Here is a 115343-nt window from a genome sequence, read left to right as displayed (position 1 = left end):
CAACTTCAGTCACTTGCAGCCTGCGCGTGGTGCGTTTGATGAGCGTCGCATCCAGCCTCTTTTCAATGGCGTTGATGTGTTTGGTCACCATGCCAGGAGACATTCGAAACACATTCGCTGCGGCTGTAAAACTGCCTAACTCCACCACTGATGTATACACCTGCATGCTGGTGAATCTGTCCATTCATCACTCTCAGTAAATAATATTTTTAATATTATGCTATTTATCAAAGTGATTGTAATCATCAGAATAGCGTTCATGCAGTAAAGCGCGCCTATTAAAAAGCGCTTCTATGCCCTGTTAATAGGCGAACATTGAATGTCATTATTGAATAGGAGATTTCACATGAAAGTATTTTTAGGCATTGGTTCCGGCCCAGGCATGGGCGTCGCAACGGCAGAACGCTTTGCCAAAGAGGGGTTCAAAATCATTCTGGCGAGCCGTAACGCCGAAAACACTGGCAAATTAGTCGCCGAATTGAATAGCAAAGGCTATCAAGCCGAAGCCAAGGTGGTGGACGCATCTGATGCAAGCCAGGTAGCCGCGCTCATTACCGCCGTTGCCAATCAGGAAGGTAACATTGATGTGCTGCACTACAACGCGGCAAATCTTCGCCAGGCCACAATAGCCAGTCAAGCCAACGACACGTTTAACAGTGATCTGGCCGTTAATATTGGCGGTGCCTTATCGGCGATTAAAGCCGTGGTACCGTTAATGACCGAAGCCAAATCAGGTTCTATCCTGCTCACAGGCGGCGGGTTTGCGCTATATCCAAGCCCAGACTATCTCTCGCTGAGTATTGGCAAAGCTGGCATTCGCGCGTTGACTTTGGGACTGTTTGAAAACCTGAAAGAACATAACATTCATATTGCCACTGTCACCGTGGCCACCTTTGTGAGCCCTGACTCAAAAGAGTCTCATGATGTCGCCGAACAATTCTGGACATTGCATGCTCAATCTGCTGGTCAGTGGACGGCAGAAACCATGTATCCCGCCAGCTAATTGTAGGTAAGCTCAATCTTGAGGGGGAGGAGCCCACCTCCCTTCATGATGCACGGCAAGCTAGTGCAGGCCTAATGTCCAGTGAGGCAGCAATATATCAAACAATGTGAGGGGAGATCATTTTATGCTTCCTCTTTCTGATCCATGAGCCCAGATAAACGCTTATTACATAGTGAGTTTGTATCTACTTTGCTGAGCAGGAATTAAGGTCCAGACCTTTTACAAAAGAAACTGGACTGCACAAAAATTATTTTCACACTCGGAATTCAATCGGAACAGTAGCCCATCCATCAATAGGCGTATTGCCACGCCTGGCTGGTGCAAACATCCATGTCTTCACAACCTCTTGAGCCGCTTCATCAAGAATTTTTCGTCCACTTGACTGTTTTACCTCAACTGAACCGGCCTTACCATTGGCAAGCACACGAACGCGTAAAATTACCTTGCCTCCCCAACCTTGACGCTGTGCAAATAAAGGATATTCAGGTGGTGGATTATTTAGATATCCTGCATAACCAGTAGCCTCCGTCACAGGCTCTTCCTTAGGTGCCGGTGGTGGTGGTGCCACGGGCCCTGCTGCCACAGGCTCAGACGGTCTTGTTGGTGCTGCTGCCACAGGTTCTGGCGTATGCTGGGCTGTGGTATTTTCCTGCACGGTAATATCATCAGGGCGAATATCTTGCTGCGCAAGCTGAGTCTTTAGCGCAGGGGTTGGTTTCGCTGGTTGAGGCTTACGCTCCACGTTGCGAGGTGGAGGAGGCGGTAGCGGCTCTATTTTTTGTTCTGGCACCACAGGCCTAACAAACTCGATCAAAACTTCTTTTTTCTTGGGAATCACAACCAGATCATGCTGCGCATATAAGTAAGTAGCAAATGCAACAACATGTGATCCAATCACAAGCACAACGATACTGACATTACGGCGACTGATCCACCTACTTGGCCTATCAAATGGTTGAGGAGCATGCTTGTGAAAAAAATCAAATTGCTCGCCACTGTCGGTAGCTGCCTTTGAATCAGCATCTTTTACTGCATTCAGACCCTCTTCAATATTCTGCAGAGGCTCAGAAACTGGGTAATTAGTAAGATTAGACATGGTCATTTTATCTTTTCAATGAAAACACTTACTTTGATACAAGCTAAATACAAGTTGTTAGCGCATCATCACAAGGTCGCTTGAGGCTGATGCGGAATACATCGTTGAGCAGCAGCGCTCAACATCTATGTCAACAAGCATCTTCAACATGCTTGATACTATAAAAATTGAATTTCCTACTGACAGATTCAGGCAGCAAGGAATCGCTCGGACTAACAAAGCAGAACTCACAATACTTCGTTGCTTTATTTAGAAATCCGATTCCTTGCTGTTTGAATAATGACTAGTAATTCGTTAAGTAATCATCACTCCTGAAAAAAGAATATAGGATGAAAATGTCACGCGGTTTTAGCGCCCAATCTCAGTATTCTCCGAATTGGTATATCCAAAGGTAGCAAGAAGAGCGGAAGCAAATGCGCGATTGTCACAACGACAAAAAACGGAATCAATGTTGGCAGAACGAACAGTGGGAACAAAAGAACTGGTCCCAAGAACATGGAGATATATAAAAACTGCTCTGCGATCCCCCCTGCCCCCATCACATCTCCATGGGTAGACATTTTGGGGATACTGGTAAATATCCATGCAACAACGAAACTTCCGAAGAATCCCTGCGCTATTTTTGCCACGATAGCCACTGATGGACTTGTCCCAGGGAGAAATACAACGAACTCTAACGCAAGGCCGATTAAAGCACTCGACACTACAACCCAAGGACCCAGCCGTTTTATATTCAAGATAAATCCAGCAAAAATCCCAGCCAATACACTAGAGAGAATGCCCACAGTAGAGATGACACCAATCGTTGTGGGAGCCACATGCAGCTTTGTAATGAAATATACCGGCACAATCGCAACCAGCCCTAACGCTAAGGTTAATGGGGCACCTACCGCAGCAGCCAATCTGATCAATGAAGGATCGGAATAAATGTCAAAAACTTTGGACAACGGCTTTCGCTCTGTTTTATGAACTAGGTTACCGCCTGGAAGTAATGGCGTCAGCAATACAAGTCCGAACAAGATGTACGCATGGCCAGAAAAAACGATTCTCCAATCTACTCCCACATAAGGTGAAACAGAAAAGATAGCGATTGCTCCACCTAATGGAGATGCAACTGACCAGAACGCAAGCGCCGAGGTTCTGCGTTTGCCATCAGTCGTATGAAGAATCAACGCCAAAGCAGCCAATACAACGAGGATATAGCCTAAGCCCTCAAGAACCCTTAAGATTAAAAGGCCTTGAAAAGTCGTGGCCAGGCTATCCAGATAACTGAATGTCCCAGCTACGACCAACCCCAGAACAATTGATCTGCGCTCACCGATATGTGCAATTGCCCAATTCACGATAGGAGAAGCTAAAGCAGCAACCAATGCTACTGCCGAAACTACCCAACTTGCATGGGCAGGAGTCACTGAAAAAGCATGTGCAATATCACCAACCAAGACAATGGTTTTGCCGTGACAAGCAGCAATGATGACTGCAAAAGCGAGTGTTAAAGCGATAGATGGCCAACTTCCAGCACGCATTTTTATTTCCTTTTTGAATAATTTTCTGATTAATTAAGCGCAGCATTTACCACTTGCAGCTCGCTGAACTCTTCATAACCTCTGAGCCCACCTTCATAGCCAAGCCCACTCCATTTGAACCCACCTTTTGGTGCACCAGGATGAATATCGCCATGTTGATTCACCCAAGCTAGCCCAACATCTAACTGACGCACAACAGCAAGCCCACGTTGCGCATCCGCAGTCCACACAGAAGCACCAAGGCCAAACGGACTTGCATTAGCCTGCCGGATGGCATCTTTTTCATCAGAGAAGGGAATGATAGGGAGAACAGGACCGAACTGCTCTTCATCAACCAAGGCAACCCCTTCACCGACACCCGTGACGATGGTTGGAGGATAGAAGTAGCCAAGACCGGCAAGAGCGGCTCCACCAGTATGAATTTTTGCACCATGCTTTAACGCATCGGCTACAAAATATTTCACTTTCTCGAATTGGATAGCATTGGTAATAGGTCCAAGTTCGACATCTTGTTCAAACCCATTCCCTACCTTTGCAGCTTTGGCTCGCTCAATCAATGCTTCCAGCAATTGCGGGAAGATCCGCTCATGCACATACACACGCTTGATAGCGAAACAAATTTGCCCACTGTTCCAGAATGCTCCCCAGAAGATCTTTTCGGCGATCGTTTTAGGATCAGCATCATCAAGCACAATTGCTGCATCATTACCACCAAGCTCAAGCGTCAGCCGCTTAACATCTGATGCTGCACCTGCATAGAGCTTTTTACCGGTAGCCACACTACCTGTAAATGTGATCTTCTTTACCAGGTGATGCTGGCTTAACTGTGCCCCCACCTCACCATCTCCGGAGATGATATTCAGCACACCAGCAGGGAATATTCCATTCAGGACTTCGCCCAACAATAATGTTGATAACGGGGTAAACTCTGATGGTTTGATCACCACGGTGTTTCCCGCTTTGAGTGCTGGTGCAACCTTCAGAATGAGCAGGATGATTGGCACATTCCAGGGGGTTATCGCAGCCACTACGCCCAATGCTCTACGCTCAATAGCTACAAATTTCTCGCTATCAGAACGTAGTGGTAAAAGTGGTGGTAAATCGAAATTCGCATAGTGTTCTAAAGTAGCAGCGGCCCCGGCAACTTCACCAATCGCGAAGTGAATTGGCCGTCCTTGCTCAAGCGTGATGAGCTTTGCAATATCCTCACTGCGTTTCCGAATCGCCTCAGCCGCCAGTTTAAGCGCGACGCTTCGTGAGCTCTCGTCTTTGGTCCAGCTAGGGAATGCTTTATGTGCAGCTTGAATAGCGGCATCTACCTGAGCACTGCTGGCATATGGCGCCTGAGCAACAATCTCTTCTGTTGCAGGGTTAATCACATCGAAATAGCGATCAGAAGAAACAAGATCACCATCGATGTACAACGAATATTTAGACATATATGTCTCCTTAATTTCCACTGAGGATGGAATCAGCTATTTTTTCTGCAACCATGAGTGTCGGCAGGTTGGTATTGGCAGTTGGCACGACCGGCATGATTGACGCGTCAGCGATTCGAAGACCCGATAAGCCGTACACTTTCCCATGGGGATCAACCACCGCTAGTGGATCATCTTCAGAACCGATTTTTGCCGTGCCACTTGGATGCCATACCCCGCCAATATTGACGCGAATGTAACGCTCCAATGCAGCGCTGTCATTCAGAAGCTCGGATAACAAAGGCCCTCCAGACTGGGGGGCGGCAAAGCGTGATAACGTCAAAGACAGTTCATACTTGGCCAAGGATGGGTGCTTGAATAATTGATCAATCACTCGCAATCCTGCTTTGACTCTTTCAAGGTCACGCTCATCAGAAAGAAGATTAAAGTCGACTTCAGGATAAGTCCTGGCGTCGTTACCCTTCAGCTTTAAATGCCCGATCGAATCGGGTTTGTTAACCCAAAAGACTGCAGATGCAAGTCCAGAGTTAGCATCAGCGCCGATATGCAGAAAAAGATCAGATGGCGTATTTGGGTCAACCCCCGATGAGAGCCTGACTCCTAATTGATGGCGACCAGTAGAGAACTCGTTTCTTGCGGCAGCTTTGGCTTTATCAGATAACTCAGCAACGACTCCGATAGAAGAGTGTTCCCAAAGGTTCTGGCCAACACCATCTCGATCCGCAATAACTTCGATACCAAGATTATTCAGGTCTTCAGCTGGCCCTATCCCAGCCCTTAAAAGAAATGCCGGAGACTGCAATGCCCCGGCAGCCAGAATCACTTCAGAGGCAAAAACCTTTTCTACCTTGCCGCCATGATCCACCGTTACACCTTTGACTGTCTCTGCATCCAATATCAGGTCTAATGCTTGAGAGTCAGTCCATAATGTGAGATTCCTGCGCGCTCTCACGTCCTGACTAAGATAGCCACGCGCAGCAGAGAATCGTTCATCACCTTTCAAGGTGAATGCAGGAGGGAAGTAACCGTCCTCAAAGTTTGCATTCTGATCATGAATATTTTTGAGACCGATACTTTGTAAAGCCTCTGTCACAGATAGCGTGAAGTCGGTCCAATGATCGGGATCTACACGGTCAATCGGGATAGGACCATCGTCGCCATGTAGCTCATGAGATCCATAGGTTTTATCGGTTTCTGCTTTCTTAAAATAAGGCAATACACCATCCCAGTTCCACCCTTCAGCCCCAAGCGCCTCCCACTCATCATAATCACGCGGTAAGCCACGATTAGAAACGACCATATTGACACTAGAGCCACCACCCAGAATCCGGCCTTGTTCGATAAACTGTAATTCACGATCAATATCAGGATGCAAAGCGGTTCGATATACATTCAGCCCAGGCCAAAAGAATCGCTCTCCAGCAAGCCTTGGTAACCAAGGTTGTAACCCATTATTTATCTCAGGCGGAATGCCATCTTCAGGCGTATCAATACCGGCCTCTATCAATAGCACCTTGGTTAATGGATCTTTTGATAGTCTATTAGCTAACACACTGCCAGCTGTGCCACCACCAACGATCACATAATCATATGTTTGTACTGTCATCATCACTTTCCTTGTCAGGCCTGCCAGTCAGGAACAGACGCTCCCAACTGACAGGTATCAACTACGTCAAATCCCCAAGGTCATCAGAGATTTCACTACCTGTGTTTTCTATTCTTTTAGAATTCCAACGTCAGATTAGCGAACACACTTCGTGGTTGAAGTCTGTTGTAGGTAGGTGCGGCAAAGAATGCGCTTGATGTATTAGCAGAAACAGTGCCTGCATACAGCCCTGAAAGTGCCTCTTTATCAAACAGATTATTCACGTTCAGGCTAATGGTACTTTTCTTGACGATCTTGCTGCCGAGATCAAACTTGTAACCAAGATTAAGATCAACAACTGTGTAACCGCTCAACTTTTCTGTATTCGCCAGATCGCCATAAAAGCTACCGGTGTAGCGCGCTAGCAAATTGCTATATAAGCGACCATCGTCATATCCGACCCCAAGGGATAAAAGATTCTTAGGCGTGTTGAATAGCTGATTGCCTTTGGTATTTTCTTCCAGACCTCCAGCAGCATAGTTGTCTTCCTGTTCTGCTTTTACGTATGTCCAGGAACCACGATAGTTAAAGTTGTGTGGCAACTTACCATTCAAAGCCAACTCAAGGCCTTTTGTCGTCACGGCACCGGCATTGATATAGGACGTAGTTCCCAACGACGTGTATGAAACCTGACGATTCTTAAATTGGTCGTAGAACAGTGCAGCACTCACTAATACATCAGGCGTACTGTAGCGCCAGCCGATTTCCTGATTGAAGGTAGTTTCAGCTTTCTGATCACCACCCGTGTTGTTACCATAGATAGAAGCAACAGCCGGTACACGAATATTGGTGGTCGCGTTGTAGTAAATCTGATTATTTTGATCATACTGATAATCAAGGCTGAAACTCGGGAGGAGCTTATAGTAATCAGCCGATCGCTTGAAAGCTGACCCACTTAACACACCTGCGATGTTCTCACCTTCATATTCGGTATGCTGCCACGCAAGCGCACCTTTCGCATTCCATTGCGAAGCAAAGTTCCAAGAGTCCTGTACCCAGAGTTTTTGGGTTGTCATCCTGCTTCTCTGATCAGTGAAAAAGATCTCTTTACCATTCACATCTCGAATGATTTTGCTTCCATCAATAGCAACAGGCTTACCATCACTTCTTAAGGGAATCGCCGCCATTTGGTTAGTTGCATGGGTGTAATCAAACCAGGCACCAACCTGCAATACATTCGTATCAGTCAGATCAAAGTCGATCTTTTGAGATGAACCTACGCGATATTGCGTTGGGAATACACCGCCAGCAAATGGCCTGATATCAAGAAGATCGCCATCCCCGTTCACATCAGCATTCAGCACAGACTCGGGAATCGCTGATGCGAACACTGTTGCCGTACCGTCTGTTACTCGAACGAAGTATGGGTCGACATGAAGATGCGCATTGTCGGTCAGGTTGAATAAACCATTAAGGCCGTAGGTCTGAATTTTGAAGTCAGCTCGCTGTAGTTTCGCACTATTAGATGTTGCTGCAGAAATATCAGCAACGCCATTCGTTCCACCATAGGTGGAGTTAATGGCACTTGAATAATTCGCGTCGTACGGCTGAAACTTATATTGAGCAAGGGTTGGGTGAGAATAACTGTTACTTCTCATACTAAATATGGAAAAGATAGCATTGATGCTATTGTTATTTCCCCATTCGTATTGCAAGTTGCCCTCGAAGCGGTTCGATTCGACTGCGCCTGTGCCACTAGTCCATAAGTCAGCCGTTGTTCTGGAGGCCGATACCCAGGCAGAGAATCCATTTTTTTCGCCGAGATTCGCTCGGACAAATGAACGACGAGTATTATTACTACCGAAACCTTGCTTGACCAATAAGCCTGCCTCTTTGGTAGGTTTGACAGTTTGAATTTCTATACTGCCGCCACTCGCCGTGAGTGTAGGTGCATTAATCGACTGCCCACCGTATATGACGCTAATGGATTCGTAATTCTCCGGATCTCCGAAGAAATCGCTGTGAGGGGTCAGGTATAGTGGATCATTCAAAGGAATACCATTTCTGGTTACACCAATTTGATCTTGAGAAAACCCTCTAATAGATAAATTACCTTCACTGATCCCTGATGTATCCCCACCACTAAAATGGATGCCGGGCAAATATTTCAACGCGCCTGTGACAGCTGAATCCAGGCCGACAAACTTCTCAAGCTGGGACTTACTTAAAGTTGCTCTAGATTCTGCGATGGTTTCTTTAGGTGTATCACCGACAAGTGGCTGAGTCTTGCCTTGAACAACGACAGCACCCAAATCTGCCGACTCCTCACTGTTACCTTGAGCGTCTTCCGCCAGAGCAACTCCCGCCCCAGAGAGAAACATGGCACCGTAGACTGCCAGCGTGAGCTTTTTGATGGCAGGCTTCTTAATAATGTTGTGAGACATTCCTTCTTCACCCTTAAAATTAATGAAAAAATCGAAACTAATGTTTTATTAATTTCTGTGGGCTTAAAATGGCAACATACATGCCTAACCATCAGTTAGCGTTAATTTCTATTTCATTAATAAAAGAACATCGAAAAAATTAGAGGTTGCTCAAAAACTATTTGGTAACTTTCGAGGATATCTGCATCAGCTTATGGCGTTTTAAAAGGTTATATACTGAAGACAACGCTACTTTCCGGCCTAAATGCTCTTCTAAAGCCGTCTTAACATCAGATACCCTGATAGCCTCTCCATGCTTGGCGGCTTGGAAATATGGATGCAAAAACCTACTTTCCTGCGCCAAGGTCATATTTTCGCGGCGTCGCCCACCCAATGCAGAAGCATTCCTACCAAGCACCAGATTACCTTTCAGGAAATTCTGACGAAGTTTATAGACCCAATTGACTGATATTCCTAATAAGGAGGAGGCTTCACTTGCTGTCATTCCATGAACGCAAGTCAACAAAAAGGCTTGTGCTTGCCTCAGTTGAGACAAGTCTTTTGTTTTACGGATGATTTGTACAGCCCGTAAAAGACTATCCTCCGACTTGTCTGAAATTCTTATCAGTTCTCGTGTTGGTTTCATACTCATGAATTGGAAAAATCACCGAAAATTGCTTCTGCCAGTCCGACAAAAATGTTTGATAGCGAACAGTAAAAGTTGCGTATCAAACATCGTGTACTTTTTTATGCATGCGTACGGCCAGAAGCGATAAATAAATATCAATCATCATTAGTGACTGCAAATTATGTACCACATAACGATACAACATACCAACATACGGTTAAATTTTAGAGGTGGCATAGCGTTGTATATAGGCGGATAATTCACAGTATTGTTTTCTTAAAAATCATAGAAATGAATAGTGAATCCGCTAATGGCATCCAGGTAATCAACCGCGCCTCAACCATTCTTCGAGTACTGGCAAAAAATCCGGCCGGACTTAGTCTTGGGAAAATTTCAGAGTTGGTTGATCTGCCGCGTTCAACAGTCCAACGAATTGTCAAAGCGTTAGAGCATGAAGGTCTGGTTGCCATGATGGATGGCGGCAGAGGATTCAAATTGGGTATGACTTTTGGCCAACTCATTCATGAGACGCAAATTGATATCATCTCTGTGATGCGGCCTCAACTGGAGCAACTATCGAAAAAGGTCAACGAGACCGTTGTCTTATCTTCCTTTTCATCTCAACAGACCAATGTAATTGACCGAATTGTCGCTGAAAGGGAGTTACGCGTAGTTGCCGCACTGGGAGCGGTACATACACTTTATACGGCAGTAGATGGCAAGCTTCTTCTTGCAAGCCTATCTGACAAAGAAGTGGTTCAAAGAATTGGGAAAAAATACCCCAAACACACGGAACATACGAAGGACTTGCAAAGCCTTCTTGAAGACTTGAAACAAACCAGGGAGACAGGGTTTGCGATTGACCGCAATGAATACATTATAGGCATCAGCGCAATAGGTATCGCACTAGAAACCTTTATGGGAAATTACGTCATTGCAATCGTCACTCCAAGTTGTCGTTTTGACACTGATCTGGAAAACTTCAAAACGGAGCTACTTGCAGTGAAAGATAGAGTATTGCTAGGGCTTGGGCGCACTTTATAAATAAAATATGGCCACGCTTTGCGCGTCCAATCATGCACCATGATCTATCTCTATCAATGATAGCTAACGTGGATGTCGACCTAATACATGAAACGCAAAGTCGACAAACTACCAGAGAAAGAAATGTACAACATCTATGAGTCTAAATTAAATGATACATACTCAGGCACTTCGAAATTTTTATCTAATCCAGGAAATAAAAAATTCAGAACTTTCGGATTTTTAGATACACCATTGCCTCCAATTAACTTCCACTCACCACCTGAAATCTTTCTCACTGCCAAAGTAAATCCATTGACCTGAAGTTTCAGACCGGGCTTCTCCAGAATTGAGACCTCTCTGATAGTACAAATTAAATATTGTTTTGATTTTGCCGCAGTGTCTGGGATTTTATTTGTGTAAGAGATGAGTTTTAGCTTTTGTGCATCCATATCTTTAAACGTATTTTCTAACCGCTCGATATATTTTTCTTGCCCACCCATGATGGCTAGAATCGGACCAAAAGTAGTTTCTGTAATTACCTTTGGTTCCCTAGTAGCTAATGCTTGGTTAACTTTATCGAAAAGTGCGGCAATTTCGACTTTGTCCCTTTCTGAAAGGGTGTCTGCTGCTACAGGCATTAGAAATTGAATTGCTACAATTAGAGAAATTAATATTTTCTTCATAGATGGCTTTACAGTTTTTTTGATTTTTACGTAACTCAGCAGAATCTGTGCCAGCTTAAATTTAAAGCCATCCTTAAAAAGGCGGAGCCATGGATGCTTACTGCCCAACATTTCCATGCGAAAAAGAACACATTAACTGCTTGCAATTCAACATCCAGCAATCGAAGCATTTAAGTCTTTCAAATCAGAAACATCTTCACGGAACAAAGCGCTCACATGCCTTTCAGTTTTCGGCGCATCCGAAGATAAAGGTTTTGATTGAACTGGCTTAAATATTGCCTTTACAGGCCAATAAGCTAAGTGATTATTCTTAATTGAGATGAAAAAGTAGTTTATGGCACCGATTGCGATATTTATGGCTAATCCGACACTCATCCTACAAATACCTGTACACAAACAAGTCCAATCGCATTGAACTTTTGAATGGGCTAGCACTCTCAAGCTTTGAGTGCTAAAATCATTTTAAACATCTTCTTTCAATAAGGAGTTTATTATCAACGCGTTAACTTTACCTGTCGTTTCCTCGGCTGACAGCCTGGATAAATATCTGCGCACCATCAAGCAGTTTCCAGTGCTCACGGCTGAAGAAGAATACAGCTATGCGACTGAGTTGAAACAAAGTGGTGACCTGGAGGCTGCGCGCGCACTGATCGTGTCGCATCTGCGCCTGGTCGCGAGCATTGCCCGTGGTTATAGCGGTTATGGTTTGCCACAGTCTGACCTGATTCAGGAAGGCAATATTGGCTTGATGAAAGCGGTGAAACGCTTTGACCCTGACCGTGGCGTGCGCCTGGTCTCATTTGCCATGCACTGGATTAAAGCCGAGATCCATGAATACATCGTGCGTAACTGGCGCCTGGTGAAAACCGCGACCACCAAAGCACAGCGTAAACTGTTTTTTAATTTGCGCAGCATGAAGCAAGGCTTTGAAACGCTGAGCCCGGATGACGTGCACCGTATCGCCACCGAGCTGAATGTGAAGCCGGAAGAAGTGACCGAGATGGAATACCGTCTGAACGGTCAGGAGATTTCACTGGATGCGCAGTTGGATGACGACGGCGAAGAAGTGTATAGCCCGATCGCGTTCCTCGAAGATGAAGGCCCTGAGCCATCGACCTTGCTGGAAAACCTGCAAAACGAGCATCTGCAAACTGAAGGCTTGAGCATGGCTTTGCAACAACTGGATGAGCGTAGCCGCCGTGTGCTGCAAGCACGCTGGTTGACCGAGGGCAATGCCTCTACGCTGCATGAATTGGCTGCAGAGTTTAATGTGTCTGCCGAACGTATCCGCCAGATTGAGCAGAAGGCGATGCAAAAAATCAAAACCTATATGCTGGAAAGCAAATAACAAAACGGGAGCAAATGCTCCCGTTTTTGTTTTCATGGCAGCTATTTTAGGCTGCTTGTACGATGACTTCTTCGTGTGCCAACGCAAACATGGCTTTGCCATTGAGTTGATCCAGCTCAGCCAGTTGCTGGCGAATCGATAATTCCACCTGCTCTAAATCGGCAATACGCTCTTCCAGGGTATCGGTTGCCTGGTAAATGCGCTTGATGCTTTCCACACGGCGCTTGAGTTGCACATGGTGTTCGCGCATCTGGCTTTCCATCGGCGCGATGACGGCTTTTAGCCAGCTCTCGGTATCACGGTTCGCAGCCTCATATTCCAGAATCACATGACTGGCCAGCGTTTCAAAAAACTTGCTGGTTAGCGTCAGTTTTTCGTGGGCAATCATGTTGAAGGTGGTGTTGAACTGGTCACGGTAAATGGCTTCCAGTTTATTGAGCGCTTTTAAATAGCGTGAGGTAGAAAATGGGGGAGGCGCTTTTTGCAGCAAACCGTGCTCTTTGGAAAACTTCTCATACATGGCTTCCATCATTTTCTTGATTTCATGCACATGCACATCGGCATCCATCATGCGACGCTTGAGGTCACTGAAAAAGTCATCCATGGCCTGCCGCATGGTTTTGGTAAACGCTGCTTTCATCATGGTATCGCGGGTTTCACGCACCTTGTTTTTAAGCGCAGGCATGCCTAAATGATGGAATACCTGGTTGGACTGCGCCGAAAACACGCTACGCAAGGCTTGATAACGCTGCAAACCGACTTCAAAATTGACCTTGTCTTGCTTGACCTTGCGCATCATCTGCGCAATCACGTCTTCATTCTTGCCCTGCAAACAACGCAGCTCATCGGCTTGATCCAGGACGCTTTGCAAACGCGTTTCTAACGTGATGCGCGTCTGATGCACCATGTCTTCAATTTCGCCCTGTATGCTTTCGCGTACGATCTCCTGCTTGGCCGGGATCAGCTCATCAGACAGGTTTCTTTCCAGTTGCAGCAAACGGCTTTTGAGCAGCAACTGCTGGTCGCCCTTCACTTTGGCCAACAGGCCTTTTTGCGCGGAGGTCGGTAAAATCTGGTCGCGCGGCAAACCTAATAATTCAGCCGTGTTTTGTAACTGGCGATAAAGTTCTGTTTCCACTTCATCATCTGTTTTCAGTGGATCCCACAACCCATCAATTTTGTTAAGTACGGCTATACGGCCTTTTTGCTTCCAGCGTGCACCGCTGATATAACGGCGCCAGACTTCCATTTCAGATTTAGTCACGCCAGTATCGGCGCCTAAAATAAACAGCACCGCATGCGCATTCGGCAGCATGCTCATGGTGAGCTCGGGCTCGGCACCTATCGCATTCAATCCTGGCGTATCCAGAATCACCAGGCCTTGCTTGAGCAAGGGGTGCGGGAAATTAATCACCGCGTAACGCCAGCAGGGAATTTCCAACAGGCCATCGTTACCAATCAGCATGGCATCATCTGGCTGGTCCGGGTGATATAAGCCCAGGGACTGTGCTTCATCAACAGTGACGCGACGGGTACGGCTCACCTCTTTAAAGGCTTCGACCATGCTTTCGCGTGAGTGTGCATCAAATTCGACCGCAGACCAGGCTTGTGGCATGCGACGGTATTCGCTAATGGATATCTGGTGGGTGCTGGTTTCAATCGGCAACAATGACAAACTGACCGGTTTGCCGGTGTCATAACGCAATTCAGTTGGACACATGGTGGTCCGCCCTGCGCCAGATGGCAGCAAACGGTGACCATAGCCGGAAAAGAAGATCGCATTAATAAGCTCGGATTTGCCACGCGAAAATTCGGCGACAAATGCCACGTTTAACTTGTCCTCACGCAAACGGTTTAGTTGCTGCTGTATCCGCTCTTCTATTTGCACATCGCTGAGCTGTTTATCAGCCAACCAGCGCCGATAATCCCCCAAAACATCAGCAATCGATTGACGCCATCGCGTGTACAAATCAAATTGTTGTGCCAGTCTGTTATTTTCCATAGGACCTGCTTAAGAATTGTTAGGTAACCTATTCATGATGGTTTGTTTTTTTAGTAATCTATCATGAAATAATAAAAGTTCAAATAAATCATGTAGGTATAGCCATTAATTCACAAATAAAATGAATTATCAACCATAAGATACAACAATTACTACCCATGCGCGGCTACCATGCATCTGCTATCATGCGCATAATTAAAGTTAACGACCCAATCCACCACTTTCTTCAATCTTATGAGCGGTCTACATCCAGATTGTCCGACCCCGACCCTGATACAACTGCATCAGGCCTCACACCTGCTTGAAATACACTTCGATAACCATACCGAGTGCATGCTGTCTTGCGAGTTTTTGCGCGTGTATTCACCCTCGGCCGAAGTGCGCGGCCATGGTGCCGGACAGGAAGTACTGCAACTGGACAAAGAAAACGTCAATATTAACGATATTGAACCGGTTGGCAGATACGCCATCAAACTGATATTTGACGATGGTCATGATACTGGCCTGTATTCATGGGATTATCTGTACTATCTGGCGCAACATTATGAAAGCCTGTGGCAAGACTATGTGACTAAACTGTCTATGGCTGGCCATACCCGCAAGGAACCGACACATGCAGCAAAACACTGATCAGGAAAAAACCACTCACTTTGGCTTTGATACCGTTGCCGAAACCGACAAGCAGAAAAAAGTTGGCGAGGTGTTTCATTCTGTCGCGCAAAAATACGACATCATGAACGACGTCATGTCCGCAGGCATGCATCGCTTATGGAAGCGCTTTGCGATTGACGTTAGCGGCGTAGGCCAAGGCGACAAGGTGCTGGATATTGCCGGTGGCAGCGGTGATTTGTCACGCCTGTTTGCCAAAAAAGTTGGCACGCAATCCGCGGTCAATCCTGGCACCGTGATTTTGACAGACATCAATGCCTCCATGCTAGGCGTGGGCCGTGACCGTATGATAGATGCCGGGCTGAGTATCCCGGCGGCACAATGTAATGCAGAGATTTTGCCATTTGCTGACGAAACCTTTAATTGTGTCATTGTCGCCTTTGGCTTACGCAACATGACGCACAAAGACGTTGCCTTGCGTGAAATGCAGCGCGTGCTCAAGCCAGGTGGCCGCTTGCTGGTACTCGAATTCTCTAAAGTCTGGCAACCGCTGGAAAAACTGTACGACACCTACTCATTTAAACTGCTGCCCAAGTTTGGCAAATGGATCGCCAACGACGAGCCCAGCTACCGTTACCTGGCAGAGAGCATACGCATGCACCCTGACCAGGAAACGCTAAAACAAATGATGTATGACGCCGGATTTGGCAAAGTAGATTATTACAACCTGACAGCTGGCGTGGTGGCCTTGCATAAAGGCATCAAGATCTAAGCCCATGTTTAAACCCCTGATTCAATTCGTGTTGCAGCACCTGATGCAGCAAAATAGCTGGATAGCGCCGCTGCTACAGCCTTATGCACACAAAAATCTGCGTTTGGACTTTAAAGTCGCCCAGGCCACACTCACCATTCTAAATAATGGCGAACTGGCGGTGGCCGGAGACACGGCAGAAGCAGATGCCACCATCCATTTACCACCCAGCCTGGCCATGCGACTGTTACGACAGGACCCGCTTGCACATAGCCTGATTAAAATTGAAGGCGACGCCGCGCTCGGCATAGCCGTCGGCAAGATACTCTCCGCCGTGCGGTGGGACATAGAAGATGATCTGAGCAAAGTTGTTGGTGATATTGCCGCTTACCAGGTCGTGCAAATCGGCCAGGAAAAGTTGCAGCGCTGGCAAAGCCAGGCCAAAAATCTGGGCGAGATGCTGGTGGAATACTGGCAAGAAGAGCAACCTATCATCGCCAAGAAAACCCGCATCGCGCAATTTAACCAGTCGGTGGACCAGTTACGCGAAGACACCGACCGATTACAGCAACACGTCGACAAACTCCTCGCAGCAGCTTCAGAAAGCCAGTAACACATGCATTGGTTACGTTTTTTTCATATTATCGGCGTGCTGATCTGGTATCGCCTGGATATTTTTTTCGTCCGCGATGAGCAACCTGGCTGGATGTATCGCCTGTTGAATGTCTTTTTCTTCTGGCGTCATGCCCCTGAACAACGTGCCGTACGCTTACGCCTCGCGCTAGAGAAACTGGGTCCAATTTTCGTCAAATTTGGCCAAATGTTGTCAACGCGCCGCGATCTACTACCAACCGACGTTGCCGACGAACTCACCAAGTTGCAAGACCAGGTACCGCCATTTGCTTATGCGCAAGTTGAAACTATTATTGAAGACGCCTTTGCTGCACCACTGAGCTCGGTGTACGCAGAGTTCAACATCACCCCTGTTGCCAGCGCTTCAGTGGCACAAGTGCACTTTGCCAAACTGCATAGCGGCGAGCAAGTGGCAGTGAAGGTATTGCGCCCAGGCATTGCCGCCACCATCCATCGCGATATCGCCTTGTTACGCACACTGGCCTGGTGGGTTAAAAAATTCTCGCGTGAAGGCCGACGCCTGAAACCAGATGAAATGGTCGACGAGTTTGCGCGCCATACCGAACACGAGCTAGACCTGACCCTGGAAGCGGCGCAATGCGCGCAGCTAGGTCGCAACTTCAGCGATCGCCGCCTGTTGGTGCCCACCGTTTATTGGGATTACTCGCACAAACACGTCATGACCATGCAGCGCATGTTCGGCACGCCGGTCAGGGATACCGAATCTTTGCGCGCCTACGGCATAGACCTGACGCAACTGGCGCACGAAGGTGTGGAGATTTTTTTCACCCAGGTATTTCGTGATGGCTTTTTCCATGCCGACATGCACCCTGGCAATATTCAGGTTGTGACCGAGGGGCCGGACAAAGGCAAATTTATCGCGCTCGATTTTGGCATCATGGGCAGTCTGTCACCTACCGATCAATATTACCTGGCGCGTAATTTCCTGGCATTTTTTAACCGTGATTACCGCGATGTCGCCGTGGCGCATATTGAATCCGGCTGGGTGCCTGCGGATACCAATGTTGAGGCACTGGAAACTGCGGTGCGCGCGATTTGCGAGCCGATCTTTGAAAAACCGCTCAAGAATATTTCATTTGGCCGCACCCTGCTCAGCCTGTTCCAGATGTCACGCCGCTTTGGCGTCAATATCCAGCCACAGCTGATCATGCTGCAAAAGACCTTGTTGAACATTGAGGGCCTGGGCCGCGAGCTCGACCCGAATATTGATTTATGGCATAGCGCCAAACCTTTCCTCAAACGCTGGATGAGCGAACAGATCGGCTGGCGCAGCCTGCTTAAATCGGCCAAGCGTGAACTGCCTTATATCCTGACCCACGCAGCAGAAATGCCGCGTCTGTTTGAGCAATACCTGCGCAACCAGACCGAGCTTGGCAAGCAACAAAGCCGTATCGACGCCCTGCTCACCTCGCAGCACCAACAAGCCACCTGGCAGAAATGGGCGACGACCGCTATCGTCGTGCTGGTGTTACTGCAATTTGCAAGTTTGTTCCTGCTGTTTAACCACTAAAGGAGATCGACCATGCGACTGATCAAGTACCTGCTGGTTAGCACGCTACTCATGTTGCCCTATGCGCTACATGCGGCAGACCTAGGCGGCCTGTGGCAAACCACCGACGACAAAACCGGCAAGCCCAGATCACTGGTGCGCATTATTGAAAACGCAGGTGAATATAGCGCGATTGTCGAAAAAGGCCTGCTTGCCACCGACACCGGCGATGCCGTGTGCGACAAATGCACGGACGAGCGTAAAGGCCAAAAAATTGTCGGCATGACTATTGCCAAACATTTAAAGAAAAGTACCAATAGCAATGTCTATGATAGCGGCGAGATTCTCGACCCGGAAAATGGCAAAACCTACAAATGCAAAATGACACTAGGCGCAAACGGTAATGAGCTTGAGGTACGAGGATTTATCGGCTTCTCGCTGCTTGGGCGCTCGCAAACCTGGAAGCGGGTCGAGTAATTGTGCAGAATTGTAAAAAGGCCTGATTTTCAGGCCTTTTTAGCTTTCGCAATCATCACAAAACCATGTTTAGGCATGGTTTTGTTTTAAAATCAGCCTTTTGCAACAAACTCAAAGGGAAACAAGCTGTGCTGATATGGTTTGTCGTGGCGTATTTACTGGTTTCAATCGGCATCGGCCTGATTGCCGCCAGAAATGTGCACAGCACCAAAGATTATGCCGTGGCAGGCCGTCACCTGCCGCTGCCTGTGGTCATGGCAACCGTATTTGCCACCTGGTTTGGGGCCGAGGCTGTGTTTGGCGTCTCCGCCACCTTTGTGCGTGAAGGCCTGACCGGCGTTGCCGCCGACCCGTTTGGCTCCAGCATGTGCCTGATTATCGCTGGCATTTTCTTCTCCAGCCGCCTGTACAAACTCAACATCCTGACGCTGGGTGACTTCTACCGCATGCGCTATAACCGCTCGGTTGAGGTGCTGACCACCATTGCCATCGTCATCTCTTACATGGGCTGGGTCGCCGCGCAAATCAAGGCACTCGGCCTGATTTTCAACCTGATCAGCCATGGCGCCATTTCAGAACACACCGGCATGATCGTCGGCACCGCCATCGTGCTCACCTATACCACGCTGGGCGGCATGCTCTCGGTGGCGATTCTCGACTTTGTGCAAATGATCGTCGTCATCGGCGGCCTGCTTTATATCGCCAATATCGTCTCTGGTCAAACCGGCGGCGTCGCGCCGGTGATAGAGCACGCGCGCAACGCGGGCAAACTGCATTTCTTTCCGCAATCTACAAACTGGAGCGTATGGCTGACTTTCCTCGGCGGCTGGCTGACCATGATGCTGGGATCGATTCCGCAGCAAGACGTATTCCAGCGCATTACCTCTGCCAAAACAGCAAAAATCGCGTTATGGGGCTCATTGCTGGGCGCGAGTATCTATTTCTGCTTTACCTTTGTGCCCATGTTTATTGCTTATGCCGCGACGCTGATAGACCCGGCGGTATTTGGCACGCTGGTCGAAACCGATTCGCAGCGCGTCCTGCCGACACTGGTGCTTACGCACACGCCACTGGTCGCACAAGCGATTTTCTTTGGCGCAGTGCTATCAGCCATCATGAGTTGTTCCTCAGCGACCCTGCTGGCACCTTCTGTCACCTTTGCTGAAAACGTGATGAAAGGCTTTATGCCGCACATGAACGACCATGCATTTTTGCGCGTGATGCGACTGTGCCTGGTGGGCTTTGCCGCCATGGTATTGTTTTATGCGCTTAACTCAGAGCTGTCGATCTTTGGTATGGTAGAAAGCGCCTATAAAGTCACGCTAGCAGGTGCGTTTGTACCGCTGTTCTTTGGCGCCTTCTGGAAGCGCGCAAGCAGCCAGGGCGCACTGGCGGCGATAATCTTCGGCATCGGCAGTTGGGTATTGATCGAGATACTGGTAGGCGAAGCCAGCCTGGTCCCGGCGCAACTGGTGGGGCTGCTCATCAGTGCTGTGGCAATGATCATCGGCTCATTGCTACCACAGAAAATTGGCGGTACGCCGCACAGCCCTTCCGGCTATTTACACGAGCACGCGGCAAGCAGCCACCCGCATTAAACCTCGTCAATGCGGGAATACGGCTTTAAAACAGCGACTATTCAAATAAACAAAGTCGCCTTATATTGATGATAATGCTTTTTTGAGCATGATCCGCCTTTAGATAATTGAACATTTATGGCCGTTAACAAGCGTTACTACACCCTACTCCTCAGCGCCATTGTGCTCATTGGCTTTGTGGCTACCAGCCTGATTGGTTACTTTGTCGCCAAAGACTCGCTGACTGACCGCTTGCAGCAGGAAATGCTGCCGCTCACCAGCGACAATATCTACTCTGAAATCCAGCGCGACTTGTTGCAGCCGCTCTTGATTTCCTCACTGATGGCCAATGATGTCTTTGTATTCGACTGGATCAATAATGGCGAGCAAGACGCCAATAGAATGACCAGTTACTTGGCGCAAATCCAGAAAAAATATAATACCATCACCGCCTTTTTCGTATCTGAAAGCTCAGGCAATTACTACCATCCGTCTGGCGTTTTAAAACGCGTATCGCCAGCAAATCCTGAGGATCACTGGTATTTTGATGCCAGAAACTCACGCAACCCTTACGTCATCAATATTGACCGCGATACTGCAGACAAAAAACGCCTGAGTATTTTTGTAAATTACCGCATTGAAGATAAATCCGGCAAGTTTATTGGCGTGATTGGTGTGGGCTTATCGCTGCAAACCGTAGTTGAGCTAATTGAAAACTACCAGAAACGCTATGGCCGCGAAATCTACTTTGTGAATCGCCAGGGCGAGGTCATGCTGCAAAGCAGCCAATACCGCTCTGAGCTGCATTTGCAAAACAAATCCGGGCTGGATAAAGCGTTTCTGCAAGTACTGACCTCACCTAGTTCATCGCTGTCGTTTAAAACCAGCAGCGGCAATATGCTCTACCTCAATAGTCGCCTGGTGCCTGAATTTGACTGGTATTTAATCGTCGAGCAAGTCAACGATCCAAGCTCAGAACGCATCGAAACTGCCTTCCTCATCAACCTGGCCGTGGCTGTCGTGATCAGCATGATCGTACTGGCACTGGCGCATTTTGCCGTGCGTGGCTATCACGACAAGTTGGAGATGATGGCGACCCAGGACAAATTGACCGGTGTCACCAGCCGCCAGGTATTCGAGTTCTACTTCAAGCAAGCCGTCGCACGCGGCAAACGCCGCGACGAGTCATTGTCCCTGGTGCTGTTGGATATCGATCTGTTCAAGCTAGTGAATGATACTTATGGCCACGAAGCCGGAGACAGAGTGCTCACGCGTGTGGCGCAGTTGATCAAGTCGCACGTTCGCGAAGAAGATGTGGTTTGTCGATGGGGCGGGGAAGAATTTTTGATTCTGCTTTCCGGCTGCAATATGCAACACGCCCGGGACATTACCGAACTCATACGCTCGGCAGTCGCCGGACTGCAATTCCACTTTAGCAATAAAGTGGTGCAAATCACCGTCAGCGCCGGGATCGCCGAAATGCAAACCGATGAAATACTGGGCCAGGTGGTAGAACGTGCAGACCATCACCTGTATGCCGCCAAGCGTGCCGGGCGTAACTGCATCAAGCCAGACATCGACGACGACGAAACGGCATAACGCAGACGTTGCTGTGATACTTATTTTTTGCGTATGCTACCAGCCGCACGTGGCTGGCAGTGCTCACAATAAAACGTAGAACGCTGACCCAGGCGGATATTCAGGATCGGCCTGCTACACACGCGGCAAGGCTCACCAGTGCGGCCATACACGGTATACGTCTGTTGAAAATAACCAGGGTTACCATCGGCGCCAAAGAAGTCCCGCAAACTGCTGCCGCCAGCCTCTAACGCTGCCTGCAAGGTGGATTTGATCTCGTCTACCAGCAATGCGCATTGCGTCAGTGTTAAGGCCTTGGCAGGCGTTTCAGGGTGTATGCGCGCCCTGAATAAAGACTCACTGGCATAAATATTCCCCACGCCCACCACCAGGTGCGCATCCATGATGGTCGTTTTAATCGGTGCGCTACGTGTGCGTATATGTTGATATAAATAGTCAGCGTTAAAACCAGCCTCTAAGGGCTCGGGCCCCAGGCTGCTGAGCAGCGCATGCTGCAATGGGTGCTTATCCAGCCACAACACCGCCCCAAACCGACGTGGATCGCGCAGGCGGATCACGCGGCCATCTTCAAAGCGGATATCAAAGTGATCATGCTTTTCGGCAGGGAAATCGCGCTCCAGCAAGCATAGGCGACCCGACATGCCCAGATGCAGCAACAACACGCCTTCTGCTTCAGTAGTGCCAATCTCGGCCAGAATATATTTCGCACGGCGCGTGAGCTTAAGTACACGACGGCCTTGTAAATGTTGCGGCAAATCGGCCGGAATCGGCCAGCGCAAGCCATGATGACGGATAGTCACTTGCGCAATCTGCGCGCCTTCTACAGGCAGCAATCCACGCCGCGTGACCTCAACCTCGGGTAATTCAGGCATGTTATTGTTTCGGCGCCTGGATATTCACCGGCGGGTTCACCATGGTAAAACCGGTGTCGTTGCTGAAGTGATAAATAATCCCTTCATCTGGACGCGCCAGCAGATACTCTGGCGACTCCTGCAGCTTGTCAAAATGGACCTTCTTGCCATTGCGCAACAGCACTTCAAAAGAAGGATAGGTTTGCTTGCGATCTGGTGTATAAAACTCAACCGAGGTTGCTTGCGCCTGCACCCAGCTGAAATCCATCCACTCATTCATATCATTCTGTGTAGGCTTGGCTTTGGCATCGTTGGCCAGCCATTTACCTTCGCCAGACATCTGCACTTTAAGCGCATTCTCTTCCCACTGCTCCAGATGCGCGAGGTCGAAACCAGCCAGCTGTTTGCGCTCGACCGGGGACAATGGTGTTTTATCCACCATTTCGATCGGCTGCGTAGACGCTGCTTCGCTATACTGCCCGGGCAACAAATACACTTGTCCCGCATACCCTACGTACTGTTCTTCTGAAACAGGATTGTAAGTGCCAAACGTGAACACTTGCTCACCCTTGGCGCCAGATAGCGTTAACTTCAATACCGGCTGATCCAGCCCGTATTTAGCTGCCTCTTGCAATGGCAGCCTGGTCGCCGTGGTTGCAGCAATAATAGACATCACGCGCTGCACAGAGGATTGGTCTGCACGTGCCGCATACGGCTTGCGCATCATCCAGTAACCATCCTGCTTTTCAAAAATGGTCGGAGCCTTGGCCGGAAACTCCGCTTTCACGGTGTCGAAATCAGCCATTTTAAGGCTGGAAACTTCAAACCTGGCTGATGTTGCCTGTTCCTGCGGTTTCAAATGCAGGAACACGGCTATGCCGACCACCACAGCCAATAACAACAGATTCAATATCCATCTTTTTTTCATGACACCACTCCGACAACCAGACCGTTAGACATTAAGCCTTGCGGCGTTTCCACCACAGGAACAGGCCTGCAACAAACAAACCGACTGGAATCAGGTATTGGAAAGCATGGAATACGATCCAGGCCACCAGGCGGCCTTGATCGGTGGCTGGAATCGTGACGTTAATATCTTTCAGTGGCATCGGCTGTATCGTAATCAGGCGATCATCACCCGCCAGCCAGTTGATGATATTAATGCCCAAATCCAGGTTACCGCCGTTAGTAATAAAGGTATTGGCCAGGAAGTTGGCATTACCGATCACCACCACGCGTTGGCCTTTTTTACCGTATTCGCGCTCCAAAGCCACGCCGACGTTAATCGGGCCTGCTTTGTCTTTACCCTGGTCAAAACTGACCTTAAGGTTTTGCGCACCCGCCGGAATCTTGTCAGATTCCAGCCAGCCATTCGGCGCCACGTCGATCAGGCGGCCCACTTTCCAACCCAGGTCATCTGACGCCTGGCCATCGATCTGATGTGCCTCAGGGAACACGGTACGCAGCATAAAGTTACGTGTAATGGCATGGTCGCCATACAGGCTGGCAAACGCCATTTTCGGATCGGCGCCGTATTGTTCAGCCGCACGGTCAACCACGATACCGGCAGACACTTTAATGCCCAGGTACTCGGCCACTTCTTGCAACCCATGCAGGTTATCGTCATCCAGCAGCCACAACACATTGCCACCTGCTTCAATATAGGCCTTGATTTTCTTCGCTTCGACGGCGCTGATATCGACTTGCGGTGCTGCAATCACCAGCATGGCACCATTGGCAGGCACGGCCTGGGCAATGGTCAGGTCAGGGTTGGCAAATTTAAAGCCTTTGCTTTCCAGCTGTTTGCCGAACTCACCCAGGTCATGGTTTTTCAGGCCTTGCAGCAAACGCTCGCCATGGCCATCCAGGTACATGACTGGCTGGTTATTGGTACGAGACAAACGCACCAGCAAGTTGGTCATTTCCTGTTCAGCAAACGGTGGCGTGATGTGCTCGGAACGCTTGTTGTACTCCACAATCGTCTCGCCATCGACCTTCACACCGGCTTCTTGTGCCAGTTTTGGCTCTTCGGACGGATTGATGAACTTGATAAAAACGTTTTTCTTTTCGCGCTGGTAGCGGGCGACAAAATCCAGCATGCCTTTACGGAAAGTATCGCCATTATTGGCGTCATCGTTGGTGGCAAATACCGTGATATTGACGTCACCATCCATTTGCTTGAGCACATTGACACTGCCCTGGGTCAGAATATTGCGGTTGGCCTGGGTAATATCCTTGGCCCAGCGGTATTGGCTGGACAAATACCCCAGCATGACCACCAAGGCCAAAAACACCAGCACAAACATCCAGTTTTGCGCCAATAACTGCCATCTAAATTTACGGTTAATTTTCATAATGCATTCAGCTTAAAAACAATGTCGCGACTAACCGCGTAAACGATCCGCATCCAGACGACGAATCGTCAGAGTAATAAAAGTGAGGATAAACAGGCCGAAGTAGGCCAGATCCGCCGTATCCATCAAGCCACCGGCAAACGACTGAAAATGGCGCATGAGCGAAAACTTGAGCATGGTACTGGTCGGGTCACCAGCAAAAAAACGATCCAGGATCATCAGCACAAACAAGGCAATAAAACTGAGGATACCGGCAATAATCGGCTGCGCGGTCAGGCTGGAGAAATACAGGCCCAGCGCGGCAAAACTGGAAACCAGCAGCAGCAAACCCAGCGAGTTGGCAAAAATATAGCCGAAATCAATGTCTGCCCAAATGTTCAGCGTAAACAGCATGGCGGCAATATAGACCACCAATATGCTCAAAAACACCACCAGGCCCAGAAACTTGCCAACCACGATCTCGCTGATAGACAACGGTGCGCTGAACAAAAACGGCATGGTCTGACTGCGACGCTCTTCTGAAATCAAGCGCATCGAGAGCAAGGGCACAGCAAACAGCATGATAAAAGATGCCAGGCCATACACGGTTTGGCCGACAAACTGCGTCACGCCAATACGCTCGGCCGGGCGGATGGAGCCGGACATGACTTCAAAGTAATTATTCACTCCATTGAGATAATAGGTGCCGAAGGAGAAGGTCAGCAGTGCCAGAATAATCCACCCCATTGGTGAGGCGAACATACTCTTGAGTTCTTTTCTTGCAATATTCAACATACTTAAATCTTTCCGTCTACACTCAATCTGCTGGCTTAAGCCGCTTTGGCCTCATCCGTACCTGCTGCCTCGTGGTAAGTCAGCTGTACAAACACGTCTTCCAGGCTGGTCTGGTCAGGGGCGATATGATACAAGCCCCAGCCGTTTTGCACGGCGGCCTGCACAATGGCTTCATGCGGTTGTGTGCCTTCATGAAAACGAATACGCCACAGCCCATCCGCCGGCTCCACTTCAGCCACACCGGCAATCGCGGCCAGTTGCACCGCTTCTGGGGCATTCCGTAAACCGACCAGCAATTTATTACCAATGCGCTGCTGTTTAAGCACCTCAATGCCGCCGTTAAACACCAGTTGGCCTTTATCGATAATTTGCACATGGTCGCACACCATCTCGACTTCCGGCAGAATATGGGTAGAGACAATCACGCTGTGCGCCTGGCCGATTTCTTTGATCAAGGCACGGATATCACGGATCTGGATCGGATCCAGGCCGACCGTCGGTTCATCCAGAATCACCACCATCGGGCTATGAATAATCGCCTGGGCAATCCCCACACGCTGCTGGTAACCGTTAGACAGGTTTTCAATCAGGCGTTTGCTCATATGGGTGAGGCCACAGCGCTCTTTGGCATGCTCAACCGCTTTTTTAATATGCTTGCCCGCCACATTATGCAAACGTGCAGCAATCGTCAGATACTCATCTACCGTAAATTCTTTATATAAAGGACGCATTTCCGGCAAGTAACCAATCAGGGCTTTGGCTTCTTTCGGATGCTCCATCATATCGATGCCACAGATTTTGACGCTACCGGCACTGGGCGCCAGATTACCGGTCAACATTTTCATGGTGGTCGACTTACCAGCACCGTTAGGCCCCAAAAAGCCTAATACCTGCCCCTGTTGCAGACTAAACGTTACGTCACTGACCGCTGCGCGGCCACCATACAAACGGGTCAATTCGATTGCTTCAACTGTCAAATTTGCCATGATTCTTTCACACACCTACCGACTAAAGACAACTGCATTGCGCCCACAGTACCACTGCTGACCAGCAAATCCCTAGACAAAGATTTCATCAAAAAGTTATAGTGCCAATACTACTGTTGTAGCATGCGGTTTTAGCCCGAGCCAAACCGTCAATTACAATTCAGTTACAAATCGCACATTATGGATGAACTTGCAGCAACTGTCACGGACTAAACAACAATTCAGCATCACACAACGACCGCTTAAATCGCCGCCATGACACTGTTCATCAACAGACCAACCAAACAGGAATTCAGTATGCCTCAAACCAGCCGTTTCACGCTTAAACCCACTGCAAAGCGCCGCACAGCCCTGGCGCTTTGCCTGGCATTGCTGACAACCCCGGCCTGGTCAGCCAGCAGTTCCCCTACGATCACCACACCCACAGCAGAATTTGTCTACAAATACCTGCTGGGCGAAGTCGCTGCCCAGCGTGGCGAATTTGTGTTGGCAGGCCAGCTGTTCCTCGACTTAGCCAAACAGACACGCGACCCATTGCTGGCTGAACGTGCGACCCAGGCCGCCACGATTGCGCGCACGCCGCAACTGGCCTTGCCTTCGGCCGAACTATGGTCAGAGCTGGCCCCAGACTCGATTCCTGCCGCACAAACGGCGAGCCAGTTATTCATTGCCAACGGCAACCTGAAAAAAGCCATTCCGCAAATCCAGAAAGTACTCGCCAACGACAATATCCGCCCGAATGCCTTCATGGAATTGAACAGCCTGATGATGCGCGTCACGGACAAAACCAGTGTGCTGGAAGCGATTCAGCAGCTGGCCAAGCCTTACCCAAAACTGCCTGAAGCCCATTTTGCGGTTTCACAAGCCGCTTATTTTGCCCATAACGAAAGCCTGATGGTGGCCGAACTCAAAGAAGCGTCCAAACTGCGCCCGGGCTGGGAGCCACCAGCACAAATCCGCGGCCAGATGCTGAGTGAGCAAGACCCGCAAAAAGGTATTGCGTTTTATCGTGATTTTTTAAGCACCTTCCCGGAAGCTGACCAGATCCGCCTGGCGCTGGCGCGTGCCTTACTGGTACAGAAAAACGCCACGGATGCCAAGGTCGAGTTCACCAAATTGCTGGAACGTCATAAAAACAACCCGGAAATGAATGTCATCGTTGGCCTGCTGGCGCTGGATGCCAAAGAGTACAGTTTTGCTGACCGTTACCTGGAGCACGGCCTTGAGGTTGGTTTTAAAGAGCCCAACAAAGTGTATTTCAACCTGGGCCGCTCGGCTGCCGAGCAAAAAGATGATGCACGCGCACTGCAGTGGTTTGACAAAATCGGCGAAGGCGAGCAGTTTCTGGCAGGTCGCCTGGCATCAGCCGGCATTATCGCGCGCCGGGACGGCATTGATGCAGCAATTACCATGCTGGACAATGTCGATGGTTTAACACCGGAACAGCAAGCATTAGTGGTACAAAATGAAGCTTTGATGCTTAACCAGGCCAAACGCACCGACGAAGCCTACACCCTGCTGGAAAAGGCGGTGCAAAGCTTCCCCGAGAGCCCGGAACTACTGTACGACTACGCCTTAAATGCGGAACGCAAAGGCAAATTTGACATCATGGAAGAGACTTTATCCAAGGTCATTAAAATGAAGCCAGACATGGCTGCCGCCTACAATGCGCTGGGCTATTCTTATGCGGATCGCAATATCAAGCTGATGGAAGCCAAGAGCCTGATTGAAACTGCCACCAAGCTGTCTCCAGAAGACCACTACATTATGGACAGCCTGGGCTGGGTGTATTACCGCCTCGGCGACCTGGGCCATGCCACTGAGGAGTTACGTCGCGCATACACCATTCAGCAAGACCCTGAAATTGCTGCCCACCTGGCTGAAGTATTATGGAAGCAAGGCCAACGCGACGAAGCGCAGAAAATCCTGGATCAGGCACTCTCTGCCAATCCTGACAACGAAGTGCTGGTCGCCACTGCGCAAAAACTGAAATCCGCCCTGTAATGCTGGTCACACTGCCCACGCTGGCGCGCTGGAAGTCGCACACAGGCCACCGAGTCATGGCTGGCCTGCTGGGCGTGGCGCTGGCCGGTTGCTCCACCTTGCCTGCGCCGCCGACCCAGACCACGGCAAGCACCGCTACCCAGCAACGCATACAGCGATTGCAAGCAAGGCAGCCGTTTGCGCTAGAGGCCAAGTTGGCGGTGCAATATGCAGGCAAAGGCTATACCGCCCGCCTGGAATGGCAGCATGATGCGCAAGAAGATACCATGCGCATTTTCAGCCCCTTGGGCCAGCAAGTCGCGCTGATTCACCGCACACCGCAAACGGTTACCCTGACCGACCAAAGTGGCAAACAACACACCGCGGCCGATGTCGCCAGCCTGACCGAGCGACTGCTCGGCTGGCGACTGCCACTCTCCGGTTTAAGCCAATGGATTTTAGGTGCGCCTCACCGCGACAGCCCGTTCCAGGCCAATTATCTTGAAAATGGCGCCCCGGCCAGCCTGACGCAAGATCAATGGCAAATCACCTATGATGATTACCAGCAAACAGCCCTCAATGGCGCACTGGAACAACTCCCTTACACCACGCGCCTGCAACAGCAGGATGTACGCCTGAAACTGGTGATTCAGCACTGGTAAGCAGTCACTCACACACGCATCACCCGACCTTGCGCTGATTAAAGATTCAGCGCAAGGCGTCGATAATGGCACTATGAGCTGTTATCTTCTCACCCCCACTTATTACCGACTTTGGCTGGCATTTAGCTTATGGCTAGTGCTGGGCCTGATGCCTGGCCACGGCCATGCATCACAGTGGTTATCGATCAAGAAAACCGATGACAACCAGCTCATGATAGACAAGCAATCTCTGCTGGAAGAAAAACCTTATATCAAAGCCTGGGTGAAGGTCGATTACCGCAATCCGCAGAAAAATGTGGAGTCGGTAGACCGTGTCTACAACCATGCCAAGGCCTTATGGTATTTTGATTGCGACAAACGCAAAGCCGCGACCATTCAGGTGTTTCAATACGATGACGAAGAGCTGGTCTATTCAGCAGGCACCACCTCAAAACAGGCAGATTTTATTGAGCCGCTGCCGGAGTCTGAAGTAGAAGTCGCACAGCAATATGTATGCAAATGGCAAGCTAAGGAAAAACAGCGTATAGAAGCCGCCGCCAGACGTGCCGCCAACCCGGTGGTGCCTGCCGTTGCCAATAGCAAAGACAAACCTGTCGCGCCTGATAGTGTTGCCGAGCCTGCCGCTGCGCCACCAGCCGCCAAACCGGAAGAAAAAGCCGCTGAAGCAAAACCGGCAGATGCCAAGCCTGCGGCCAAACCTGCCGAAGACAAAACGGCAGCCACCAAACAAGCAGCCGCCGGCAAAACAGACAAAGGCGCTGATAGTAATAAAGACAAGGAAAAAACCGCTAAAGCCGACAAGGCCAATGATAAGTCCTGGGCCTATAGCGGTCCACGCGGGCCTGACAAATGGGGCAGCCTAAACCCGGACTATGCGGTGTGCAATGCCGGTAGCCAGCAATCGCCGATTAACGTCGATAATACGATCACAGCCGCCCTTAAGCCGATTAAGCGCTTGCAGAAGTTTCCACTCAAAAATATTGTTCTCAAGGACCACAGCCTAATCCTGGATGCGGGCACCGGCAATATGATGGTGCTGGACCAAAAGCCATACCAGCTGAAATATATCAGTGTGCATGTGCCGAGCGAACACCAGATCAAACAGAAATCATATGCCGCAGAACTGCAGATGGTGCATGAAGATAAAGCCGGACACCGCGTGATTATCGCGGTCATGCTGGAAGAAGGCAGTACACACACCGGGCTGGAAAAATTGTTAGGCAGCTTGCCTAAAGAAAAAGAACAAAGCAAACCGTTGGCAATACGCGTCACACCTGCCGACCTGATGCCGACCAAGCCTGCGTATTATCGCTACAGTGGCTCGCTGACAGCGCCACCATGTACCGAAGGCGTGCAGTGGGTGATCATGAAAGAAGCCATCAAAGTGTCCAAATTCCAGCTAGGCAGCTTGCAGCAAGCCATCGGCGAGCCCAACCAGCGCCCGGTGCAGGATGGTCAAGGCCGTATGATCCTGGAATAAGCACGCCAGAACGCTGCAGGCATGCTTTACAATAACGGGTATGGAACTGCTGACCTACCCCGCTCCCTGTAAAATCAATCTGTTTCTGCATATTACCGGCCGCCGTGCTGACGGCTACCATGCGCTGCAAAGCGTCTTTTTGCTGCTGGATCACGGTGATGAGCTGCGCATACGCGTACGCCAGGATGGGCAAATTGTGCACATGAACCCGCTACCCGGCGTGCCGCCAGAAAAAGATTTAACCATACGCGCCGCGCGTGCCTTGCAGCAAGCCAGCCAATGCACACTGGGCGCAGACATTGAATGTATCAAGCGCACGCCCATGGGCGGCGGCCTCGGCGGCGGCAGTTCGGATGCTGCCACGGTACTCATGGCACTGAATCAGCAATGGCAACTCGGCTATTCAAGGCAACAGCTGATGGCGATTGGGCTCACATTAGGGGCCGATGTGCCCGTATTTATCTTTGGCCAAACGGCCTGGGCAGAAGGCGTGGGGGAACAATTGTCAGCCGTTGCCCTGCCAGCTGGCATGCTGGAAAAATACTACGTGGTGATCACACCACAGGTAGAGGTGCCAACCGCAAAAATATTTGCGCATCAAGCATTGACAAGAGACTCGAAACCATTGAGAATGGCGGACTTTTCAAACGGCGCTAATTCCAGCGCGTTCTGGCAGCAAGCCAAAAACGATATGGAAGCGGTTGTTTGTGCGTTATATCCCGACGTTGCAAATACGTTGCTCTGGTTAAAACAATACGGCGATGCCCGTATGAGTGGCTCAGGCGCTTCGATATTCGTCGCGGTGGATAGTGAAAAAAAAGCGCATGAATTGATTGAAAATAGACCAAAAAACACTTCCGGTTTTTGGTCAAAAGGGTTAAAATACCATCCGCTTTTTGCCTCGGTCGCCGATGATGACCAGGTAACAAAAAGCGTGTGATTAAGACAAGTTATTGGGGAGTCGCCAAGCTGGTTAAGGCACCGGATTTTGATTCCGGCATGCGAAGGTTCGAATCCTTCCTCCTCAGCCAAACATAAGCGTGTAGATTTAACGATTTACACGCTTAAATTTTTTGTAGATTCCGGACCTATGGCTGGAATCAGGTTTCAAGACATCGTCATCGCTTAAAAAAGGGTACAACGTTGAGTAACGCCAACATGATGGTATTTACCGGCAATGCCAATCCGGTACTGGCACAAGAAGTTGCCACGCATTTGGGTATTGAATTAGGGCGTGCCGATGTTGGCCGATTTTCAGACGGTGAAATCATGTTGGAGCTGCTGGAGAATGTCCGCGGCCGTGACGTGTTTGTATTGCAGTCTACCAGCTACCCGACCAATGACAGCCTGATGGAAGTCATGGTCATGGTCGATGCGCTGCGCCGCTCTTCTGCTGGCCGCATTACCGCAGCCATCCCTTACCTGGGTTATTCACGCCAGGACAGACGTCCGCGCTCAGCCCGTGTAGCGATCACAGCGAAAGTGGTCGCCAATATGCTGACCAGCGTCGGTGTGAACCGCTTGTTGACCATGGACTTGCACTCAGATCAGATCCAGGGCTTCTTTGATATCCCGGTCGACAATATTTATGCGACCCCGATTTTGCTGGAAGACCTGGCCAAACAAGGTCACGAAAACCTGGTAGTCGTTTCACCAGACGTTGGTGGCGTGGTGCGTGCGCGTGCAGCTGCCAAACAATTGAATGCCGACCTGGCGATTATCGACAAACGCCGCCCGAAAGCGAATGTTGCCAAGGTCATGAATATTATCGGTGAAGTTGAAGGCCGTACCTGTGTCATCATGGATGACATGGTGGATACCGCCAACACTTTGTGTGAAGCCGCTGCCGCCTTGAAAGACCGTGGCGCTACCAAAGTGGTTGCTTATGCCACCCACCCGGTATTGTCCGGTGGTGCCGGTGAGCGCATTACGGCTTCCGCACTGGATGAGTTAGTGGTCACCAACACCATTGCATTAAATGCTGGCGCACAGGCTTGCAGCAAAATCCGCCAGCTGAGCGCGGCCACTTTGCTGGCAGAAACCATCAAGCGCATCAGCCAGGAAGAGTCAGTGTCCTCTTTATTTATGGATTAACCATCCATAAATCAAATAGAAGGTATGGATTAAGTTTTACACCACCTGCTGGTCGCGGCAGGTGGATTTTAGTGCAGTACCGCCATTCGTGGCGTTTTTAGGAGCCTCAAAATGAGTATCGAAATTAAAGCAGTCAAACGTGACGTTCAAGGTACGGGTGCGAGCCGCCGCCTGCGTCGCGCTGGCAGCGTGCCTGGTGTTGTTTACGGTGGCGATCAAGCCGCTGTATCTATTGAGTTGAACCACAAAGAACTGTTCATGGAATTCCGCCATGAAGCTTTTCACGCGTCTATCCTGAGCCTGGTGCTGGATGGCAAAGCTGAAAGCGTTTTACTGCGTGACTACCAACTGCACCCAGTACGCAACACGATTCAGCACATCGATTTCCAGCGCGTATCCGCGACTGAGAAAATCCACGTGAAAGTGCCTTTCCACTTCATCAATGAAGATGTGGCACCTGGCGTGAAAACCGGTGGTGGCAACATCTCCCACATCCAGACTGAAGCTGACGTAAGCTGCCTGGCGAAAGATTTGCCAGAGTTTATCGAAGTAGATCTGGCCAAACTGGAAGCTGGTCACTCTATCCACTTGTCCGAAATCAAACTGCCAAAAGGCATTGAGTTCGTTCAACTGGCACACGGTGATGACGCTGCAGTGGTTTCAATTGCTAAACCACGTGGTGGTAGCGAAGAAGCTGCTGAAGAAACACCAGCAGCCTAAGCAGGCCCGGCGGTTATCCGCTACAATAAACGCGCACAATCCTGTGCGCGTTTTTTTTGGTGTGCGTTTTTGTGCACCAATCTAAGCTAGATCGTAAATACACAAATATGAGTGGAATAAAACTAATCGTTGGCCTGGGCAATCCGGGTGAAAAATACACCATGACCCGTCACAATGCCGGGTTCTGGCTGGTGGATTTACTGGCAGAACAATCCGGTAGCCGCCTGGCGGCTGAGGCCAAACTGTTTGGCATCGCTGGCAAATGGCAACCTCACAGCGATAAATGGCTACTCAAACCCAGCACCTTTATGAATGCCAGCGGCAAGTCGGTAGCCGCCATTGCCAATTACTACAAAATCCAGCCCGCAGAAGTACTGGTGGTGCATGACGAACTGGACCTGCCGCCAGGACAAGCCAAACTGAAATTTGGCGGTGGCCACGGCGGCCATAACGGCCTGCGCGACATTCACGCGGCGCTGGCCACACCGGATTACTGGCGTTTGCGCATCGGCATCGGCCATCCTGGCAATAAGGCTGAAGTGGTGAATTTTGTCTTGAAAGCGGCGGGCAAAGACGAACAGCAAGCCATTGATGACAGCATCATCAAAGCCACCACCGTCAGTGACCTGCTGGCACAAGGCCAATTTGAAAAAGCCATGCTGCAACTGCACAGCAAATAACCATTAACGTGAAATAATCGCCGGATGCTGGTGCCACTCATGGTGCCAGCTCACAAAAGCCTCGGGGCGTAGCGGTGGCGAGAAGTAATAGCCCTGGCCGAAATCGCAGCCCATCTCCTGCAAGATGCGTAATTGGCGCTGGTTCTCAATGCCTTCTGCAATCACCTGCATGCCCAGGCTATGCGCCATCACAATAATCGCGCGGCACAGCGCTTCGTCTTCGCCTGAGGTGCCCAGTTCGCGCACAAATGAACGGTCAATCTTTACGTAATCGATCGGGAATTTTTTCAGGTAAGACAAGGCTGAATAACCGGTACCAAAATCGTCCAGCGCCACTTGCACGCCCGCCCGCTGATATTGCGCTAAGCGCTCACTGACATGCGAACTGGCATCCAGCAACAAGCGCTCGGTGATTTCAACCACCACCATATTGCCTTCATGATGGTTTTTCGCCATTTCAAATAGCCAGTCTTCATTTTTTCTATGCTCGGTGGCAAACTGCACCGGCGATTTATTCACCGCCACCTGGAACATAGGATGCAGCGACTGGCGCCATTGGCGGCACTGCGCAATCGCTGTTTTAAACACCCACTCACCAATGGGCACAATCAGCAAATTGTCCTCGGCAATGCAGACAAACTCCATCGGCGGAATCAGGCCTTTGACCGGGTGCTGCCAGCGCAATAAGGCTTCGGCTTTCACCACCATATTGGTTTGCAAATCCACTACCGGCTGATATTCGAGGAAAAACTCGTCATTGCTGATCGCCTGGCGCAAATCCTGCGACAAACGCATACGGTGCTCGGCACTTTGCTGCATGCGTGGCGTGAAATAGGTAAAGCAGTTGCCGCTTTTTTGCTTGGACGCATACATCGCCTGGTCCACGCGCTTCATCAGGTCTTCTTTATTGCCCGCATCATCAGGAAAGATCGCAATGCCAAGACTGGCAGAGACATACGCATGCGTATCATCCAGTTGAAAAGGCTGCGACAAGGCTTCCAGTATGCGTTGCGCCAATGCTTCCACATGGCTGGCATGGGCATCACTCAGCATCAGCACAAACTCATCGCCCCCCAGCCGCGCAACCAGGTCTTTATTGCCCACGCAACCTGTCAGACGCTTACCTGCCTGCAACAGTAACTTGTCACCCTGGTCATGGCCCTGGCTATCATTCACCTCTTTAAACCGGTCCAGGTCTAAAAAGATAATCGCCAGTTTCTGGTTATTATTTTTAATGCCATGCAGCGCCTGATCCAGCCGGTCAAAAAACAGGCGGCGGTTAGGCAAGCCGGTCAGCGTATCGACGTTGGCATATTGCCAGACCACTTCTTCTGACTGCTTGATCTTCGAAATATCCGCCAGCGTGCCCAATATGCGTGTCGGCTTGCCCTGCTCGTCCTGCATCAGCACCATGCCGCGGTCAAACACCCACTTCCAGCTGCCATCCTTGCATAACATGCGATACTCAATCGCATATTGCTCACGCTCACCATCCAGCACCTGCTGATGCAAATCCATCGCCACCGGCGCATCATCCGGGTGTATGCGCTGGTTCCAGGTGGCCGGTTTATGGTCCAGTTCATTGGCGGCAAAGCCCAGAATTTTCTTCCAATGATCAGAAAACACCACTTTGGATTCGAGCACATTCCAATCCCACACGCCATCCCCGGTGCTCTCCATGGCAAACTTCCAGCGCTGCTCGCTGCTATTGAGTGCCAGGCTGTATTTTTCCAAGGCGTTACGCGTGCGATTACGCACCACGGCGAATTGCACCAGCCCAGCCAATAACAGGCTGATCACCACGCCTAATACACCCATATCGTTAGCATCACGGTAATCAGTGGCCGCTTCAAAGGCAGGCGTAGAACGTGCCTGCAAACGCCAGACCTGGCCACTCACATTCAAAGTATAGGCGACCGTAAACTCGGCCTCGCTGTCATGCACGTGCGCATCCTCAGAGCCACTGTGATACAAAGGCACTTGCCCTTCTTCACGCCCCTGGTCAAACACATCAAAATGCACCAGCCGCTGCTCCATCGGGTGCAAGGCCTCCGCCAACAGGGCTGCCACGTCAAAACGTAAAAACACCCAGCCATTTAACCAATGGCGGCGATCGCCTGTTTGCAGGCCCTCATGCTGACGGTACACCGGCGCATGGAAAATATAGTTTTTATAAGGCTGCACGCTGATATTGGCAGCGTAATGCCCAGACAACACCAAACGGTCACCGTCGCCCGCTTCCAGCAAATCCGCGCGTAATTGCGCATCCAGAAAAGTGTTTTTCAGCAGGGTGTCACGGTTGGCATCGTTACGCGGCTCCACATACAACACAGGCGCAATCTCGTCATCGCCTTTGATGAAATCCAATTGCCTGAGTAATTGTGGCAAAGGCATATCCAGGTCTTTAAACGTTTCCGGATGATGCAGGTGGATATATTTGATAAAGCCCAGCGCATTCAGGCTGTTGTATTCGGTACTTTTGAGATAGTCATCGACATAGAGTCTAAACTCTTCGGCTGAGACAAATTGCGAAGATATATACAGCTGCTCCACACCCTTGAGGATTTGCCGGTAAGCATTGAGCCGTTGCTGAATCGCCTCAGACGCAGACACTGTAGACTGCTTGAACTTGACCGCCTGTAAGGCCTCGGCATGATGGCGCTCACTCATCCACAGCAAAAAGGTGGTCTGCAATGCGCATAACAGGACTGCTGCTGCAATCCATCGTGACGATAAAACTTGTTGTAATGATGCCATATTGAAACGAAACATTTCACATCCTTTGTCAGGAAGGCGCATGACGCATATGATTATGCCCCCGCAGTCATGCATTTGTTTATTTATAATAAAACTTAAATCTTGTATGCAACTTGCGTCAAATCAAGATTGATTCTGGCTCTATCTCCATACTAACGGTAAAATATTGGTTTTATTCAATCTTTGCCGCAAATTAATGGTGCGGCAATATTCACGCTAAGGTTCATCCACTATGAAATGCGGTATTGTCGGCCTGCCTAATGTAGGCAAATCCACCTTGTTTAACGCCATCACCAAAGCAGGCATCGCGGCAGAAAACTATCCTTTCTGTACCATCGAGCCTAACGTCGGCATCGTCGAGGTGCCAGACCAGCGCCTGCAACCGCTGATCGACATCGTTAAACCGCAAAAGGTACAACCTGCGATTGTCGAGTTTGTCGACATTGCCGGCCTGGTGGCGGGTGCCTCCAAAGGTGAAGGCCTGGGCAACAAGTTCCTGGCCAATATCCGCGAAACTGATGCCATTGCCCACGTCGTGCGCTGTTTTGAAGACGGCAACGTCATTCACGTATCAGGCAAGGTAGACCCATTGGCCGACATCGAAGTGATTAACACCGAGCTGGCACTGGCCGACATGGAAACCGTAGAAAAAACCATGCAGCGCGAAGGCAAAAAAGCCAAAAGTGGCGACAAAGACGCGATCGCCCTGATCAAAGTGCTCGAAAAAGTCGTGCCTTGCCTCAACGACGCCAAAGCCGTGCGCACACTGGGCCTGGATGCCGATGAACTCAACTTGCTCAAACCATTGTGCCTGATCACCGTGAAACCAGTGATGTATATCACCAACGTGATTGAAGGCGGTTTTGAGAACAACCCGCACCTGGACAAAGTGCTGGCATTAGCCAAAACCGAAAACGCACCTGTGGTTACCATCTGCGCCAAAATCGAAGGTGAAATCTCCGAGCTGGACGAAGAAGACAAACTGCTGTTCCTGGAAGAACTAGGCCAGGAAGAACCAGGCCTTAACCGCGTGATCCGCGCTGCATATGACTTGCTAGGCCTGCAAACCTACTTCACCGCCGGTGTACAAGAAGTGCGCGCCTGGACGGTTAAAAAAGGCGCGACTGCCCCGCAAGCCGCCGGTGTCATCCACACCGACTTTGAACGCGGCTTTATCCGTGCCGAAGTGATTGCTTACAACGACTACGTGCAATTTAAAGGCGAAAAAGGCTCACAAGAAGCTGGTAAAATGCGCCTGGAAGGTAAAGAGTACATCGTGCAAGACGGCGATGTGATGCATTTCCGTTTTAACGTTTAAAGCAAGCCCGCGCCAACATGCACTAAACAAGAAAATTGGCGTGGATTTACTTTGACAATCAAGCGCAAAATCAATAGAATTGCGCCTTCAGTTTTAATGGTGATGTAGCTCAGCTGGTTAGAGCACAGGATTCATAATCCTGGGGTCGAGGGTTCAAGTCCCTCTTTCACCACCAAAATACTAAATAAGCCATTGATTTAATAGATCAATGGCTTATTTTTTTGCCTGAGTTCCACGAGGTAGTACACAATGGTGGTGCCTGACGCCTGCCCACTTCCGTCATAAAGTCGGCAATTGCATTTCAACTCACTCTTTAAGTAAGTCCATGTCGAATCACTCAGCTCCACAGATCCAACTCTCTAAAGCCAGGCAAAACCTGATTATTTTTGCGCTCTCCATCGGGGCATTTGCAATTGGTGTGAGTGAATTCTCAAGCATGGGCTTGCTGCTGGAAATCAGCCGTGGATTAGGCGTGTCGGAATCCCAGGTTGGCATTTCTATCAGCATTTATGCTTTAGGCGTGGTGGTGGGCGCACCTTTGCTGGCGATTTTTGGCGCTGGCCTTAAAAGAAAAAACTTGCTGCTTACGCTCGCATTTATGTATGCCATCGCCAACATTGCCAGCGCGCTTGCCCCCACTTACGGCACGATGCTAGTCGCAAGATTTATTTCAGGCCTGCCGCATGGTGCCTATTTCGGCATCGCTTCGTTAGTGGCAGCGTCTATCAGCCCGCCTTCGCAAAAAGGCATGGCCGTCACCAAGGTCATGCTTGGCCTGGCCGTTGCGATACTGGTGGGCAACCCGCTTGCGGTTTGGCTAGGGCAACAATTTACATGGCGATTAGCCTTTGCCTTAGTCGGCGTACTCGCATTCATTACATTATTGATGGTAAACAAGTCGTTACCTTTAGACGAGAACGAGAAAAAATCCAGCCCGATGGAAGAGCTGGCAGCATTTAATCGATTACAAATTTGGCTAGTGCTCCTGATTGGCGTATTTGGTTTCACCGGCATGTTTACCGTGTTTAGCTACATGGCACCGGTGTTAGTCAATGTCACCAAGGTTTCTGAGTCCTATATGCCTTGGCTAGTTGTCGCCTTCGGCATAGGCTCCATCATCGGAATGTTGTCAGGTGGAAAAATTGCAGATGCCATGAAATTCAAAGGCGCATGCCTGCTGATTGTGTGGTCGATATTTGTGTTGGCGATGATTCCATTCATTTCCGGCTCACTGCCAGGCATTGTGATTGCGGCAGTCGCAGTAGGCACCATGATGGCATTGCCAGTCACGCTGCAAACCCATTTGATGGAAATTGCCGGGGATGCACAGGTATTATCTGCCGCCGCCATTCAAGCCGCTTTAAATACCGCGAATGCTTTAGGCCCTTGGCTGGGCGGAATGGCGATTGACCATGGATTAGGTTACAACGTATTTGGTACGATTGGCGCCGCTACTTCAGTGATTGGATTAGTGATTTGGATGATCTCGTTCAAATTGGCTCAGGCAAACCTACATCAAAATAAGTAGCTAACTATTAAAAAATTTCCGCCAAGTATTGCCGCATGTTATTTGAATGTTTACCAACTTACACATAATATAAAAGGTAAAGGTTACTATGTTTCATAAACGAGGTCATCCAATACATGAGTGATGATTTCGTTGTCGGATGCGGTTAGTAGTATTCCCTTTAGTTTTTCCCAATACTCCGGTTCAACAGCTTTCATGATTGCAAAAAAAACCTCATGTGCAAAGGCAGCTTCAAATTTAGTCCACTTGTCACCTTTTAGAATTTGTGTCCTTGAAGAGTTAAGTTCTAAGTCTCTGGTTCCACATATATCAATTACAAGAAGGATTGGCACCGGCCAGATTAGATTAGCTTGATTTTTTTGTGTTGCCCAGTAATCAGTAAAAAGACTGGAAGGAACTTCAATTCCGTGAAATGAGATGCGAGATTTGGAGTGCGCAAGCCGACTAGAGCTGTTTGATGATTCAATCCTACCGTCTTCATCAATGGTAATAGAAGTTGTACTTAAACTAATCTCCTTCCCTTCCAATTCAATTGATTTCTCAAGGTTATAATTTTCACCATCAATCTCCACAGACTTTGTAGTCATAGAAATCTGATCAATGGGCAGTCCATGGCTTTCCAGAATCGCTACTACGGCAGAACCAATAAACCCCAATTCGGGTTTATTAAACTCAATTACAAACTCTCGGATATTTTCGTGTGAATTCCATGAGTAATTCTTAAGAGAGGTTGCTTTCAATTCTTTGAAGCTATCTTGATCTCGGAATTTCTTATGAGACTTACTTTCAATAGAAATCCTAAATGGTGGGTTCGGGACAACATTTTCAACTGACTCTATGAATTCGTTTTCATCCATTTTTTCCCAGGGATTTTGCTGTTTTCTCAAATAAAGCTTCGTTGTAGTTCCTGGCGTTTTTCTATCACCCGGTTTGATCCAAAAAATGCTTTCCTGCCCCTCGATTGTAAGATTTAAAGCTTCACTTGAGTCGTGAGGACCATATAGCTTTCTTGTATCTACCACAATAGTGTCAGCGACCATAAAACACGACAAAATACCTATTCCGAATCTAGAGGTAGGTGTAAATTTGGCGTTAGATTTGGATTTTAAATCATAGAAATCGGAAGACTTATAATAGGATGATCCGACTTTAGAGTAGTAGTTATCAATCACATGCTGATCCATACCAATTCCATTATCAATAATTTCAAGGATGTCTTCATCATCAAGTGTGTGATATTTGATATGAATTTCTGGAGTGTAATTATTTCCCCAGCTATGTTCCATAGCTTCACGCAATAAGCATGCATCAATTGAGTTTTGTAATAATTCGCGTAGAGCTACTTCGGGGTCGCCATATAGTTTTGTACCCATAAGTAAATCAATAACCTGATTTTTGCTTAGGTTAAATTGAGTTTCCCTATATAGAAACTCAGGTTTCCCATCGATCATTTTTTTTGTTTCGATCTTGGAACGATCTACTTTGAAAGGAATTTTAATAGACAAATTCCGACCTAAGCTTTTGTTAAATTCATTTAATGACGAGAGAATATTATTACAAGCGCTAAGCTCGTTATCGATAATGTCACAGAAAGCATTTATGGATGATTGGATTGCAGGATGTGTACATTTTGCATGAAACTGTATAAGGGTTGAACTTATAGTCCAAGCTTCAACAGCTCTGTGTTTATTCCACTCCTGGATAGATACAGGGTGCCGCACAAAAAGATGAGAAAATAAAACGCTTGGGGTTCGTTTCGCATCGAAATCCAACAAATCAGCCAACCGTAAAATAGCAGCCACCACTGGCAAACATGCGTATGTTTCAGGCCCACAAAGGTAGTTCTTATCCAACTCAAGGATTTTTAAGGCATCTTCATTGTGACTAAAGCATACATTTGCGAATTCAACTGTAAGGTCTGTATCCCTGTACAGTATCTTATCAACCCAATCTTTTTGGATTATTTTTCGCGCCCTGTCTGCATGAGTGACTCTAATGTAATCGCTTATCAGATAATTTTTGGCTAAGTCCGAGGCGCTGGTGTTTCCTTGCTGCAGGTAGCTATTAATTCTGTCTATTTGATCAGGCCTTGAAACAGAAAATCTTAGAAATAGTTCGAATTCGTTCCTTTCATGATCAGAGGCAAATTTAGGCTCTTTATCAAAAAATTTTTTCCAAGCCTGAACATCTGCCTCATCCGGTGCCATACCTATATCGTGAAAAAAAGCACTTAAAATTAGAAGCATTAATTCAGGAACAGATAGCTCTTTAATTTGATCCGGTGAAAGAAGCCTTTCCATTAAAGTTAAAACACGAAACAAATGGTCCCCGTCATGAAGGGTGAATTCGCCCATGTGTTTTACAATTGTCTTTGTCCTTTGAAAAGCATAGTAGGTTGCTTCATCAATAAGCGTTAACACTTGATTTCCGGCTGGATCGTCAACGCATTTATTTTTTAATGTGATGAATATGTTGCTTTTCTCAAGTCGGCTTTGCGTTTCGGCATGCCAATCATCGTAAATTTTGTTCATCTTGTATTCCTTAACAATTCCATTTTGCACATAATCTAGCTGCATCAATCTTCTATACCAATATGAAGCATTGTTGAAAAGTATTACTCTAACTATTTTAGTTTAACTACGAACTTCAGTTGGCAATAGCGTGATGAATGTATCCACAATAGTAATTTCGTCAGGCATAGATTTTACGTGCCAACGAATCATCCGAATACCCGCTGAAGCAGTTGCCCTATCTTTTCTTTTGTCAGCCTCAATGCGGTCTTTGCTTTCGTGCGATTTATCATCTAATTCAATAACCGCTACAACTGAGCAATCTTTTCTGCAAATTACAAAGTCGTAGCTTAGGCGGTTAATGCGATTATTCCACTCATAAAAATTCACCCCTTTTTTAACACCAAGTACTTGTGAAACCTGAACTTGCGCCAAGACAATATGATCAGGTAAAGCATTAATTAAGCGATGAAAAAGGACTTGCTCAGGTTGTGATAACAATTGCTTTGCATAAAAAGGCCATTCAACATCTTTCCACCATGGTTGAGTGGGAGTTTTCTTTTTAAAAAGTAGTAGTACGAGAACAATTAAGGTGGCGACGAGAACAAACTGAGGGATGCCATTAATGAATGTAAGTAGCTTTAGCTTCCATACCACTAGTTCTTGTAAAAGCATTCGCTCAGCCTTTATAAAATCGGAGGTTAGAGTATGAAGTTCATGTTACCTTTTGGCAATTAAGCTACAAGCCTCTAAACGTCAAAAGCCCTGCATGCAGGGCTTTTATTTCGGCTAAAAACTAAATCTGAGCCTGACCACCATCGACAAAGAATTCAATACCGTTGATAAAGCTGGCATCTGGTGATGATAAAAACGCCACGGCCTTCGCTACTTCATCAGGGTCACCCACTCTGCCCATAGGCACTTGAGAACCTAAATAATCCAGCAGGCCTTGTTGTTGCACTGGGTCGTTACCCGCCAGCTCTACCAAACCTGGTGTTTTGATTGGGCCTGGGCTGACGACATTGACACGAATGCCGCGATCTTTGAGGTCTAAAATCCAGCTGCGTGCGAGGTTGCGAATGGCTGCTTTGGATGCACTGTAAATACTAAACGCGGCGGTGCCTTTAACGCTGGTGGTTGAGCCAGTTAATACAATGGACGCGCCATCTTTAAGTAAGGGCAATGCTTTTTGTACCGTGAAAATCACGCCTTTGACATTTCTGCCAAAAATATCTTCATAGTGATCTTCGGTAATGGCGCCTAACGGCAACATATTACCGCCACCTGCGTTGGCATAGATCACATCAATCTGGGAGTGGTCTTGCTGCACGGCATCATAGAGACGGTCAATATCCGCCAGCTTAGACATATCAGCCTGAACGCCTTTCACCTTACCGCCTATGGTTTTGATGGCGGCCTCTAACTCGGCTTGTCTACGGCCAGTGATATAGACATTCGCACCCTGGTTTGCAAAGTGTTTGGCAGTGGCAAGACCAATACCACTAGTACCACCGGTAACCACGACGACTTTGTTTTCAAATGTTGCTGACATGATGTTTCTCCTTAAGTAATTAAATAACGTTTACTGCATGGATGAAATATTGCCAGTGAGCCAATAAATGCACTAGACTGCCTTTGTGAGTTTAATTGTTCCAAAAATGAGCCAATATGCGTGATATTAATGATTACATCCTGTTTGCGGAGGTGGTGAGTGGCGGTAGTTTTGCGGCTGCCAGCAGACGCGTGCGCATTCCTAAATCCACTATCAGCAGAAGAATTGGCCTGTTAGAAGAAAGGCTGGGCGTTCGCTTGATCGAAAGATCGACCAGGCGATTCCGTGTGACGGAAATCGGGCAATCGTTTTATGAGCGTTGCAAAGTCATTATGCTGGATGTGGAACAGGCGGACTCCATCGTTTCTGAGTCGCTCAGTGAGCCCAAAGGCTTAGTAAGATGCAGTTGCCCGCTAGGCTTATACGAAACGCTGGCGCCAATTTTCTCTTCATTTCTTTTGGCTTACCCGCAAGCCAGATTACAACTGGTCGCCGGGGACAATCCGGTGAACCTGATCGAGGATAGAATCGACGTCGCCATCAGGGTGCGCACCGTATTGGATACCGATGGCTCATTGGTGATGAGAACACTTGGGCATTCCGAGCGCATTTTGGTTGCTTCACCTGCGTTTGCGAGCAAGATGGATCAATCCAGCCTGGATAATTTATCCGCTTTGCCAACCATCGCGACCTCAGACCAGAACCATGCCATCGAATGGCAATTTCATCATGCGTCATTAGGCACAAAATCTATCTGGCATGAACCCATATTGAGTTGTGTGGATTTTTCAACCGTGCGGGAAGCTTCCATTGCAGGGATTGGGGTGGCGTTATTGCCTGACCATACGTGCAGCCAAGCGTTAAAAAGCGGAAGATTGGTCAGAGTGTTCCCGGAGTGGAAAACGACCTTGGGTATTCTGCACATTGTATTCACTACACGGCGCGGGTTGCCGCCAGTGGTACGTGCATTTATTGACCACCTGGCTACACAGGTTAAGCACACTAGCAACGCGTAGTTTCTGTCGCCGAATACAACAATGGCTTCCAAAACATGGAAGCCATTGTTTATCTCTTACCAATTAAGCATATATTGCGCCCCTACTCAGCATCTTTCTTAGATCTGAAGCGACTGAACAAACCACAACGCACTTTCTCTTGTTCATCTGCTGTCATTGCTTCACTCCCGCAATGCCTATGGTGATGCCCATGGCGACCTCTGAATCCGCCAAAAAGAATTCTGCTTAGAATCAACAGACCAACTGCGTGGCAGTAATCAATTGCGTGAATGCCATCGGCCAATGAAATGACCACGTGGTTCCATAACAGCATGACCACATAAGATAAGGCCGCGATGCAGACTACGGCTAACGCTGCGAATGCAGCGCATTTACTTTTACAATTTTTCATTCATCTCTCCAATAATTCAGTCATTAATACGATTAGTCACTGGCATGCAGCTGCTCTCTGAGGAAAGTCACTGCATACCGTTTTCTTGCTAATAAGGTGTTGATACCAACACCTGTTTCTGCGGCAATTTGTTTGAAACTTTTACCATCTAACTCATGTGCGATAAACACTTGCCGTTGCTCACTTGGTAATTGATTCAGTGTTGCAATCACGTGCTCAACCAGCATTTTTCTTTCGTAAATTGACGCCGGGGTTTCGGTTTCAATGGAAAGGATAGATTCCAGCCAGAGCGCATCGTCATCTTCGTCCTGCTCTAGCGTGACCTCCTGCTTTTGCTTTCTGAAGCGATCAATAATGCGGTTTCTGGCTACACGGTATAACCACGCGCCGACTTGCTCCAGCGGCTCAGGCAGGCGGTATGCGGATACAAACTCATAAAACACGTCCTGCAAAATATCATCAGCGTCACCGGCATTCGGTACGCTTTTGCGGATGAAATTGCGCAGCCTGGCTTTTTCTTTATTGAATGTTTCTGTGATCGCAGAATCTTGCTGGGCCATATCACGCTGTGCCAAATAGTGCTGCGTTGTGAGTAAATTGTTTTCTAAATGTATATCCATGCTGTGAAGACGTTTCACAAATGGAAATATTGTATGAACCCTGAAATATTTTTAAATAAAGTGTGAGCCGCATGGTTATTGCCACTCTGTTGGCGTAGTACCTAGCCGTTTTGCAAACACGCGGCTGAATGCGGCGGAACTTTGGTAACCGACTTGGGTGGCGATGCTTTTGAGTGGCTTGCCTTGCCGGATCAGGTTTTGCGCAATCGAGAGCCGCCAGTCGGTGAGGTAATCTAATGGCGTGGTGCCTACCGTGGCTTTAAAGTTGGCGGCAAACCTGGCGCGTGACATGCCAGAGACATCCGCCAGGGTTTCCAGTGTCCAGGGGTGCGAAGGATTTTCATGCATAGCCTTGACTGCTTGTGCCAAGCGCGGCTCTGCCAGTGCGGCAAAAATGCTTTGCTGAAGCTGACCATGTTGAATCACATGCCGCAAAATCTGGATCAGGAAATATTCTGCCAGCCTATCTAATGCAGCTTGCCTGCCTAAGTCTTGTTCAAATGCTTCATGAAACAATAGCTGCAAGGTGGGTGCAATCTGCTGCATATCACTCAAGGGCACAATCACAAATTCAGGCAATGCCGTCGCCAGCGGGCTGCGCACTTTGGCTCCGAGATCAATCATGGCACAAACCAGTTCACATGGCTCACCTGCCACAGGTGTGAGCACATGAATGGTTGGTTTGGGGAAGAACACTACGCTGGGCTGATCTATGCGGGCGAGCGGCTTGCCCCTGAACATCAGGTCGAGCTGGCCAGCGCGTAGCAAATGAATATGGCCCACCTGACCCGTCCCATCAAAATTGGCAATCTCACACAGTTCGCCGGTAAAAAACACCTGGGCTGAGAGCGAGATTTGATTCAATAGTGGTAACAATGGATCCAAACGATACTCCTGATCAACATAACGAGACCTTTAATAATCATGAGTATTGCATGATATCTCCAACGCACAAAGCGTCTTAATTAACCAAACAAGGAGATTCATCATGGCACGTATTCAAACTATCAACCGCGAAACTGCTAGCGCAGAAGTCAATGCAACACTGGATGCAGTGAAAACAAAACTGGGCAAAGTGCCTAACTTGATTGCCACCTTGGCGCAGGCTCCCGTGGCTTTAAATGCTTACCTGGGTTTGAGCGAAGGGGTGACCAAAGGCCGCTTAAGCGCCAAACAAAGAGAATCACTGGCGCTGGCGATTGGTCAGGCCAATAGTTGCCAGTATTGCTTGTCGGCACATAGCCTGATTGCCAGAGGCGCAGGTCTTAATACTGAAGCGATTCAGGCGGCACGCAAAGCTGAGGCAACAGATGCCGTGACAGAGAGTTTGTTAACACTGGCGGTCAAAATTGTGCAACAACGCGGCGTAATTTCTGACCAGGACTTTATTGAAGCGCATTTAGCAGGTCTGGATGATGGCCTGATTCTGGAAGTGATCGCTCATGTCGCGTTAAACACATTGACCAACTACACCAACCATATTGCGCAGACGGAGATTGATTTCCCAGTAGTGAATTTATAATGATGTGAGATCAGGCCACAAAAATGTGGCCTGATTGTTTCTTGATAGATACGACTCAAACAAGAAAGGCTTCTACCGCTTGTATAAATAATTGCGGTTGTTCTGCATGTACCCAATGGTCGGTTGGCAAGGTTACAAATTCAGCGCGTGGGAAATGCTGTTGAAGTTGGGTGATGTCACGCTCTTGCACATAATCACTGCGCTCACCACGAATAAATAAAGCAGGTGGATCAAAATGTACTGCAATCGCTGCAATCAATGTCGCGTAATTCGCTTTGAGCCCTGGCAGGTTAATCCGCCACTGCAACTGTGCTTCGTTTTTGACCAGATTCGTGAGTAAAAACTGCCGTACCCTCACATTAGTGATCGCATCCTTTAAGGCCAGATCCACCTCATTACGCGATGCCATTTGGCTAAGATTGACCGCCAGCATGTGATCCATCAACTGCGTGTATCTGTCAGGATAAGCGCGCATGGCCATATCCACTACAATGAGTTTGCTCACTTTTTCAGGATACTGCGTGGCAAATTGCATGGCGACTTTGCCACCGAGTGAGTGGCCGAGCAGATGCACTTGATCTACCCCCAGCGCATTGAGTGTTTCTAATAAGTCGTCGGCCATCTCGGCATAGGTTTGTGAATCACTGTGCGGCGAACGGCCGTGATTACGTAAATCGACGCTGATGACCTGGTAATACTGTGAAAAATGTTTGGCGATGCTGCCCCAGTTATCAGCCGAACCGAATAGCCCGTGTAATAAAACCAGTGGTTGGCCCTGGCCTAGCGTTTGAGTATGTAATTGCATGCTTAACGATTAAGTAGTTTGAATTTAGCGCTATGGTATCTCAAAGTGCTCCATCATAAATATCGATCAACGCCCAATCGACTTTTGCAAGCCCTTCAGATAAGATAACTTTTTTTAACAATCATATTTAATATGTTCACTTCCTCCCTGTCGACAGCCTTAATCACCATGGCGATTTGCCTGGCGCCTTTTTCGGTTATTTTAATGATTGTGATTTATTCAAAAAAACGATCCTCGGCCAGAAGAAAAAATCCAATCACCCAGTACCTGCTACGAAGTGCAGGGGAGTCAGTGAAGGCGCGATTATCTGATGTAGATAGCGAACTAGCGATGTATCTTATGATGCCGCCGATGATTTCATTATTTATTTACGCGTATTATTCAAACCTCCCTTCGGTTAAACATCCTTTGATACTAGGTGCCATCAGTGGCATCATTCTCTTCGGCTATATCCTGTTCAAACTAATCAAGCTGATCAAACTACGTGAAAAATTGCGACTGGGCTACGATGCTGAGCTGGCGGTAGGCCAAGAGCTCAATACGCTCATGCGACATGGTTATCACGTTTTTCACGATGTCACGCTGAAAAATACAATCAGCAGCTTTAATATTGATCATGTGGTGGTTGGTAAAACCGGCGTATATGCGATTGAAACTAAAGGGCGATCAAAGCCGCTGTTCAAAAATGGCGGCCATCAACATAGGGTTAATTTCGACGGAAAGCGACTGCGCTTTCCAGGTTGGAGCGAAGATAAGCCTGCTGAACAGGCAACACGCCAAGCGCAATCTTTGCAACAGTGGTTGAGTCATGCCGTTGGTGAGGCTGTGACCGTAAAGGCCGTGATCGCTCTGCCTGGCTGGTACGTGACGCATACTCAACGCTCAGAAATTGCCGTCATCAATGGCAAGAACCCCGAGCGCTACTTTAATGCGCAACGACCAGAAAACACATCTGAAAAATTCATACACCAAATTGCACACCAACTGGAAAACATTTGTCGTGATATTGAGCCCATTGCGCTGACCAAACCAAAATCATAAACACACTCAACGCCAAGTGATCGTCAGTGGACTCCTACGCCAGGATCAGAATGCGCTGTATTCCTAACTTTTCGTGATGCCTGAATAATGAAACCTCCACAAATTAATCAAACAAGGAATCATCATGAAAAACACATTCAAATCTCTGTTATTAGTAAGTGCTTTGACATTGCCTATGGCTGGCTTTGCCGCGGATGGTGACTCAATTGGCACCAAGGTTGAAGACTCTGTGATCACTGCCAAAGTGAAAACAGCGTTTGCCAAAGACAAAGCGGTGAGTGCGACTGACATTAAAGTGGAAACCGACAGCAATGGCCTGGTGCAATTGTCTGGTGTAGTGAAATCGAAAGCCGAAGCAGACAAAGCAGTGCTGTTGGCTAAAAATGTGAAAGGTGTGACTGCCGTGAAAGACGATATTGTGGTTGCACAATAAGTGTTCTGCACATGACCTTGCCCATAGGAATCAGCGCGATTCCTATGGGCAGTTTTACGATCTAGTCCTCTCTCGCCTTCTGCAAGCTCCCTCTCCCCTGCTACGCTAAACAGCCTATAATGGCTTGAACTCTGTTGTCATCACGTGTGCCACATTCGGGGACATCAATCATGGCTGTTTATAAAACGCCCGGCGTTTATATTGAAGAAGTGAGCAAGCTCCCGCCCAGTATTCCAACCCTGGAAACGGCAATCCCGGCATTGATAGGCTATACCGAAAAAGCGGATAGGCAAGGTGTGTCATTATCGCTCGTCGCCACACAAATCAACTCCTTATTGGATTATGAAAACCTGTTTGGTGGCGCAGCCAGGTCGGCGGTTACGCTGTGGCTAGATGCGCAAAACCAAGTGATTGACGCTACGGTCGATCAACCTTTTTATCTCTATGACAGCGTGCGGCTGTTTTTTGCCAATGGCGGTGGCCAGTGCGTGATCGTCTCCGTCGGCAATTACAACGACCAGATTTCAGCAGCCACATTGGCAGCTGGTTTAAACGCCATAGAGACAGACCCGCTACCAACACTGATCGCCATGCCAGAGGCCACCCTGTGTCGCGAGACACATGCGCTTGAAGCGACTGCGCTGGCGCAATGTGCTCAGGTACAACACCGGTTTGCGTTGTTTGATTTGCGTTTGCAACATAACCCGGCTGACTTCGCCATTGAAGCCGCGCGTTTCAGGCAAAGCCTGGGCATGGATCACCTGAAATATGGTGCAGCCTATGGTCCGTGGCTGGTGACCAGCCTGGCAAGAACAACCGACTTTAACCAACTGTTGTTTAAACGTAAAAGCGATGGCAGTGTGGTGAGCGCAGAAAGCCTGACCCAGGACCAGGGCATGCAGGCACTGATGGCGCAAATACGTGCTGCCGGGTTAGTTAAGGCGACGCCTGAGTCCCAGGCGCAATTAGCGTCGCTCAACCAAAAGCTATACGCACAATATATGCTCGCCAAGCAATGGATAGATGCTGCGAATATCGCTTTAAATATCTTACCGTCTACGGGTGCCGTCGCGGGCGTGTATGCCGCGGTCGATCAGAAGCGTGGCGTCTGGAAGGCGCCCGCCAATGTGTCACTTAACGAGATGATACGGCCAGTGCTTAACCTCACCAGCACACAGCAACAGGATTACAACGTGGATGTGGACGCTGGCAAGTCAATTAATATCATCCGCAAGTTTACGGGCAAAGGCACGCAGATATGGGGTGCACGGACACTGGCTGGCAACGACAATGAATGGCGTTATATTCCTGTGCGGCGATTGTTTAGCTGGGTAGAAGCATCCGTTAGCCAAGGGTTGCAGCAGATGGTATTTGAGCCTAACGATGCCAATACTTGGGTGCGTGCGCAAGCCATGGTGGAAAACTTTTTAATCTTGTTGTGGCGGCAAGGTGCATTGCAGGGCAGCAAGCCGGAACAGGCATTTTTTGTGAATATTGGCCTGGGAAAAACCATGACGGCAAATGATATTGCGCAAGGTCTGATGCGGATTGAAATGGGTATGGCAGTTGTGCGACCGGCCGAGTTTATTATATTGAAACTTACGGTTAAGCAAGCTGGTTAAATACACTGCGTGCAAGGTGGCTTGCACTCAGGCATCACCACCTGCTCATAGAAGCGAAGAGAGATCATTTGCATATTATGCGAATGCAGCAGCGCCCACTTTCAGGCATGCCTCTGCACAACTGCGACAGGCCTGTGCGCACGCACGGCAATGGTCAGAGGCATGTTGCTCGCATTGATCGGCACAGGCAGTACAAATTTCCGCACAGTCCTGGCAAACCAGTTCAACAAAGTCGCTGCGACGCGCAATAAATGAAGCCGTCAGGCGACAGAAATCTGCACAATCCATATCCAGTTCAATACAGGTTCGCAACATGGGATTGGCCTCAGTTTCACAGGCGATCGCACAGCTTTCGCAGGTGTCTGCACATTTCTTGCACAGTTCCATACATAACTTCAGGTCTTTTTCAGTCATGGTTTTCTCCAGCTTAGTAGCGTTTAAGAATACTCCGCACTTAGTCACCCTGCCCTGCCAGACTTAAACACAACTTAAGCCATGCAGGGCAATCGACTGATGTGGGCCATTACTGTTTCACGCCCGTGCCGCCGTCTTGGGGCTTTTCATGAAAACGTTTGCTTTTTTCAACGTTGCCCGGCTTGGACTGTTTATTACCACTACCCTGCCGACCCTGCGTATCGCTGTTACCAGTGGTGGCCGCATTATTATTGTCAGGTTGTGGCTCCAGATAATCGCCGTTCTGGTGGGTATCAGGTACCTGATTTTTTTGCTGCTGTGCGGGCGGCGCATTGTCTGCTGGTGCCGCAAAAACAACCGTCATTGAACATAAAAACGTACTGGCTAATAGTATTGAAAGTAATTTTTTCATCATCGCATCCTCATCAAGTTTTAAAGTCACCTGCCAGATGTGGCAGGCTTAGACTCATGCTAATGATGTGGTTAACAGCTGTATGTCAGTGTCTTTACAAAAAAGCTGTAGGATAAATTATGAAGCGGCCTCTTCATTGCCAGTCAGGCTGCCATGGCTACGTATCCAGGCAATGACTTTCAGCAACTCGTCGGGCGTAATACCGTTGTTTGGGTCTGAGGGATCCATCAAGCCCTTGCCTTTAGCACCCATCCCACCGTTGGTGCCATTCCAGACCGTCTCAAACATGCCTTTATTGGTGGCATCTTTGGCGTAGTTGTAATTAGGCCCGGTCAGCGCTGGCCCGACCTGTCCACCTGCGTCCGGACCATGGCATTGCGTACAGGAATAAAGCTGGAAGGTTTTTTTACCCTGGGCAATCGCATCTTCCTTGCCCACATAGGGGTTTTTACCGGTGGCTAAAAACTCTTTGGCGGCAGGGGTATCGAACAACTCGACCTTGATTTCCAGCGGAGATCCATCCTGTGTTTTAACGAACTTAATGGCCTCACCACTAGCAGACGCTCCAGCAGTAGATTCTCCGGCGGCGCCAGTAGTCGATGCCTGTTTATCACAGGCGGAGAGTCCAGCAACTAATACCAACAGGCCTAAGCCAAGCTTGTGATTCATGTCGTTCTCCTAATGATTGTGTTATTAACGCGATTGATGACGCAACCCATTATGAATAAAAGGAAAATGTGCGCCCATGTAACAAAGGCGGAATTTGCTGTAGGAGAATTCGGACGTCGCGCCCGGAAATAGTCGGCGTAAATAAGCCTGGCATACACCAGGCTTATTTCGACCAGGCAAGTGGTCAATTAACCATTAATAATTTCACCACCATTCGGGTGTATCACCTGTCCGGTCATATATGACGATGCCTGGCTGGCCAAGAACACATAGGCGGGCGCAATTTCACTCGGTTGTGCAGGTCGCTTTAAAGGCACCTGGCTACCGAACTCGCTGACTTTCTTTTCATCAAAACTGGCGGGAATCAACGGTGTCCACACTGGCCCCGGTGCCACCGCATTGACGTAAATATCCTTATGCACCAGTTGTCGCGATAATGAGCGTGTAAATGACACCACGGCGCCTTTGGTGGCCGAATAATCCAGCAACTCGGGGCTACCCCGGTAAGCCGTCACCGACGCGGTATTGATAATATGGCTTTTTTTCGGCAGATGCGGCAAGGCTGCCTTCACCATATAAAACATGGAGAAAATATTGGTCCTGAAGGTATGCTCCAACTGCCGTTGGCTGATTTCCACAATACTGGTCTGCGGAAACTGCTGGGCGGCATTATTGATGACAATATCCAATTGACCAAACTGCAGCAGCGTGTCGTGCACAACTTGCTCACAGAACCGCTCGTCTGACACATCACCTGGAATCAACAAGCATTGGCTACCATAGGCCTCCACCAGTTGTTTCGTTTTTGCCGCATCCTTGTGCTCGTCCAGGTACACAATCACGAGATCCGCCCCTTCTGCCGCAAAATGCACAGCCACGGCACGGCCTATGCCGCTATCACCGCCAGTAATCACGGCCACCTTGCCTTTGAGCTTATCGCTTCCGGCATACGCCTCTTCAATATATTGGGGCTGCGGATGCATATCCACTTCCAGGCCTGGTTGCACATATTGATGCTGCGGCGGATTAATTTTGTCTTCAACAACTTCCATTGCGTTCTCCTTGGTCGTGACCAAATGTGGCCTCAGCAACATTAATTCTTTAAATGATTGTCCGTGGCGGGTGGGACAGGCTCGCGCGGATCGGGCCGCGGCTGACTGTTCTGGCGCCGTTTATCCTGGTTAGGCAAACCTTCAGCTGGCACCTCTGGCGGGACGATGACACCACGCTCATGTGGCATTTTCGGTGGCACATTGACGCTGTCAGAATCGATATTGCAGGACGGTTTATTTGAAATGGCGGCATCTTCGCAAGGCGGTACGGCATTGTTCACTGGCGGCGCAGACCAAGCATTTCCCGACCACACACTGCAACACAATGAGCCAGCCAATAACATCCAGGTAAGTGTCTTTTGCATACTGTCTTCTCCTTAAAATATAAGAAAGATACAACTGCATCATGCATTGTATGGCCGCTAATACCGCGTCGCCGTCGGCAGTCAACTGATTCGGCTGTAGGAGTTGTCACGGGTGAAAACCCTCTGTGTCAGACTGGTCTGACAACACAATCAGCCCCTGCCCGATACTTGGTCATCGGCTTCATTTTTACACTGCTGGCAGATGGTATTCATCTGCCAGGGCCGCGCATTGGGATCAGCAAACCATATGCATGCTGATGCCAGCCCATATTAAAAATAAGCTTTTTGAGTAGGAGTACGCCATGAGTAGTTATCCCGTTAATGCTTTAGCCATGCCATTGTCACTGGAGCAAGCAGCCGAAAGTGGCGACACTACTCAGGCGCACTATATTCTGAACCGTTTGTTTCAGGACTACCCAGTGGCCTTTGCCGTGCGCTTGTGGAACGGCAGTATGCTGACGATCGGCGACGGCGCACCAGCGTTTACCTTTTGCCTGGAGCAGGCATCGGTATTACGTGACATGGTATGGTTTAGCAACCCTAAACGCCTGGTGGAGGCCTATTGCTCAGGTGAAGTACAGATTCAGGGGGACTTTCATGCCGCCATGCAGTTGCGTGAACATTTCGAATCTCTATCTTTGCCGCTGCATGAAAAACTAGGCCTGGTCTTCCGGGCACTGACCCTGGCCAATAACCAACAGGTGCTACCCGAACACACTGCCCACACACCTCACTCCCCGACACAATCTCAATCCGCAAGCGTTCCCTCCTCACATGGCATTGCACTCAGTTACGATGTGCCTGAGGACTTTTATCAGCGCTGGCTGGGTGAACAGATGCTGCACTCGTGTGCTTATTTCGCAAGCCCAACACACACCCTGGCGCAAGCGCAGCAAACACAGTTAACACTGATCTGCCAGAAACTGCATTTGCAACATGGTGACACGCTACTGGATATTGCGTGCGGCTGGGGCACACTGGCCTGCTGGGCGGCCAAGCATTACGGGGTATTTGTACACGGCATCACACATAACCCAACGCAATATGCGTATGCACTCAAACAAGTGCAACAACAAGGCCTGACGCATCTGGTCAAGATAGAGCTGGCGGACTATCGCACACTGCCTGCGCTGGGCAGTTACGACAAAGCAGCTTGCATCAGCATTGCCGACCATCTAGGCGCAGCGCATTATCCGGACTTCCTAGCCAAGGTACACGCAGCACTCAAACCCGGCGGGTTATTTTTGAGCCATGTGATCACGGCGGAAAATCCGGCTGGCCAGCAAGACGCCTCCACCGCCTTTATCAACCGTCAGCTATACCCGGCAGGCGAGTTAACCTCTTTCGCCCATCTGTTACAACATATGGATAGCGCCAGGTTTGATGTATTTAATGTAGAGGGCTTGCGTCGACACTATGTGATGACCTTGCGCCAGTGGCTGGCAAACCTGGAGGCCCAACATGCGTCGATTGCTGCCAGCATGGGGGAGCGTACTTACCGTATTTGGCGTCTGGCTATGACTGCTAGCGCCATCCAGTTCGAACAGGGCGTGACCGGCATGCACCAGATGCTGGCGACACGTAGATAATCTTAACCAACCAGGAAATAGCCAGATGCCCAACATACTCACAACCTCCCCTCAGCGACGCCTACTCACTGCCGCGGTTTGTATGCTGGCATTCAGCAGTTATTCGCAACCATCAAAACTACTGCAATCGCCAGGAATGCGCACCGTCTCTAACGCATCTATCAGCCAGTCAGGCTGGTTTCCAACCACGCAGGCGGCAGAAACCATGCGCTTGCCAGAAGGCAAAAAGTCGATCTCAACGCCAGGCACGAATGTGGTTGCTTTTGCCAATGACTTGCATCACCCGCGCTGGCTGTATGCTTTGCCCAATGGCGACATTCTGGTGGCAGAGAGTTATCCCCAGCCTAAAAATACAGCGTTTAGCCTGAAAAACTGGATCGCCAGCAAATGGATGCATGAAGCAGAGGAGCTGGCAGGTAGCCAACACCAGATTACCCTGCTGCGTGACAATGATGGCGATGGCATCGCTGACGAACGCCATGTGTTTATCAAGGATATCGCTGCCCCGCTGGGCGTGGCGCTGGTGGGCGACACATTTTATGTCGCCAATGCCGAGGCCCTGCTCCTGTTCCCCTACCAGGCAGGGCAAACACAGATGACACAAACATCCGATCCTGAAACGGCTGATCAAACGATATTGATGCGACCGGCAGCGCAGGAAAAACTGGCGAAAACACCAATGGATGTGCTGACTGACATCCAGCAGGAGGATGGCGCCGCACAAGGACGTCCTGCCAATGTGCTACTCGATAAAAGAGGCTACCTGCTGGTGGCAGATGACGTCGGCAATGTGATCTGGCACGTGAAAGGCAATCGCAAAATCGCACAAAAATAGCCTTATTAGGCTTGAAATGGATAACAAGCCATGAAAAATATATTGTTAATCTACGGCCATGCGCTGAGTCATTGCGCATTAAAGGCACTGGTCAATGACGACCATAACGTGCACCTGGCCGATGAGGCTGGCAGTGTGCATGACGCCATGTTGAAAATCCGCGAGCATACCTACGATGTCATCATTTTGGATGTGTCCGCAGCGGAAACCAATGGCCTGGAAGTATTCTGCGACCTCAAGCAAGCTTTTCCTGACCTGCCTGTCCTCATTATCAACGGCAGTGAACGGGTCGAGCGCATGATCCATTTTATCCGGTTGGGTTGCGCGGGTTATTTGTCTTACACGACAGACAGCGCGCAAGTGATTCCGGCTATCAATGCCATCGCCCGCGGACAAGCCTATGTTTCGCCTCAGCATCAGCAAATGGCTGCCAACAGCGAGCCCATGCTGCATGAACGTTTGTCACTGCGTGAGCTGCAGGTATTTTTCAAATTGATTAAAGGCCAGGCCGTGAATTCAATCGCGATGGAACTGGAGATTGCGCCAGGCTCTGTCAGTGTGTTTCGATCGAAGATCCTCAAAAAAATGCACGTGCTCAATAATGCTGCACTAATTTACTACGCGCTCAAATACCATCTAGCCCCCGTGGTGGGGGCTACCAGCAAATCAGCCAGGGAGGTGGCCTGATTACAATTTCTTAACGGCAAACTGCAATTGCTCAATGGCTTCCCATGAAATCAGTGAGCCGATCAAAATCACCGCAAATCCCAGCCCGGCGGTACACACAATCGCCATGCTGAGTGTGACCAGCGCCCCGCGTTCGCGGATACCAAAAATATAGCGCACACCTCGATACACCAGTAGCACCGATGCCAATACGGCTACTCCATGCACAACCACATTGAAACTTAAACTGGGCACAATATAAAACAGTGACGTCAGCCATAGCGGCGTGGTGGCTATCGTCATAATGAGCAAGGAGTCACGAAAATCAGGCTTGATATTAACCATCTCGGCCAGGTTTTGCGTAATCCAGGCCATCACCAACAACACGCCCAATTGCAAGAACAGCAACTCGGCACTCACCATCAGCAAACGGTTACCAGGCAGGTTATCAAAAAACAATTTTGGGTAATTGTGATATAGCCGCAGATACATCATCACGCAGGGAATCAACGATAACGGCAAGACATAGAACAGCATGAGTTGCGATACGCTGGGCTTTTCGGCCAGCAGAGATTTTGCCTCACCCCGCTTTGGTGACACGTAATTAAATAAATGGATAGGATTCATGCGGCGCTCCTTGAAACGAAAAAAGTGAATATCTGTTTATTAAAAAACAGGCCATCACACTACGCCACAAGGCCTAGGCTGATTTGGCTGTAGGAAGATGCAATGCCATTGAGTCCAACGATGGATAAAGTAATTCCTACAGATATTTGCGGATTCATCCGATGCTGCCGACATACAGCCACGAGCATACTAAAGTTTCTGAATACATTTACTTCCACACATTTAATACACAATTTGGAGACTTACCATGGCAGACAATGACGATGTGATTTCTACCTTGAATGATTTGATCGAAGTATCGAAAGATGGCGAAGAAGGCTTTCGTTCTTCGGCAGAGCATGTAGATGAACCGCAACTTAAAACATTCTTTTTGCGCCGGTCACAAGAGGTGGCTGCCAGCGTACAGGAGTTACAAGAGCTGGTGCGCTCACTGGGTGGCGAGCCTGCATCATCCACTAGCCTGGGTGGTGCCTTGCACAGACGCTGGATTGCCATTAAAACGGCGCTGACCAGTAACGATACCGTGGCCGTTTTAAACGAAACCGAGCGTGGCGAAGATGTCGCCTTGGCTGCTTATCGCAAAGCGGCTGAAAAAGACTTGCCGACACATATCCGCTTTGTGGTGGTACGCCAGCTTGAAGGTGCCAAGCGTAATCATGACCAAGTGAAACAACTGCGCGATGCCGCACGTGCAGAAGCCGCCGCACATTAGTCATACCGGCACCACTCAACGGCTTTATTAGCCACCCCCGAAGCCTCGTCTGACTGACGGGGCTTCGTTTACGCGTTTTGATCACGCATATCACGTGCCTGAATAATCAGAGGAGATCCAAGTGAACCATCGTTCTGACAAATGGGATCAGTTAACCAATGAATGGGCAGAATCCCTTAAAAAAGCAAAAGTCCGGCAGGCGATTATTGACGACAAGATGCATTCTTTTTTACGGGGGAATGGTTGCCTGCCAACGGCAGAGGAGTTAAAAATCGTTGAAGAACTATGGCGTCAGCATGTAGAGGCCAGAAACAGAACAAACCAGTTTATCCAGGTGGTGCTGCAAAATTACACGACAACGGATGCGACTCAATAGGGATGCCCCTATCTGAAACCTCAGCCGCACCATGCCCGAAAATTAATCTGCTTCCCAGTCATTGGTGATCTGCGCCAGCGTACGGTTGATTTTCACAATACCGCCTTCAGTAGACACCACCCAGCTCACAGGGATGTAGTGGTGAACACCGGCTTCATCCTTTTTGAGTTTGATGACATCGTCACTTTCGAGATGGTCGACTACGGCAAAGTGTTCCGCCTGTGCGGTAGTGACAGGCATATCGGCTTTAATTTCTTTAGCATCAATCATGGCGCTTCCTATCCCGCTCACGCGGCAAACAATGAAACTTCAGTCTGCCGTATTGCAATGGCACTGGCTAGCGCACGCTGACTGAGTTTGCTGTAGGAATCAGAAGATGGTCTGCGCCAGTAAACACTGCTCTAGATTATCTGACAGTAAACTCAGCTGGCGCCTACACCATTTTGAAGCGTTACACGCTTGAAGAATTACATAGTGTGTCGACGGGTGACAGCGTTGAAAAGTCGATAAGTGTCTAAACTTTTAACCTCAATGCATAACATTGAATGCAACAGCCAGAAACAATAAACCCGACCTAGTGTCGGGTTTATTGATATGCAAGTTAACGCTTGAATTACTTGTTCATGACGTACATTGTCACTTCAAAGCCAAAACGCATTTCAGTAGCAGCTGGTTTAGTCCACATGATAGTCTCCTTGGTTAAGTTGTTACATCTCGTTAGACACAACTATACGCAGACCAGCCACGAAATGCTTGCGCAGCATCCCTAAAAGCACCTCATGATTTTACTTAGTGGAGGCTTCATTCACTGCACCCTGCCTTAACACCACGCTTAGCCATAACCAGCCTGCCACCCCGGAAAGCAGCGAGCCTGTGAGTATCGCCATTTTGGAGAGATTGATCGCATCCGCCATCTCGCTAAAGGCCAGGTTGGTAATAAAAATCGACATGGTAAAGCCGATACCACCCAGCATGCCTGCGCCAATCACATGCGGTAAACGCAAAGGCGGATGTAGTTTGCAAACACCCGTCACAATAGCGGCTACCACGGCCAGCGTAATCCCGACCGGTTTACCAATCAGCAAACCGAGAATAATCCCCAGACTGTTGCTATGTGAAAATACGGCACTCATGCTGTTTGCCGCCACCTGCACACCGGTGTTGGCAAAGGCAAAAACGGGCAGGATCAAGAAAGCCACCGGCAGGTGTAAAGCATGCTCTAATTGATGCGAAGGCGAATGGTCATCATCCGGATTGCGATGGAAGGGAATGGCAAACGCCAGTGCGATGCCTGCCAGCGTCGCATGTACACCAGACTTGAGTGTCAGCCACCACATGAATGCCCCGCCCAGCACGTAGGGAATCATGCTGAGCACCCGCCAGCGGTTGAGCGCAAACAGCAAAGCCAGCACAGCCAATGCGGCCAGCAGGTGCGGCCATGAAATAGAGGCGGTGTAAAACACCGCGATCATGATAGCCGCGCCCAAATCATCAATCACGGCAAACGCCACCAGAAACACCTTGAGCGGTGCAGGCACGCGCTTGCCCAATATTGACAACACACCTAGTGCAAAGGCGATATCCGTCGCCATTGGAATGCCGACGCCTGCCTGGTAGGCAGTGCCGTGGTTGAATTGCCAGAAAATGAAGGCTGGCACAATCATGCCACCCATCGCGGCAATGGTTGGCAACAAGGCATTGTTGACGCTGGATAACTCCCCTACATACAACTCGCGTTTGAGCTCCAGCCCGATCAGCAAAAAGAAGATTGCCATCAGGCCATCATTGACCCACTCTTCAAGGCTTAAACCCAACCATTGGTGATGCCAGAAATGATGATAGTGCTCAGCCAACACGCTGTTGGCAATGACCAGCGCCAGCACTGTGACCAGCAATAGCAGGATGCTGCTGGCCTGCTCAGAAGCCAGGAAGCGTTGGAAAGTGGCAGTTAACGGACGCATATTGATAGCGCTAATGAATTACTCAATTAATTATTCACCAATGGCAAAGCCGATGCCAAACATGGTTTGCGCCTGATTATAATCCAGTAGCGAGACACCATAACCACTGGCCAGCATAGCGTAAAAACGCACGCTCTCACTTTTGAGCGGCTTGTACTGCACATCAAACTTCACATAACCTTTGTTATCGCTACGCATATTGTTACGCAAGGTGACACTGGCAGCCGTGGTATTGGCCTCGTTATCCCAGCGCAAAATCGCATCGCCATAACCCATATATTTGCTGATATCCGGGTTATCGTTATCCGATTTGCTTTCAGGAATACGCCACCACGGGCGAACCAGCAAACTATAGCGCTCATTGAGCTGCCAGCCGCCCTGCAAATAGACGCGGTTCCAGCTGCGTGATAGTGGTTGCGAGCGGCCATTGGACTCATGCATCAGGCCCACATTGAGCATATTGGGCATGGCATTGAGCCAACTGTTTTCTTCTGCTGGTTTGTTCAAGCCTAGCGATAAAATCAACTCTGGTGAATAATTGTGATCCCGCATGGGGCGCGACTGCTCTTCGTTATACACCTGCCAGAATGACTGCTGGGTATACGCCCCCCACAAACGCGCACTTTGCACCCACTGGTTTTTAGGCAACCAGTCTGACAGGTTCATCAACTGTGTTTTCAGGCTAATCTGGAAATGCAGGTCATTGTGCCCCAGGCCACCGTCTTGCGTATTAGGACGTGATGGCGAGGTCGGGACATCATTGGGATTATTCGAGTACGCGGTCACTAGGTAATTGAGCTGATGGGTTTCCAGATCGGTAAAATGCAATTCATCCTGGCGGTTTAAATGCCACTTGCGTGAGAGGTAACCCGTCTCGGCCCCCACACTTTTCACTAGCTCCTGTTGGCTAGGGGCCAATATTGGGGATACCACGCGTGTCGGCGTATATTGCTCGGCGACTTTATCAAAACAAATCAGGCGACGGCTGGCATCCGCGGCAAACTCGGTTTGGCAGGTGCGCAAGGCATTTTGCATCTCCTGCATGCCCGCGGCCTGTGCCTGACCACTCAATATGACGGCAAAAAGAATGAAGCTGCGCAGAAAAAGAGTGCGCAGGGTGTGAAGCATGAACATACGGATTCCCTTCAGCGGGCGCCTGCGTTAAGGCGCCGGATTCATCATGATCAGATGCTGTTGCTCGATTGCGTTTAATACCTCATCACTAAGCTTTACTTGATAAGCCGCGATGTTTTCCTGCAACTGGTTCATGCTGGTGGCACCGATGATGGTGCTACCGACAAACCAGCGGTGATAGACAAAACTCAGTGCCAATTGCGTTGGTGTGAGTCCATGTGCACGCGCCAGTTCGGCATAGGCCTTGGACGCCGCCGGCACGCCCGGTTTTTTATAACGCTGTGCATAACCCAGAAACAAGGTGACGCGACCAGGGGTGGCGGGATCGTCGACATATTTTCCGGTCAAATGGCCAAATGCCAGCGGAGAATAGGCAGCCAGGCTAATACGTTCGCGGTACAGCACTTCGGCCATGCCAAACTCCATGCCACGGTTCATCAGGTTATAGCAGTTTTGCAACACGGCAATGCGCGGCAAGCCTTGTTCGCGGGCAAGTCGCAAAAACTCCATCACACCCCACGGTTGCTCATTACTCAAGCCAATCGCGCGTACCTTGCCTTCCCTGATCAACTCGTCCAACACTTCGAGCTGGGCTTGAATTGGCACCCAGTTGAGAGGTTGGCCACTGGCATCGCGTTCGGCACGGGGGTCAAACTGGTATTGACCAAACATGGGCACATTGCGTTCTGGCCAGTGCAGATACAATACATCGAGGTAGTCAGTTTGCAAACGTGTCAGGCTGTCATGCACCGCCTGGCGGATATTCGCCCTATCCATGCCGCTCGGGCCGCCGCGTATCCACTGCATGCCACGTCTGGGGCCCGCCACTTTGCTGGCCAGCACAAAGCGATCGCGCGCCTGCTTTTTAATCCAGTGGCCGAGGATAGTCTCTGTCTGCGTCACGGTTTCTGCCCGTGGCGGCACCGGATACATCTCAGCCGTGTCGATAAAATTAATACCTTGTGAGAGGGCAAAATCCAGCTGGTTGTCGGCGTCTTGCTGGGTGTTCTGGTCGCCAAAGGTCATGGTGCCCAGTGCGATTTTGGAGACGCGAATACCGCTGTCCCCGAGTGTTGTGTGATCCATTAATGTAATACCTGTTTTTCTGTGGGTACCTGCATTACGATACTGGAAACCGCTTCTGGTTCCTTATCCTGGTGTGCGGGCAATATCCAGCCTGCGTCCTGGCTGGCGACCATCAACATACGGCTGATGGCCAGCACCAGTTGGTGGTTTAAACTCATATTGACGTTCATACCGTTGGCGCATACCAACTGCATATGATTCAACTGGTCGTTAATCGACACGAAGCGTGTGTCAACGACCAATAACTCCTGCTCACTCACGGCCGATGGACGTTGCTGGTAAGCCGTGGAAAAATCCAGGTCTTCCAGCTGATGCACGGCATCAGCCTCTTCTTCAAACTGTCGCGTGGCTTCAGTCGGCGATTGTGCTGCAGGCAAAGGTGAAGCATTTCCCAGCGCCAATGCGGATACGGGCAAATGCGCTTCACGGTTAAGCACCGTAAACATTTGTCGCGCAATACGATAAGTCAGCCATACGCGGATTTCCTGTGCCTGGCTGACAGCGGCTTTCATCAGCAAGCGGTCTTGTTGCTGATCATAAGCAAGATTGATCTGTTGGATGGATTGCTGTTGCATGAAATTAGTAGCTTTGCAAAGGGTCATCACTAGCATACCGCAGTTGCTCACCTGCTGCCTAACACAATCCTCAGCTGACGGTGAATGTGGGGGTTAAAGATACACTCCGATACAAAACCGCCACGCCCTGCGCGGATACATTTACGTATGCTTTGGTCATAGAAATATAAGTAAACATGCCTGTCACAGGAGGCGATATGTCCAAACAAAAACTGACGCACTTAAAAACACCTATGCACTTAAAAACAATGGCACTCACCGGCCTAGTGGCAGCACTAATGCTCGCTAGCAGCGCTGCTCAGGCACACCCACCGGGCCGCGGCGGCTGGCACGGTGGAGGTTGGCATGGCGGTGGTGGCGTCGGCTTTTATTTCGGTGCCCCCTATCCTTATTTTCCATATGCATATTCGCCTTACGCCTATCCCTACCCATATGCTTATAGCCCACCACCAGTCATTGTGACCCAACCGCAACCACAGGTCTATATCGAACAAGGTAGCGGTGCCACCAGTGCGCCTGCCCCGGCACAAAGCGCGCCGCCTGCGGCCACTGCCGGCAATAACGGTCAGGGTTACTGGTATTACTGCGAGCAATCTGACAGCTATTATCCTTACGTCAAAGAGTGTCCGGCAGGCTGGAAACAAGTGACGCCTTCGCCACCAACCAAATAGGCCTAAGCATATGAAAACAACACATCTGCTAATCATGGTCTCGGCACTGAGCTTGTCAGCCTGCGCTACCAACCCCACCGGCCCAAGCAATATGGCTTTGCCGGGCACGGGCAAAGACTTTAATGTTTTCAGGGCAGATGACCTATCCTGCCGTGACTTTGCCTTAACGCAAATTGGCGGCAAAACTGTGAACCAGCAATATAACGCCAGCCTGGCCACCACGACCGCAGTCGGCACCGTCGTAGGCGCAGCTCTTGGTGCTGCGGCAGGCGGTGGTGAAGGGGCAGCCATCGGCGCAGGCATGGGTGCCTGATCCGGCGGCGCCATCGGCACTAATACGGCAGCAGTCAGCGGCATGAATGCGCAGGATAAATACGACAACGCTTACTTCCAATGCATGTATGCGGCCGGACACCGTATTCCGGTACCAGCCAGCATGGCGCGAACCTACTCGCAAGGTGGAAATGCCGCTAGCACAGCATCCTCGCCCGCTGCATCCGGTTATTATCCACCGCCTCCGCCGCCAAACCGCCCTCGCTAGGCAAATCGACAGGCAGCCGTAGAAAGCCGCCTGTTGCTATCACCCTGGCCGATTAAATTAACATGCCGCCGGAAGCCTCAATACGTTGTGCATTCACCCAGCGATTATTCTCCGACAACAGGCTCGCAATCATCGGGCCGATATCATCTGCCACTCCTACGCGGCCCAACGCAGTTTGCGAAGCAATATAGGCATTGACCTCTTTGTTGTCGCGCACCAGACCCTGGCCAAAATCAGTTTCAATCGCACCCGGTGCCACCGTATTCACGGCAATCTGGCGGGCGCCAAGCTCTTTGGCCATATAACGTGTCAGTACCTCAATACCACCCTTCATCGCCGCATAAGCGCTGTAGCCAGGCAAGCTAAACCGCGCCAGGCCGCTGGAAATATTCACAATGCGGCCGCCATCACGCAATACTGGCAGTAAGGTTTGCGTTAAAAAGAAGGTGGATTTCAGATGGATATTCACCATATCATCAAACATCTGCTCCGTAGTTTCAGCAAATGGCGCATGGATGCCCGTCCCTGCATTATTCACCAGGTAATCAAACTGCGTAGCTTGCCACTGTGTTTGCAGGGCCTGCTTCAATTGCTCAGCAAATACAGCAAATGTTTTCACCTGCGCCACATCCAGCTGTAAAGCCACCGCCTTGCGTCCTAACGCTGTGATTTCATCCACCACTGCTTGTGCCGCGGCCTGTTTGCTTTGGTAAGTCAATACCACGTCTATGCCCTGATTTGCCATCGCCAGCGCAGTGTTCTTACCCAAACCACGGCTGCCACCTGTAATTAATGCAATCTTGTTTGTCATATGCGTGCTCCTGTGTTGATGAAAGATAGACGCAGTTTATTGACAATCATAAATACGATAAATAAGCATGAAGTGATTATACTGTTCATAATTAATGAACAATTGAAAGCAGACTGCCATGCTGGACAGCACCGAAAGCCTGAAGCGTTTTATGCGCGTTGCCGAACTCGGCAGCTTTACCAAAGCGGCAGATAGTCTGGGACTGCCCAAAGCCAGCATCTCACTGGCGGTGCAGCAACTGGAAAGTAAACTGCAAACGCAGTTGTTCCACCGTACCACACGCAAAGTGCAACTGACGCCGGACGGCCAGTTGTTTTATGAAAAAAGCAAAGATGTCTTGAGTGAGATCGAAGAATTAGAAACTTTGTTCATCAGCGATGATAGCCAAATCTCAGGTGTCGTCAGGGTCAACCTGTCACAACCGATGGCGCGGCACCTGCTTATTCCGGCCCTACCTGCATTCTTGCGGCGCTACCCCAACCTCAACATAGAAGTCAGCAGCGAAGACCGAAAAGTGGATTTAGTCAGCGAAGGTTACGACTGCGTGGTGAGAACCGGTGAGGTCGAAGAGTCCGGCATGATGATGCGCAAAATAGGCGAAATGCAGCAAAGCAATTTCGTCAGCCCTGGCTACCTCGCCCAATATGGCACGCCCAAAAGCATAGACGATTTACAGCAGTATTATTTGATTCACTACCAAACCAGCAGCAACAAACGGTTTGATGCGTTTGAATATCAGCTAGAGGGCGAATTACATCGTATCAAAATGCCCAGCCGTATCTGCGTCAACAATACCGACGCCTACCGCGCCGCCTGCGTGGCGGGACTCGGCATCATGCAAGCGCCTAAGTTAGGCGCCATGGAAATGCTTAATAGTGGCCTGTTAGTCGAAATCCTACCGGCCTGGACCGCACCCAGCATGGCCGTTTCCATGCTGTTCCCGCATCGTCGCAATTTGTCTAAGCGCGTGCGGATTTTCATGGATTGGCTGAGTGACGTCATTCAAAACGAGGTATAAGCAAACCACTGCTACATCTGATATTAAAAATCATAGCGCACATTAAGCCATGCCGCACGCGGGGCGCCCGGGGCAAGAAAAGTAGACGCCAACCAATCGTTACTATTGTAATTAAACCCACCTGGGCCAATGGCACCATTAATACTGGGGGAGAATGGATTAACTCCCAAACGTCCTGCTGTGTAATATTCACGGTCAAAAAGATTATTAATCAATAAGGTAGCGGTTAGTTGGTTTGTGAGTTTATAACTCGAACTGAAATTAAAGACAGCATAACCTGGCACCATCCCCGCGAAACGATAATTCGGCCTTGTCGCCAGACCCGCTCCACAACTACTGTTGCCATAAGAAATCCCATCAATCACAGTAGGCACTCCGCCTTGGGCAGCTGAACACCCATATACCTCACTAGGCATACCAGCACGATGCTTATTGTTCTCATTGCCTCGTACATAGCTTTCTGAGTGCAAAACCGCAGTTAACCCCACAGTCCATTGCGGGGTTAGATCATAGGTGACCGTTGCATTCAGGTTATGCAATGGAATACCCGGAATACGATTACCCGGAGTCACTGCAATATTCTGATAGCCATTGCTGACGAAGGTACCCGCACCGTTATAACTTTGAATCACATTGCCCGCGCTGCTGTTATTAGGGCTCGCCATTTGAAAGCGATCCTGAAATGTTGCATCGGTTAAAGCGTAGTTTAGTTTAAAACCGGTTTTACCCCATTTTCCTTGCAAGCCCATTTCAAGCCCCCTTCTGCGAGTATCTCCAATATTTTGAAAAAAACTGCGCTCAGGCCTGAATGACACAAAATAAATATCGTCTGTTAAATCAGTCTGATAAATACTCGCATTCCACTGGATATCACTCGTGAGAAAACCACGTGCGCCGACTTCTATGGTTTCTGACCTGACTTGTTTTAAATAAGGATCCCCTGACAACGTAGTCGGCAAACTGCAGAATCTGTTCTCGACCAAAGACCGTGGGCCAAAAGCCGGATTACCTTGTGAATCGACGCCAACTCGCACAGGAGTGTCATCATATGCACAACCCAACTCAATAACAGTTGGCGTTCTGGCCCCCTTGCTCCAGTTGGCATAAATATTCAAATTCTCATCTGCCTGCCAAGTCGCCCCGAGCGAGGGATTAAAAGAATAATAGCTAAATTTCTCGGTCTCCCCTGGCCCAATGGCACCTGCCTGCTGGGCTAATTCAAATGAAAATGGGCGATAACCAGTTCCACACTCTTCTGTTTCATACTCAATCGCCCCATTACCATTTAAATCCCTACATACCACTAATGGATCATAAAAGTTCTTGAATTGTGATGCCCCGGCCAAGCCGAGAATATTACTAATTGCCAGCTCGTTTTTAACTTTCGTTTGATTGTAGCGGCCAGAGGCAGTAAAAGCCCATTGTTTTGTCGGCGTCCAGGTTTCGCTAAAATAGAGACTTTTCGTCGTACTGGTACCTGCAAAATCATTTAGGCCCAGCTTTTGTGTTGAAGCAGCGAATTCATAGCCCACTTTGCTCGGGTCCAAAATAACATTACGCCTGTCTCCAAATACACCAAGTAATTGACCACTGCTGTAATCAGCATTCGCAGAGTCCATAGACATACCAACCATCAATTTGTGCTTCTCGGTATTCCAGTTTAATTGGAGTGACCCACCATCGGTGAGTTGATTAATTTCAGTCTCCGTTACCAGGGCGACCGGCGTGCCCTCTATATACCCTTTTTTACAATCAGGGAAGATTTGTATAATTTGCGCTTCACAATCCGCGCCATCTCGCATGTACGGAATTCCCGTCACGGGGTCTCTTACGAGCAGCCCCATAGGAGAACCAAGCCCTCGACTCACGCCTGAAAACGCAGCTAAAATAAAGTCTCCTTTTGCATCACGATTTTTATCAAGCACAATAAATGATCCAGTACCAATAAAACCATTACTGTCCTTAAATGTGGCATTCCAGTCAGAGTAGCTAAACGCTAAGCCCTGATTACGCAACTTTAACTCCAACGCCTGTTGTGCAAGTGACCCTGGAATAGCATTTGCAATAGCCAACGCCGCCTGATAATAGTCGCTGTTAAAGTCTGGCTGAGCGGATAACGGTAGAGAATTGAATGCCCAGTTTGGCGTTGTAGTCGTAGATCCATCCGGGTTTGTGACGGCAATGGTTGATTGCGAAACATTAGGATTGGTAAATACAAATGCGGTATTTGGATTGGACCCTATCGCGGGACGACTGGCGTCATAGGCTGGGTTATCAGTGACCGGGGAGTCAAAGATAGGATTACCATCCTGATCAGTACCTATTTGAGTGAGAGGCCCAAAAAGGTATTGTGGATCACCATCCGCATCGGCTGGTAACTGGACGAGGTTTCCAAACCCATCGAAGGCATCGACCGTTGCTATGTTATTGATATATGTTTGAGACAGATCCAGATCTGCCAGACCATCATTATTTAAATCCTGTGCAAAGTAACCAGGCTTTTCACCGGCGGCGGGCCTACGCGTCGCACTGCCGCCGAAGTCTTGGTTCACATCACCAGTACTGGAAAAACGACGACTTTTTCGGTGATAGACCTGAGCGGTAATGTTAAAAGTGTCTGACACATCCCATAGGGCATTTAATTGAAACTGCTGGAGCCGGTTACTGGTTTCATCAGGACTAGTAAAAATGCTAGAGCGATCTTGCTCAACCATTTCTGATGGCAATAAACCGTTACCGGTAAGCTTATTACTGGCATAGAGCATATTCAGCCCCAGTTGCAATGACTCACCACGCCACTCCAACTTGCTAAACACCTGATTTACTTTACTTGGAGAGTTATCACGCCAACCATCCTCTTTAAAGATATTGGCAGCCACAAATCCTGCGACTACGCCATTATTGCCGCCCACAGACCCTTGAAATTGATTGCGCTTAAAAGAGCCTCCCAAATACTCAAGTGACCCTTCTTTCGAGTCAAAACCACTTTTAGTCTTCATACTGAGCGCACCACCTAAAGTACCCAACCCAAATAGTGGATTAGACCCAGGAAAAATATCCAGACTACCTAATGCATTGAGCGGAAGCATGTCCCAATTAACAACATCGCCAAAAGGCTCATTGACTCGGACACCATCCAGAAAAACTGAAAGCCCTTGCGCAGTACCTAATTGCGGGGAGGCGGTAAAACCTCGATAAGTGACATCCATCTGGAATGGATTACCCTGGTAATCATTGACATTGACCGACTGCAATTTAGTATTCAATAAATCAGCAATACTTACGGCATGCGCATCCCTAATCTCTTTTGCTGTCAGTGACTGGACGTTGCCAGGGATCTCCTCTTTCGTTAGCGCTAAACCTCGCATGGGGCCGACCTCATACATACGCTGCGCCCTCACTTGCACAGCATCCAGTTCCAAGCTGTCTGACCTTACTGGCATAAGTCGTTTTTCTATCGTCAAATGTTGCTGAATTATTTTACCTTCTAAACCTGACCCTTCCAGCAATCGTTTAATCGCCTCTTTGCGTGTCATGCGGCCTTTGACGGCAGGGGATTTCTTATCGACAATAAGGGCACTATCGACTGTGAGTGAAAGATTGCTTTGGATAGCAAACTGGCGCAGCGCAGCCGCGAGTGGCTGGGCTGGCATATCCATATTCAAGGGGATGGCAAAACTCTCTTCTTGCTCCCCGGGTAGGGCAGTGTTGAGCTCTGCATAAAGTGCGGTAGGCGTACTCAGGCCAATCAATGCGGCCAGGGCGGCTGTTTTAATCGTTATGGTGTGCATGGTGCATCCGTCGGTTACAGGTCTTGTTAAAGGGGTAACCGACGAAGGGGAGAAATGCCTGATATGCGGCAGCTAAAAAGAAATGTAAAGAATTACCTGTTTGGCTCGATCACTAATGCATCATCTGTGCGTTTGAGCATTACCGGCACCGATTGTGGCAGGGTTTGGATAAAGCTTTCAACCTCAGCGACTTTAAGGACAGCATTCACCTTAGGCGTTTGGTTACCGAAAAAGACGGCTTTGACGGTAGGGTTACGGTAGCGCGACAAGGTATCGGCGACTTCGAACATATCAGCACGGTCAAACACGATGCGGCCACTGCTAAAACTGAAACTGTCGTCAGCATTGCGATTGACCTTATGCGGCGAGGCCATTTGCTCAATCTCGGCCACTTCGCCATTGTGTAGAATCAATGCAGGTTCGCGGCCATCCGCGCGCGCGACTTGTACGCGGCCGTGGTCGACACTGATGCGGACTTTGTTGCTAAGCTGGTTAACGGCAAATCGGGTGCCAAGCACCGTGACTTTGGCTTGCTGCGTTTCAACCACAAATGGACGTTTCGGATCTTTGGTGACTTCAAAAATCGCTTCGCCACGCGTCAGTTTGACCAGGCGCTGATGACGGTAAAACACGATTTCCATCGCACTGTTGGCATTGGCAGTCACCACCGAGCCATCGTCCAATGTACGTTTGACCATTTGCGCCACAGCCGTGGTCTGCACCTCGCTGGATAAAGGTGATGCCTGCCATTGCTGGTATTGGCTGCGTCCTAAAAAGCCCAGCCCCAGGCAAAGCAACATCACGGCCAGGCCAGAGCCCAGTTTGGTAACTTTTTTACGGCGGGTGTTTTGTTCGAAATACTGTGTCTGCAAGAGTGCATTAGAAAGCGCTTGCAATCGCTCGGTAGAACTAAAGTCGTCCATGGTGGACTCGATCATTTGATAGGCGGCACTGTGCCTGCGATCTGACAGCAACCACACTTCAAACATGGTGCGCTCAGGCGCATCCGGCGCAGCTTCACGCATACGCATATACCAGCGTGCAGCGGTTTGCCTGATCATCTCCTCGTGCTTGCGATGTATCATGCTTGCATCATCAGTTCACGCGCACTGCTCAAATCCACAATCGCGCGCATGACATGGCGCTCGACCATGTTTTTGCTAATGCCGAGCGCGGCAGCAATCTCGGTTTGCGTATGCCCTTCCACGCGATACATCCAGAATACCTGACGGCAACGCGGCGGTAACTGCTCTAATATCTGCTGAATCATTTGCAGCCGCTGTTTGATGTCACTGAGCTGTTCGACAGATAAGGTTGGCGCATCCAGCCATTCACGATTAAGCCCAACTTCAGCCTCAAGGGAGACGAAACGCTGCGCGTGGTGATAACTATCCACAATCAGGTTTTTGGCGATGCTGCGCATATAGGCATGCGGCTCTGTGCCTTTATTGACGCTACCAGAGACGGTATAACGGATCAGTGCATCATGCAGGATATCTTTGGCCATGTGCGGGCAAGCGACTTTAAAGCGGATGTAGCCGAGCAGGTCGGTATACGCCCACTGCAGATTAATGCCACACCAAACCATCGCTTTATCCATGCCTTGTCATTTGCAAATTGTATGCCACACCACTGAGCCCGCATTTACTTGTCTTGCAGCCAGTTCACCGTAAAAATTGGCAGTTTTCAGCCACCAGCCTGGTTGAAAACAACCAGTTGATATACACAAAAAAATCCCCTGCGCTTGCCGGAGGAAAGTTGGCAAACTGCAGGGGTTAGGAGAACAGGTGCAACCATTTTGGGAAAGTGAGGGATTTACTTTCTGATCACACCTGACTACAAGAAATCAATGACGATTACTCCAGTTTAAATGCCACCGGAATGGTGATTCTGAACGTCTTTTTTTTCAGGCTATCTTTCACGCCCAGCTGTGCAATCGCTTTTTTCACCATGCGCATAGCCTCTTCATCCAATGGCACATGCTTGCTGCTATCCGCCAGTGACACATTGACCAACTCGCCACGCACAAACTGGGCGACCACCGTGGCCTCACCTTCTAGATGGCGGCGAATAGCGATGGCGGGATATTGTTTGCTTTTACTGACCAGCGCGCGTAATTGTTCGCCATAATCGCCCCAGGCATCAGAGTCACTAGCGCTCAACTCGTCGGACTCGGTGTTAGCCTGCGTGCTCGGCGCAGACGCGCTGGGTTTTGCATCTTTTGCAGCAGAGTCATTCGCCGCATGCTGGGCGCTTTCTGCACTCACACTGGGTGCCGCAGGCGCTGGGCTCACAGCTGCAGGTTCCACTTTCGTCGGCGCCGCTTGCTCTGGCACACGATAATCGGCCTCATGATTGCTCGGGGCAGCCAATATCTGTTTAGGCGTTTCTACCGGCGTTTGCGGTTTCACCACTGGCGTTGGCGTCGCTTTGGGCGGCTCAACCGGCGTGGCCGTTTCCGTCACTTGCTGCACACGCGGTGGCAAAGCTTTGATTGAGAAAAACTCAATTTCCAATTTTTCCGGCATCTCAGGCAACTGAATCCGGCTTAAGCTGGGATACACCGCCACCACCAGCGCATGCAAGCCCAGCGATACAATCACTGCGCGCCATAACTGCGAATAATTCGGCTGCTCTGGATAAATCAGGCTGCTCATGCCTATTTCCCGGCCTCTGGCGACATCACAAAGCTAAACTTGCTGATACCCGCACGCTGAATGGCCGCCAATACTTTGGCCACCACGCCATATTGCGCATGTTCATCAGCATAAATCTCCACCGCCGGATCATGGCTTTTTTTGAGCACACCCAACTCTGTCGTCAACACCTCCACCGCCAGTCGCTGTTGGTCGAGAAACACATCACCTGCATCGGTGACACTGATATGTGCTGTTTTGGGCACCGTGATGGCTACCTCGGCACTGGCCTGCGGTAACTTTACCTTCACCGCATTCATGAGCAAAGGTGCGGTGACAATAAATACCGTGAGCAATACCAGCATCACATCCACCAGCGGCGTCACATTGATTTCACTCACCAGTTCTTCGTTTTCACTGTCCCCTAAAATCGCCATGTTATTACCCTTCCGCGCCTGACTGCGTCAGCAAAGACTGAAAGCGGCTGGCGACTTGCTCCATATCGGCTCTATGCACTTTTTGCTTGCGCATAAAGTAGTTGTACGCCAATACCGCAGGCACCGCTGTCGCAATACCAATCGCCGTCGCAATCAGCGCCTCGCCGATCGGCCCGGCTACCACATCCAGCCCGGCAGAACCGGTCGCCGTGATGGTACGCAACGCATTCATAATGCCCCACACCGTGCCAAACAAGCCGATAAACGGCGCGGTAGAGCCTATGCTGGCCAGCACCGCCACACCGCCATCCATGCGCTTTTGCTCCAGGTAGGCCTGTTGTTTGAGCGAGAGTAAAATAACCTCCTGACGCTCGTTTCTGCGCAACACTGAGTTCGCCATCACCTCGTTCATCGCACGCATGCCCGCATCACACAAACGCGCAAAGCTGCTATTACTGTTAGCAATAATCTTGGGCAATTCGTAAATAGTTTTTACTTGTTGCCACTCGGATAGAAAATTGTTCGATGCACTACGGGACTTGTACCAGGCCCAGCTTTTAATGATGATGATGGACCACACCAGCACAGACAGCACGCCCAGTAAGTACAACACGAGATCAACAATATCAGGCACCAAATCCACAGCGAGCTCCATTATCAAAATACATACGAGAAAATAATCTGGATGCTTGTTGCGCTCACAATATTAAAAACGCAAACCAGGAAAAACCCCCGCCAATATCGGGAATTTCTCACATTTACATCCCTTCATATGTTTAATCGCTGGGCGAGGCAAAAGCCTGATGTCATTAACACAACTTTACATTAAGGATAGTCAGGGCAACGATGTACACCGTGCTTTACACACCACCAGTATTCACCGCCACGGTTTGCGGCAAATAAACGAAGTACCATTCACCGTAATAACGCTTGTCATTCAAATGTTGTAATTCACCACGATAGCCTTTGGTTTTAAATGGCGCTTTATCAGACAAGCTGTAAATCCCCATGATGCCGCCACTGGGGGCCATGACGAGACCCCAGCCTTCGCGTTGCGTGATGGGGTCAAGATAGGCTTTGCGCAGATGACGGCGCGCAGTCGGGAAGCGTGTATCTTCTTGCAGAGCCTCCAAAGTCGGTGGGAAGATTTTCACTACGCCTGGCGTCTGGTTGTAATAACGGCCGATGGCATCGCGATAGGCCAGGCCCACCTTGATCAGTTCCTGCTCTCTTTCACGCAGCACCTGAGTTTGCCAGCGCATGCTGGCTTGCACCATGACCAGGCCACTGAGCATAATCAGCATAAACATGCCAATCAGCACAAAGCCGGTGGTGGACGCCTTACCACAGCGCATAGGGCGTACCATCTGCGGCCACCAGCGCAGAACCGCTATGCACATCAAAGACACTACCCTGCTCGTCAATATTGGGCGGCAAGGTAATCACCCAGGTATCCATACGTTCGGTGATCGGATCAGGCGGGATGGCTTTCAGGTATTGGCGCTCGACCAATTCATCCAGTGTTTCCGGATAACGGTTTTTATCGCTGTAAAACTTATCAATCGCGTCGCGCATGGTGAGCAAGTCATGACGCAAACTGGTCTCTTTCGAGCGCTGCAACATATGCATGAATTTTGGCGTCACAATAGTTAGCAACATGGCCAGAATCGCCAGCACCACCAGCATTTCAATTAGGGTAAACCCACGTTTCATGGCTTTACCACTCACTGTAAGGTTGCTGGTTAATGCCCATGGCAGGCGAACGCGAAGAGACGTCATACACATCCTGCGCCATGTCATCGAGCCCACCGTCATAGGCACGGATACGCCACGTGCCCGCATTGCTTTGTTCGGTATCCGCCGCAAACGGGTCACGCGGGATGCGCCTTAAAAAAAACAGTTTTTTCTTTTTGGGATCCTGCGCATTCTCTACCCCGGTCACCAGGATGGCCAGATTGGCCGGATATCCACTGCCATCGGCCGTTTTTTTAATCAGGCCCTGGTCAACGGCATCCTTGTAGGCATCCAGCGCATCGCGGATTTGCCACAAGGCGCGCTTGAGTTCACGTTCTTTTTCGCGCTTGCTATTGAGCTGCAGCACCGGACTGGCCGAGGTCACCAGTAACGCCAGCAAAGCCAGCGTTACCAATAGCTCAACCAGGGTAAATCCATAATGCTTGCGAGAAGAAAGAGATAACATCAATTGGCTGGCCTCAAGGCTGTACGGCGCCGGTGTCACTGCTATTCATCATCTGGCTGGCAAAACCGCTGTCATTACGCACATTGCCGCTCTGCGTCGATTGTGGTGTCACCGCTGGCGCTGATGGCGTCGGCTCCATCGCCTGCACCGCGCGCGCGCCGCCAGCCCCCACCGGATTTGCTGTAGCGGCAATGCCGGAAGGAATCAGGCTATAGACCGAACTGGCCGGGCTCAGGTTATGCATGATGCGCGGTGTAATCAGCAATACAATTTCATTTTTACGCTTGTCTTCATTATTACTGCTAAAAAACTTGCCAATCAGCGGCAAATTGCCCAGGCCTGGCACTTTGCGCCGCGTCTTCTGCTCGTCGTCACGGAATAATCCGGCCAGAATCTGCGTTTCGTTATTGCGCAACTGCAAGGTGGTATTCGCATTGCGGCTACCAATGGTATACGCCAGCACCCCAGAACTGGTGGTGACCTGGTCGGTGATATTACTCACCTCCATGCCGACTTTGATACTGACCTGGTCTTGCATCTGGATCACCGGCTCGACATCGAGCTTGATACCGACCTCAATATAATTCACATTCTGGCTGACAAAACCCTGCGCACTGGCGACGCTGGTCAGCACCGGGATTTTATCGCCGACATGAATCTTGGCGCGGTCACGGTTCTTGACCCGGATTTTGGGGCTGGCCAGCAAATTGGTATCGGTATCCTGATGCAGCAGGTTGAGTACAATGGCGGGATCATTGATCGAAAACACACCGAGACCGCCATTAAAATTGCGCAACTCGGTCAGCGTCAGTTTGCCTGCCTGCGGCAGGGTGCCACTGGTACTGCCCGCGGCATTGCCCTGCACGCCAACACCAATCTGGCTGGGATACTGGATACCGAGGTTTTCCAGGTTACGGCGGTTGATTTCCATCACCTCAACTTCGAGCATGACTTCGGGTTCATTGAGGTCCTGCGAGGCAATCAGCTTCTCGGCGACTTTAATGCGGTCCATGGTGTCGCGCATCACCAGCGTATTGAGCTTTTCATCAATATAGACATCGCTGGCACGCAACACGGTTTTCATCATATTGAGCGCACGTTTGGCGTCCATATGCGTCAGGTAAAAACTGCGCACAAATAATTCTTCATACTGCGCCGCGCGTGCTTGCGGATAAATTAGCAAGGTATTGCTGTTGAGCACTTTCTTGCCTAATTGATGGCTGGTGAGAATCACGTCCAGCGCCTGCTCTATCGGCGTATCACGCAGCAACACATTCACGCGTATGCCTTCGTTGAGTTCCTGGTCAAACGAGAAATTCAAATCTCCGGCCTTGCCTAGATATTCGAAAGCATTTTTAATCGGCGCATTTTTAAGCTCCAGCGTGACTTTCTTCCTCAACGAAGACTGCAAGGGTCGCACCACACTGGTCCGTTCGTTTTTCTTTTGCTCTAACTGCTCGAACAACTGCCGCGCTGCGGAATGCGCTGGCTGCTCGGCCAGGATACTGCGCAAGCCAAACTCGGCACCAGCCAAATCCTCAGCCTCAATCGCTACCTTCACCTGTTCCAGTTGTATCGAATGCTGACGCGCCAGTTGTACTTTTTGCATGCCGTCACTGGCAGCACGGTTGTTGGGTGCAAGCTGTAACACTTGCTGGTAACCCTCACTCGCCGCATCATATTGTTGGGTGAGCAATAAACTATCCGCTTGCTGCAATTGCTTTTGCAGTTTCTTTTCCTGCAACAGGGTCAGCCAGTTTTTATATTGCGGTTGGCGCGGATGCGCGTCCACCAAGGGCTGCAACAGTTGAATCGCTTCGTCATCTTGGCCACGCGCCGCATAGATTCTGGCCTGCTCCAGCGTGGCATCACCGTTTTGTTGTGCGGGTAATAGGTTGCTACAACTGGCTAATAACAGCGGGCAGCCCAACAACCAGGCCCAATGACTATACGTTTGATTCACTTGCTTGTTCAAAATACCACCCCGTTATCCAGCCTGATTTCAAAGCGCTCGGCCGCATGTTGCAGCACGATTTTTTGTTGGTCGAGCAGACTCACCTGCCACCCATCGGCAAAATGGTCGCCTGCATGTACTACATATTGTTGCTGGCCATCGGTTAAAAACACGGTCCAGCGCCCGCCTTCCTGCAACCGCCCAGCATAGGTATAAGGATTCACCGCCTCAGGCGCCACAGGCACCGCGGTGTCGACTGCCGACATTTCCAACGCGGCAAACAGGTTAATCGCGCTATCATCGGCGCTTGCAATCATGCTGGCAGGCGCTGAGACGCTTTGCGGTGAGGCCGTGTGAGGCAAAGGCAAGGCCTGCGCCAAGCTCACTCGACGCTGAGGGGCTTGTTTCACAGCGGCAACCAGTGGCTGCTCGGCTTGCTCTACCCACCAGCATGCCAACAAGGTGCAAGCCAGTGCCACCCATACTATTCCACGCCTCATCATGTTTGGCCTCGCTTACGCGTGTACAAACTAAACTCCACATAGGCCTCGAGGTCTGGCTTTAACACATCACTGCGCTGCAATTTGAACTGGCTTAAGGCCAGGCTGGGATAGGTCTGTAACACCTGCTGCAAAAAATGCCGCACCTGCAAATAATCCCCTTTGAGTGGCAACTTGATGCGCTGTACCTGCAAACTCGAATGCTCAACGGCTAAAGACTGAAATTCTGCGCGCTCAAACAACATGCCCATGGCATCTGCCGTCGCCAGTATCTCAGCACTGATACGGTCAGCTTCGTCTTCACTGGGCCAGCTTTGCAGCACATTCACGACGTGAGGCCTGGCCTCAGTGACAGGCAATGTCCGCTTGGTGGATGCAGGTAATTGTTGCAATACATGTTGCAAGGTATGACCGCGCCACCAGGCATGCGCCACCAGCCCAGAGAGCAAAACGACGACTAACAGCATGACTGCCAGCCAGCGATGTGCCCGCAGCGTTTGCTGGCAGACAAAGCACACACGTTGCATAAAGTGACTTAGAACTGCCATCCGGCCTCCACATGCAAGGTCGTCATGCGCAAACCGTTCACCTCGGTCGCTTCGCTGGCCTTAAGCTTCACATCCACCAAAGCAGACTGTTTTTTCAGCCGCTCTACCAGCGCCCAGCCTTGCTGGCGCTGTTGTGCCAGCACCGTCATGCGTATCTGTTTACGCTTGGCATCCGGGGAGAGTTGCAGCCAGTACAAGTGGGCTTGCTGGGCATGTTCAAGATCACTCAACAAAGCTAACCACGGCGTGACTATCTGTGACTGCGCCTCGGCCATATCAGCCGCCAAGGCCTGATTCACGACGGGCGGTTTATTGACGGCCTGCTGATTGGCAGTCAAGGCTAATTGGCGCGTTTGCCATTGCTGCTGCAGGGCGATATTTTCCTGGGCAAGCTGATGATAAACAGCGGCCAGCCATACCAGGCTAGTGAGTAAGATCAGGCCAATCACCGTGGCCGCAGGCCCAGGCAAGCGACCGGGCGCATGATTTAAGCGCACGTGCATTAAGCCACCCTTCTTTCGGCTACCTGCAGAGACGGCTTACCCAACCCGTGGGAAGACTGCACATTCACCACCTGAAACGGCTGCATGGACTGTGACGTAGCGCCGCCAGACTCTGCCTGTGACAAAAAGATTGGCAAAGCTGCCCGTTCGGGATGTATGACCTGCTCGCGCGACAATAACTGCATCAAGGTCAGTCGCCATTGCGCATCAACAGGTAGCTGGCGAATCTGTAGCCAGTCCCCCTGCATCAGGCATGCCACCGTTAAGTGGCTGGACTCGCGGCAGACAACCCAACCATTGGCCGAAAAGCCTTGCTGGCGCATGGTATATAAAGCCTGGTTGGCTGCCAGCGTCCACGCCGGGGTGATGATGCCGGGCGGCAAGCGATGCTTGGCCAGCGCAACCTGTAGTTTCTCCAGTAGTGCGGCAGGCAGTGCATTCAGCAAGGTATGCTGGCCATAAGTACCCGGCTGCGCCCGAATTTGCCAATCTTGTCCATCGCTGGTAAAGGCCTGCTGCAAGCCGTGGAGGTAATAAGCCGCTTTATCCGCCTGGCTGCGCACCTCAGCCTGCCACGGCAATGCCAGCCAGCGCGCATACTGGTTGGAAAGCACCACGACCACATGCCAACGCTGGCCCGCTAAGGGTGCCAAGACGTCATGCAAGGTCTGCCACAAAGCCTCTGGCGGTAATATATCCTGCGTGCTGCCCGGCAAAGTATGACGTTGATGGCTGATCATCTGCGGACGCCTACCCGGCAACCACGCGCGTTGAAACTGGAATACTTCTAGCGCATCACAAGTAATGACCAGGCGCAATTCCGGCGCAGTCAGCGCCTGCCACCAGCGACGGCTGTCGGCCACGCGGCAATCTACACCGGGATCAGGAAAGCGCTGTAACACGGTTAATCTCCTGCAAAGTCGTTTCGCCCGTAGCCACCAGCGCCAACCCGGCGTCGCGCATGGCACGTGTACCGGTTGTGGCAGCTAATGCCTTAATCTGGCTGATAGGTGCTTTAGAGACAATGAGTTCGCGCATACGGTCGTCAAACAGCAACAGTTCGGCAATGCCTTTGCGGCCCTTGTAGCCGCTGCCATGGCACTGGCCACAGCCTTGGCCTTTTTTAAACTGGTAGTGTTGGGTCGTTTCTACACTCAGGCCAGACTTCACTAGCAATGCGGAGTCTGGCATATCATCCACTTTGCAAAACGGGCAGATGACGCGTACCAGCCGCTGCGCCAGGATCACGTTGACTGCCGACACAAAACTATAGGCGTCGACGCCCATATTGGTGAAACGGCCGATCACGTCAAATACGTTATTGGCGTGCACGGTGGTGAGCACCAAATGCCCGGTCAGCGCCGACTGCACGGCAATTTGTGCGGTTTCTCCATCACGGATTTCACCCACCATGATTTTGTCGGGGTCGTGGCGCAAAATAGAGCGCAGGCCGCGCGCAAACGTCAGGCCTTTTTTCTCATTGACCGGGATTTGCAGCACGCCAGGCAGTTGATATTCGACCGGGTCTTCAATAGTGATAATTTTGTCCTGGCCCTGGTTGATCTCGGAAATCATGCCGTAGAGGGTAGTGGTTTTGCCGCTACCGGTGGGCCCGGTCACCAGCAACATGCCATAAGGCGCTTCGGCCTGCGCCCGGATTTGCGCCAATAAAGCGGGCGCGAACCCCAGCACTTCGAGGCTGATGCCTTGCGCCTCACTCAGCGCTTTACGATCCAGCACGCGTAGCACGGCATCCTCACCCACCACACTGGGCATGATAGAGACACGCAAGTCTATTTCTCGGCCCAAAGCATGTACTTTGCAGCGGCCATCTTGCGGAATACGTCGCTCGGCAATATCCAGTTCAGACATGACCTTGATACGCGACACTGCCTGCTCGGCCTGCATGACGCCACTGAGGCCACCTGCCTCTGTCAGCACGCCATCGATGCGGTATTTGACACGCAAGCCTTGCAGGGTAGATTCAAGGTGAATATCACTGGCCCCGGCTTTGAGGGCATCGTATAAGGTCGAGCGTACAAAGCGCACCACCGGGCTGCTGTCTTCGCTGATGGACTTCAGCGACAACTCTTCTACCGGCGTTTCCTCTTCGTTGCTGATGCTGTCACTGGCATGTACCTGATCCATCGCGCGCATTTGCGTTTCATGAAATTGCAGGCAAGCGGCGATATCGTTACGATGCGCCAGGCACCACTGTACCGGCACGCGCACCATGCTCTGCAAGCGTAATTGCAGTGGCTCGTCAAACGGGTCAGCCAGTACCAGATACAGCGACTGGTCGGATTTTTGCATCAATACCGCATGCAAAGTACTGGCATCATTAAAGCGCAACAGGTCAAACATGGGCTGCATGGCGTGCAAATCGAGTGCGGTCAGCGTCGGGTAATGCATGCATTGCCCAAGTGCCAGCACAAACACATCTGGCGTCAGGCCAGACAGCTCCTCCAACACCTCCATGAGTGGGCGGCCGGTTTGCTGGGACAACTGGCGCGCCTGTGGCAATAACCCGGCATCTAATGGGGGGACATGCCCAGTTAGCGGTAAATCCTGCATATTCATGCGATGGCATTCCTCATTCTATGGCGCCCGCCAGTTCAAAAATCGGCATATACATCAACACCACCACCAAACCTACAATCAAGCCGATCAGCACCATCAGTGCGGGCTCCAATAACTTGCTCAGCCACTCCACGCGGCGTGCCGTTTCTTCGTCGTAAAACACGCCTATACGTCCCAGCATCTCATCGAGCTGCCCACTACGCTCACCCACGCGTAGCATACGGTTGGCAATGGAGGTCGTCAGGCCATGCGACTCCATGGCACCTGACAAGGCCTTGCCTTCACGCACCTCGGTAATCACCCGCTGCAAGGCCAGTTGCAACTCTTGCGGCAACAAAGATTGCACCATGCCCAGTGCCGTCAGCAAGGGAATTCCTCCCTGTAACAGCATCCCCAGCGTGCGGTAAAAACGCGCCAGCTGGTAAATGCGCAAAGCCTCACCCAAGCTGGGGATTTGCCACACGCGTTGCATCAACCAGGCCTTGCTGGCCGGGCGTGAAAACACCAGCCACAGCGATGCCGCCATAGCCAGGGTTGCCAATAGCACCCACTCGCCATGCCCTTGCAACAATTGCCCCCAGCGCAACAGCATTTGGCTGGCCCAGGGCAAATTGTCACCGCCACTTTCATAAATCGTGCTGAAGCGCGGCACTACATAACCGAGCAAAAACAGCACCACCAGGCCACCGACGACAATCAGTAATACCGGGTAGATTGAGGCCGCAATAATTTTCTTGCGGATCGCCTCTACCTGCGTCTGGTAAGCCACATGCCGCCGCAATGCCTGCACCATATCGCCCGTACGTTCACTGGCCCGAATCAGCGCGATATATAACTGGCTGAATACCGAAGGCTGCAAGGCCAGTGCCTGAGACAAGGGCAAGCCTTCAAACAGGCTGGTGCGTAATTGGGTTAACACGGCACGTGCGTGGTCTTGTTGCTCCTTCTCAGCCAAGCCCTCAATGGCTTCAATCAGGCTCAGTCCGGATTCAAGCAGTGTCAGCAACTCCTGGCTAAACAGGCTGAGATTAAAGGTATGCGTTTTGAGCGGCCATTGCGGCCAACCTGACACCCGCGCAGACCGTACCTGCAACACACCATAGCCTTGTGCCTGCGCCTGTAGCAGCGCAGCCTGGCGATCCGTGGCATCCAGCGATAACCAACTCACCTGCGCCCCCTGCAACACTTTTAATTCAAACTTCATGATGGCTGACGTTTAAGCGCTACCAGTTACCGACATCGCTATCAGCATCCTGGCCACCAGCGGCACCATCACTGCCCAGCGTCCACACATCGTAATCACCATGCTCGCCGGGATAACGGTACAGATACTGCCTCCCCCACGGGTCGGCGGGTACACCTTTGGCCAGGTATGGGCCTTGCCATTTGGTCTCGCCATCCGGCTGGCGATTGAGTGCCGCCAGGCCTTGCTCAGTCGCAGGATAATGACCAGTATCCAGCCGATAGGTATCCAGCGCGCGCGATAATGCCTCAATTTGTGCCTTGGCCGTTTTGGTTTCTGATTTACCAATCTGGGCAAAATACTTGGGGCCGACATAGCCCGCCAACAGACCGATAATGACCATCACTACCAACAGTTCCAACAAGGTAAACCCACGTTGCTTGCTGTACACACCCACTGATTTCATATGCATTTCCACCTTTAAACGATGCCTATTTTTTCGTAACAAACAACTGGCTGACGCGGTTAAGTGCCTCCAACGTCAATACACCACTACTAAACTGCAAATTGACCCAGTCACTGATCAGGCTGTAATAAGCTTTGGTCAAAGATAACTGGTTGGTAAACAGCTTTTGCTGGGCATCCAGCACTTCATGATTAGTTTTGAATCCGGCCAGGAAGCCTTTTTGCGTGCCGTCCAAGGCAATGCTGGCCGACTGCACGGCTTGTTGGTAGGCACTGATCGATTGCTGCTGCGCCTGCAGGCTCTGGTAATACTTGCGTACATTGAACTCGATCTCGCGCGACTTGGCTGTCATGCTTTCTTCACTGGCGGTCAACCGGCTGGCGCTCTGGCGCACATTGGCATTGACATAACCGCCCGCAAACAAGGGCACATTCATCTGCAAGGCAATAGTGGTGGTATCAAAACGTGAGCCCAGTGTATTGTTACTGTCGTTCTGGCTATATGAGCGCACACCAACCAGATCCAGCGTCGGATAATGTCCGGCCTGTTTCTTTTCAATGTCTTTTTTGGCAACTTCTACGTTCTGGTAGGCCGCAGCCAATTCCGGATGATGTTGCCGCGCCAATGCCAGCCAGCTGTCCAAAGACTGCGTCGTGGGATTCAAGCCGCCAAGGCCATCTACCATCAATGCCGCTGACAAACCCTGTGGCGCCCCTGTGAGAATCTGCAAGCTCTGCTGGCTGGAAAGTAAATCGTTACTGGCCTGAATATGCTCAACCTTGGCCACATCCAGGTTAGACTGCGCCTCACTCACCTCGACGACCGTGCCGCTGCCACGCGCATAACGCTGATCAGCCTGACGCAGTTGCTGCCCCACCGCATCCAGCTTGCGTTGCTGCACACTGACCCGGTCTTGTGCATACAAGGTTTCCAGATAGACGGAAACCAATTTGAGAATCAGCTTGGCATTTTCCTGCTCCAGCAATGACTCCTGCGCACTGACATAAGACTTGGCACCGCCATAAATCGCCATGGTCTCGCGGTTAAACAAGGGCTGTTTGACCGAAAGACTGTAATTCTCCAGCGAATAATCGAGTTCCGTATTAACCGCCCCCAGCGTGGTTTGCGTGGTGCGGTCGGTATTACCACGGCCTTTACTCAGGCCTAATTGCACCTTGGGATAAAACAGGGCGCGTGCCTTGGTCAGCTCCTCACGTTCGGCTTCAGTATTCGCCAGTGCCGCACGGTAATCGGCGTTATTTGTCACCGCCAGTTGATACAAGCCATTCAGGTCTTCTTGCGCCTGTATTTGTTGTGCCTGTATAAGCGTGAGTGCGCAACACAAGCCAGACAAAACAATCGCCAGTGGCTGCCAATAGAAGAGACCAACACGCATTATTCTTCCTTCATGGATGCAGCCAGGCGTTTGCTGAGTGGGTGCATCAGGTAATTCCACAGCGTACGCTCACCGGTTTTAATCACCACCTGCACCGGCATACCGGGTTGTAACTGACGGCCTTGCAAGGCGTGCATGCCTTTGTCTGTCAGCATCACACGTGCCAGGTAATAGCTTTGGCTGCCTTCCACCGTCGCCGCCGGTTTACTCAACAAATCTTTAGAGACCGACTTCAACTGCCCTTCTGCCAGTAGTTGCGGACTATTGGCAAAAGTAGAGAATCGGATATCAGCGGCCTGCCCCACATGGATCTTGTCGATCAGATGCGGCGGAATCTGTGCATCCACAATCAATGCCTCGCCGGAAGGCACAATATCCATCAACTTCTGCCCGGGCTGGATCACCGCGCCAACCGTGTGTACCTGCAACCCCACCACCTGACCGGCGGCGGGTGAGCGAATCTCGGTGCGCCCCAATTCTTGGCGCAGCGCCAGCACTTTTTGCGCATCGGCCTCCACCTGCAATTTCACCTGCGCCATGTCGGCATCAATCTCTTTTTGTTCGGTCTGGTTGCGCTGATTAATCTGCTGCTGCAACTCAAGAATGGCGCGCTGGGCGCGCGTGATATTGGCCTGGGTATTGGCGCGATCGCCATACAAAGCCGCCACGCGCTGCTCAAGGTCATTTTGCTGGTTACGCGGCGCATACCCTTCTGCGGTCAAGGCGCGTACGCCCTGCAACTGCTCCTCAAGCAACCGAAGCTGCGCTTCATGGCTGGATAACACGCCACGGTAGCCTTCAATCAAAGCGTGGTAGCCAGCAATCGATTCCTTTTTACCTGCGATATCCGCCGCCAGTGCCGAGGTTCTCGCGAACAATAACTGACTCTGGTTACGCATCTGTTGTTGTATCAACGGATCTTGCTGCTCCCGCGTCAAGTCCGGGTGAAAATCAATCACGGCACGGTGGCTTTGCTCCGCACGTAAACGATCCTCCTGCGCACGCAGCCCGGCATAACGCTGCCAGACTTCTTCATAACGCGCCTTGCTGGCTTGTGCATCTAGCTTGAACAGCACATCGCCCGCGTGTACCTCCTGCCCTTCATGCACCTGCAAGGCACTGACCATGCCGCCGGTTAAATGCTGCACGACCTTGTGATTGGTTTCTACACTGATGATGCCTTCGGTAGGGACACCCTCATCCAGCGGTGCAAACACCGCCCACAGTACAAACCCCACCAGGCCGCACAACAGAATGGCAGCCCCTTTGCGCGTCTGGCTAACACTTTGCGCATAAGACTCGATGGCGTGCACATTGTCAGAAATAACAGGATTCATGGTCACGCAGGCTCCGTCGCCATACTGCTGGCAGCAGCATGCAATTGATTTAAATAGACAATCCCCGCATCGCGTGGCCCATGGTGTAACACTTCGCCGCGTTTAAGCACCAGCAAGTCGTCAGTAATTTTGAGCACACCAGAGCGATGCGAGATCACCACAATGGTGGTATTCAGGGTTTTTAAGGCTTGCAACAACTGCATCAGCCTGGCTTCGCCAAACTCGTCCAGGCTGGCATTCGGCTCATCCAGCACCAGTAAGGCAGGCTCTTTGTAAATGGCACGCGCCAGCCCCAGTAATTGTCGTTGCCCGCCAGACAAAGGCAAACCCTGCTCATCCAGCCGGGTGTCATAGCCTTGTGGCAAACGCAGAATCGCCTCATGCAAGCCCACGCGCTGGCAAGCCTGCAAAATATGCTGGCTCTCCAGCTCACCAAATCTGGCGACATTTTCAGCGATCGTGCCTTCAAGCAAAGACACCTGTTGTGGCAAATAGCCAACACTGGTCATCAACGCACGCGCGTTGTCTGCGGTAATCGTGGATTGATTGATTTGATAGTGACCTGCCGTGGGCGATACGACCCCGACCAGCAAACGTGCCAGCGTGCTTTTGCCTGCACCCGAGGGGCCCATGACACACAGCAGGCGTCCTGGTTGTATGGCCAGGCTGACATCATGCAACAGGCGACGCGACGCTGCGGTAACACCCACAGACTGGAGTTCAAGTTGATAGGGGCGGATCAAATGCATTGCAACCAGCGAAGGTTCGCCTGTCTGCACTGGGGCGCCAGTATTACTCAGCAAGCCATGCAAATCAGCCGCCGCCGACCTAGCCTGTAACCATTGGCGCCAGCTATGCACCATGACATCAAACGGATGCAAGGCACGCGCAATCAGCACATTGGATGCCACCATGGAGCCAACACTGATTTCACCGCGAATGGTCAGCCAGGCCGCCATGGCCAGCATCAGTGATTGCAATGTATAGCGCACCCATTTATTGACAAACTGGCTACGATCACTGGCTTTTAACCAGGCGGCTTCTGCCAGCGATTGCTGCGCCAGCAATGCCTGCCAATGCTGGCGCAAGGTTTGCAACATGCCCAACACATAGCTGGTGTGCAAATGCTGGATTTTTTGCTGCAAAAAATACTCAGTGCTTTGCTTGGCTGCCTGCGCAGCCTGCGCTGGCGGTGTTGTCATGCGCTGATTCCACAAGGCTGCCGCGCACTGCACCAGGCAAAATGCCATTGCGGTCGCTCCCAACACCGGGTGCAAGGCAAACAACACCACAATGTAGATCACACTCCAGGGAATATCCAGCAGGGCGAACAAACCTTGTCCGGTCATAAACTGGCGAATGGCAGTTAATTGCTGCAATGACTCGGCAGGTGGCGGGCGCTGTGTGGCACGTGGATCAAACACGGCCGAAAACACTTGCTTGCCGTAGGTGAGGTCGAACTGCACGCCGGTTTTAATCGCATACAAACTGCGCAACCAGTCCGCACCTGCCATCAGCAATAACAAGCCGGCGGTTAATATCGTCATCGCCACCAGCGTCAAGGTATTGCGGCTAAGCATGACGCGGTCATATAACTGCAACATATACAAAGTAGGCACCAGCATCAGCACATTGGTCAGCAAGCTGAGCCAGACCATCTGTATAAACGCGCCACTGAACGGTTGCATAAAAGACCATAGCGGCATCTGCCAACCAGGTCTCCAGGCGGGGGTGTCAGTAAAATTACGGGGGGAGATCATGACTGTGCCACCTTTCCAGACTCTGCTTGTCTAGGCTCTGTTTTTCTAATGTCTGCTTGTCCGGGCTCCGCTTGAAAACTTGCCAGCACTTCAGCCGGTTTGCCATAACGAATCATTTGCCCCTGGCACATCACCAGCATGGTGTCGGCGATGCTCAAAATATGTTGCAAATGGCTGATGATGATAAAGGTTGTGCCTTGCTGCTTCAGGCGCGCAATCGCATGCTGCAAAGTGCGTTCGGTAGTGGTATCGAGATTGGCATTAGGTTCATCCAGCACCACGATGCGTGGCTTGCCATAAAAAGCACGTGCCAGGCCGACCAGTTGGCGCTCACCGCCAGACAGCGCCATGCCGGATTGACCAATGACTGTATTTAAGCCATCAGGTAATTGATGTACCCACTCGTACATGCCCAGCAGGGTCAGCACTTCGGTCAGCGCTTCGCGGTCAGGCGTCTGGAAACGGCAGATATTGTCGACAATAGGGCCATCAAACACATCCACCTCTTGCGACAGATAACCCAAGTGCGGCCCCAGTTGCGTTTTATCCCAGCGATGCACATCCACACCATCAAACCGCACACGGCCTGCACTAGGAGCCAACAAGCCGACCAGCAATTTGGCTAAAGTGGTTTTTCCTGAGGCCGACGCACCCGCCACAATCAGCACTTGCCCAGCAGTTAATTTAAATTGCACCTGACGGATAAATACTTCAGCCGAGGACTTACCCGCTTGCGGCATGGCATAGCTGAGCTGCTCTACTGTCACTTCGCCCGTGGGTGATGGCAAAACCAGCCCGTCCGTGGTGGCAGTTGCCCCAGACAGCAAGCTGTCAATACGACGATAAGCGGTCCAGGTCTGCTCATAGGTTTTCCAGTGCCCAACACATTGCACCAGCGGCGTGAGCACGCGTGCAGCTAAAATAGACGCCACAATCATCATGGCACCGCCATTGAATAACTCGCCGGCAATAAACAGATAGCAGGCCAGGCCCAGAATCAAACTGGTCTGCAAGGTTTGCAGCCAGCGTGAAGCGGCAGCACTTTTGCCTGCCAGCTCTGAGGCCTGCGCCTGCTGCCACAAAAAACCATGCTGATGCTGTAACCAGCGTTGCTCAATCGGCGCCAGCATATGCATGGCATGCATCACATCACCATGACGGCTGATGCTGGCAAAATAGCGCTGGGATTCGATGGCGTGCTGGTTCGCTTGTTGCATCAACGGCGCCACGCGTGACTGGTTGTGCACGGTCAATACCAGTTGTATCGCCAGTCCGAACAAGGTGAGAACGCCCAGTGCCGGATGAATCCAGAACACTGCAGCGAGAAAAATCAAACAAAAAGGCGCATCAATCAGACCAAGCAAGGCCGAGGAATGCAGAGCATTTTTGAGGGTAGAAAAATCGGAAAATACTTGTTGCGCAGGAAACGTCTGCACGGCTAATTTAGCGGCAAAGACACGCTCAAACACGCGCTCCTGCAATAATTGCTCAAAGCGTTTGGCCCCGGCCTGCAACAAGTGACGTCGTTGCCATTCCAGTGCTTCCATCACCAGGTAAGCAAACGCCGCCAGCAGTGTCAGCATCAATAATGTCGACACATTGCGACTATTAATGACGCGGTCATACACCTCCAGCATATACCAGGAGGGCACCAGAATCAGCAGATGGGTCACCACCCCAAACAGCCAGACTTTGCGCCAGATGGGCCAAAGTTCGGACAGGGTTTGCTTGATGGATTCAGCTTGCGACGACATTTTCACAATAGGACACTCTGTAGAGAATGATTGCGGGCAGGTTGCCCCGCCCGCAACACTTCTATTACACGATCACAAAGTCGGAGGTTGACAATGTAGTCACGCCAGTCAGCACTGCAATATCTACCTTCGCACCGCTACCATTACCATCCGCGTCATAGCTGAGGGTTTTGGTGGTGGTGTTGTAAACCAGGTAGTCATTAGAATCCTGTGCTGTACCCGTGCTGTTTACACGCAGCATGCTGGCGTTGAAACCAGCCAGTTGGCTGTACTGGTCCAAATGCAACTCCAGCTTGTCAGTGCCACGTGTAAAGTCAGTGATGGTATCCACACCAGTCAGGTTAAATGCCGTATTGGTATAAGTTTGCACCGTGGTAGCAGAACCAGTCACGACTTCTTCATACACCTTGCCAAATACAAACGTATCCTTACCGCCACCACCGGTCAGCGTATCGTTACCGCCATTGCCAACGAACACGTCAGCCTTGCTGGTACCAATAAAGGTTTGCTGGTTAGCATTGCCTTCAAAACGCAAGCCATTGGTAGTTACGCCAGAAGCATCGACCACGACATTATTGATCGTGCCGCCGTTGTTACCCAGGGTGTTAGAAAGATCAGCCACAGTGCCGTTGGCCTTGAAGTAGTAGTGATCGTTGAGCAACTGCAGGTCAGTGTTTTCAACGTTCAAACGACCAACCGTGCCACCCACTTGCACGACTTCCATAGACTTGAAGTTATCGTTGTTGAGTACTACTGTACCGTTGGCTTTAGTGTTGGCACCGATACCGGTCGTAATGCGCAGTGTATCCACGCCATCACCACCAACGATCACATCGTGTTTAGCACCAGTGGCGATCCACTCTTTATTGCCATCGTCAGCCTTGGAAGTCGTGCCTTGCACACCACTGCCAAATCCGCCAATCACAAAAATATCATTGCCTTCGCCGCCATCCAGGTAGTCAGCACCGCCATGGCCAATCAGCAAGTCATTGCCACCGTTACCGTAGACTGTGTCATCACCCAGACGCATAGTTGCATAATCAACGCCTTCGCTACCCAGCACGATTTCATGCGCATCACTACCTTCATTCGCGCCATCAATACGCGTAAAGCTGCCCGCTTCACCTTCAGATGCGTCGTAAGTCACATCAACGTTGTGATAGAGGTTAGCTACGGAATAATCGTCTACCTCAAATACGGCAGCATCATAAGTCACTGGCGTTGCACCAACGATAGTTGCGGCTGGCTCGAACGTGGTCTCTTCAAACTCCAGTTCCAGAGTGACATTTTCAACGTCACCACCGGCAACGCCGTAGATGTGTGTGCCTGGGTTGATTTCCCCTAAAGCTAGAGACTCGCCGTTCTCTTCAAGTTGCTCGGCTTCCAGAGTAATGCTGACACCACTGGCAAGCTCAATACGCTCAATACCAGAAAACTGGATACCCTCAAACTCACCAGATTCAGTAAATGCAAGTGTGTCAACTGCGTTATATCCAGCTATAGAAGAAGCAAATGTACTGATTGCAGAGGAACCTGGACGAGTCACTAAATTCAAGCGAACATCGGTTTGAGTTTCTTCTGCAATATCGTCATCAAGCTCAACATATTCACCAGTAACATTATCGTATACAAGAAAGCCTGCATCTTCATTGCCCTCTTCAGCTTCGACCTTATCAGTATATCTTGCCACATCTCCATTATTATCCAACTTAGAAACGCCACCTTGAATCGTTATGCCTGTGGCATCTTCTTCCTCACCGATCACGAAAGTGTCATTATCCTCATCACCGAGGGCAACATCATCAGATGTCAATAAATACACATTACCATTAACGGTTTCGTTCCCTGCTGTACTCAAACCACCAGAAAGATAATCATTGCCCGCGCCACCAGTGAGGACATCATTACCGGCCCCACCAATAAGACTATCGTTACCATCGCCACCGCTAAGAATATCGTTACCATCCCCGCCTGAAAGGTAGTCATTACCACTACCACCATCAGCAATGTCATTCCCATTGCCTAAATCGATAGTGTCGTCACCTCCACCACCGCTAACAACGTCGTTGCCATCACCGCCAATAAGCAAGTCATTACCACTGCCACCGATAATAATATCGTTACCACCGGCACCATCAATATAATTACCTAGATTGTTACCCTCAACGTAATCATTTCCACTAGTACCGGTGTATTCAGTTTCTGTAGCATTAAAAATCTTCGTTGCCATAACAAAACTCCTAAAATTTAAGATGCACGGCCCCTTAAGAGCCGTGCATTAATTATTTAAAGATCACAATAGGCGACTAAGGTGTGCCAATTGCATAGCCATCCATATCGATGACTTTTTGCACAGCATTTTCTTGGCCTGTTTGACGCAATCTGATACCACCAGTTTGAGTAGTCGGATTAGCGCTGCAAGATGCTTCAACATAAGTAAATGCGGAGTAGGCATTTGTTGAACCATCATCATCGGCGTAAACCGCATCGGCGGTAAAGTCGACATAGTTATCATTCACCACCGCATCTTGTGTCGCTAATGTAGTCGACGCCGCAGTAGTAGAATTAATGCCCGTCGCCTCGCCCGTAGTAGCGGCAGTAACACTATTCTTCGTTGGCAAATCAAGATAGTTTGTACCATTCAGAGATTTATTTACCAAAGTATCGTATTTGTAAGCACGATGCTGGACTGAAGTAAATGTTCGACCTGCACGGAAAACAGGAGAAACTACAGTGACAGGTGTGATGGAGATCGTATATGCCACACTTACTGCACCCAAACCACTGAAGCCACCACGAACCACATCATTTACCTCAAAGTATTGAGTTCCTGTTGCAGCATCAGAGTCCACGTTGTACATTCTGACGCGAGTACCAATAATGCATGTATTGGTAGTCGGATTACGCCAATATCTGTCATAGACCTCACCAATAGATGCTCCACCAGTTGGGTTTGGAATAGAGCGCGTCACACTAGCTGTTGCAGTAAATCCAGTTTTTCCTGCCGGAAGCGTCGCTTCACTACCAGAAAAAGCTACCCAGCAAGTGTCATTTGTACCACTCGCAGGATAATTTGCAGACGCAATTGGATATGATCCAAAATTTCCCCGTCTATCATTTGCAGCGCCACCAACACCATCACCTGCTGGCCCTGGAGTCTCATCTCGACCTGTATTAAAACAACTTGTATAAGCTGAGCTAGCAAACCCTGCAGCTGGCATAGATTCCCAAGCTGCCTGTGCATAACCAGATGCACTAAATGCTCCAATAATCGCTAACTTAAGTAACGCATTTTTCATTTTCGACTCCTTAGAGTTACAATAAGCAGGCATTTGTGGCTGCCCGCATCACCAATTCATCACAACCTTGTTAGTCCCTCGTGAGTTCTAAACCAGTTGCAGTTGAATTCTTGGTAAGTCACAAATGCCTCTTTTATTCTTTCAAATTTCTTATCAAAATCATTGGGAGTTTTTCCTGTTAGTGATTAATCCGGCACAAAATGCCAATTCAAACTAAACCAGACTCCACGTGGAGCACCAGGCGCAATAAAATTAGTGCTTAGCCAGTCACCAGAGTTATGGTTATATCCATCCGGGCCAATTGCACCGTTAATACTTGGTGAAAACGGATTTCGACCTAACCGCCCGGCGGTGAAATATTCACGATCAAAGATGTTATTGATCAGCATGGTTGCTGACCACTCTTTATTAAATTTATAGCTGGTTTGGAAATTAAACACTGCGTAAGCAGGCACTTTCCCCGGGTTTGTTGTTGGTGGTGTTTGGATGATCGTTTGTGCTCCTGTTACCGGATCAGTCACAATTACGTTCCGCCTTATGACACCCTGACGATGTTCATTGTTTTCGTTTCCTCGAATAAAACTATCGGAGTGCAAAACCGTACTCAAGCCGACAGTCCAGGAAGGTGTTACGTCATAGCTGATATTGGCATTGATGTTATGCAATGAGACTCCAGGCATACGACTCCCTGGCTTTACTCGAATAACCTGGCCATAACCATCGATATTGAAAGAACTGCTGTTGTCACGACTTAGCATTAAAAAGTCGTCTTCGAACGTTGCATCGGTCAATGCATAATTAACACCAAATCCCCATTTGTCTTTTCTACCTGAAAGACCAGCTTCAATACCGCGCCTACGAGTTTTGCCTACCGTATCAAAAAAACCCTGCTGATTTCCAACTGTAATAAAGTAGATGTCATCTTTAAGGTCTGTTTGATAAGCACCAAGATTCCATTGCAAACTCTCTCCCAGAGTACCGCGCAGACCAATATCGTATGTAGTTGCTTTTACTTGGGCTAGGTAAGGGTCGCCCGACAAAGTAGTTGGAAGCGTACATGAGCGATTCTCAGCAATTGATCTAGGCACATAAACTCCACCAGAAAGCGTTGGCGTTTTATCAAATGCACAACCCAACTCAATCACACTTGGTGTACGTGTACCTTTGGCCCAGTTTGCAAAGAAATTCAAGCTTTCCTTCAGTTGCCATGAAACACCCATTGAAGGGTTAAAAGAATAATAATTAAACTTCTCAGTTTCTGCCGGGTCAAGTACACGATTAAGACGCAAAGGTCGATAGTTAAGCGGAATTCCAGAGCAGTCAGATTGAGTGACTGTGCCATTTCCATCTGTGTCTCCACAAATGTTATATCTGTCAGGTTCTGCAATTAAGTCGCCAATGCTGTAATTTAGAAAACCGCTTCTGGCAGCAATTTTGTTGGTCACATTTGTCTGGTTGTAGCGACCGGACATGCTTAAATGCAAAGTATCCACTGGACTCCATGTTTCGCTGAAATAAACGCTTTTTGTAACACTGGTACCTTCAAAATTATTATTGGCTAAGGGGACAAAAGCACCCGCAAATTGAGGATGAGCCTGTGCAGGATCAAGATATGCGTTTCTGTTACTGTCCAAAAAGCCAAGCCGCTGTTCATTTAGATAATCCGCATTGGCAGAGTCAATTGAAGCTCCAATCATGAACTTATGCTTTTCAAGCTGCCAATTTGCTTGTACTGACATGCCATTTGTTAGCTGATCAATTTGATTATCAGTTAATAGGGCTGTAGGAGTGCCTTCCACATATCCTGGTTGGCCATAACCTATTCCATCTACAACAATTGGATTTCCAAGCACAGGGTCAGGATCAAGAAGAAATCCATCAGTTTGTGTTTGGGCACAATTTGTCTGATTTAATGTACCTAGCGTCATTACATAATTTTTAATGACTTCTCCAGTTAAAGGATCTTTTGTGAAAAAAGTATCCTCTTCAGAGTAAATAACTCCACCAACCGAATTAAACAAACCAGGGCCAAAAGGTGCAGAAAAAGACGTTCTAAAGGTTGGTTGGTTAAAATATTCAGGGCTACTTTCTCCTTCGAAGTCTGGCGCTGGCACACCTCTGTTATATGCGTTTCTTTCTCCAAAATTTCGGTTTTCTTCAAAAGCGTATCTATAAGCGGCAAGCACGTCTTCTGGCAATTCAGTATTTTTTAAATTTGAATAGTGAGCCACATCAAGAACACCATTGCTGAAATCTTGGTAAAACTGTGTTGTCTGAAATTCAGCACTTGGATTATCTGGATCCATCTGTGTATAGACTACTGGAACCACGATGTAATCTGGCACACCCTTTCCATTGGTGCTCGGATACAAGCACGTGTATTGATCTGTGCTATTAGGCCGCCTACGCGCCAATAACTCTTCGCTGTAGTCAGTCATCGCATCTCCGCCTTTTTGCCGACGTTTACTGCTTCGACTGTACACTTGGCCAGTAAAAGTGAACGTATCACTGACAAAATAGCTGCCACTCAGTTGGAATTGCGCTAATCGATTTTTGGTCGTGTCAGGACTAGTAAAAACACTATTCCGATCTTTGTCATACATCTCAGAAGGTATCAGGCCGTTACCCGTCAAATCTGTTTGTACAAGTAATGTGCTTAGATTCAAGTCAAGTTTTTCACCACGATAACTTGCTTTTGAAAATAACTGATTTACCTTACTGGGAGAATTCTGACGCCAGCCATCTTCCAGGAAAAAATTGCCTGCCGCGAATAGACCAATCGTTCCATTGTTCCAACCCGCCTCAGCTTGCAGCTGCTTTCTACCAAAGGAACCGGTGAGGATATCTGCATCAATACCGGCATTATTAAAACCATCTTTGGTTTTCATGGAGACAGCCCCCCCCAGTGTGTTGAGACCAAAGATTGGATTAGATCCAGGGAACACATCAATACCTGCCAACGCATTCATGGGGATCATGTCCCAGTTCACGACATCCCCGAAAGGTTCATTCACTCGAACGCCATCCAGGAATACACTCAGGCCTTGAGGAGTCCCGATTTGCGGGCCAGCCGTAAAACCTCTGTATTGCATATCCATTTGGAACGGGTTGCCCTGATAATCATTCACTGTGACGGATTGCAGCTTACGGTTCATCAAATCCGTAATACTTAATGAATGCGCCTCTTTAATCTCTTTGGCAGAAATGCTTTGTACGTTGCCTGGAATTTGTTCTTTGGTTAAACCCAAGCCAGGTAGCGGGCCGACCTCATAAAAACGTTTGGCGCGGACTTCAACTTTGTCGAGTTGAATGTCTTTTTTAGCCTCTTTTGGTGGTTTTTGAATAAAGATATTATTGCCTTCCACTTTAGGCTCGAGACCGCTCTCGCCTAGCACACGTTGCAGCGCTTCTTTGCGCGTCATACGGCCGCGCACCTCAGGTGCAGTTTTTCCGGAAACCACATCGTTTGGGAATGAGATATTCATACCTGTGGCTTTGCCCAGGTCGTGCAATGAGTTTGCCAATGGTTGCGCTGGAATATCAACATTAACCGGTACACCAAAGCTCTCCTCCTGCTGTTTAGGCAACTGAGTATTTAATGCTTCTGCCCACACCGGTTGCGTTGTCATGACGCTCAACGCAGCTAGTGCAGTGTGTATCCCTCTTCTATTTATCTTCTTATACGTACTCACAGATTCTTCTCCTGTCCTATGACTCATCTGTGAGCGCAGCAAAAACCTGATGCTGTTAACTTAACTTTACATTTAAAGATTGGAGTCTTTGAATAAAAGGAAAATGCAGCGGTTGGAACCAAGAGAAAAGGCGCCAAAAAAGCGCCTTTGATGGATGAAACTAATGCTGAGAATGAAGCAGTGTGTACTGCGGGGTATCTTGCAGTTTGACTGGAGCGATATTAGGTAAGCCGCGCAGGAACTGGTCTATATCCTGAATATTGATATCTGCAGAAATATTGCGTACCTGCCTGCCTTGCGACTGCACCGGTTTCTGGCGGTAGCGTGAAACGGTGTAGGCAATTTCGCTGGTATCGGCACGATCAAACACCAGCCGCCCTTTAAGGAAGGCAAAGGCATCGGAGGCCGGGCGATTGACCAGCACCATGGCATGGTTAGGGTAAACTTCAGCCACTTGGCCATTGGTAATTTCACGCGAAATCAGGGCCTGGCTTTCCGCTTGCATCGCATCCCCCTCAAGCCTGGGTTCGACTTTGACACGGCCGTGATCGACGCTCACACGTACTAGTTGCTCCAGCCGGTTGACGGCAAAGCGTGTCCCCAATACGGTCACTCTTGCAGTGTCTGTTTCCACCACAAATGGCCGTTCAGGATCTTTGGTGACTTCAAAAATGGCTTCGCCTTCTTTGAGCAGCACATGGCGCTGGTGGCGGTAATAGGTTACTTCCATATCACTCCTGGCACTCAGAGTGACTTTGGTGCCGTCATCCAGTGTTTTAGTGACAATTTGCCCCACCGGGTTTTGTGCGGCTAGCTGCATGACCGGCGCAGCTTGCCAGACCTGGTATTGCTGATGCGAGAAAAAGCCAGCAATACAAATAAAACAGACGACCATCAGCTGTGCCAAACGCTGTTGTTTGGCTTTGCGGCGGGCTTCATTGGCCAGAAACGCTTGCTGCTCAGCGGCATCTGCCAGGCTAGACAAGCTCTCAGCTGAGTCAAGCTGACGCATGGCATGGGCGAAGCTGTTGTATTCGGCAGCGTGACTCGGGTCGTCTGCCAGCCATTGCTCAAACGCTTGATGCTCGGCAGCGCGTTGATTGTTCGCATGCTCACGCATACGCAAGTACCAGCGCGCAGCCATTTCACTTAGTGTGAGCGACTTAGCTGTGGATGATTTGGACGTGAGCGGTTTAGACATAGGCGGCAGGCTTAATGGATCGCCTGTTGAAACGCCCGGATATCCAGCATGGCACGAATCAGGTGTTTCTCAACCATATTGGTACTGATATTGAGCTGCACGGCAATTTCGCGTTGCTTCATCTCATCCACATGATAGAGCCAGAACACCTGGCGGCATTTTTCTGGTAACAAGTCGACTACTCGCTGCAAGTGGTGCAGCTTTTGCCGGGTTTCATACAACTGCTCGGGCGTGCATTCCAGAATCAGCGCGGCTTCGTCAATCTGGTCTTCGTCGACAAACCGCGTCCTGTGGCGAAACTCGTCTACCAGCAAATGGTTGACGATACCATTCAAGTAAGCTTGAGGTGATTCTTCACGTGCCGGATGGCTGGACACGGCAAAGAAAACCAGTGCATCGTGCAAGATATCCTTGGCACGCTGCACACATGCCGTGCGACGACCAATACGACGCAAGACGTCGGTATAGGCCCACTTTAAATCGATGCCGCACCAAGCTAGTGTTTCGCTCATATTCCACCACCCTACTTTGAATAGTTTGATTATTGCAAAACACATGCCATCACCACGAGATTCAATAAGAGATTGATTCTCAATTAAAAAATGTCAATGCATTTAAAAACTGGCAAATCCTCCCGGTTCATTTCAACCATTTTTATAAAAAATGGCTGCAATAAACCATTTAAATATATTGAAATAAAAGTAAAATCACTGCCGGACTCGGGCTGCGCAAAAATACCGCCAACAAAACGGCTGCCAGTGTTTGTTGCCAGACCAAATCCACAATTGGAAAGCTTATTGCGCTGTGTTTACCAGATCAAAACGGGCTGCGCATGCTTAATATTGGATCACTAAAAGACAATAATTAGTCTAAAAAATCAATGTCATTTTTTAAAACGACCAGCCATGAAGTATTGCGAGCGCGCTATAACAGCCTGCTTGAAGATGTGCCTGTCGCACTTTTCACCGCGATTAGTGCCCTCAGCATACAAATGATCGTTTTAAATGACCAGGTGCATTGGTCGCTGTCAATCGCCACCCCCTTGATCAGGATGCTGATTGTTTGCAGCCTGCTGCTGTACTGGTTCTGGCACCGCGACGAACGACCTTCCATCGGCAAAATACGTAAACGACTGGAGATCGCCTCCATCGTTTTTATCCTGGCTGGATTCTTCACCTTCTGGCGTAGCATTTATCTCTACCCGCTCACCGACACCTTCGGTCACTACTTCCTGATTTTCCACAATACGCTTTACGGCTTTTGCTTTGCGTTTATTTTAAGCAAGCTGGGCCCGGCCGCTTACGCCTACAACCTGCTGATGATTTCGTCGGCCATCGTCTGTATTTATCGTGGCGATTTTGAACACGCGCATTTGATGACTTTGCTGATTATGGTATTTGAAGTGGGCATGTTAATCACCATGCGTGGCAGCACCACCATGTTCGATAAATGGGTCAATGCCACGTTTGAAACACAAACATTATTAAAAGAAAATCAGCGCCTGGCCAATCAGGACGTATTGACGCAGTTGCCCAATCGACGCCAGTTTTTTGTACAAGTAGAGCAACAACTGGCGCTGGCCAGGCAAACGCAAGACTGTTTTGCGGTGGGGATTCTGGACCTTGATAACTTCAAACCGGTCAATGATGTGCACGGCCACCATATCGGCGACCTGGTGTTGATTGAGGTCGGCAAACGGCTGGCGCAGGTCAGGCCCGGCCAGGTGCAGTTTTACCGACTGGGTGGCGATGAGTTCGCTTTCCACCTGGTCACCGACGATAAACACGCGTCACTCAAGCAAATCGCCCATGAGATTAACCAGGCAATTTCACAGCCTATCAGCATTGATGGCCTGCTCATTATCGTTAAAGCCTCCATGGGTGCCTGCATTATTTGCGACGACTATATCTCGGCACAAACCCTGTACGAGCATGCCGATTTTGCCTTGTATCACGTTAAACGCACCGGCCGTGGCAATCTGGAAATCTACTCAGCGACGCTGGAACAAGAGCGTATGCATTTGAACCGCATAGACCAGGCCTTGCGCACGGCAGATATCCATGCCGAGCTATATCCGGTATTTCAACCGATTATTGATATTGATGCGGACGAGGTATGTGCGTTTGAAAGCCTGGCCCGCTGGCAAAGTCCCACCATAGGCGCAGTTTCACCAGCCATGTTTATCCCGGTGGCAGAAAGCCTGGGCATGATTGCCGACATCACAAAACTGATGTTCAGCCGCTCAATGGCAGAAATGACGACCTGGCCAGAAACAATGCGGCTGTCATTCAATCTATCGGCTTACGACGTCACCAACCAGGCCGTGATTAAAGAACTGATCCGCATGATGCACACCAGCCAGATCAGCCCTGACCGTTTTGTATTTGAAATCACCGAAACCGCCTTGTTACAAGACTTTGAAACAGCGCGGGAAAATATCAGCCTGCTGCGTAAGGCTGGCGCCAAAGTGGCACTGGATGATTTTGGCACTGGCTATTCCAGCCTGAGTCATGTACAGCACCTGCCGCTGGACAAACTGAAAATTGACCGTAGCTTTGTCAAGGATATTGAAACCAATACCACCAGCCAAACCATCGTGCGTTCGATTCTTACGCTGTGTCAGGGCATGCATATGGAATGCGTGGCCGAAGGCGCAGAAACAGAAAGCCAGGTGCGCTTTTTACAAGCCATGGGCTGCCAGTTGATTCAAGGCTACTACTTCGCCAAACCCATGCCCAAAGCGCAGTTGCAAGCCTATCTGGCCGACGCTAAACTCATTCCAAGCACTTGACCGGCGACCAGCACCTCTACGGGCATTCAATGCCTACCGCCGTACGCATGCTCAACTCACATGGCTCTTAAAAGTTGATAAGAATTACCTGTTTGACAAAAACTATATTAATATCAATTCTTTAATCGTCACATCCACCCATCGCATACGTCGTTGCGATGTCATGTACCACATGTCTGAAAGCGCTTTGCATTAAGCGCCTGCAATACTCAATCGAACCAAACAGGGATCTATTCATCAGTATTTAAATAGATCACAAAGGAGGTTGCGCAATGCGTACAAGCACGCTTTTAATCCTGGATGATGATACTCAGGATGCCAATATCATTGCCAGCGAAGCTCAAAGCCTGGGATTTGAAGTCAGGATATTGGCCGACGCCTCGCTGTTTATTGATGCATTTTTAGCCTGGAAACCCACACATCTGGCGATTGATATCGTCATGCCCAGCATCAATGGCATCGAGATATTAAAAACCCTGGCCCAGCTGGATTGCCAATCAGCCATTATTTTAAGTAGCGGCATTGGTACAGACACGCTGCCTGCCGCGCAACTTGCGGCGATTGAGCACAACCTGAATATCCGCGGCATTCTCTACCAGCCATTCCACCAGCACATATTGAGAAACCTGCTAACAGACCAGGTATCGGTCGACTTGCATGCGCACACCAGCAGCGATATGAGCGCCCAATCATTTATTGTCGATGCTGCGACCATTGATGACGCCATCCGTAACGACCAATTCACCTTGTTTTATCAGCCACAAATTGAATTGCTCAGCGGGAAAGTGATTGGCTTTGAAGGTTTGTTGCGCTGGAAACACCCGACCCTGGGGATCAAGCTGCCCGAATTGTTTATTCCCGTGGCTGAAAAAACCGGGCAAATTGACCAGCTGACGCAGATTGTGATTGAAACAGGATTCAATTTTATTCGATCACTCAGCAAAACGCTGTCATTTTCACTCAATATCTCGGCAAAAAGCATTAAAAACCACTTACTCACCAATGCATTGGTCAACGCCAGCCAATCTTTGGAGGTGGCGCCGGAAAGAATCATTCTGGAACTCACAGAAACCGCCACCATGCACGACCCGGAAGAGGCACAGCAAATTCTCTCTCAACTCAGGACCGAAGGTTTCAAGCTGAGCATTGATGATTTCGGGACCGGCTATTCCTCGATGGCGCAATTGGCCAAACTGCCATTTACCGAGCTCAAGATTGATAAATCCTTTGTCACCACCATGGAAACCTCGTCAAAATCGAGAAAGGTAGTCGCCTCCACCCTCAAACTGGCAGAAAGCCTGGGGCTGGAAACCATTGCCGAAGGTGTAGAAAATACGTTGGCCGCCATCGGTTTGCGCGAGCTTGGCTGCCGCTATGCCCAAGGTTACTACTTTGCCAGGCCGATGGACCAGGCGACTGCCAATACCTGGTTAACACAGTGGAATAATCAGTTTTAGGCTGGGAAAAAGCATCCTCCAGCTCACCCAACAGTCTTCAGTCAGCAGCCTCTTTTGCAAGCAGGGCCTGTTTACGCACCACGCCCCAACGATAGCCAGACAGCGAGCCGTCCTGGCGAATGACACGATGACAAGGAATCGCCACAGCCAGCGTATTCGCGGCGCAAGCACTGGCCACCGCCCGTACCGCTTTTGGCATACCAATACGCTCAGCAAGCATGCTATAGGTCACCGTCTCTCCACTGGGAATCTCGCATAAAGCCTGCCAGACACGCCGCTGAAACAATGTTCCCTGAATATCCAGCGGCAAATTCAACCCGAGTTTGGGTGACTCGATAAAAGCCAGTACGCTGGCAATCATAGCCTCAAAATCCGCATCGCCGCCTATCAAGACTGCAGCAGGAAACCTATCTTGCAACGCATTTAACAACAACCCGGCGTCATCGCCCATGGAGATTGCACACACGCCTTTGGCACTCCGAGCCACCAGCACCGCGCCCAGGGAACACTGCGCCAAAGCGAAATGGATTGGTACCTGCTTGCCACCTTGCACATATTGCGTAGGCCGCATGCCCAGTGCCTGGCTGGAGGTTTCATAAAAACGGCTGCCTGACCCATAGCCTGCTTCGTAAATCGCATCGGTCACCTTCATGTTGACATCAAGCTGCTGGCGCAATCGTTGCGCCTTGTGTGCTGCAACATAGGCCTTGGGCGTCAAGCCAGTGACGGCTTTAAATACGCGATGAAAGTGAAACCGGCTTAAACCGGCATGCTCAGCCAATTGCGTTAAACTGGGACTGGTCTCGGCCGCGTCTATCAAGCGACAGGCCAGCGCTACTTTTTCGGCATAAATATCTGCCAGCGCAGCCTGGCTGGGCTTGCAGCGTTTGCATGGCCTGAACCCGGCAGCCTCAGCGGCAGCGATGGTGGCGTGAAATGCCACATTTTCCGGACGCGCCTGCCTGGCGCCGCAAGATGGGCGACAATAGACACCCGTGGTTTTAACCGAATAAAAGAAGCTGCCATCTGCCTGTGCGTCGCGTGCCACGACCTGCTGCCAACGTGGGTCACTCAGGGTTTGCTGTGCTTGTATGCTGCTTGAAATTGCCATGCTTGCCGTCTCCACTCGAGACCTCAACGATATACCATCATGCAGCGCTAAACACTCCGACGCTTGCGGTTGAATTTGATTGCATCAAGATCAACACTCACGACAGGCTACTCACTCCCCCGCATATTATCTGGGCCCGACTTCTCCGCAGCCAGCATGTCGCGCGCAAGTGCGCCAACATCGCGCACGGCCTGCTCAATCGCCAATGTCCATAAATGGCTAAAATTAAGACGGATATAGTGGGTAAGCTCTTTCTTACGGGAGAAAATCGTCCCGGGTGCCACAGTGATGCCATTGTTGATCGCGGCACGATACAACTCCAGTGCATCCAGTGCTGGTGGCAATTTCACCCAGATGACATAACCGCCTTTGGGCACAGACAACTGCGTGCCCGCCGGAAAACTCTGCTCTATCACATTGCGGATAAGTACATATTGCGAGCGCAGTGTATGGCGCAACTGCCTGAGGTGCTGCTCAAAGCTGTCGCGCTGCATAAACTTGGCAATCGCGATCTGCGGTGCCGATGTCAGTGACAGGCTATTGAGGAACATCAGGCGCTCCACTTCCTGCCGATAGCGGCCAGCCGCCGTCCAACCCACGCGATAACCTGGCGCCAGCGATTTGGAAAATGACGAACAATGCAACACCATGCCCGCGCGATCAAAGGCTTTGGCCGGCAAAGGGGGCTCGTCACTGAAGTACAGTTCACCATACACATCATCTTCAATCAACGGAATATTCTGCTCCGCCAGAAATGCGACTAACGCCTGTTTTTTCTCGTCAGGCATCACAAATCCCAGCGGATTCTGGAAATTGGTGGTGAGGATTACCGCCGAAAGACGTACATTGTCTGCCACAGCACGCAAGGCATCCAGATCGATACCAGATGCTGCATCGGTACGAATTTCGGCCACTTTCATACCCAGCCGCTCGACGGTATGCGCCAGCGCATAATAGCCTGGCGATTCCAGCGCAATCGTGTCACCCGCCTTGGCCACGGCCTGCAGGCATAAGGTAATGGCTTCAGTCGCGCCATGCGTAATCACGATGTCGTCCGGCGATACATCCATACCATTAGCCAGGTAACGGCGGGCAATCTGCTGGCGCAACATCTCGTTGCCAGGCGGCAAATCGCTGAGCACGCCCCATTCCCCCTCGTCATCAGTGAGGGCTTTTTCATATTGATGGATACGTTTGAGTGGAAATAGCTGTGGATCCGGGAACGGAGAGCCCAAAGGTACGGTACCGAATTCGCGAATAGATTTAAGCGTAGTGAGCACCAGCTTGCTGGCATCTACCTCAGATAAATTGAGATCTTTCGCCAATGGCGACGCCTGTTTTTGCTGCAAGCGCTTGCGCGGCGTGACGTAGTAACCTGATTGTGGATGGCTGCTGATAATGCCATCCTGCTCCAGTTGCAAATAGGCACGCAACACCGTGCTAATGCTGAGCCCGTACTTCTGACTGGCTTGCCGCACCGAGAACACCTTGTCTCCTGGCCGCAGTACGCCTTCATCGATCATTGCGCGTATGCGGGCGGCAAACGAGACATAAAGCTTCATGGTAGCCAAGCGGAGAAAGGAGTTGTGATGCTTGCCATTATACGTCAGGCCTGTAGCAGACGGCTGAGCGGCAGTATTAAGATTCAGGCAGCCTGCAACGCAAGGGAAATTTCTTCGCCGCTGGTGGTCAAGCTAGCCACCAGGCGGTCTTTTTGCGTCAATACATTCACCAGCGCCTGCTCGCTTAATGCGGTCATCAGGCGTTGCAAGGTGCTCATGCGAATATCCAGGCGCTTGCAAATCACGGCCAGTGAAACTTGTGTGCGGCCTTGCGCATGTTCCGCATGCAACAACTCCAGAATACTCAACATCAGCACGGTGCTTCTGTCCAGCGGGACACAATTCGAGAGCACGTCATCCGGCGCCGATACGTGATCCACATCATGCTCAAGCAGCATTGGCGACCTCTGGTGCAGTGGTTTTTTCGATAATCACCGGAATAGACTTGGAGGTTGGTGTACGTGAATCATCGGCCACACTTTCCAGCGGCACAAGGTTATTGGTTTCCGGGTAATAACCGCTCAGGCAACCTTGCGGAATATCGTATGACACCACCAGGAACTTGTCTGCCCGACGGGTGATACCATCCTGCCAGACGCTGACCAGGTTAATCCAGTCGCCCGCCTGCAAGCCCATGCGTGCAATATCCGCCGGGTTCATAAAGATCACGCGGCGCTGGCCAAATACGCCACGGTAGCGGTCATCCATGCCATAAATGGTGGTGTTGTACTGGTCATGCGAGCGCGTGGTCATCAGCACAAACAGCTGATCGCCATATTGCTCACGGGCCTGATGGATAGGTGAATGACGCGGAATCGCCTGTAGCGTGAACTCAGCCTTGCCAGAAGGCGTGTTCCAGAGTCGTTCGCTGGAAGGCACCGGCATACGGAAACCGCCCGGGTGCTTGATGCGCTCGTTGTAATCTCTGAATGCCACCGGCATGGTCTGCTCGATCGCATCGCGGATCTTGCTGTAATCCTTGATATATTCCAGCCACGGTGTCTTGCTGCGCTTAAGTGTGGCATGGGCCAGGCGCGCCACGATGGCTGGCTCGGAGAGCAATTGCGGCGAGGCGGGCTTGTTCATGCCATAAGAGATATGCACCATGCTCATGGAGTCTTCTACCGTCACCCCTTGCGGGCCGCTTTCCTGCGTGTCGATCTCGGTACGGCCCAGGCATGGCAAGATCAGCGCTTCCTTGCCATGCACCAGATGGCTACGGTTAAGTTTCGTCGTCACATGCGCGGTCAAATCGCAGTTGCGCATGCCTTCCCAGGTGCGGTCAGTATCTGGCGTCGCAATCGAGAAATTGCCGCCCAGGCCAAAAAATACTTTACCTTTACCTTCTATCATGGCGTGAATTGCGCCCACGGCATCATAGCCTGGCGTTTTCGGCACCTTAATATCAAATACGCGCTCCAGGCTTTCGAGAAACTCCACTGGCATCTTTTCATAAATGCCCACAGTGCGGTTGCCCTGTACATTGCTATGGCCGCGCACCGGGCACAGGCCTGCGCCCTCTTTGCCGATATTGCCGCGCAATAACATCAGATTGACCAGTGTTTTAATCGTGGCAACGCCATGCTTGTGCTGGGTAATGCCCATGCCCCAGGTAGAAATCACGCGATCACCTGTGGCGTAAATCCGTGCGATTTCCTCAATCTGCGCCAAGGGCACGCCAGACTCCTCCACAATCACATCCCAACTCTCCTGGCGTGCATCTGCGGCAATCGCTTCAAAATTATTGGTATGCTGCTGGATAAATTCCAGGTCGACTACGCGCTCGGCACCATGCTTGATCGCCTCGTCATCCCACTGGATCACGAACTTGATCATGCCTTTAATCAGCGCCAGGTCGCCGCCCAGTTTAGGCTGGATAAACAAATCACTGATTTTGCTGCCTTTGAAAGACAGCATATCAAACGGACTTTGTGGGTCGGCAAAACGCTCAAGGCCACGCTCTTTCAGCGGGTTAATCGCCACAATACGTGCGCCACGCTTGGCCGCTTCGCGCAGCTCACCCAACATACGCGGATGGTTGGTGGCCGGGTTCTGGCCAAAAATCAGGATGGTGTCGGTATGCTCAAAATCATGCAAAGTCACCGACCCCTTGCCGATCCCCACCGTTGGTGGCAACGCCATGCTGGTAGATTCGTGGCAAAGGTTGGAGCAATCCGGGAAGTTATTGGTGCCGAACTCGCGCACAAACAACTGATACAAAAATGCGGCTTCATTGGCGGCACGGCCAGAGGTATAAAAAATCGCCTCATTCGGGTCGGCCAGCGCATTCAAATGTGAGGCAATCAACGCAAAAGCGTCATCCCAGGAAGTTTCTTCGTACTTGTCTGTGGTGGCGTTATAACGCATCGGATGCGTCAAACGGCCTTCGTTTTCCAGCTCAAAATCGCCCCAGCCCATCAGCTCGGTCACCGTGTGTTTGGCAAAAAACGCTGGTGGCGTACGCTTATTGGTCGCCTCTGCCGCGACGGCTTTCACCCCATTTTCGCAAAACTCAAAAGTTGACGTGTGCTCTTTGTCTGGCCAGGCGCAACCCGGGCAATCAAAGCCATCCGGCTGGTTTTGGGCCAGCAACGTCATGATGCCCTTCACAGGAATCTTTTGCAGCGCCAGTTGCGCAGCGACTTGCTTTAACGCCCCCCAACCGGCGGCTGGGTGGTGATATGGCTTAATGGAAGCTTTTGGTTGCGACATAGTCTCTAACGGTGAACTGGCACACATGAACCATTGCCAGTGTATGAATGCGGAATGACGTTGATTGCCATCCTAAGGCAAGCAACACCAGGAAACCAGATACAGAAACGCGTAATTTTTAGAGTACAGTTGCACACCAAAAAAGCACAGATGCCAGTATTGATGCGGATTGTTTCATCGCATTTTATTTACAGAGCATGTGCGTTAAAGACCTTCGTCTTAATTTCGTCAACTCTATAAAGTACTTTAGGCATTCCCATAAAAAAATTACGTGTTTGCACTTGAAATCAAAAAACTCTATCCCCAATTAGCAATCAAGGTACGTGAGTGCTAAAATGCGTACCGCATTGATTAAAAATTCGTTTTAATTTCACCCTTATAACACTTTAAGAAAACTCCAAGGAGACATTCATGAGTATTCGTCCATTGCATGATCGAGTGATCGTTAAACGCGCCGCTGAAGAGCGCACAACCGCTTCTGGCATTGTGATTCCAGACAGCGCTACCGAAAAACCAGACCAAGGTGTGGTGCAGGCAGTAGGCAATGGTAAAAAAGACGACAACGGCAAAGCAATTCCTTTGGACGTAAAAGTCGGCGACAAAGTGTTGTTCGGCAAATACTCCGGCCAGACTGTTAAAGTCGATGGCGAAGAGCTGCTGGTGATGCGCGAAGAAGACATCATGGCGATTGTTGAGTAATTGACTCACAACCACCCTTATCTAATATTGAATTAGGAGAATTTAAATGGCAGCTAAAGACGTAAGATTTGGTGATGACGTTCGCCAAAAAATGGTAAATGGTGTCAACGTATTGGCTAACGCAGTACGCGTGACTTTAGGCCCTAAAGGCCGTAACGTGGTGTTGGAGCGTTCTTTCGGCGCACCTACCATCACTAAAGACGGTGTGTCTGTGGCTAAAGAAATCGAATTGAAAGACAAATTCGAAAACATGGGCGCACAAATGGTGAAAGAAGTTGCTTCTAAAACCAATGACATCGCTGGTGACGGTACAACAACTGCAACTGTATTGGCACAAGCCATTATCCGTGAAGGCATGAAATCTGTTGCCGCCGGTATGAACCCAATGGACCTGAAACGCGGCATCGACAAAGCGGTTGAAGCAGCCGTTGCAGATCTGGCAGCACAATCCAAACCATGTACAACCAGCAAAGAAATCGCACAAGTAGGTGCTATTTCTGCTAACTCCGACACCTCCGTTGGCCAGATCATTGCTGATGCGATGGACAAAGTGGGTAAAGAAGGCGTGATCACTGTTGAAGATGGTTCAGGCCTGACCAACGAGCTGGATGTGGTTGAAGGTATGCAGTTTGACCGTGGTTACCTGTCTCCATACTTCATCAACAATCCAGAGCGCCAAATCGCGTTGCTGGACAATCCTTTCGTGTTATTGCACGACAAAAAAGTATCCAACATCCGTGACCTGCTGCCAACATTGGAGCAAGTAGCGAAAGCGGGCCGTCCATTGTTGATCATCGCTGAAGATGTTGATGGCGAAGCATTGGCAACCCTGGTGGTGAACAACATCCGCGGCATCCTGAAAACGACCGCTGTTAAAGCGCCTGGTTTCGGTGACCGTCGTAAAGCCATGCTGGAAGACATCGCGATCTTGACCGGTGGTACTGTGATCTCTGAAGAAGTGGGCCTGAAACTGGAAGCCGTACAATTGCATGACCTGGGCCAGGCAAAACGCATCGAAGTGGGTAAAGAAAACACCATCATCATCGACGGCGCAGGTAACGAAGAAGCCATCAAAGCCCGTATCGGCCAAATCAAAACACAAATCGAAGAAGCGTCTAGCGACTACGACCGTGAAAAACTGCAAGAGCGCGTAGCCAAACTGGCTGGCGGTGTGGCTGTGATCAAGGTTGGCGCAACGACTGAAATCGAAATGAAAGAGAAAAAAGCCCGCGTGGAAGATGCATTGCACGCAACCCGCGCTGCCGTTGAAGAAGGCATTGTGGCTGGTGGCGGTGTTGCACTGATCCGTGCCCGTGACGCGATTGCTAAAGTGAAAGGTGACAACCTGGATCAAGATGCTGGTATCAAAATCGTTCTGCGTGCAGTTGAAGAGCCACTGCGCCAAATCACTCAAAACGCTGGCGTTGAGCCATCTGTAGTCGTGAACAACGTAGCGGCTGGTAAAGGCAACTACGGTTACAACGCGGCTAACGAAACCTATGGCGACATGGTTGAAATGGGCGTATTGGATCCAACCAAAGTGACACGTTCTGCACTGCAAAATGCAGCTTCAGTCGCTGGCTTGATGCTGACGACTGACTGCATGGTTGCTGAGCTGCCTAAAGAAGATGCACCATCTGCACCGGATATGGGCGGGATGGGTGGCATGGGCGGCATGATGTAGCCTTTGGTTTGATTACATCATTTGCCGACCATCAAACCCAATGGCGCGGCATGATGTAATTTCAGCGTCGCTAAAGCGGCGATTGCTGCGTTGCATATCCTTGTCGTACTTATTGTACTGCCTGCGGATACGCGCCTTGCACTCATCGCTTTAACTTGCTGAAATGCCCTAAGCAGCATTAAAACAAAACCCGCAAAAGCGGGTTTTGTTTTATCAACGACTCTCCGTCATAATGATGGATTAAATCACTGTTTCACACACGCATCCACGCATGCTATTTAAATAACGAAAGAACACATCATGGCAACTCAATTAGACTCACTCACCCAACGCTTAAGCTATATCGTCGGTGAAAACCTGGCACATCAACTTAAAAATGATGGCCTCGAACTGGACGCAGAAGTGGTCGCACTCGCAGTGAAAGATGTCATGTCCGGTCAGGCGTCTCGCTTAACTGATGACGAAAAAAGAAGCGCAGTCGAGCAAGTACAACAAGAGAGCCAGGCAAGGCAAATGGCTGCGCATGCTAAAAACAAGGCTGAGGGCGAAGCCTATCTGGCAGACAATGCAAAAAAAGAAGGCGTGACAACGACGGCCAGTGGTCTGCAATATAAATCATTGGTGACTGGTAGTGGGGCAAAACCAACCACCAGCGACCGCGTCAAAGTGCATTACAGAGGCACGCTGATCGACGGCACGGTGTTTGATAGTTCTTATGACCGCGGTGAACCGATTGTTTTCCCGGTGACTGGCGTGATCGCAGGCTGGGTAGAAGGCTTGCAATTGATGAATGTAGGCAGCAAGTTTGAGCTGACGATTCCATCCAACCTCGCCTATGGCGCAAATGGCAGCGGCCCGGTGATTGGCCCGGATGCAACACTGGTATTTGAAGTTGAGTTGCTGGGCATTGAATAATCTCCAAGCGTGCACAACAAAAAACCCGCTGCGGCGGGTTTTTGTCTTCTGAATGCCGCAATCTAGATATGGCTTAATGGGGGCTTAAACACATAAAACAGGTTCGGCTCACTGACGATATAAATATTACCCTCGTCGTCAATCGACACGCCTTCCGCTTGTGGCACACTGTGATGCAAGCCATGAAAGCCCTTCCAGAGTGCAAGTGAGCCCATGGTTTGTCCGGATTCGTTAAATTGTTTCAGCAACTTGGATTCATCACTCAGCAAAAAAAGATGTCCGGATTTTTCATGATAGGTCACAGAAGACAAATCCCGTAGTGCCCACTTCAACGCACCATCAAACTGCGTCAGCCGTTCGACTTCAATTGTATTTTGTTTTTTGTGCTCGGGATCATACAAGCCGCTCACTGAGATGACATATTTGGGATCACGCTCTTTCACCACAATCAGCCTATGGTGGACACTGTCCCAGGAAACCCCTTCAAAATTCTTGTTGCCTCGCTCATGCATGCCGAACCGCAGCAAACTGGCATCGTTAATTGAAATCTCACGCGTTTCCGACTTAATCTGTAGTAGCCATAACTTATTTTCCCGCTCGTCAGCAACGACATAATAGTCCTGCTCAACATGAGCAATCCCTTCCAGGTCATCGGTGCCATGGACTTTAATCTCGCGCAGTGGAACGCCATCACGACTCAATTCAACAATCATGCTCATATCATTGAGCACGGTAAACAACGTGCCGGTTTCGTGATTAAAGGTCAATCCGGAAGTGTTTTGGTAATGGGCCAGCGGTTTGGCCTCAATGGCGACTTGGTAGTTGGCCAAATCCAGTCCATGGTGATCCGGGCTATGCCACTGGTGCCATACATGCCAGGCAAGGGCTTCTGCTTTCAGCATATACAGCATGGATAGCAACCCGGCCAACACACTGAACACCACACCGCTTCTGACTAACCACTTCTTTTGAGACTGCACGCTTCTTCAACCCGACGATTTAACACCTTAAAGCTGACTCGATTACTTGCGCCAAGTTCCAGCGTTTGTGTAATGAAGGGTTAAAGCAGCCAGAAAACGGCTGCAGGATAAGATTTAGACAGACTCTTGACGCTGACCACGGCCCAGCAAGGCACTCACCGCTTCTTGCGCGGTTTTCTGGTTGGTCAGTAATTGATTTACTTCAAAGGTAATCGGCATTTCAACGCCCATCGTCTCAGCACGACGCATCACTTCGCGCGCAGTATTCACGCCTTCAGCCACATGCCCTAAACCGGCCAGTATGCTTTCCAGCGATTTGCCGGAAGCGAGTTGCAGGCCGACTTCACGGTTACGTGAATATTGACCGGTACAGGTCAGGATCAGGTCGCCAGCGCCTGCTAACCCCATAAACGTTTCCGCTTTGGCGCCCAAGGCCATGCCAAAACGGGTAATTTCAGCCAGGCCGCGCGTAATCATGGCGGCACGTGCATTGTTACCAAAGCCCATGCCATCTGAAATACCTGCGGCGATCGCCATCACATTCTTGACCGCCCCGCCGACAGAAGCACCCACTACATCCACACTGTCATACACGCGCAAGCAACCACCGTGTATAAGTTGTGCAGCCTGTTGTGCCAGTTCCCGGTGATTCGCCGCCAGTGTAATGGCCGTGGGTAAGCCACGCACCAGCTCAGCAGCAAAACTGGGGCCGCTTAACACGCCCCAGGGATAATCGGCACCCAGCTCCTCTTGTGCCACTTCAAATGGTAATTTTGCCGTTTGCGGCTCCAGGCCTTTATTGGCCCAGATCAGGGGCTGCGTGATACCCAAGGCCTTAAGCTGTTGCAAGATTGGCCGGAAGCCAGCCGTTGGCACGACAGATAAAATCAGGTCAGACCCAGCCACTGCTGCAGCCAGGTCGTCTTCAACCGTAAGCTTTTCAGGAAAAGCAAAGTCGCCCAGATAGAGCGGATTAGCACGCGCTTTGCGCATACCGGAGACATGCCCGCTATTACGCGCCCACAGCACAACGTCGTGCTGTAAGGCGATATGCATGGCGAGCGCGGTGCCCCAGGCACCAGCACCAAGAACGGCGACCTTACTCATTTGGCTTTATCCAGATAAAAGACAAAAGTAAGTCACAGGTAACTTACTTTTTAAGATAAAAAATTAGTTAGGTGCGCCAGCAGCCTGGGCAGCTTGTTGCTGCTGTTGCAGGTAAAGCGCTTCGAAGTTGATCGGGTTCAACAATACAGGCATAAAGCCGGCGCGTGTCACCATGTCAGAAATCGCTTCACGGGCATATGGGAACAGAATGTTCGGGCAAGCCACAGCCAAAATAGGCTCCATGTTTTCTTGCGGCACGTTACGAATCGCGAAAATACCAGACTGGTTAACTTCCACCAGGAAAGCTGTTTTGTCTTCGATTTTGGCGGTCACGGTCACTTTGATAGAGACATTGAAAATGCCTTCTTCGACTTGCTGTGCATTATTGCCCAACTCTACATTGATTTGCGGAGTAGCACGCTCAGTGAAAATAGCAGGCGCATTTGGCACTTCAATCGAAGCATCGTGTACATACAGCTTTTCAATGCTGAAAATCGGCGCTGCGTTTTGTTCTGTTTGGTTCTGTGAATCCTGAGCCATGAATTATCCTTAATAATTATCAATACACAAAGCCGCTATTCTAACCGGACATCCCCGGCATGACTATGTGTTTTTTGTGACAAAAAACAATGTGTTTCAAGCAGCCAGCAATGGGTCCAGGCCGCCTTGTACATCAAGCGCATGCAAGTCATCAAAGCCACCTACATGCTGCTCGCCAATAAAAATCTGCGGCACCGTACGACGACCGGTTTTTTCCATCATTTCAGCCCGCAATTCCGGCTGTAAATCGACGCGGATTTTTTCAATCTCGGTCACGCCCTTGTTCTTCAACAAACGTTCCGCATTGATGCAATAAGGGCATACTGCGGAGGTATACATCACGACTTTAGCCATACAATTCCTTTTAAAAACACTTCTGCTTGCAATGCCGCTTATTTGCTGCTCGGCATCTTGGCCTCTATCCAGGCCAGCATGCCACCCTTGAGGACATTCAAAGTCGTAAACTGTTGCGCTTTGAGCAATTTGGCGGCGGTATGCGCACGCCTGCCACGCTGGCAAACAACCAGCACAGGTTTATCGCGAAACTTTTCCAACTCTTTAAGGCGCGCAGACAATTGCGATAACGGCACATTACGCGCCCCTTGCAAATGACCCTGGGAAAATTCGTCAGGCTCTCGCACGTCTAGCACCAGCGCAGACTTACGGTTCATCAGTATCACGGCCTCAGTCACCGATAGCGAAGTGATGCCAGCCACAGAGCGACTCAACATCGGCAATAGCAAGGCCAGGCCCGAACCGATTGCCAGACCGATCAACAATACATTTTGTTTTAAAAACTCCACTTGTACACTCGCCCTCTTAGCTTAATGATTAGCAGCACGATTGAATAAAGCACCAGCCCCTTCGGGTATGCGTCGCCTGCGGTTGCGATTATAATAGACGAATTCATCAATTCGACGTTCCGTCACCACTTTAAAGACTGTTAGCCATGTCAATCAAACCTGTCATTTTGCTTATCCTCGATGGTTTTGGTCACAGCGAGACCACTGAATTCAATGCCGTGTTACAAGCCAACACCCCGAACCTGGACAGATTAAAGGCCACTTACCCGCACGGGCTAATCAATGCCTCGGAGCATTACGTCGGCTTGCCAGATGGCCAGATGGGCAACTCTGAGGTCGGTCATTTGAATATTGGGGCGGGACGTATCGTCTTTCAAGACTTTGAACGCATTAATAACAGCATCAGCAGCGGTGAGTTTTTCAAATTGCCTGCCCTGGTGAATGCCATGCAGGCACTCAAAGCGAATGACAAAGCCTTGCACATTCTCGGCTTGCTGTCTGACGGTGGTGTACATAGCTATCAGCCACATATTCATGCCATGCTCGACATGGCCAAGCAACAAGGCCTGAGCAAGGTCTATGTGCATGCCTTCCTTGATGGCCGCGACACGCCGCCA

General features: G+C 50.0%; 108 protein-coding genes and 2 tRNA genes (2 of these 110 only partly in view). 40 read left to right on the top strand and 70 right to left on the bottom strand.

Translation table 11 applies throughout. From position 1 onward, the window contains the following. Positions 1-184, bottom strand: partial view of a LysR family transcriptional regulator gene (locus tag MET42_RS0104455; RefSeq protein ID WP_019881606.1) — the start only. Its footprint begins 698 nt before the window's first position; 184 of the gene's 882 nt are visible here — the first part of the coding sequence; its start codon is at positions 182-184; the stop codon falls past the left edge of the window. Between the two features lie 162 nt (positions 185-346). On the opposite strand from MET42_RS0104455, the gene MET42_RS0104450 reads away from it, so the two are divergent. Beyond that, on the top strand, positions 347-1003 hold the full coding sequence (locus MET42_RS0104450; protein ID WP_019881605.1) for an SDR family oxidoreductase: 657 nt from the start codon (positions 347-349) through the stop codon (positions 1001-1003). A 253-nt stretch (positions 1004-1256) separates the two neighbouring features. Here MET42_RS0104450 and MET42_RS0104445 read toward each other — a convergent pair whose 3' ends face one another. The 6 genes from MET42_RS0104445 to MET42_RS0104420 all read right to left on the bottom strand — a co-directional run bounded on the left by MET42_RS0104445 (position 1257) and on the right by MET42_RS0104420 (position 9724). Beyond that, complete coding sequence (locus MET42_RS0104445) at positions 1257-2099, bottom strand: energy transducer TonB (RefSeq protein WP_369751517.1); 843 nt, start codon at positions 2097-2099, stop codon at positions 1257-1259. Positions 2100-2437: 338 nt separating this feature from the next. Continuing rightward, positions 2438-3625 (bottom strand): MFS transporter, encoded by a 1188-nt coding sequence (locus MET42_RS0104440; protein ID WP_019881603.1) that lies wholly within the window; start codon positions 3623-3625, stop codon positions 2438-2440. 29 nt (positions 3626-3654) lie between these two features. Continuing rightward, a complete protein-coding gene (locus MET42_RS0104435; RefSeq protein ID WP_019881602.1) occupies positions 3655-5064 on the bottom strand; it encodes an aldehyde dehydrogenase family protein in 1410 nt (469 codons plus the stop codon). Positions 5065-5074: 10 nt separating this feature from the next. Next, positions 5075-6673 carry a GMC family oxidoreductase gene (locus MET42_RS0104430; protein ID WP_304412164.1) on the bottom strand — a complete coding sequence of 533 codons (1599 nt, stop codon included), beginning with the start codon at positions 6671-6673 and terminating at the stop codon, positions 5075-5077. Between the two features lie 113 nt (positions 6674-6786). Continuing rightward, on the bottom strand, positions 6787-9093 hold the full coding sequence (locus MET42_RS0104425; RefSeq protein WP_019881600.1) for a TonB-dependent receptor: 2307 nt from the start codon (positions 9091-9093) through the stop codon (positions 6787-6789). 157 nt (positions 9094-9250) lie between these two features. After that, positions 9251-9724: a helix-turn-helix domain-containing protein gene (locus MET42_RS0104420; RefSeq protein ID WP_019881599.1), complete on the bottom strand. Its 474-nt coding sequence runs from the start codon at positions 9722-9724 to the stop codon at positions 9251-9253. A gap of 267 nt (positions 9725-9991) precedes the next feature. Here MET42_RS0104420 and MET42_RS0104415 point away from each other — a divergent pair, with 267 nt between their 5' ends. Then, positions 9992-10744: an IclR family transcriptional regulator gene (locus MET42_RS0104415; protein WP_019881598.1), complete on the top strand. Its 753-nt coding sequence runs from the start codon at positions 9992-9994 to the stop codon at positions 10742-10744. A 134-nt stretch (positions 10745-10878) separates the two neighbouring features. Here MET42_RS0104415 and MET42_RS0104410 read toward each other — a convergent pair whose 3' ends face one another. Both MET42_RS0104410 and MET42_RS14555 read right to left on the bottom strand, forming a co-directional pair. Beyond that, positions 10879-11526 (bottom strand): hypothetical protein, encoded by a 648-nt coding sequence (locus tag MET42_RS0104410; protein ID WP_019881597.1) that lies wholly within the window; start codon positions 11524-11526, stop codon positions 10879-10881. 30 nt (positions 11527-11556) lie between these two features. Beyond that, complete coding sequence (locus MET42_RS14555; protein ID WP_019881596.1) at positions 11557-11784, bottom strand: hypothetical protein; 228 nt, start codon at positions 11782-11784, stop codon at positions 11557-11559. A 115-nt stretch (positions 11785-11899) separates the two neighbouring features. On the opposite strand from MET42_RS14555, the gene rpoH reads away from it, so the two are divergent. After that, the gene (rpoH, locus tag MET42_RS0104400) at positions 11900-12757 is read left to right on the top strand and encodes an RNA polymerase sigma factor RpoH (RefSeq protein WP_029512316.1); all 858 of its coding nucleotides are present in this window, start codon (positions 11900-11902) and stop codon (positions 12755-12757) included. 46 nt (positions 12758-12803) lie between these two features. Here rpoH and MET42_RS0104395 read toward each other — a convergent pair whose 3' ends face one another. Next, entirely contained in the window at positions 12804-14759 is a 1956-nt protein-coding gene (locus MET42_RS0104395) for a dynamin family protein (protein WP_019881594.1), read from the bottom strand. Positions 14760-14993: 234 nt separating this feature from the next. Here MET42_RS0104395 and MET42_RS0104390 point away from each other — a divergent pair, with 234 nt between their 5' ends. From MET42_RS0104390 to MET42_RS0104360, 7 genes are all read left to right on the top strand, one after another. Beyond that, on the top strand, positions 14994-15389 hold the full coding sequence (locus MET42_RS0104390) for a gamma-butyrobetaine hydroxylase-like domain-containing protein (RefSeq protein ID WP_024929603.1): 396 nt from the start codon (positions 14994-14996) through the stop codon (positions 15387-15389). After that, positions 15373-16140, top strand: coding sequence for a bifunctional demethylmenaquinone methyltransferase/2-methoxy-6-polyprenyl-1,4-benzoquinol methylase UbiE (ubiE, locus tag MET42_RS0104385; protein ID WP_019881592.1), 768 nt, complete (start codon positions 15373-15375; stop codon positions 16138-16140). The genes MET42_RS0104390 and ubiE overlap by 17 nt, the downstream gene beginning before the upstream one ends. Positions 16141-16144: 4 nt before the next feature. Then, positions 16145-16732: an SCP2 domain-containing protein gene (locus tag MET42_RS0104380; protein WP_019881591.1), complete on the top strand. Its 588-nt coding sequence runs from the start codon at positions 16145-16147 to the stop codon at positions 16730-16732. Positions 16733-16735: 3 nt separating this feature from the next. Beyond that, positions 16736-18283 (top strand): ubiquinone biosynthesis regulatory protein kinase UbiB, encoded by a 1548-nt coding sequence (ubiB, locus tag MET42_RS0104375; RefSeq protein ID WP_019881590.1) that lies wholly within the window; start codon positions 16736-16738, stop codon positions 18281-18283. 12 nt (positions 18284-18295) lie between these two features. Beyond that, positions 18296-18739, top strand: a complete 444-nt coding sequence (locus MET42_RS0104370; RefSeq protein ID WP_019881589.1) for a DUF2147 domain-containing protein — start codon at positions 18296-18298, stop codon at positions 18737-18739. Positions 18740-18867: 128 nt separating this feature from the next. Further along, positions 18868-20337, top strand: a complete 1470-nt coding sequence (locus tag MET42_RS0104365) for a sodium:solute symporter family protein (protein WP_029512315.1) — start codon at positions 18868-18870, stop codon at positions 20335-20337. Positions 20338-20454: 117 nt separating this feature from the next. Next, entirely contained in the window at positions 20455-21915 is a 1461-nt protein-coding gene (locus tag MET42_RS0104360) for a sensor domain-containing diguanylate cyclase (protein WP_019881587.1), read from the top strand. A 20-nt stretch (positions 21916-21935) separates the two neighbouring features. Here MET42_RS0104360 and mutM read toward each other — a convergent pair whose 3' ends face one another. Genes mutM through MET42_RS0104335 form a run of 5 tightly spaced genes read right to left on the bottom strand, consistent with a single transcriptional unit; the run spans position 21936 to position 26880 of the window. Then, positions 21936-22787 carry a bifunctional DNA-formamidopyrimidine glycosylase/DNA-(apurinic or apyrimidinic site) lyase gene (mutM, locus tag MET42_RS0104355; RefSeq protein ID WP_019881586.1) on the bottom strand — a complete coding sequence of 284 codons (852 nt, stop codon included), beginning with the start codon at positions 22785-22787 and terminating at the stop codon, positions 21936-21938. 1 nt (position 22788) lies between these two features. Further along, complete coding sequence (locus MET42_RS0104350) at positions 22789-23694, bottom strand: DUF4340 domain-containing protein (RefSeq protein ID WP_019881585.1); 906 nt, start codon at positions 23692-23694, stop codon at positions 22789-22791. 31 nt (positions 23695-23725) lie between these two features. Next, positions 23726-25120 carry a GldG family protein gene (locus tag MET42_RS0104345; protein ID WP_019881584.1) on the bottom strand — a complete coding sequence of 465 codons (1395 nt, stop codon included), beginning with the start codon at positions 25118-25120 and terminating at the stop codon, positions 23726-23728. Between the two features lie 30 nt (positions 25121-25150). Beyond that, a complete protein-coding gene (locus MET42_RS0104340) occupies positions 25151-25894 on the bottom strand; it encodes an ABC transporter permease (protein ID WP_024929594.1) in 744 nt (247 codons plus the stop codon). Positions 25895-25929: 35 nt separating this feature from the next. Continuing rightward, positions 25930-26880 (bottom strand): ATP-binding cassette domain-containing protein, encoded by a 951-nt coding sequence (locus tag MET42_RS0104335; RefSeq protein WP_019881582.1) that lies wholly within the window; start codon positions 26878-26880, stop codon positions 25930-25932. A 297-nt stretch (positions 26881-27177) separates the two neighbouring features. Between MET42_RS0104335 and MET42_RS0104330 the strand changes: the two genes are divergently transcribed. The 8 genes from MET42_RS0104330 (at position 27178) to pth (ending at position 34499) form a co-directional block, all read left to right on the top strand. Then, positions 27178-28884, top strand: coding sequence for a tetratricopeptide repeat protein (locus MET42_RS0104330; RefSeq protein WP_232411314.1), 1707 nt, complete (start codon positions 27178-27180; stop codon positions 28882-28884). Further along, positions 28884-29525, top strand: coding sequence for a lipoprotein insertase outer membrane protein LolB (lolB, locus tag MET42_RS0104325; protein WP_019881580.1), 642 nt, complete (start codon positions 28884-28886; stop codon positions 29523-29525). Before MET42_RS0104330 ends, lolB begins: the two co-directional genes overlap by 1 nt. A gap of 73 nt (positions 29526-29598) precedes the next feature. Continuing rightward, positions 29599-31005 carry a carbonic anhydrase gene (locus MET42_RS0104320; protein ID WP_232411312.1) on the top strand — a complete coding sequence of 469 codons (1407 nt, stop codon included), beginning with the start codon at positions 29599-29601 and terminating at the stop codon, positions 31003-31005. 40 nt (positions 31006-31045) lie between these two features. Beyond that, positions 31046-31945, top strand: coding sequence for a 4-(cytidine 5'-diphospho)-2-C-methyl-D-erythritol kinase (gene ispE, locus MET42_RS0104315; protein ID WP_019881578.1), 900 nt, complete (start codon positions 31046-31048; stop codon positions 31943-31945). A 14-nt stretch (positions 31946-31959) separates the two neighbouring features. Then, positions 31960-32036 (top strand) — tRNA-Gln (locus tag MET42_RS0104310). A gap of 127 nt (positions 32037-32163) precedes the next feature. Next, entirely contained in the window at positions 32164-33099 is a 936-nt protein-coding gene (locus MET42_RS0104305) for a ribose-phosphate pyrophosphokinase (RefSeq protein ID WP_019881577.1), read from the top strand. Between the two features lie 111 nt (positions 33100-33210). After that, a complete protein-coding gene (locus MET42_RS0104300; protein ID WP_019881576.1) occupies positions 33211-33819 on the top strand; it encodes a 50S ribosomal protein L25/general stress protein Ctc in 609 nt (202 codons plus the stop codon). 107 nt (positions 33820-33926) lie between these two features. Beyond that, positions 33927-34499, top strand: a complete 573-nt coding sequence (pth, locus tag MET42_RS0104295) for an aminoacyl-tRNA hydrolase (protein WP_029512314.1) — start codon at positions 33927-33929, stop codon at positions 34497-34499. A 3-nt stretch (positions 34500-34502) separates the two neighbouring features. On the opposite strand, the gene MET42_RS0104290 is transcribed toward pth, so the two are convergent. After that, a complete protein-coding gene (locus MET42_RS0104290; protein WP_019881574.1) occupies positions 34503-37271 on the bottom strand; it encodes an EAL domain-containing protein in 2769 nt (922 codons plus the stop codon). A 217-nt stretch (positions 37272-37488) separates the two neighbouring features. Here MET42_RS0104290 and ychF point away from each other — a divergent pair, with 217 nt between their 5' ends. The 3 genes from ychF to MET42_RS0104275 all read left to right on the top strand — a co-directional run bounded on the left by ychF (position 37489) and on the right by MET42_RS0104275 (position 40102). Continuing rightward, complete coding sequence (ychF, locus tag MET42_RS0104285) at positions 37489-38574, top strand: redox-regulated ATPase YchF (RefSeq protein ID WP_019881573.1); 1086 nt, start codon at positions 37489-37491, stop codon at positions 38572-38574. Between the two features lie 98 nt (positions 38575-38672). After that, positions 38673-38749, top strand: a tRNA-Met gene (locus MET42_RS0104280). A 150-nt stretch (positions 38750-38899) separates the two neighbouring features. Continuing rightward, the gene (locus MET42_RS0104275) at positions 38900-40102 is read left to right on the top strand and encodes an MFS transporter (protein ID WP_019881572.1); all 1203 of its coding nucleotides are present in this window, start codon (positions 38900-38902) and stop codon (positions 40100-40102) included. A gap of 86 nt (positions 40103-40188) precedes the next feature. Here the strand turns inward: MET42_RS0104275 and MET42_RS0104270 are convergent, their stop codons facing one another. The 3 genes from MET42_RS0104270 to MET42_RS0104260 form a co-directional block, all read right to left on the bottom strand. After that, positions 40189-42633, bottom strand: coding sequence for an ATP-binding protein (locus MET42_RS0104270; protein ID WP_232411310.1), 2445 nt, complete (start codon positions 42631-42633; stop codon positions 40189-40191). Between the two features lie 102 nt (positions 42634-42735). Further along, positions 42736-43287 carry a DUF2726 domain-containing protein gene (locus tag MET42_RS0104265; protein WP_019881570.1) on the bottom strand — a complete coding sequence of 184 codons (552 nt, stop codon included), beginning with the start codon at positions 43285-43287 and terminating at the stop codon, positions 42736-42738. Between the two features lie 121 nt (positions 43288-43408). Further along, positions 43409-44164 carry an SDR family NAD(P)-dependent oxidoreductase gene (locus MET42_RS0104260; protein WP_019881569.1) on the bottom strand — a complete coding sequence of 252 codons (756 nt, stop codon included), beginning with the start codon at positions 44162-44164 and terminating at the stop codon, positions 43409-43411. 116 nt (positions 44165-44280) lie between these two features. Here MET42_RS0104260 and MET42_RS0104255 point away from each other — a divergent pair, with 116 nt between their 5' ends. Continuing rightward, positions 44281-45180: a LysR family transcriptional regulator gene (locus tag MET42_RS0104255; protein WP_019881568.1), complete on the top strand. Its 900-nt coding sequence runs from the start codon at positions 44281-44283 to the stop codon at positions 45178-45180. 423 nt (positions 45181-45603) lie between these two features. Here MET42_RS0104255 and MET42_RS0104245 read toward each other — a convergent pair whose 3' ends face one another. Further along, entirely contained in the window at positions 45604-46191 is a 588-nt protein-coding gene (locus tag MET42_RS0104245) for an RNA polymerase sigma factor (RefSeq protein WP_019881566.1), read from the bottom strand. A gap of 75 nt (positions 46192-46266) precedes the next feature. Further along, complete coding sequence (locus MET42_RS0104240; RefSeq protein ID WP_019881565.1) at positions 46267-47076, bottom strand: AraC family transcriptional regulator; 810 nt, start codon at positions 47074-47076, stop codon at positions 46267-46269. Between the two features lie 103 nt (positions 47077-47179). On the opposite strand from MET42_RS0104240, the gene MET42_RS0104235 reads away from it, so the two are divergent. Next, the gene (locus MET42_RS0104235) at positions 47180-47713 is read left to right on the top strand and encodes a carboxymuconolactone decarboxylase family protein (RefSeq protein WP_019881564.1); all 534 of its coding nucleotides are present in this window, start codon (positions 47180-47182) and stop codon (positions 47711-47713) included. 55 nt (positions 47714-47768) lie between these two features. Here MET42_RS0104235 and MET42_RS0104230 read toward each other — a convergent pair whose 3' ends face one another. Next, positions 47769-48518: an alpha/beta fold hydrolase gene (locus MET42_RS0104230; protein WP_019881561.1), complete on the bottom strand. Its 750-nt coding sequence runs from the start codon at positions 48516-48518 to the stop codon at positions 47769-47771. A gap of 132 nt (positions 48519-48650) precedes the next feature. On the opposite strand from MET42_RS0104230, the gene MET42_RS0104225 reads away from it, so the two are divergent. The 3 genes from MET42_RS0104225 to MET42_RS0104215 all read left to right on the top strand — a co-directional run bounded on the left by MET42_RS0104225 (position 48651) and on the right by MET42_RS0104215 (position 51614). Then, positions 48651-49559, top strand: coding sequence for a nuclease-related domain-containing protein (locus MET42_RS0104225; protein WP_232411307.1), 909 nt, complete (start codon positions 48651-48653; stop codon positions 49557-49559). A gap of 124 nt (positions 49560-49683) precedes the next feature. Then, entirely contained in the window at positions 49684-49992 is a 309-nt protein-coding gene (locus MET42_RS0104220; protein WP_019881558.1) for a BON domain-containing protein, read from the top strand. A 170-nt stretch (positions 49993-50162) separates the two neighbouring features. Continuing rightward, positions 50163-51614: a phage tail sheath C-terminal domain-containing protein gene (locus MET42_RS0104215; protein WP_019881557.1), complete on the top strand. Its 1452-nt coding sequence runs from the start codon at positions 50163-50165 to the stop codon at positions 51612-51614. Between the two features lie 75 nt (positions 51615-51689). On the opposite strand, the gene MET42_RS0104210 is transcribed toward MET42_RS0104215, so the two are convergent. The 5 genes from MET42_RS0104210 to MET42_RS0104190 all read right to left on the bottom strand — a co-directional run bounded on the left by MET42_RS0104210 (position 51690) and on the right by MET42_RS0104190 (position 54526). Further along, complete coding sequence (locus MET42_RS0104210) at positions 51690-52028, bottom strand: four-helix bundle copper-binding protein (RefSeq protein ID WP_019881556.1); 339 nt, start codon at positions 52026-52028, stop codon at positions 51690-51692. 109 nt (positions 52029-52137) lie between these two features. Further along, a complete protein-coding gene (locus MET42_RS0104205; protein WP_232411305.1) occupies positions 52138-52443 on the bottom strand; it encodes a hypothetical protein in 306 nt (101 codons plus the stop codon). 114 nt (positions 52444-52557) lie between these two features. Continuing rightward, positions 52558-53109 (bottom strand): c-type cytochrome, encoded by a 552-nt coding sequence (locus tag MET42_RS0104200; protein ID WP_019881553.1) that lies wholly within the window; start codon positions 53107-53109, stop codon positions 52558-52560. A 188-nt stretch (positions 53110-53297) separates the two neighbouring features. Beyond that, on the bottom strand, positions 53298-54161 hold the full coding sequence (locus MET42_RS0104195; RefSeq protein WP_019881552.1) for an SDR family oxidoreductase: 864 nt from the start codon (positions 54159-54161) through the stop codon (positions 53298-53300). 41 nt (positions 54162-54202) lie between these two features. Continuing rightward, a complete protein-coding gene (locus tag MET42_RS0104190) occupies positions 54203-54526 on the bottom strand; it encodes a hypothetical protein (protein ID WP_019881551.1) in 324 nt (107 codons plus the stop codon). Positions 54527-54828: 302 nt separating this feature from the next. On the opposite strand from MET42_RS0104190, the gene MET42_RS0104185 reads away from it, so the two are divergent. Genes MET42_RS0104185 through MET42_RS0104175 form a run of 3 tightly spaced genes read left to right on the top strand, consistent with a single transcriptional unit; the run spans position 54829 to position 57637 of the window. Then, on the top strand, positions 54829-56115 hold the full coding sequence (locus MET42_RS0104185; protein WP_019881549.1) for a cyclopropane-fatty-acyl-phospholipid synthase family protein: 1287 nt from the start codon (positions 54829-54831) through the stop codon (positions 56113-56115). 25 nt (positions 56116-56140) lie between these two features. Next, a complete protein-coding gene (locus tag MET42_RS0104180) occupies positions 56141-56950 on the top strand; it encodes a hypothetical protein (protein ID WP_232411303.1) in 810 nt (269 codons plus the stop codon). Positions 56951-56980: 30 nt separating this feature from the next. Continuing rightward, entirely contained in the window at positions 56981-57637 is a 657-nt protein-coding gene (locus MET42_RS0104175) for a response regulator transcription factor (RefSeq protein WP_019881547.1), read from the top strand. Here MET42_RS0104175 and MET42_RS0104170 read toward each other — a convergent pair whose 3' ends face one another. After that, complete coding sequence (locus MET42_RS0104170) at positions 57638-58243, bottom strand: YIP1 family protein (protein WP_019881546.1); 606 nt, start codon at positions 58241-58243, stop codon at positions 57638-57640. A gap of 247 nt (positions 58244-58490) precedes the next feature. On the opposite strand from MET42_RS0104170, the gene MET42_RS0104165 reads away from it, so the two are divergent. Continuing rightward, complete coding sequence (locus tag MET42_RS0104165; RefSeq protein WP_019881545.1) at positions 58491-58955, top strand: PA2169 family four-helix-bundle protein; 465 nt, start codon at positions 58491-58493, stop codon at positions 58953-58955. A gap of 121 nt (positions 58956-59076) precedes the next feature. Then, on the top strand, positions 59077-59331 hold the full coding sequence (locus tag MET42_RS0104160) for a hypothetical protein (protein WP_019881544.1): 255 nt from the start codon (positions 59077-59079) through the stop codon (positions 59329-59331). Positions 59332-59373: 42 nt separating this feature from the next. Here the strand turns inward: MET42_RS0104160 and MET42_RS0104155 are convergent, their stop codons facing one another. The 6 genes from MET42_RS0104155 to MET42_RS0104135 form a co-directional block, all read right to left on the bottom strand. Then, on the bottom strand, positions 59374-59601 hold the full coding sequence (locus MET42_RS0104155; RefSeq protein WP_019881543.1) for a DUF2171 domain-containing protein: 228 nt from the start codon (positions 59599-59601) through the stop codon (positions 59374-59376). 343 nt (positions 59602-59944) lie between these two features. Continuing rightward, on the bottom strand, positions 59945-60016 hold the full coding sequence (gene pqqA, locus MET42_RS14550) for a pyrroloquinoline quinone precursor peptide PqqA (protein ID WP_081624291.1): 72 nt from the start codon (positions 60014-60016) through the stop codon (positions 59945-59947). 100 nt (positions 60017-60116) lie between these two features. Further along, on the bottom strand, positions 60117-61292 hold the full coding sequence (gene nhaA, locus MET42_RS0104150; protein ID WP_019881542.1) for a Na+/H+ antiporter NhaA: 1176 nt from the start codon (positions 61290-61292) through the stop codon (positions 60117-60119). A gap of 30 nt (positions 61293-61322) precedes the next feature. Beyond that, positions 61323-62426, bottom strand: a complete 1104-nt coding sequence (locus MET42_RS0104145) for a phospholipase A (protein WP_019881541.1) — start codon at positions 62424-62426, stop codon at positions 61323-61325. A 27-nt stretch (positions 62427-62453) separates the two neighbouring features. Continuing rightward, positions 62454-63512, bottom strand: coding sequence for an aldo/keto reductase (locus tag MET42_RS0104140; protein WP_019881540.1), 1059 nt, complete (start codon positions 63510-63512; stop codon positions 62454-62456). Continuing rightward, on the bottom strand, positions 63512-64087 hold the full coding sequence (locus tag MET42_RS0104135; protein WP_019881539.1) for a hypothetical protein: 576 nt from the start codon (positions 64085-64087) through the stop codon (positions 63512-63514). The genes MET42_RS0104140 and MET42_RS0104135 overlap by 1 nt, the downstream gene beginning before the upstream one ends. Positions 64088-64284: 197 nt before the next feature. On the opposite strand from MET42_RS0104135, the gene MET42_RS0104130 reads away from it, so the two are divergent. Both MET42_RS0104130 and MET42_RS0104125 read left to right on the top strand, forming a co-directional pair. Then, positions 64285-64758 carry a hypothetical protein gene (locus MET42_RS0104130; protein WP_019881538.1) on the top strand — a complete coding sequence of 158 codons (474 nt, stop codon included), beginning with the start codon at positions 64285-64287 and terminating at the stop codon, positions 64756-64758. Positions 64759-64768: 10 nt separating this feature from the next. Then, positions 64769-65071, top strand: a complete 303-nt coding sequence (locus MET42_RS0104125) for a glycine zipper family protein (protein WP_232411301.1) — start codon at positions 64769-64771, stop codon at positions 65069-65071. 280 nt (positions 65072-65351) lie between these two features. Here the strand turns inward: MET42_RS0104125 and MET42_RS0104120 are convergent, their stop codons facing one another. After that, a complete protein-coding gene (locus MET42_RS0104120) occupies positions 65352-66110 on the bottom strand; it encodes an SDR family NAD(P)-dependent oxidoreductase (RefSeq protein ID WP_019881536.1) in 759 nt (252 codons plus the stop codon). A 118-nt stretch (positions 66111-66228) separates the two neighbouring features. On the opposite strand from MET42_RS0104120, the gene MET42_RS0104115 reads away from it, so the two are divergent. After that, positions 66229-67128, top strand: a complete 900-nt coding sequence (locus MET42_RS0104115) for a LysR family transcriptional regulator (RefSeq protein WP_019881535.1) — start codon at positions 66229-66231, stop codon at positions 67126-67128. A gap of 23 nt (positions 67129-67151) precedes the next feature. On the opposite strand, the gene MET42_RS0104110 is transcribed toward MET42_RS0104115, so the two are convergent. From MET42_RS0104110 to MET42_RS0103980, 26 genes are all read right to left on the bottom strand, one after another. Further along, positions 67152-70919, bottom strand: coding sequence for a TonB-dependent receptor domain-containing protein (locus MET42_RS0104110; protein ID WP_019881534.1), 3768 nt, complete (start codon positions 70917-70919; stop codon positions 67152-67154). Positions 70920-71011: 92 nt separating this feature from the next. Continuing rightward, positions 71012-72004, bottom strand: coding sequence for a FecR domain-containing protein (locus MET42_RS0104105; protein WP_019881533.1), 993 nt, complete (start codon positions 72002-72004; stop codon positions 71012-71014). Continuing rightward, positions 72001-72519, bottom strand: coding sequence for an RNA polymerase sigma factor (locus tag MET42_RS0104100; protein ID WP_019881532.1), 519 nt, complete (start codon positions 72517-72519; stop codon positions 72001-72003). Before MET42_RS0104100 ends, MET42_RS0104105 begins: the two co-directional genes overlap by 4 nt. A 256-nt stretch (positions 72520-72775) precedes the next feature. Next, the gene (locus MET42_RS0104095) at positions 72776-73576 is read right to left on the bottom strand and encodes an energy transducer TonB (protein WP_019881531.1); all 801 of its coding nucleotides are present in this window, start codon (positions 73574-73576) and stop codon (positions 72776-72778) included. 2 nt (positions 73577-73578) lie between these two features. After that, the gene (locus MET42_RS0104090; RefSeq protein WP_019881530.1) at positions 73579-73992 is read right to left on the bottom strand and encodes a biopolymer transporter ExbD; all 414 of its coding nucleotides are present in this window, start codon (positions 73990-73992) and stop codon (positions 73579-73581) included. A 4-nt stretch (positions 73993-73996) separates the two neighbouring features. Next, positions 73997-74635: a MotA/TolQ/ExbB proton channel family protein gene (locus tag MET42_RS0104085; protein ID WP_024929550.1), complete on the bottom strand. Its 639-nt coding sequence runs from the start codon at positions 74633-74635 to the stop codon at positions 73997-73999. A gap of 217 nt (positions 74636-74852) precedes the next feature. After that, a complete protein-coding gene (locus MET42_RS0104080; RefSeq protein WP_019881526.1) occupies positions 74853-75347 on the bottom strand; it encodes a type II secretion system protein in 495 nt (164 codons plus the stop codon). Further along, positions 75334-75720, bottom strand: coding sequence for a type II secretion system protein (locus MET42_RS0104075; RefSeq protein WP_019881525.1), 387 nt, complete (start codon positions 75718-75720; stop codon positions 75334-75336). The genes MET42_RS0104080 and MET42_RS0104075 overlap by 14 nt, the downstream gene beginning before the upstream one ends. Continuing rightward, complete coding sequence (locus MET42_RS0104070) at positions 75710-76192, bottom strand: prepilin-type N-terminal cleavage/methylation domain-containing protein (RefSeq protein ID WP_019881524.1); 483 nt, start codon at positions 76190-76192, stop codon at positions 75710-75712. The genes MET42_RS0104075 and MET42_RS0104070 overlap by 11 nt, the downstream gene beginning before the upstream one ends. A 13-nt stretch (positions 76193-76205) precedes the next feature. Further along, the gene (locus tag MET42_RS0104065) at positions 76206-78167 is read right to left on the bottom strand and encodes a hypothetical protein (protein ID WP_019881523.1); all 1962 of its coding nucleotides are present in this window, start codon (positions 78165-78167) and stop codon (positions 76206-76208) included. Beyond that, positions 78164-78649 carry a hypothetical protein gene (locus MET42_RS0104060; protein ID WP_019881522.1) on the bottom strand — a complete coding sequence of 162 codons (486 nt, stop codon included), beginning with the start codon at positions 78647-78649 and terminating at the stop codon, positions 78164-78166. Before MET42_RS0104060 ends, MET42_RS0104065 begins: the two co-directional genes overlap by 4 nt. After that, on the bottom strand, positions 78646-79194 hold the full coding sequence (locus MET42_RS0104055) for a hypothetical protein (RefSeq protein WP_232411299.1): 549 nt from the start codon (positions 79192-79194) through the stop codon (positions 78646-78648). Before MET42_RS0104055 ends, MET42_RS0104060 begins: the two co-directional genes overlap by 4 nt. Next, complete coding sequence (locus MET42_RS0104050; RefSeq protein ID WP_019881520.1) at positions 79182-79697, bottom strand: hypothetical protein; 516 nt, start codon at positions 79695-79697, stop codon at positions 79182-79184. Before MET42_RS0104050 ends, MET42_RS0104055 begins: the two co-directional genes overlap by 13 nt. After that, a complete protein-coding gene (locus MET42_RS0104045) occupies positions 79697-80599 on the bottom strand; it encodes a hypothetical protein (protein WP_019881519.1) in 903 nt (300 codons plus the stop codon). Before MET42_RS0104045 ends, MET42_RS0104050 begins: the two co-directional genes overlap by 1 nt. Continuing rightward, positions 80580-82277: a GspE/PulE family protein gene (locus MET42_RS0104040; RefSeq protein ID WP_019881518.1), complete on the bottom strand. Its 1698-nt coding sequence runs from the start codon at positions 82275-82277 to the stop codon at positions 80580-80582. Before MET42_RS0104040 ends, MET42_RS0104045 begins: the two co-directional genes overlap by 20 nt. Before the next feature lie 13 nt (positions 82278-82290). Further along, positions 82291-83481 carry a type II secretion system F family protein gene (locus MET42_RS0104035; RefSeq protein ID WP_019881517.1) on the bottom strand — a complete coding sequence of 397 codons (1191 nt, stop codon included), beginning with the start codon at positions 83479-83481 and terminating at the stop codon, positions 82291-82293. Between the two features lie 19 nt (positions 83482-83500). Then, positions 83501-83926: a type II secretion system major pseudopilin GspG gene (gspG, locus tag MET42_RS0104030; protein WP_019881516.1), complete on the bottom strand. Its 426-nt coding sequence runs from the start codon at positions 83924-83926 to the stop codon at positions 83501-83503. 25 nt (positions 83927-83951) lie between these two features. Next, positions 83952-85322 (bottom strand): TolC family outer membrane protein, encoded by a 1371-nt coding sequence (locus MET42_RS0104025; RefSeq protein WP_019881515.1) that lies wholly within the window; start codon positions 85320-85322, stop codon positions 83952-83954. Continuing rightward, a complete protein-coding gene (locus tag MET42_RS0104020) occupies positions 85322-86659 on the bottom strand; it encodes an HlyD family type I secretion periplasmic adaptor subunit (RefSeq protein ID WP_019881514.1) in 1338 nt (445 codons plus the stop codon). Before MET42_RS0104020 ends, MET42_RS0104025 begins: the two co-directional genes overlap by 1 nt. A 2-nt stretch (positions 86660-86661) precedes the next feature. After that, a complete protein-coding gene (locus MET42_RS0104015; protein ID WP_019881512.1) occupies positions 86662-88347 on the bottom strand; it encodes a type I secretion system permease/ATPase in 1686 nt (561 codons plus the stop codon). A 68-nt stretch (positions 88348-88415) separates the two neighbouring features. After that, on the bottom strand, positions 88416-90173 hold the full coding sequence (locus MET42_RS0104010; RefSeq protein ID WP_019881511.1) for a type I secretion system permease/ATPase: 1758 nt from the start codon (positions 90171-90173) through the stop codon (positions 88416-88418). Positions 90174-90237: 64 nt separating this feature from the next. After that, a complete protein-coding gene (locus MET42_RS0104005) occupies positions 90238-92403 on the bottom strand; it encodes a calcium-binding protein (protein WP_019881509.1) in 2166 nt (721 codons plus the stop codon). A 76-nt stretch (positions 92404-92479) separates the two neighbouring features. Beyond that, positions 92480-93472 carry a hypothetical protein gene (locus MET42_RS14910; protein ID WP_232411297.1) on the bottom strand — a complete coding sequence of 331 codons (993 nt, stop codon included), beginning with the start codon at positions 93470-93472 and terminating at the stop codon, positions 92480-92482. Positions 93473-93657: 185 nt separating this feature from the next. Then, on the bottom strand, positions 93658-97164 hold the full coding sequence (locus MET42_RS0103990; RefSeq protein ID WP_019881506.1) for a TonB-dependent receptor domain-containing protein: 3507 nt from the start codon (positions 97162-97164) through the stop codon (positions 93658-93660). Between the two features lie 160 nt (positions 97165-97324). Further along, the gene (locus tag MET42_RS0103985; protein WP_232411294.1) at positions 97325-98365 is read right to left on the bottom strand and encodes a FecR domain-containing protein; all 1041 of its coding nucleotides are present in this window, start codon (positions 98363-98365) and stop codon (positions 97325-97327) included. Positions 98366-98376: 11 nt separating this feature from the next. Further along, positions 98377-98877, bottom strand: a complete 501-nt coding sequence (locus MET42_RS0103980) for an RNA polymerase sigma factor (RefSeq protein ID WP_019881504.1) — start codon at positions 98875-98877, stop codon at positions 98377-98379. 368 nt (positions 98878-99245) lie between these two features. On the opposite strand from MET42_RS0103980, the gene MET42_RS0103970 reads away from it, so the two are divergent. Further along, positions 99246-101156 carry a bifunctional diguanylate cyclase/phosphodiesterase gene (locus MET42_RS0103970; protein WP_019881502.1) on the top strand — a complete coding sequence of 637 codons (1911 nt, stop codon included), beginning with the start codon at positions 99246-99248 and terminating at the stop codon, positions 101154-101156. A 272-nt stretch (positions 101157-101428) separates the two neighbouring features. Beyond that, the gene (locus MET42_RS0103965; protein ID WP_019881501.1) at positions 101429-102613 is read left to right on the top strand and encodes an EAL domain-containing protein; all 1185 of its coding nucleotides are present in this window, start codon (positions 101429-101431) and stop codon (positions 102611-102613) included. A gap of 37 nt (positions 102614-102650) precedes the next feature. On the opposite strand, the gene ada is transcribed toward MET42_RS0103965, so the two are convergent. The 4 genes from ada to MET42_RS0103945 all read right to left on the bottom strand — a co-directional run bounded on the left by ada (position 102651) and on the right by MET42_RS0103945 (position 107998). Further along, entirely contained in the window at positions 102651-103724 is a 1074-nt protein-coding gene (ada, locus tag MET42_RS0103960) for a bifunctional DNA-binding transcriptional regulator/O6-methylguanine-DNA methyltransferase Ada (RefSeq protein WP_019881500.1), read from the bottom strand. Between the two features lie 107 nt (positions 103725-103831). Next, the gene (locus tag MET42_RS0103955) at positions 103832-105286 is read right to left on the bottom strand and encodes a PLP-dependent aminotransferase family protein (protein WP_019881499.1); all 1455 of its coding nucleotides are present in this window, start codon (positions 105284-105286) and stop codon (positions 103832-103834) included. Positions 105287-105369: 83 nt separating this feature from the next. Then, complete coding sequence (locus MET42_RS0103950; protein WP_232411293.1) at positions 105370-105666, bottom strand: hypothetical protein; 297 nt, start codon at positions 105664-105666, stop codon at positions 105370-105372. A gap of 7 nt (positions 105667-105673) precedes the next feature. Then, entirely contained in the window at positions 105674-107998 is a 2325-nt protein-coding gene (locus MET42_RS0103945) for an FdhF/YdeP family oxidoreductase (protein WP_019881497.1), read from the bottom strand. Positions 107999-108409: 411 nt separating this feature from the next. Between MET42_RS0103945 and groES the strand changes: the two genes are divergently transcribed. The 3 genes from groES to MET42_RS0103930 all read left to right on the top strand — a co-directional run bounded on the left by groES (position 108410) and on the right by MET42_RS0103930 (position 111296). Beyond that, positions 108410-108697: a co-chaperone GroES gene (gene groES / locus MET42_RS0103940; protein WP_019881496.1), complete on the top strand. Its 288-nt coding sequence runs from the start codon at positions 108410-108412 to the stop codon at positions 108695-108697. A gap of 46 nt (positions 108698-108743) precedes the next feature. Continuing rightward, positions 108744-110381: a chaperonin GroEL gene (gene groL / locus MET42_RS0103935; RefSeq protein ID WP_019881495.1), complete on the top strand. Its 1638-nt coding sequence runs from the start codon at positions 108744-108746 to the stop codon at positions 110379-110381. Positions 110382-110681: 300 nt separating this feature from the next. After that, positions 110682-111296, top strand: coding sequence for an FKBP-type peptidyl-prolyl cis-trans isomerase (locus tag MET42_RS0103930; protein WP_019881493.1), 615 nt, complete (start codon positions 110682-110684; stop codon positions 111294-111296). 62 nt (positions 111297-111358) lie between these two features. Here MET42_RS0103930 and MET42_RS0103925 read toward each other — a convergent pair whose 3' ends face one another. The 5 genes from MET42_RS0103925 to MET42_RS0103905 form a co-directional block, all read right to left on the bottom strand. After that, positions 111359-112276 (bottom strand): SdiA-regulated domain-containing protein, encoded by a 918-nt coding sequence (locus tag MET42_RS0103925; protein ID WP_232411291.1) that lies wholly within the window; start codon positions 112274-112276, stop codon positions 111359-111361. A 114-nt stretch (positions 112277-112390) separates the two neighbouring features. After that, positions 112391-113383 carry an NAD(P)H-dependent glycerol-3-phosphate dehydrogenase gene (locus tag MET42_RS0103920; RefSeq protein WP_019881489.1) on the bottom strand — a complete coding sequence of 331 codons (993 nt, stop codon included), beginning with the start codon at positions 113381-113383 and terminating at the stop codon, positions 112391-112393. A gap of 63 nt (positions 113384-113446) precedes the next feature. Continuing rightward, positions 113447-113923 (bottom strand): protein-export chaperone SecB, encoded by a 477-nt coding sequence (gene secB, locus MET42_RS0103915; RefSeq protein ID WP_019881488.1) that lies wholly within the window; start codon positions 113921-113923, stop codon positions 113447-113449. A 96-nt stretch (positions 113924-114019) separates the two neighbouring features. Further along, positions 114020-114277: a glutaredoxin 3 gene (gene grxC, locus MET42_RS0103910; protein ID WP_019881487.1), complete on the bottom strand. Its 258-nt coding sequence runs from the start codon at positions 114275-114277 to the stop codon at positions 114020-114022. Positions 114278-114315: 38 nt separating this feature from the next. Then, positions 114316-114726 (bottom strand): rhodanese-like domain-containing protein, encoded by a 411-nt coding sequence (locus MET42_RS0103905; RefSeq protein WP_019881486.1) that lies wholly within the window; start codon positions 114724-114726, stop codon positions 114316-114318. A 146-nt stretch (positions 114727-114872) separates the two neighbouring features. On the opposite strand from MET42_RS0103905, the gene gpmI reads away from it, so the two are divergent. Then, on the top strand, positions 114873-115343 hold the beginning of the coding sequence (gpmI, locus tag MET42_RS0103900) for a 2,3-bisphosphoglycerate-independent phosphoglycerate mutase (RefSeq protein WP_019881485.1). 1080 nt of this gene lie beyond the right edge of the window; the window shows 471 of its 1551 coding nt (coding positions 1-471); the start codon lies at positions 114873-114875; its stop codon lies beyond the right edge, outside the window.

It is taken from the genome of Methylophilus sp. 42 (assembly GCF_000384155.1).
In the GTDB taxonomy this organism is placed as follows: Bacteria; Pseudomonadota; Gammaproteobacteria; order Burkholderiales; family Methylophilaceae; genus Methylophilus.
This window is presented reverse-complemented; position numbering and strand designations above follow the sequence as displayed.

Bases quoted from the DNA above. Each gene is read 5' to 3' on its own strand.
- MET42_RS0104155 (WP_019881543.1), bottom strand. From the start codon at position 59,601: ATGATTGATGCTAAAGAAATTAAAGCCGATATGCCTGTCACTACCGCA.
- MET42_RS0104095 (WP_019881531.1), bottom strand. From the start codon at position 73,576: ATGAGCAGCCTGATTTATCCAGAGCAGCCGAATTATTCGCAGTTATGG.
- MET42_RS0104120 (WP_019881536.1), bottom strand. From the start codon at position 66,110: ATGACAAACAAGATTGCATTAATTACAGGTGGCAGCCGTGGTTTGGGT.
- MET42_RS0104360 (WP_019881587.1), top strand. From the start codon at position 20,455: ATGGCCGTTAACAAGCGTTACTACACCCTACTCCTCAGCGCCATTGTG.
- MET42_RS0104330 (WP_232411314.1), top strand. From the start codon at position 27,178: ATGCCTCAAACCAGCCGTTTCACGCTTAAACCCACTGCAAAGCGCCGC.
- MET42_RS0104200 (WP_019881553.1), bottom strand. From the start codon at position 53,109: ATGAATCACAAGCTTGGCTTAGGCCTGTTGGTATTAGTTGCTGGACTC.
- MET42_RS0104195 (WP_019881552.1), bottom strand. From the start codon at position 54,161: ATGGAAGTTGTTGAAGACAAAATTAATCCGCCGCAGCATCAATATGTG.
- MET42_RS0104060 (WP_019881522.1), bottom strand. From the start codon at position 78,649: ATGATGAGGCGTGGAATAGTATGGGTGGCACTGGCTTGCACCTTGTTG.
- MET42_RS0104090 (WP_019881530.1), bottom strand. From the start codon at position 73,992: ATGGCGATTTTAGGGGACAGTGAAAACGAAGAACTGGTGAGTGAAATC.
- gspG (WP_019881516.1), bottom strand. From the start codon at position 83,926: ATGAAATCAGTGGGTGTGTACAGCAAGCAACGTGGGTTTACCTTGTTG.
- ychF (WP_019881573.1), top strand. From the start codon at position 37,489: ATGAAATGCGGTATTGTCGGCCTGCCTAATGTAGGCAAATCCACCTTG.
- MET42_RS0104210 (WP_019881556.1), bottom strand. From the start codon at position 52,028: ATGACTGAAAAAGACCTGAAGTTATGTATGGAACTGTGCAAGAAATGT.
- MET42_RS0104140 (WP_019881540.1), bottom strand. From the start codon at position 63,512: ATGGATCACACAACACTCGGGGACAGCGGTATTCGCGTCTCCAAAATC.
- MET42_RS0104205 (WP_232411305.1), bottom strand. From the start codon at position 52,443: ATGATGAAAAAATTACTTTCAATACTATTAGCCAGTACGTTTTTATGT.
- MET42_RS0104440 (WP_019881603.1), bottom strand. From the start codon at position 3,625: ATGCGTGCTGGAAGTTGGCCATCTATCGCTTTAACACTCGCTTTTGCA.
- MET42_RS0103980 (WP_019881504.1), bottom strand. From the start codon at position 98,877: ATGAGCGAAACACTAGCTTGGTGCGGCATCGATTTAAAGTGGGCCTAT.
- MET42_RS0104010 (WP_019881511.1), bottom strand. From the start codon at position 90,173: ATGTCGTCGCAAGCTGAATCCATCAAGCAAACCCTGTCCGAACTTTGG.
- MET42_RS0104350 (WP_019881585.1), bottom strand. From the start codon at position 23,694: ATGAAAAAAAGATGGATATTGAATCTGTTGTTATTGGCTGTGGTGGTC.
- MET42_RS0104115 (WP_019881535.1), top strand. From the start codon at position 66,229: ATGCTGGACAGCACCGAAAGCCTGAAGCGTTTTATGCGCGTTGCCGAA.
- MET42_RS0104420 (WP_019881599.1), bottom strand. From the start codon at position 9,724: ATGAGTATGAAACCAACACGAGAACTGATAAGAATTTCAGACAAGTCG.
- MET42_RS0104445 (WP_369751517.1), bottom strand. From the start codon at position 2,099: ATGTCTAATCTTACTAATTACCCAGTTTCTGAGCCTCTGCAGAATATT.
- MET42_RS14555 (WP_019881596.1), bottom strand. From the start codon at position 11,784: ATGAGTGTCGGATTAGCCATAAATATCGCAATCGGTGCCATAAACTAC.
- MET42_RS0104135 (WP_019881539.1), bottom strand. From the start codon at position 64,087: ATGCAACAGCAATCCATCCAACAGATCAATCTTGCTTATGATCAGCAA.
- MET42_RS0104435 (WP_019881602.1), bottom strand. From the start codon at position 5,064: ATGTCTAAATATTCGTTGTACATCGATGGTGATCTTGTTTCTTCTGAT.
- MET42_RS0104235 (WP_019881564.1), top strand. From the start codon at position 47,180: ATGGCACGTATTCAAACTATCAACCGCGAAACTGCTAGCGCAGAAGTC.
- MET42_RS0104040 (WP_019881518.1), bottom strand. From the start codon at position 82,277: ATGAATATGCAGGATTTACCGCTAACTGGGCATGTCCCCCCATTAGAT.
- MET42_RS0104130 (WP_019881538.1), top strand. From the start codon at position 64,285: ATGTCCAAACAAAAACTGACGCACTTAAAAACACCTATGCACTTAAAA.
- pth (WP_029512314.1), top strand. From the start codon at position 33,927: ATGAGTGGAATAAAACTAATCGTTGGCCTGGGCAATCCGGGTGAAAAA.
- groES (WP_019881496.1), top strand. From the start codon at position 108,410: ATGAGTATTCGTCCATTGCATGATCGAGTGATCGTTAAACGCGCCGCT.
- MET42_RS0104340 (WP_024929594.1), bottom strand. From the start codon at position 25,894: ATGTTGAATATTGCAAGAAAAGAACTCAAGAGTATGTTCGCCTCACCA.
- MET42_RS0104415 (WP_019881598.1), top strand. From the start codon at position 9,992: ATGAATAGTGAATCCGCTAATGGCATCCAGGTAATCAACCGCGCCTCA.
- MET42_RS0104300 (WP_019881576.1), top strand. From the start codon at position 33,211: ATGAGTATCGAAATTAAAGCAGTCAAACGTGACGTTCAAGGTACGGGT.
- grxC (WP_019881487.1), bottom strand. From the start codon at position 114,277: ATGGCTAAAGTCGTGATGTATACCTCCGCAGTATGCCCTTATTGCATC.
- MET42_RS0104395 (WP_019881594.1), bottom strand. From the start codon at position 14,759: ATGGAAAATAACAGACTGGCACAACAATTTGATTTGTACACGCGATGG.
- MET42_RS0103955 (WP_019881499.1), bottom strand. From the start codon at position 105,286: ATGAAGCTTTATGTCTCGTTTGCCGCCCGCATACGCGCAATGATCGAT.
- MET42_RS0104070 (WP_019881524.1), bottom strand. From the start codon at position 76,192: ATGTTATCTCTTTCTTCTCGCAAGCATTATGGATTTACCCTGGTTGAG.
- MET42_RS0104215 (WP_019881557.1), top strand. From the start codon at position 50,163: ATGGCTGTTTATAAAACGCCCGGCGTTTATATTGAAGAAGTGAGCAAG.
- MET42_RS0104050 (WP_019881520.1), bottom strand. From the start codon at position 79,697: ATGCACGTGCGCTTAAATCATGCGCCCGGTCGCTTGCCTGGGCCTGCG.
- MET42_RS0103920 (WP_019881489.1), bottom strand. From the start codon at position 113,383: ATGAGTAAGGTCGCCGTTCTTGGTGCTGGTGCCTGGGGCACCGCGCTC.
- MET42_RS0104055 (WP_232411299.1), bottom strand. From the start codon at position 79,194: ATGGCAGTTCTAAGTCACTTTATGCAACGTGTGTGCTTTGTCTGCCAG.
- MET42_RS0104305 (WP_019881577.1), top strand. From the start codon at position 32,164: ATGATGGTATTTACCGGCAATGCCAATCCGGTACTGGCACAAGAAGTT.
- MET42_RS0104345 (WP_019881584.1), bottom strand. From the start codon at position 25,120: ATGAAAATTAACCGTAAATTTAGATGGCAGTTATTGGCGCAAAACTGG.
- MET42_RS0104335 (WP_019881582.1), bottom strand. From the start codon at position 26,880: ATGGCAAATTTGACAGTTGAAGCAATCGAATTGACCCGTTTGTATGGT.
- MET42_RS0104165 (WP_019881545.1), top strand. From the start codon at position 58,491: ATGGCAGACAATGACGATGTGATTTCTACCTTGAATGATTTGATCGAA.
- MET42_RS0104035 (WP_019881517.1), bottom strand. From the start codon at position 83,481: ATGAAGTTTGAATTAAAAGTGTTGCAGGGGGCGCAGGTGAGTTGGTTA.
- mutM (WP_019881586.1), bottom strand. From the start codon at position 22,787: ATGCCTGAATTACCCGAGGTTGAGGTCACGCGGCGTGGATTGCTGCCT.
- MET42_RS0104015 (WP_019881512.1), bottom strand. From the start codon at position 88,347: ATGCAACCGTTCAGTGGCGCGTTTATACAGATGGTCTGGCTCAGCTTG.
- ubiB (WP_019881590.1), top strand. From the start codon at position 16,736: ATGCATTGGTTACGTTTTTTTCATATTATCGGCGTGCTGATCTGGTAT.
- MET42_RS0103985 (WP_232411294.1), bottom strand. From the start codon at position 98,365: ATGTCTAAACCGCTCACGTCCAAATCATCCACAGCTAAGTCGCTCACA.
- MET42_RS0104105 (WP_019881533.1), bottom strand. From the start codon at position 72,004: ATGATACATCGCAAGCACGAGGAGATGATCAGGCAAACCGCTGCACGC.
- MET42_RS0104260 (WP_019881569.1), bottom strand. From the start codon at position 44,164: ATGTCAGCAACATTTGAAAACAAAGTCGTCGTGGTTACCGGTGGTACT.
- MET42_RS0104245 (WP_019881566.1), bottom strand. From the start codon at position 46,191: ATGGATATACATTTAGAAAACAATTTACTCACAACGCAGCACTATTTG.
- nhaA (WP_019881542.1), bottom strand. From the start codon at position 61,292: ATGCGTCCGTTAACTGCCACTTTCCAACGCTTCCTGGCTTCTGAGCAG.
- MET42_RS0104410 (WP_019881597.1), bottom strand. From the start codon at position 11,526: ATGGAAATGTTGGGCAGTAAGCATCCATGGCTCCGCCTTTTTAAGGAT.
- MET42_RS0104425 (WP_019881600.1), bottom strand. From the start codon at position 9,093: ATGTCTCACAACATTATTAAGAAGCCTGCCATCAAAAAGCTCACGCTG.
- MET42_RS0104005 (WP_019881509.1), bottom strand. From the start codon at position 92,403: ATGGCAACGAAGATTTTTAATGCTACAGAAACTGAATACACCGGTACT.
- MET42_RS0103970 (WP_019881502.1), top strand. From the start codon at position 99,246: ATGTCATTTTTTAAAACGACCAGCCATGAAGTATTGCGAGCGCGCTAT.
- MET42_RS0104380 (WP_019881591.1), top strand. From the start codon at position 16,145: ATGTTTAAACCCCTGATTCAATTCGTGTTGCAGCACCTGATGCAGCAA.
- MET42_RS0104020 (WP_019881514.1), bottom strand. From the start codon at position 86,659: ATGAATCCTGTTATTTCTGACAATGTGCACGCCATCGAGTCTTATGCG.
- groL (WP_019881495.1), top strand. From the start codon at position 108,744: ATGGCAGCTAAAGACGTAAGATTTGGTGATGACGTTCGCCAAAAAATG.
- MET42_RS0104220 (WP_019881558.1), top strand. From the start codon at position 49,684: ATGAAAAACACATTCAAATCTCTGTTATTAGTAAGTGCTTTGACATTG.
- MET42_RS0104190 (WP_019881551.1), bottom strand. From the start codon at position 54,526: ATGCAAAAGACACTTACCTGGATGTTATTGGCTGGCTCATTGTGTTGC.
- MET42_RS0104430 (WP_304412164.1), bottom strand. From the start codon at position 6,673: ATGATGACAGTACAAACATATGATTATGTGATCGTTGGTGGTGGCACA.
- MET42_RS0104080 (WP_019881526.1), bottom strand. From the start codon at position 75,347: ATGCGCTGTGGTAAGGCGTCCACCACCGGCTTTGTGCTGATTGGCATG.
- MET42_RS0104025 (WP_019881515.1), bottom strand. From the start codon at position 85,322: ATGCGTGTTGGTCTCTTCTATTGGCAGCCACTGGCGATTGTTTTGTCT.
- MET42_RS0104390 (WP_024929603.1), top strand. From the start codon at position 14,994: ATGAGCGGTCTACATCCAGATTGTCCGACCCCGACCCTGATACAACTG.
- MET42_RS0104175 (WP_019881547.1), top strand. From the start codon at position 56,981: ATGAAAAATATATTGTTAATCTACGGCCATGCGCTGAGTCATTGCGCA.
- MET42_RS0104180 (WP_232411303.1), top strand. From the start codon at position 56,141: ATGCCCAACATACTCACAACCTCCCCTCAGCGACGCCTACTCACTGCC.
- MET42_RS0104110 (WP_019881534.1), bottom strand. From the start codon at position 70,919: ATGCACACCATAACGATTAAAACAGCCGCCCTGGCCGCATTGATTGGC.
- MET42_RS0104185 (WP_019881549.1), top strand. From the start codon at position 54,829: ATGAGTAGTTATCCCGTTAATGCTTTAGCCATGCCATTGTCACTGGAG.
- MET42_RS0104265 (WP_019881570.1), bottom strand. From the start codon at position 43,287: ATGCTTTTACAAGAACTAGTGGTATGGAAGCTAAAGCTACTTACATTC.
- MET42_RS14910 (WP_232411297.1), bottom strand. From the start codon at position 93,472: ATGAAAAATGCGTTACTTAAGTTAGCGATTATTGGAGCATTTAGTGCA.
- MET42_RS0104450 (WP_019881605.1), top strand. From the start codon at position 347: ATGAAAGTATTTTTAGGCATTGGTTCCGGCCCAGGCATGGGCGTCGCA.
- MET42_RS0104125 (WP_232411301.1), top strand. From the start codon at position 64,769: ATGAAAACAACACATCTGCTAATCATGGTCTCGGCACTGAGCTTGTCA.
- MET42_RS0104225 (WP_232411307.1), top strand. From the start codon at position 48,651: ATGTTCACTTCCTCCCTGTCGACAGCCTTAATCACCATGGCGATTTGC.
- MET42_RS0103965 (WP_019881501.1), top strand. From the start codon at position 101,429: ATGCGTACAAGCACGCTTTTAATCCTGGATGATGATACTCAGGATGCC.
- ada (WP_019881500.1), bottom strand. From the start codon at position 103,724: ATGGCAATTTCAAGCAGCATACAAGCACAGCAAACCCTGAGTGACCCA.
- MET42_RS0104290 (WP_019881574.1), bottom strand. From the start codon at position 37,271: ATGTTTCGTTTCAATATGGCATCATTACAACAAGTTTTATCGTCACGA.
- MET42_RS0103930 (WP_019881493.1), top strand. From the start codon at position 110,682: ATGGCAACTCAATTAGACTCACTCACCCAACGCTTAAGCTATATCGTC.
- lolB (WP_019881580.1), top strand. From the start codon at position 28,884: ATGCTGGTCACACTGCCCACGCTGGCGCGCTGGAAGTCGCACACAGGC.
- MET42_RS0104275 (WP_019881572.1), top strand. From the start codon at position 38,900: ATGTCGAATCACTCAGCTCCACAGATCCAACTCTCTAAAGCCAGGCAA.
- ispE (WP_019881578.1), top strand. From the start codon at position 31,046: ATGGAACTGCTGACCTACCCCGCTCCCTGTAAAATCAATCTGTTTCTG.
- MET42_RS0104320 (WP_232411312.1), top strand. From the start codon at position 29,599: ATGAGCTGTTATCTTCTCACCCCCACTTATTACCGACTTTGGCTGGCA.
- MET42_RS0104145 (WP_019881541.1), bottom strand. From the start codon at position 62,426: ATGTTCATGCTTCACACCCTGCGCACTCTTTTTCTGCGCAGCTTCATT.
- MET42_RS0104255 (WP_019881568.1), top strand. From the start codon at position 44,281: ATGCGTGATATTAATGATTACATCCTGTTTGCGGAGGTGGTGAGTGGC.
- MET42_RS0104230 (WP_019881561.1), bottom strand. From the start codon at position 48,518: ATGCAATTACATACTCAAACGCTAGGCCAGGGCCAACCACTGGTTTTA.
- MET42_RS0104370 (WP_019881589.1), top strand. From the start codon at position 18,296: ATGCGACTGATCAAGTACCTGCTGGTTAGCACGCTACTCATGTTGCCC.
- MET42_RS0104100 (WP_019881532.1), bottom strand. From the start codon at position 72,519: ATGGATAAAGCGATGGTTTGGTGTGGCATTAATCTGCAGTGGGCGTAT.
- secB (WP_019881488.1), bottom strand. From the start codon at position 113,923: ATGGCTCAGGATTCACAGAACCAAACAGAACAAAACGCAGCGCCGATT.
- MET42_RS0104170 (WP_019881546.1), bottom strand. From the start codon at position 58,243: ATGAATCCTATCCATTTATTTAATTACGTGTCACCAAAGCGGGGTGAG.
- MET42_RS0103945 (WP_019881497.1), bottom strand. From the start codon at position 107,998: ATGTCGCAACCAAAAGCTTCCATTAAGCCATATCACCACCCAGCCGCC.
- ubiE (WP_019881592.1), top strand. From the start codon at position 15,373: ATGCAGCAAAACACTGATCAGGAAAAAACCACTCACTTTGGCTTTGAT.
- MET42_RS0104270 (WP_232411310.1), bottom strand. From the start codon at position 42,633: ATGAACAAAATTTACGATGATTGGCATGCCGAAACGCAAAGCCGACTT.